General features: G+C 56.3%; 86 protein-coding genes (2 of these 86 cut by a window edge). 20 read left to right on the forward strand and 66 right to left on the reverse strand.

What is annotated here, in order from left to right; genetic code table 11:
* Positions 1 to 747, reverse strand: partial view of a glycosyltransferase gene (locus AR456_RS11360; protein WP_021817264.1) — the 5' portion only. The gene continues 393 nt to the left of window position 1, outside the view; only the first 747 of its 1,140 coding nucleotides appear in the window; its start codon is at positions 745 to 747; the stop codon falls past the left edge of the window.
* 33 nt (positions 748 to 780) lie between these two features.
* Positions 781 to 1,920 (reverse strand): glycosyltransferase, encoded by a 1,140-nt coding sequence (locus AR456_RS11365; RefSeq protein ID WP_021817263.1) that lies wholly within the window; start codon positions 1,918 to 1,920, stop codon positions 781 to 783.
* A 402-nt stretch (positions 1,921 to 2,322) separates the two neighbouring features.
* On the opposite strand from AR456_RS11365, the gene AR456_RS11370 reads away from it, so the two are divergent.
* Positions 2,323 to 3,477, forward strand: coding sequence for a glycosyltransferase (locus tag AR456_RS11370; protein ID WP_021817262.1), 1,155 nt, complete (start codon positions 2,323 to 2,325; stop codon positions 3,475 to 3,477).
* Between the two features lie 37 nt (positions 3,478 to 3,514).
* The gene (locus tag AR456_RS11375; RefSeq protein WP_021817261.1) at positions 3,515 to 4,849 is read left to right on the forward strand and encodes a PIG-L family deacetylase; all 1,335 of its coding nucleotides are present in this window, start codon (positions 3,515 to 3,517) and stop codon (positions 4,847 to 4,849) included.
* Between the two features lie 583 nt (positions 4,850 to 5,432).
* On the opposite strand, the gene AR456_RS11380 is transcribed toward AR456_RS11375, so the two are convergent.
* The 18 genes from AR456_RS11380 to AR456_RS21730 form a co-directional block, all read right to left on the reverse strand.
* Positions 5,433 to 7,133 carry a heparinase II/III family protein gene (locus AR456_RS11380; protein WP_155829119.1) on the reverse strand — a complete coding sequence of 567 codons (1,701 nt, stop codon included), beginning with the start codon at positions 7,131 to 7,133 and terminating at the stop codon, positions 5,433 to 5,435.
* A gap of 98 nt (positions 7,134 to 7,231) precedes the next feature.
* Positions 7,232 to 7,981 carry a hypothetical protein gene (locus AR456_RS11390; RefSeq protein ID WP_021817258.1) on the reverse strand — a complete coding sequence of 250 codons (750 nt, stop codon included), beginning with the start codon at positions 7,979 to 7,981 and terminating at the stop codon, positions 7,232 to 7,234.
* Positions 7,982 to 8,773: 792 nt separating this feature from the next.
* On the reverse strand, positions 8,774 to 10,102 hold the full coding sequence (locus tag AR456_RS11395; protein WP_236995502.1) for an O-antigen ligase family protein: 1,329 nt from the start codon (positions 10,100 to 10,102) through the stop codon (positions 8,774 to 8,776).
* Between the two features lie 151 nt (positions 10,103 to 10,253).
* Complete coding sequence (locus tag AR456_RS11400; protein ID WP_031206926.1) at positions 10,254 to 11,528, reverse strand: exopolysaccharide biosynthesis polyprenyl glycosylphosphotransferase; 1,275 nt, start codon at positions 11,526 to 11,528, stop codon at positions 10,254 to 10,256.
* A 106-nt stretch (positions 11,529 to 11,634) separates the two neighbouring features.
* Positions 11,635 to 12,924 carry a glycosyltransferase family 4 protein gene (locus tag AR456_RS11405; RefSeq protein WP_202903922.1) on the reverse strand — a complete coding sequence of 430 codons (1,290 nt, stop codon included), beginning with the start codon at positions 12,922 to 12,924 and terminating at the stop codon, positions 11,635 to 11,637.
* 12 nt (positions 12,925 to 12,936) lie between these two features.
* Positions 12,937 to 14,133, reverse strand: a complete 1,197-nt coding sequence (locus AR456_RS11410) for a glycosyltransferase family 4 protein (protein WP_031206925.1) — start codon at positions 14,131 to 14,133, stop codon at positions 12,937 to 12,939.
* Between the two features lie 42 nt (positions 14,134 to 14,175).
* Entirely contained in the window at positions 14,176 to 15,921 is a 1,746-nt protein-coding gene (locus tag AR456_RS21295; RefSeq protein ID WP_155829116.1) for a hypothetical protein, read from the reverse strand.
* Positions 15,922 to 16,465: 544 nt separating this feature from the next.
* Positions 16,466 to 17,470: a hypothetical protein gene (locus AR456_RS21300; RefSeq protein WP_155829113.1), complete on the reverse strand. Its 1,005-nt coding sequence runs from the start codon at positions 17,468 to 17,470 to the stop codon at positions 16,466 to 16,468.
* A gap of 1 nt (position 17,471) precedes the next feature.
* On the reverse strand, positions 17,472 to 19,643 hold the full coding sequence (locus AR456_RS11430) for a glycosyltransferase family protein (protein WP_021817250.1): 2,172 nt from the start codon (positions 19,641 to 19,643) through the stop codon (positions 17,472 to 17,474).
* A complete protein-coding gene (locus AR456_RS11435; protein WP_021817249.1) occupies positions 19,636 to 23,016 on the reverse strand; it encodes a glycosyltransferase family protein in 3,381 nt (1,126 codons plus the stop codon). The genes AR456_RS11430 and AR456_RS11435 overlap by 8 nt, the downstream gene beginning before the upstream one ends.
* 29 nt (positions 23,017 to 23,045) lie before the next feature.
* Positions 23,046 to 24,326, reverse strand: coding sequence for a UDP-N-acetyl-D-mannosamine dehydrogenase (wecC, locus tag AR456_RS11440; protein WP_021817248.1), 1,281 nt, complete (start codon positions 24,324 to 24,326; stop codon positions 23,046 to 23,048).
* A 70-nt stretch (positions 24,327 to 24,396) separates the two neighbouring features.
* On the reverse strand, positions 24,397 to 25,521 hold the full coding sequence (wecB, locus tag AR456_RS11445) for a non-hydrolyzing UDP-N-acetylglucosamine 2-epimerase (RefSeq protein ID WP_031206923.1): 1,125 nt from the start codon (positions 25,519 to 25,521) through the stop codon (positions 24,397 to 24,399).
* A gap of 121 nt (positions 25,522 to 25,642) precedes the next feature.
* A complete protein-coding gene (cysN, locus tag AR456_RS11450; protein WP_021817246.1) occupies positions 25,643 to 27,562 on the reverse strand; it encodes a sulfate adenylyltransferase subunit CysN in 1,920 nt (639 codons plus the stop codon).
* Positions 27,563 to 27,613: 51 nt separating this feature from the next.
* Positions 27,614 to 27,883 (reverse strand): four helix bundle protein, encoded by a 270-nt coding sequence (locus AR456_RS11455; protein WP_081694548.1) that lies wholly within the window; start codon positions 27,881 to 27,883, stop codon positions 27,614 to 27,616.
* Positions 27,884 to 27,935: 52 nt separating this feature from the next.
* Entirely contained in the window at positions 27,936 to 28,850 is a 915-nt protein-coding gene (cysD, locus tag AR456_RS11460; RefSeq protein ID WP_021817244.1) for a sulfate adenylyltransferase subunit CysD, read from the reverse strand.
* Between the two features lie 89 nt (positions 28,851 to 28,939).
* Complete coding sequence (gene cysQ / locus AR456_RS11465; RefSeq protein WP_021817243.1) at positions 28,940 to 29,782, reverse strand: 3'(2'),5'-bisphosphate nucleotidase CysQ; 843 nt, start codon at positions 29,780 to 29,782, stop codon at positions 28,940 to 28,942.
* Positions 29,783 to 29,827: 45 nt separating this feature from the next.
* Entirely contained in the window at positions 29,828 to 31,594 is a 1,767-nt protein-coding gene (locus tag AR456_RS11470; RefSeq protein ID WP_021817242.1) for an SLC13 family permease, read from the reverse strand.
* Positions 31,595 to 32,285: 691 nt separating this feature from the next.
* Entirely contained in the window at positions 32,286 to 32,816 is a 531-nt protein-coding gene (locus AR456_RS21730; RefSeq protein ID WP_021817241.1) for a pilin, read from the reverse strand.
* A gap of 255 nt (positions 32,817 to 33,071) precedes the next feature.
* On the opposite strand from AR456_RS21730, the gene pilB reads away from it, so the two are divergent.
* Together pilB and AR456_RS11485 are read left to right on the forward strand one after the other, a co-directional pair.
* Positions 33,072 to 34,835, forward strand: a complete 1,764-nt coding sequence (pilB, locus tag AR456_RS11480) for a type IV-A pilus assembly ATPase PilB (RefSeq protein ID WP_021817240.1) — start codon at positions 33,072 to 33,074, stop codon at positions 34,833 to 34,835.
* A complete protein-coding gene (locus tag AR456_RS11485; protein WP_031206912.1) occupies positions 34,832 to 36,055 on the forward strand; it encodes a type II secretion system F family protein in 1,224 nt (407 codons plus the stop codon). Before pilB ends, AR456_RS11485 begins: the two co-directional genes overlap by 4 nt.
* Before the next feature lie 240 nt (positions 36,056 to 36,295).
* On the opposite strand, the gene AR456_RS11490 is transcribed toward AR456_RS11485, so the two are convergent.
* Both AR456_RS11490 and AR456_RS11495 read right to left on the reverse strand, forming a co-directional pair.
* Positions 36,296 to 36,814, reverse strand: coding sequence for a L,D-transpeptidase (locus tag AR456_RS11490; RefSeq protein WP_021817238.1), 519 nt, complete (start codon positions 36,812 to 36,814; stop codon positions 36,296 to 36,298).
* The gene (locus AR456_RS11495) at positions 36,814 to 37,515 is read right to left on the reverse strand and encodes a TetR/AcrR family transcriptional regulator (RefSeq protein WP_021817237.1); all 702 of its coding nucleotides are present in this window, start codon (positions 37,513 to 37,515) and stop codon (positions 36,814 to 36,816) included. Before AR456_RS11495 ends, AR456_RS11490 begins: the two co-directional genes overlap by 1 nt.
* Positions 37,516 to 37,877: 362 nt before the next feature.
* Between AR456_RS11495 and lexA the strand changes: the two genes are divergently transcribed.
* Together lexA and dinB are read left to right on the forward strand one after the other, a co-directional pair.
* Positions 37,878 to 38,543 (forward strand): transcriptional repressor LexA, encoded by a 666-nt coding sequence (lexA, locus tag AR456_RS11500; protein ID WP_031206910.1) that lies wholly within the window; start codon positions 37,878 to 37,880, stop codon positions 38,541 to 38,543.
* A 146-nt stretch (positions 38,544 to 38,689) separates the two neighbouring features.
* Entirely contained in the window at positions 38,690 to 39,739 is a 1,050-nt protein-coding gene (dinB, locus tag AR456_RS11505; protein ID WP_035587724.1) for a DNA polymerase IV, read from the forward strand.
* Positions 39,740 to 39,774: 35 nt separating this feature from the next.
* Here the strand turns inward: dinB and AR456_RS11510 are convergent, their stop codons facing one another.
* Complete coding sequence (locus AR456_RS11510) at positions 39,775 to 40,023, reverse strand: hypothetical protein (RefSeq protein WP_021817235.1); 249 nt, start codon at positions 40,021 to 40,023, stop codon at positions 39,775 to 39,777.
* Positions 40,024 to 40,270: 247 nt separating this feature from the next.
* Entirely contained in the window at positions 40,271 to 40,498 is a 228-nt protein-coding gene (locus AR456_RS11515) for an FAD assembly factor SdhE (RefSeq protein ID WP_236995576.1), read from the reverse strand.
* A gap of 370 nt (positions 40,499 to 40,868) precedes the next feature.
* Between AR456_RS11515 and AR456_RS11520 the strand changes: the two genes are divergently transcribed.
* From AR456_RS11520 to lapB, 3 genes are all read left to right on the forward strand, one after another.
* A complete protein-coding gene (locus AR456_RS11520) occupies positions 40,869 to 41,195 on the forward strand; it encodes an integration host factor subunit beta (protein WP_257721123.1) in 327 nt (108 codons plus the stop codon).
* A 67-nt stretch (positions 41,196 to 41,262) separates the two neighbouring features.
* Entirely contained in the window at positions 41,263 to 41,568 is a 306-nt protein-coding gene (locus tag AR456_RS11525; protein WP_021817232.1) for a LapA family protein, read from the forward strand.
* 1 nt (position 41,569) lies between these two features.
* Positions 41,570 to 42,760, forward strand: a complete 1,191-nt coding sequence (lapB, locus tag AR456_RS11530) for a lipopolysaccharide assembly protein LapB (RefSeq protein WP_021817231.1) — start codon at positions 41,570 to 41,572, stop codon at positions 42,758 to 42,760.
* Positions 42,761 to 42,813: 53 nt separating this feature from the next.
* On the opposite strand, the gene pyrF is transcribed toward lapB, so the two are convergent.
* Positions 42,814 to 43,515, reverse strand: coding sequence for an orotidine-5'-phosphate decarboxylase (pyrF, locus tag AR456_RS11535; protein WP_021817230.1), 702 nt, complete (start codon positions 43,513 to 43,515; stop codon positions 42,814 to 42,816).
* A 656-nt stretch (positions 43,516 to 44,171) separates the two neighbouring features.
* On the opposite strand from pyrF, the gene AR456_RS11540 reads away from it, so the two are divergent.
* On the forward strand, positions 44,172 to 44,510 hold the full coding sequence (locus tag AR456_RS11540) for a ComEA family DNA-binding protein (RefSeq protein ID WP_081694547.1): 339 nt from the start codon (positions 44,172 to 44,174) through the stop codon (positions 44,508 to 44,510).
* An 83-nt stretch (positions 44,511 to 44,593) separates the two neighbouring features.
* Here AR456_RS11540 and AR456_RS11545 read toward each other — a convergent pair whose 3' ends face one another.
* The gene (locus tag AR456_RS11545) at positions 44,594 to 45,355 is read right to left on the reverse strand and encodes an SDR family oxidoreductase (protein WP_021817228.1); all 762 of its coding nucleotides are present in this window, start codon (positions 45,353 to 45,355) and stop codon (positions 44,594 to 44,596) included.
* 412 nt (positions 45,356 to 45,767) lie between these two features.
* On the opposite strand from AR456_RS11545, the gene AR456_RS11550 reads away from it, so the two are divergent.
* The 4 genes from AR456_RS11550 to AR456_RS11565 all read left to right on the forward strand — a co-directional run bounded on the left by AR456_RS11550 (position 45,768) and on the right by AR456_RS11565 (position 49,698).
* On the forward strand, positions 45,768 to 46,295 hold the full coding sequence (locus AR456_RS11550) for an FxsA family protein (RefSeq protein WP_021817227.1): 528 nt from the start codon (positions 45,768 to 45,770) through the stop codon (positions 46,293 to 46,295).
* Between the two features lie 423 nt (positions 46,296 to 46,718).
* Entirely contained in the window at positions 46,719 to 47,012 is a 294-nt protein-coding gene (locus AR456_RS11555) for a co-chaperone GroES (RefSeq protein ID WP_021817226.1), read from the forward strand.
* Positions 47,013 to 47,095: 83 nt separating this feature from the next.
* Positions 47,096 to 48,739 (forward strand): chaperonin GroEL, encoded by a 1,644-nt coding sequence (groL, locus tag AR456_RS11560; protein WP_021817225.1) that lies wholly within the window; start codon positions 47,096 to 47,098, stop codon positions 48,737 to 48,739.
* 227 nt (positions 48,740 to 48,966) lie between these two features.
* Positions 48,967 to 49,698, forward strand: a complete 732-nt coding sequence (locus AR456_RS11565; RefSeq protein ID WP_021817224.1) for an RNA methyltransferase — start codon at positions 48,967 to 48,969, stop codon at positions 49,696 to 49,698.
* 24 nt (positions 49,699 to 49,722) lie between these two features.
* Here the strand turns inward: AR456_RS11565 and AR456_RS11570 are convergent, their stop codons facing one another.
* The 7 genes from AR456_RS11570 to AR456_RS11600 all read right to left on the reverse strand — a co-directional run bounded on the left by AR456_RS11570 (position 49,723) and on the right by AR456_RS11600 (position 54,863).
* Positions 49,723 to 50,889, reverse strand: a complete 1,167-nt coding sequence (locus AR456_RS11570; RefSeq protein WP_021817223.1) for a glutathionylspermidine synthase family protein — start codon at positions 50,887 to 50,889, stop codon at positions 49,723 to 49,725.
* Between the two features lie 3 nt (positions 50,890 to 50,892).
* Complete coding sequence (locus AR456_RS11575) at positions 50,893 to 51,513, reverse strand: DUF1190 domain-containing protein (RefSeq protein ID WP_021817222.1); 621 nt, start codon at positions 51,511 to 51,513, stop codon at positions 50,893 to 50,895.
* A gap of 10 nt (positions 51,514 to 51,523) precedes the next feature.
* A complete protein-coding gene (locus AR456_RS11580) occupies positions 51,524 to 51,940 on the reverse strand; it encodes a DUF350 domain-containing protein (RefSeq protein WP_021817221.1) in 417 nt (138 codons plus the stop codon).
* A 137-nt stretch (positions 51,941 to 52,077) separates the two neighbouring features.
* Positions 52,078 to 52,725 (reverse strand): YjfK family protein, encoded by a 648-nt coding sequence (locus tag AR456_RS11585; protein WP_021817220.1) that lies wholly within the window; start codon positions 52,723 to 52,725, stop codon positions 52,078 to 52,080.
* Positions 52,718 to 53,764 (reverse strand): potassium channel family protein, encoded by a 1,047-nt coding sequence (locus AR456_RS11590; RefSeq protein WP_021817219.1) that lies wholly within the window; start codon positions 53,762 to 53,764, stop codon positions 52,718 to 52,720. Before AR456_RS11590 ends, AR456_RS11585 begins: the two co-directional genes overlap by 8 nt.
* An 8-nt stretch (positions 53,765 to 53,772) precedes the next feature.
* On the reverse strand, positions 53,773 to 54,456 hold the full coding sequence (locus tag AR456_RS11595; protein ID WP_031206908.1) for a PspA/IM30 family protein: 684 nt from the start codon (positions 54,454 to 54,456) through the stop codon (positions 53,773 to 53,775).
* Positions 54,457 to 54,473: 17 nt separating this feature from the next.
* Positions 54,474 to 54,863: a DUF2170 family protein gene (locus tag AR456_RS11600; RefSeq protein ID WP_021817217.1), complete on the reverse strand. Its 390-nt coding sequence runs from the start codon at positions 54,861 to 54,863 to the stop codon at positions 54,474 to 54,476.
* A gap of 410 nt (positions 54,864 to 55,273) precedes the next feature.
* On the opposite strand from AR456_RS11600, the gene AR456_RS11610 reads away from it, so the two are divergent.
* Positions 55,274 to 55,843: a GNAT family N-acetyltransferase gene (locus tag AR456_RS11610; RefSeq protein ID WP_031206906.1), complete on the forward strand. Its 570-nt coding sequence runs from the start codon at positions 55,274 to 55,276 to the stop codon at positions 55,841 to 55,843.
* Positions 55,844 to 55,901: 58 nt separating this feature from the next.
* Here the strand turns inward: AR456_RS11610 and AR456_RS11615 are convergent, their stop codons facing one another.
* From AR456_RS11615 to AR456_RS11665, 11 genes are all read right to left on the reverse strand, one after another.
* Entirely contained in the window at positions 55,902 to 57,257 is a 1,356-nt protein-coding gene (locus AR456_RS11615; RefSeq protein WP_031206904.1) for a Na+/H+ antiporter family protein, read from the reverse strand.
* Between the two features lie 461 nt (positions 57,258 to 57,718).
* Positions 57,719 to 58,678 (reverse strand): bifunctional Delta(1)-pyrroline-2-carboxylate/Delta(1)-piperideine-2-carboxylate reductase, encoded by a 960-nt coding sequence (gene lhpI / locus AR456_RS11620; RefSeq protein ID WP_021817212.1) that lies wholly within the window; start codon positions 58,676 to 58,678, stop codon positions 57,719 to 57,721.
* A 1-nt stretch (position 58,679) separates the two neighbouring features.
* Entirely contained in the window at positions 58,680 to 59,036 is a 357-nt protein-coding gene (locus tag AR456_RS11625; RefSeq protein WP_021817211.1) for a RidA family protein, read from the reverse strand.
* Positions 59,037 to 59,146: 110 nt separating this feature from the next.
* Positions 59,147 to 60,193, reverse strand: coding sequence for a histone deacetylase family protein (locus AR456_RS11630; RefSeq protein WP_021817210.1), 1,047 nt, complete (start codon positions 60,191 to 60,193; stop codon positions 59,147 to 59,149).
* 44 nt (positions 60,194 to 60,237) lie between these two features.
* On the reverse strand, positions 60,238 to 61,515 hold the full coding sequence (locus tag AR456_RS11635) for a TRAP transporter large permease (RefSeq protein ID WP_021817209.1): 1,278 nt from the start codon (positions 61,513 to 61,515) through the stop codon (positions 60,238 to 60,240).
* Positions 61,512 to 62,072 (reverse strand): TRAP transporter small permease, encoded by a 561-nt coding sequence (locus AR456_RS11640; protein ID WP_021817208.1) that lies wholly within the window; start codon positions 62,070 to 62,072, stop codon positions 61,512 to 61,514. Before AR456_RS11640 ends, AR456_RS11635 begins: the two co-directional genes overlap by 4 nt.
* Positions 62,073 to 62,142: 70 nt before the next feature.
* A complete protein-coding gene (locus AR456_RS11645) occupies positions 62,143 to 63,249 on the reverse strand; it encodes a TRAP transporter substrate-binding protein (protein ID WP_021817207.1) in 1,107 nt (368 codons plus the stop codon).
* 416 nt (positions 63,250 to 63,665) lie between these two features.
* Complete coding sequence (locus AR456_RS11650; protein ID WP_021817206.1) at positions 63,666 to 64,448, reverse strand: AraC family transcriptional regulator; 783 nt, start codon at positions 64,446 to 64,448, stop codon at positions 63,666 to 63,668.
* A gap of 296 nt (positions 64,449 to 64,744) precedes the next feature.
* Positions 64,745 to 65,779, reverse strand: coding sequence for a histone deacetylase family protein (locus tag AR456_RS11655; protein ID WP_021817205.1), 1,035 nt, complete (start codon positions 65,777 to 65,779; stop codon positions 64,745 to 64,747).
* A 313-nt stretch (positions 65,780 to 66,092) separates the two neighbouring features.
* Positions 66,093 to 66,281, reverse strand: a complete 189-nt coding sequence (locus AR456_RS11660; RefSeq protein ID WP_021817204.1) for a hypothetical protein — start codon at positions 66,279 to 66,281, stop codon at positions 66,093 to 66,095.
* 389 nt (positions 66,282 to 66,670) lie between these two features.
* The gene (locus AR456_RS11665) at positions 66,671 to 80,851 is read right to left on the reverse strand and encodes a carbohydrate-binding protein (protein ID WP_021817203.1); all 14,181 of its coding nucleotides are present in this window, start codon (positions 80,849 to 80,851) and stop codon (positions 66,671 to 66,673) included.
* Between the two features lie 971 nt (positions 80,852 to 81,822).
* Here AR456_RS11665 and AR456_RS11670 point away from each other — a divergent pair.
* The 3 genes from AR456_RS11670 (at position 81,823) to AR456_RS11680 (ending at position 85,532) form a co-directional block, all read left to right on the forward strand.
* Positions 81,823 to 83,568 (forward strand): type I secretion system permease/ATPase, encoded by a 1,746-nt coding sequence (locus AR456_RS11670; protein ID WP_021817202.1) that lies wholly within the window; start codon positions 81,823 to 81,825, stop codon positions 83,566 to 83,568.
* A complete protein-coding gene (locus AR456_RS11675; RefSeq protein WP_021817201.1) occupies positions 83,565 to 84,890 on the forward strand; it encodes an HlyD family type I secretion periplasmic adaptor subunit in 1,326 nt (441 codons plus the stop codon). Before AR456_RS11670 ends, AR456_RS11675 begins: the two co-directional genes overlap by 4 nt.
* 219 nt (positions 84,891 to 85,109) lie before the next feature.
* Positions 85,110 to 85,532 carry a DUF488 domain-containing protein gene (locus tag AR456_RS11680; RefSeq protein WP_021817200.1) on the forward strand — a complete coding sequence of 141 codons (423 nt, stop codon included), beginning with the start codon at positions 85,110 to 85,112 and terminating at the stop codon, positions 85,530 to 85,532.
* Between the two features lie 146 nt (positions 85,533 to 85,678).
* On the opposite strand, the gene sthA is transcribed toward AR456_RS11680, so the two are convergent.
* The 9 genes from sthA to AR456_RS11730 form a co-directional block, all read right to left on the reverse strand.
* On the reverse strand, positions 85,679 to 87,076 hold the full coding sequence (gene sthA / locus AR456_RS11685) for a Si-specific NAD(P)(+) transhydrogenase (RefSeq protein ID WP_021817199.1): 1,398 nt from the start codon (positions 87,074 to 87,076) through the stop codon (positions 85,679 to 85,681).
* A 165-nt stretch (positions 87,077 to 87,241) separates the two neighbouring features.
* Positions 87,242 to 87,499 (reverse strand): (Na+)-NQR maturation NqrM, encoded by a 258-nt coding sequence (gene nqrM, locus AR456_RS11690; protein ID WP_021817198.1) that lies wholly within the window; start codon positions 87,497 to 87,499, stop codon positions 87,242 to 87,244.
* A 316-nt stretch (positions 87,500 to 87,815) separates the two neighbouring features.
* The gene (gene nqrF, locus AR456_RS11695) at positions 87,816 to 89,048 is read right to left on the reverse strand and encodes an NADH:ubiquinone reductase (Na(+)-transporting) subunit F (protein ID WP_021817197.1); all 1,233 of its coding nucleotides are present in this window, start codon (positions 89,046 to 89,048) and stop codon (positions 87,816 to 87,818) included.
* Positions 89,049 to 89,107: 59 nt separating this feature from the next.
* Positions 89,108 to 89,725: an NADH:ubiquinone reductase (Na(+)-transporting) subunit E gene (gene nqrE / locus AR456_RS11700; RefSeq protein WP_021817196.1), complete on the reverse strand. Its 618-nt coding sequence runs from the start codon at positions 89,723 to 89,725 to the stop codon at positions 89,108 to 89,110.
* Position 89,726: 1 nt separating this feature from the next.
* On the reverse strand, positions 89,727 to 90,395 hold the full coding sequence (locus AR456_RS11705) for an NADH:ubiquinone reductase (Na(+)-transporting) subunit D (RefSeq protein WP_021817195.1): 669 nt from the start codon (positions 90,393 to 90,395) through the stop codon (positions 89,727 to 89,729).
* A gap of 2 nt (positions 90,396 to 90,397) precedes the next feature.
* Positions 90,398 to 91,234: a Na(+)-translocating NADH-quinone reductase subunit C gene (locus tag AR456_RS11710; RefSeq protein WP_021817194.1), complete on the reverse strand. Its 837-nt coding sequence runs from the start codon at positions 91,232 to 91,234 to the stop codon at positions 90,398 to 90,400.
* Positions 91,234 to 92,460 (reverse strand): NADH:ubiquinone reductase (Na(+)-transporting) subunit B, encoded by a 1,227-nt coding sequence (locus AR456_RS11715; protein WP_021817193.1) that lies wholly within the window; start codon positions 92,458 to 92,460, stop codon positions 91,234 to 91,236. The genes AR456_RS11710 and AR456_RS11715 overlap by 1 nt, the downstream gene beginning before the upstream one ends.
* Positions 92,460 to 93,809, reverse strand: a complete 1,350-nt coding sequence (locus AR456_RS11720; protein WP_021817192.1) for a Na(+)-translocating NADH-quinone reductase subunit A — start codon at positions 93,807 to 93,809, stop codon at positions 92,460 to 92,462. The genes AR456_RS11715 and AR456_RS11720 overlap by 1 nt, the downstream gene beginning before the upstream one ends.
* Positions 93,810 to 94,104: 295 nt before the next feature.
* Positions 94,105 to 95,565 (reverse strand): glyceraldehyde-3-phosphate dehydrogenase, encoded by a 1,461-nt coding sequence (locus tag AR456_RS11730; RefSeq protein ID WP_021817190.1) that lies wholly within the window; start codon positions 95,563 to 95,565, stop codon positions 94,105 to 94,107.
* A gap of 319 nt (positions 95,566 to 95,884) precedes the next feature.
* On the opposite strand from AR456_RS11730, the gene mfd reads away from it, so the two are divergent.
* Complete coding sequence (gene mfd / locus AR456_RS11735) at positions 95,885 to 99,334, forward strand: transcription-repair coupling factor (protein ID WP_021817189.1); 3,450 nt, start codon at positions 95,885 to 95,887, stop codon at positions 99,332 to 99,334.
* 130 nt (positions 99,335 to 99,464) lie between these two features.
* Complete coding sequence (locus AR456_RS11740) at positions 99,465 to 100,529, forward strand: L,D-transpeptidase family protein (protein WP_021817188.1); 1,065 nt, start codon at positions 99,465 to 99,467, stop codon at positions 100,527 to 100,529.
* 336 nt (positions 100,530 to 100,865) lie between these two features.
* On the opposite strand, the gene AR456_RS11745 is transcribed toward AR456_RS11740, so the two are convergent.
* The 13 genes from AR456_RS11745 to mrdA all read right to left on the reverse strand — a co-directional run.
* Positions 100,866 to 101,129 carry an Lpp/OprI family alanine-zipper lipoprotein gene (locus AR456_RS11745; RefSeq protein WP_021817187.1) on the reverse strand — a complete coding sequence of 88 codons (264 nt, stop codon included), beginning with the start codon at positions 101,127 to 101,129 and terminating at the stop codon, positions 100,866 to 100,868.
* 177 nt (positions 101,130 to 101,306) lie between these two features.
* Positions 101,307 to 101,921, reverse strand: a complete 615-nt coding sequence (locus AR456_RS11750) for a L,D-transpeptidase family protein (RefSeq protein ID WP_021817186.1) — start codon at positions 101,919 to 101,921, stop codon at positions 101,307 to 101,309.
* Between the two features lie 171 nt (positions 101,922 to 102,092).
* Entirely contained in the window at positions 102,093 to 102,566 is a 474-nt protein-coding gene (locus AR456_RS11755) for a DUF6586 family protein (protein ID WP_031206896.1), read from the reverse strand.
* Positions 102,563 to 105,196 (reverse strand): type I DNA topoisomerase, encoded by a 2,634-nt coding sequence (topA, locus tag AR456_RS11760; protein WP_021817184.1) that lies wholly within the window; start codon positions 105,194 to 105,196, stop codon positions 102,563 to 102,565. The genes AR456_RS11755 and topA overlap by 4 nt, the downstream gene beginning before the upstream one ends.
* Before the next feature lie 287 nt (positions 105,197 to 105,483).
* Entirely contained in the window at positions 105,484 to 107,931 is a 2,448-nt protein-coding gene (locus AR456_RS11765; protein ID WP_021817183.1) for a DUF3141 domain-containing protein, read from the reverse strand.
* A gap of 239 nt (positions 107,932 to 108,170) precedes the next feature.
* Positions 108,171 to 109,172: a lipoyl synthase gene (gene lipA, locus AR456_RS11770; RefSeq protein WP_021817182.1), complete on the reverse strand. Its 1,002-nt coding sequence runs from the start codon at positions 109,170 to 109,172 to the stop codon at positions 108,171 to 108,173.
* Positions 109,173 to 109,210: 38 nt separating this feature from the next.
* Complete coding sequence (lipB, locus tag AR456_RS11775; RefSeq protein WP_021817181.1) at positions 109,211 to 109,885, reverse strand: lipoyl(octanoyl) transferase LipB; 675 nt, start codon at positions 109,883 to 109,885, stop codon at positions 109,211 to 109,213.
* Positions 109,885 to 110,193 (reverse strand): HP0495 family protein, encoded by a 309-nt coding sequence (locus AR456_RS11780; protein WP_021817180.1) that lies wholly within the window; start codon positions 110,191 to 110,193, stop codon positions 109,885 to 109,887. The genes lipB and AR456_RS11780 overlap by 1 nt, the downstream gene beginning before the upstream one ends.
* A 161-nt stretch (positions 110,194 to 110,354) precedes the next feature.
* The gene (locus AR456_RS11785; RefSeq protein ID WP_155829110.1) at positions 110,355 to 111,581 is read right to left on the reverse strand and encodes a D-alanyl-D-alanine carboxypeptidase family protein; all 1,227 of its coding nucleotides are present in this window, start codon (positions 111,579 to 111,581) and stop codon (positions 110,355 to 110,357) included.
* A gap of 74 nt (positions 111,582 to 111,655) precedes the next feature.
* Positions 111,656 to 112,633: a septal ring lytic transglycosylase RlpA family protein gene (locus tag AR456_RS11790; protein ID WP_021817178.1), complete on the reverse strand. Its 978-nt coding sequence runs from the start codon at positions 112,631 to 112,633 to the stop codon at positions 111,656 to 111,658.
* Positions 112,630 to 113,691 carry a lytic murein transglycosylase B gene (gene mltB / locus AR456_RS11795; RefSeq protein WP_021817177.1) on the reverse strand — a complete coding sequence of 354 codons (1,062 nt, stop codon included), beginning with the start codon at positions 113,689 to 113,691 and terminating at the stop codon, positions 112,630 to 112,632. Before mltB ends, AR456_RS11790 begins: the two co-directional genes overlap by 4 nt.
* An 86-nt stretch (positions 113,692 to 113,777) precedes the next feature.
* Positions 113,778 to 114,935: a rod shape-determining protein RodA gene (rodA, locus tag AR456_RS11800; protein WP_021817176.1), complete on the reverse strand. Its 1,158-nt coding sequence runs from the start codon at positions 114,933 to 114,935 to the stop codon at positions 113,778 to 113,780.
* A protein-coding gene (mrdA, locus tag AR456_RS11805; RefSeq protein ID WP_021817175.1) for a penicillin-binding protein 2 crosses the window boundary here: on the reverse strand, positions 114,935 to 115,343 show its 3' portion. The gene runs 1,493 nt beyond the window's last position; only the last 409 of its 1,902 coding nucleotides appear in the window; the start codon falls outside the window, past its right edge; it ends in the stop codon at positions 114,935 to 114,937. The genes rodA and mrdA overlap by 1 nt, the downstream gene beginning before the upstream one ends.

Raw genomic sequence — 115,343 nt, forward strand, 5'->3', positions numbered from 1 at the left:
ATCAACCGCGGCTCGCTGGTCCCCTCCACCAACAAGAATCAACGGCAGCACGGTTTCACTTGCCTGATAGGCATCCAGCAGCCGATCAAAACGCTTGGCTCGCAGGTCCATGCGCCCGACAAATACCAGATACTGCGGAGGTACATCATCGACGGCCTCTTCAGAACGTCGAATAACCTGCTCGATATCAACGGGATTGGGAATCGCTCTCGCAACGAGAGGGCGAGCGCCAATGATCTGGCATAAACGCTCCAGCGCAGCATGAGATACCGTCACGACCTTGCGGTGATCATACAGCGCACGAACCTTGCGTCGCTTGAGCCAACGACTCAGCCCACTCTTGTTGCCCAGAAACTCCGTCACCGGATCCGAGTGCAAGCAATACCATGCCTGATCACTCAGCCGACTACGCGACACTACCTGATGGGAATGGTGAAGATGGGCCATCACCAGCCCGAACTCTGTGCCATGCCTGGAGAACCAGTCATCCAACATCCGAGCATGCAAAGCATAGCGCTGACGGCGCTCAGCCCTGCTCTTTGTCGTCAATGGCAACGTCACCAGTTCGACACCTTCGGGCAACTGATGGCTGACTCGATCACTGAGCACCACCAAGGTGACCGCAACTCCCTGCTGGTGCATGCCCTTGATCAGATCGCGGACGACGATCGGCGCCCCACCGCTATCCAGGTGATCAACAACAAACAGCACCGAAGTGACGGCGGCTCTCGAAGGACTGGACAACATGCTTCCCCATTGCGGCAATTGAGACGATAGCCGTCATGATGCCAGAAATGCACTGACGATACGCGGAGGTAGAAAGTCCTCCAGCCATTCTTCACGAACCCTGGGTTTGGGCCCCTGCACGGCCTGGCGCATACCCGCCGCCAGCGCCTCGACTTCACGCTCGACAATCGATGACTCCAGCTCGCCCTTGAGGATTTGACGTACCCCTCCCGGGCAATCAACGGAAAGCACCGGTGTGTCACACGCAAGGGCTTCGAACAGCACGATTCCCATGCCCTCAAAGCGCGAACTCAGTACGAACAGACGAGCATTGCGCATCCATGGGTACGGGTTCTGCTGTGAGCCAGCAAACACCACCCTGTCCTCGATACCCAGCGAAACAGCCAGTTGCTGGAGGCAGTTCAACTGCTGGCCGTCTCCGACAACCACCATCGGCAGCTCCAGACCACTCGCCGCATAGGCTTGCAGCAGCAACTCATGATCCTTGGCTGGAGCCAATCGAGCGACATTGACCAGATAGGGTGTCCTGGGCAATTTCGGCTCATCCACCAGCATATGTTTGCGGATGCTCTCGACCGGACAAGGATTGGGGATCACTTCCATGGAGCGAGGCGAAAACCGCCACAACGGCATTGCCTGATGCACACTTCGCGCCACACCGTCGGAGACCGCAACCAGATCGCGCCGATGATAGAGGCAACGCGCGAACAAGCGCCGACGCCAGCTGGCAGTCGGACTATGGAAGATATTCTCCAGCACGTAACGAGCCCTGGAATCACGGAAACTCCAGACCAGTTCGAAGGTTCCCTGGCCACGGAATATGATGCGGTCCACCTTGCCATACCGGCGCTCGAAGCGCTTGAGCCACCAGCGGAACACAACGCCCCCCATCAAGCCGGAGCCCAGAAACAATGACCGTTCCAGGAAAGGGTTGAGCAGTAGGCGCGCCAGCATCTCGAATAGATAGCCCACCACCGTAAGGCGCGCATATCGTGTGAGTGGCAGACGATGCACCCTGACATCATCGCGCTCCGGTGCCAGCGACTGTTTGACCTCGCGGAAGCTGACCAGATGGCTCTCGTGACCTGTGGCAGCGAACGCATCCGCCAGGTTGACGGCGACTCGCTCCATGCCTCCCATTTTCAGGGAGCGTACGACGATCAGCGTTCTCACTTCATCTCCATCTTGACTTGTTGTTGTGAATCCATGTTGTTGTGAATCCGTGTTGTTGTGAATCCATGTTGCTGTGAATCCATGTTCTTGTGAATCTATCTACTTGTTTATCAAGCTTTCTTCCATTCGGCTATCGGTTTGAACTGTACTTCCCTCTGTGGTTCCCCTTCAGCCCCGTCAGCGCTGAACTACCCGAAAAAACTTAATTATACTTGATGCTGTTGTATCCCGGAGTCAGCAGCAAGCAACGCAGCAACAGCATTTTCGATGGCATATATGCGAGAATCAGTAAGATACACAGGAGAAGTAGTCGGAACTGTGCTGAGCTCCCGGGGGCTCCTCGAAGCTTGACAGCCTGGCCACCGAATCCGGTTCTACACTCGCGCATGGGTATACTGATTGATGAAGGATCAGCGACGTTTTCTGTTGGTGTTGCGCCGCATGGATGTCGGCGGTATCGAGCAAGCAACCCAGACAATGGCCGAGGCGCTGGCAAATGCCGGGCACGAGGTGCATGTACTGGTGCTGAAGGGAACCTCGCAACGTCAACTGGCCAGCAACGTACATGTCCACCACTGCGATGTTGACCGCACCAGCCGACGTCGCTGGGGCCTGTTGCTGCACCTGGCAGACCGCCTTTTTCTCAGCCCCTTGATCAAGGGTTCCGGCATTGTCTGGCGAGGCAAGCGCTGTAGTGCGGCCTTCAGGAATATCGTCGCGCAGCTGGAAGTGGAACATGGTCGTTTCGACATGATCCTGATGCGTGGCCAGGGTGCCTTCGAGAATCTGTGGGCATACAACGATCCACGCACCTGGCGTGTGGTTGAGGCCATTACCGGTCGCTTTGCCAACACATGGCGCGGTCGCTGGCTGACCCGCGTGCTGTATCAAGGCAAACAGGTGATCAGTGTCTCGCACGGCGTCGAACAGTCACTGAATGAGTATCTTGAAGAGCGTGGGGTACAGCTGGCGGCGCACGAGGTCATCTACAACGCCGTACCCATCCACAAGCTCCAGCAGTTGGCTGACCATACGGTAAGCGCAGCGACGACTCGCCCCTATCTGGTGCATGTCGGTCGCCTGGTGCCGGTCAAGAACCAGGCCCGCCTGCTGCGGGCCTTCCATCTCGCCATCCATCAAGGCCTGGAGCATGACTTGGTGATCATTGGCGATGGTTCCGAACGCAAGGCACTGGAATCCCTGAGCCAGCAACTGGCGTTGGAGAATCGCGTACACTTTCTCGGCCATCAGGCCAATCCCTACCCCTGGGTCAATCAGGCCGACGCGTTGGTGCTCAGTTCAGACTTCGAAGGACTGGGTGTGGTGTTGATCGAAGCGCTGGCACTGGGAACCCCCTGCATTGCCTGCGATGTGCCCGGCGGCGTCAGTGAGGTTCTGATCGAAGAGCAGCGCCGTCTGCTTTGCGCTCCCGATGACCAGGCGCTGGCGGATGCCATGCTGGACGCCACCCGCTACCCACTGGCGGTCAACCCACAGTGGTTGAGTCGCTTCACCGAAGAACGAGTGGTACAGCAGTTGCTTGAGATCACCGCCTGACCCTGGCCGAACAGTCATAGACAACGGAAGTCCATCGATGCCCCGACACACCGACCATCGTTTACCACTGGAGGCAGACCTCGCTTGCCCAGTGCGCATCACTCCCGACGGCCACCTCGTAATCGAGGATGCGACCTACACCAGGCTCATCAATGAACTACCGGACCTTCCCGGAATGACCTGGATGCTGCAGCTGAACTACCGTTCGACCAGCCGCTTCAAACAGCCGAGGATCACGACCTTCGCCGACGGCAAGGAACGCTTCACGCAGTACTTCGAAGTCAACGAGGCCGGTGAACGACTGCTCAATCTTACAGGCCCCTTTCACCCGCACAGCTCTCGCCTGGAGGCCCGGCATTGCAGTATTGGCCCACAGGCAACCCTGCTGGGATTCACACAACCGGCACTGGACGATGGCCCACTGCTGATCATCGCTCCCCACCCGGATGACGCCGAGCTTGCCGCTTTCAGCCTGTATCAGCAGTACGCCCGTGATAGCTGGATCCTGACACTGACCGCAGGCGAAACCCTCAAACGCCTGGACCGTCAGTATCTACCCGGCCTCGATGCCGACACCAACCAGGGCAGCCAGCGCAAGGGACTGATTCGTGCCTGGAACAGCGCCACAACACCGCTGTTGGCTGGCGTACCCCAACAGCAACTGATCATGCTCGGGTATTACAACGACACCCTCGGCCGCATGCTGGATTCGCCTGATCAAGCGATTCCCTCGCTCGGTGGGCCAGACGTGGCCATCGCGCCCTTCCGCCAGTGGAACAAGGCACCACTGCCCAGCAATAAGCAGCGACAACAGCAGAACGACATCACCAACTGCGGCCAGAATCTACTTCAGGACATGGTGGCAACACTGGACCTTATCGGCCCCACCACCATCGTCATCACCCACCCCGATATCGATCCACACAAGGATCATCGCGCTGCAGCCGCCTGGCTGGGAAAAGCGCTGCAACACAGCCGAGAGCAGCCAAAGCGAATCCTGATGTATGCCAACCACCTCAAGGGCTGCCGTGATTTTCCCCGTGGGCCAGCCTATGCTGCCGCCGGTATCTGGCCGACCACCGCCCAACCGCATGCTGAGTTGTCAACGCGGTTGTTTAGCCGTTACCTCCCCGCAGAGACCATTCGCCAGAAAGCCGTGGCCATGGACACCATGCATGATCTGAGAGGCAAGGCACGCATGGAAAAGTCGATCAAGCGCAAACTCTCGGCCCGCCTTCGAGATCTGCCCGCCTCAGCGGCCACACCACTCGGCGAGCATGACTACTTCACCACCCACCTCAAGGCACATGAAAACTTCACCGCAGCGTCGGCTGAAGCCTTCGTCGCTCATGTTGAGGCTTTGCAAGCCTGAATTAGCACAGTATCCCCGCTGCCGGGCGTAAGCCATCCAAAGACCCGGCAGCAGGTGATTCCGTTATTAACCAGTGGCGTGATGGCTCAAGGAGCTTTCTACACCTTCTGTACTACATGGCCCAGACAATCAACAAAGTGCATGCACTGCTCCTAGACAACACCAAAGAATGAGCTACTTAAGCAGGAGAATTAACAGAGAACGATTATGCTGTCCCACGAGCCATGCACTCTTTCAAAAGGGTTTGAATAGAATACTCCTGAACATTTCTCTGCCCTAGGTTGCCACTGGGCAATACCAAGAACATTACAGGAGACTGAGAAACGCCATCATCCATAACCAAATCAAACTTGGTGGTCACCACATTACAAAGGAAAGAGATGCCTTTTCCTCTCGTCTAAACAACATAGAAATATAGAACTTAGTCACATCATCGAAAATCAAACTTACCGTTCCTAATTCACCCATGCAAGAGAAAATAACGCTCATTCAAAAAACTCAAACTTCCATCAAGAAACTTAACCTCTATTCAAGATACCCCTTCTCTGGGAGAGGGAGGACTGCAAATTATAGGTAAAACAACCTACAGCTGTACGTTCCAAGTTATTGATCGGTTATCACCAGAACATACGGCACGAACAACGGACGCAGGCTCCATCTTTTTGTAGCCTACACTCACCCACCCTATAATAGGATCTAATTGTCCTCGAACACTCTCTACAAGACAGTCTTTCTCTTCGAGATGAGCCTGAACAAGACTACCATCGGATAGCACCACATCAAAACCGTCCTCCCTGATAACCGGTTCCAAACCAGCCGCAAGATGTAGACTGCTCACATAAATCCTCTTCCCCTCCGAAGAAAGAACATCTCTAACCACAAGATTTTCGCCCGGCAGATAAGTAATTTCTCTACTCTGAAAAAACAGCCCCCGCCGTTCAACCTCTCCCACCATATGAAAGCCTTCTTCTGAAACTAAAACCTCACTCAAATATGATCCATTATATCCAATATACTCAAGACCCACATCCTCATCAGCCAAGCTAATTGTATTATGAGCCGAAGCGCTCACCACATAATCTCTCCAGTCATCATCCCCATAGCCATACTTTCCTGAATCAATAAATAGCATCTCTCCATTCTCAAATAGAGAAAAACTCAACTCATCAACATGCTTATGCACTCTCGAGTATGACATCCCAGTAAAAAACAGCATAGAGTTTTGATTGTCGGCCCCTGGGTCGGAACGAATAACTGCATAACCAGAATCTGTAAAGTCCCCTACAGCAAAACACTTATGCCTCTCTAGGCATGTAATCTCAGGCGCTGCTACCAACGTATCAGTCGTGCCCGCACTATCTCCAGCTTCAACAAATCGTCCAGTGGGCCATGCAAGCCAAGGAGTAATTTCTTCCGCTTTCTGAATAACATCCAAAACACCCTGGCCCATTACAGCATCTACATTAAAATTTCTCAAAACCCTCAAAGTAAACGCATGATAAGATGGCGAATGCTCTTTATGAACACCTTCTTCGGTATAGGCTCTTTCTAATATTTCCTCCAACATCTCTTCTGAATACTGTCTTTCACCCTCACACACCTCTCCTTCGATTACAGTGCACAGCATTCTCAATCCAAAAACCTGAAAAAAACCATGATTCCCTTTGTTAATATTCTCTTCTTCAGTTAAGTACCGAACATGTCTCTCTGCAAGGTCATAAAGAATGTCTACATCATTGACACTCTCAACAACTTTCCCTTCATATACTTCATCCAGTAAGAAAGAAATTCTCATGGCACGAATCCCCACAGACATATCATACCATGTATATTCCGATGGTCCATTTTCCTCATGAAACTCATACCAGTCGCGAACAAACGACATAGCTTCATTAAAATATTTAACCTCACCGGAATCCAGATATTTTTTTATTACTGGGTCCACACCTCGCCATGCATGAAGTTGAAATTTCCAATTTGCATCGTCAAATGGATCAGCGGACCAGTTAACAGGCACTTCGAAAGGCCACGGCTGAACATCCGCACGGGGTTTAAACCCGACACTCAAAACATCTTCATAATCTTGCTGTTGATTTAAATAAATATCCGAAACAGCTATTCTTGACTCATAGCTCTGGTCTGGGGAAAACTCTTCACCTTCAACATCCTCTCCATAAACAGGAAGAAAAAAAGAACATGCCAGGCACCCAGAAAAAAACCCAATACCTAATATTTTCATATCATTCCCCGCTGCAACTGCATCATAAATAATAATTATATTCAACACTCATCAACAGCTGATCGTTCACACACCTACAACATTATCTCAAACACTAAATCCTTAAGATTACATAAAAATATTAGCATTCAAACAAAAACTAACTATCTATCGTATCCCAAAGTTTCAAACACATGTTTCATTTTTAGAAAAATAGCATCCTTGTTTTCTTTTTCCAGTATCTTCCCTGCATCAACATGTCGAGAATTTAGCTTTAGCTCTGGTAGTCCGCAGAACCTCTCACCCAATTTTGAAAAAACATCAGAAAGCTCTTTATCCAACTCCTCATACTTCAAAACCCTGTCAACCATTACATCGTCACCCAGCGAATATAAATTCCAATTTATCCTTTTAGTAAAATCATCTTTATCCAGCAGATCTTTCACTAGAAGATTCACCTCATCAGCACTCCACTCTCTATACAGAACGCCCTCCTTATTATACCTTGAGTTATTATAAAGAACACTTGAAACAACCCAAGAATACGGATGACGATCTACAGTAAATACGAAAAAATCCTTTATATCATACCCCATGTTTTCTACTATAGATTTTATTCTAGCGTATTTCATGTGGCTAGGAGCTAAAGCTTTTTGAGATGCTAGATACTCGGCGGCCTCTTCAAACCGCCCATCAAGAACCAGATCAGTGTAATAACTCTCGCTCTCCTTATCCCTGAGATAGTTTTTCGAGAAAAATCCTTTTTTTGATGAATAAAATTCATCTCTCGGAGTGACCGCGGGGACTATATCATTTTCTCCAGTTATCTTACGAAGTTCAGCTTCAATCGAAGTCCCTGCTACTTTCCTTGTCTTAAGAAAGATAAATTTTTTTTCAAAACTTACAATTGACATCTTACACTCCTAGAATAATTTAAATGATACTGTAATTAACAATACTGGACTATAATTTTACAATAGCCATACAACAGCACGACAGGAACAAGATTTATCATGATGCACCAGGAAGAATTAGGTATCAAGCGGACGGACTTCGTTGTTATCTCTTTGCCTCCGCGCGATGCCTTATCTCCTCAACGCTGGACCTCTACTACAGGATGTAAGGCAAAGAGTGAGCGTTAAGATTGCTTGACGCTGGTAGACACCCAGTTAAAGGCGGAGTGACGCAATACCAAAGCATACGCATAGAGTCCTTGAAGATCGTATAATCTATAGAAGTCACTCTTTCCTATCGGGAGAGGGTTATTATCCAGAAGTTCATCCGGGAGCAAAGATAGGGTCATCAAGCTGCAGAAGCAGGAGGCGACACATCGAAGATCCGTGCCGACAACCAAGCCGCCTCGCCAGCACAAGCGATAACAAGCTGGTCTGCCATTTTGGTATCGGCGATTCGACTATTCACCGTTGGCGGTAGTGAGATGATGTCTATGACTGCCTACATACGTAGCACAACTTGCTGGCCATGCTGACAACCGAATATAGCTCCACGTGCTTTTTAATAATTATGCCTCGATGATCAGCTAATTTTGGCCCGCGAGCTCCCAAGCCCTCGGATGTAGCATTCTGACTTGCACCGCATGTTCAAGCGACGTGAAGAGCCCAGCACTCACGGAGTTAGCTCGGCAAGATTTCGGCGGTAATGAGGTACCTCGACACAAGCCTTCATCGTTCGTGACGGTCTCTGGATCAAGTCTCAGAGCCAGGATCAGGCTGCCTGGCAATCACTCGCCAATAATGAGTGATCAGACCACCAACAATGATGTTGTGCACATACACCCCACTCCAGAAGGAAAGGTAGGCCTCAAACTGGTTGATGATGATCCAGTAGATAAAGAACACCGCGCCGAACAGGACCATATCGCCGGGCATGACACCTTTCCGCCACGCCCGCCAGGTGCTGCGTCCGATCCACCAGGCCAGGGTTGCCACCAACACCACACCCATCAGGCCATACGAGACAAAGACCTCGAGAAAGGTATTGTGCAGGTGTCCATAGTGCTCTCGCGTGTACTCCGGTAGCCACTCCGTCTCTTCGACGGCCAGGCTGCGCCCATTCTCGCCCCACCCCACCAGAGGACGCTCCTCGATCCACTGGGCTGCGGCAATCCAGGTGTGGACACGATTACCGATACTGCTCTGGTAGGGCACCGCATCGATATTGCCTTGCATCAACTCGGCAATGATCTTGTTCTCATCCCCCAGCCGTCGCTCGACAACCCCATGAAACTCCAGCCCCGCCAGCACTACCACAACCAGCGCACCCACCAGAGCTACTGCGGATAACCGTGCTGCCTGCCTTCTATGCTGACGGGAGTAGTTCCACAGCAGTGCCACCACTGCCATGATCGGCAGTATCAGCGCCAATGCCAACCAGATAGCCCTTGTCTGAGTGATGACCACCCCTGTCAGACACATCATAAGGGCAATAAACCAGCCAATGCGCCGAACCATCGCCCAGCGGCCTGATGCCAGCAGACGCCGGGAGAACGCCAATACCCCGAGAAGACCTGAGCCGAAGAACATCGCCGTGTGTTGAGCGTTCTGCAGCTCGAAATCGACACGTTCCCCATGCAATCCCACTAGCCACTGATCAACCCCGCCTCCCGTAACCAGACAAGTCACCAGCAGCCCCGACAATGCCAACCCCCAGAGAATGAGAGTTGCACGCGTACTACCACCAAGCCACCAGGCCACACCGATGAACAGGAACCACTTGGCCATGCGATCGAGTTTAGGATGATCGGGCATCCACTCGGGATGATGCCAATAGCCGAGGGTCCAGGAGATCGACTGCACAACAATCGCCCCGAGCAACAGCCACAAGGCCCCGGAAGAGCGCAGATGCGTCCCGCAGGCAAGCACACAGCCCAACCCCAGAACTCCCATCAAGGTCCCGCCGAGCTCCCCTACCTGTGGCCAGAGCAGACGCAATGAGCCATACACCATGAGACTCGTGAAACCGACCCACCAGAGCACTCTGGGAGAGTGCCATGGGTCTTCAGTCTGTCCCATCATCCACTGCCGCATATCATTTGCTGTTTTCATCGCTACCATGGCCGCCAGAAAAATCTCGGAGCTTCGGCATCGCTCCTGCTGAATACTCGATCCAAAAACGCCGCAGGCGCCTCGAGGGCGCCTGCGGGACTATACCACCGGCCCTTGCCGACTACCTTGCACCAAAGCCGGTAAAGATGGTCTTCAATGTCTTGAAGGCAATCAACACATCGATCCAGAGCGAAAAGTGCTTGATGTAGTAAAAGTCATACTGCAGTTTCTTGCCCATCCCCTCGGCTTCCGCCGCATAGCCCTGCTCCACCTGTGCCCAGCCGGAGATACCCGGACGCACCACATGGCGATAGCTGAAGAAGGGTACATCCTGCTCATACTTTTCCGACAGTGCCACGGACTCCGGCCTGGGGCCGATAAAGCTCATCTCACCACGAAGCACATTGAATATCTGGGGAAGCTCATCGATTCTGTATTTGCGAATGAACCGCCCCACCCTGGTGATCCGAGGGTCATCGTCGGGGAGCGTAAAATCCTCACCGCCAGGCTCGTGATACATGCTACGAAACTTGTACATCTTGAAGGGCCGCGCCCGATACCCCATGCGCGGCTGAAGAAAGAGTACCGGGCCTCGGCTATCCAACTTGATAAGCACTGCGACAACCGCCAGCACTGGCAGCAGAACCGGCAGGAACAGCACCGCGGCAACGACATCAATACCTAGTTTGCAACCCGCATACATCGATGAAGGCATCAAACTACCGAACTCGTTCTCGGATAACCGATCGACCCTCACCCGTCCACTGATCGATTCGTGGATCTGCTTGATATGGTAAACGGGGATACGGCACAGGGTGCAGGTAGCAAGAAACTTTTCCCACTCAGCAGGCAGGTCATCGGCCCGCAAATCGGCGACGACACCGTCAACTCGCACGCCCTCAAGGTCAGGCCTCTCGAGCCAGCGCAAGTCGACCTGCGTGGTTCCACGCAACTTTCTGGCGTCACCAAAGGGCACAATCGCCAACTTCAAGCAGCGATAACGTCGCCCAACAAAATAGCCTACAAAGCACCAGAGCAACGAAACGCAATAGCCCGCGAACAGCACCTGGCGCGTATATTCCTCACGTGTGAAAAAGAGCACCGCCACCGCAAGAAGAAACATCACGGAGACAGTCGGAGCTATATAGGCAGCCACCTGAGAACCAGGAAACCGTGCCATACGCCGGAGTGTCAGCACGGTCGCAATGAAGGCACCGGTAAGGGCATAGATGGTATTGGTGCGCACATCCGGTAGGTAGTGCCAGAACTCCCACCCCCAGCGCTCAAGAGACGGTAGCCCTACCACCAGCGGCAACCCCACCACCAACTGGAATGTCAGGCCCAGCAGGATCTTTTCATACCACCGAGAATGACGGCGCTCATAATCGAGACTCACAGACGATTTCCTATCCACATCGCGCTGCGCTTGGCGCAACAACGCGTCTTCCTGCCAAGAGAAAAATCAAGCACGTTAGAATAATAATTTATTGTATAACAGTTAGTTAACCATCACGATGCGTATCCAGGATATCCTCCGCCATATCAGCCATAAGTCGGGCCCTATGGTAGCACGCCACAAAGTCATCACGCTTGCAGGGACGCAGCTCCAGCTGCTCCAGAACCTGGACCGCAGATACGGCATCACACGGCGGAAACACCACTGCGTTGTCGATCTCCTGGCTCACAAAGCCTGCGGCATACCCCGCCAACCCGGCCCAGATTGGCTTCCCTGTGGCGGCGTACTCGAACAGCTTGGAGGGTAATACGCGCAGGAAGGCCGGCATGTCGTTGAGGTGCAGGAAGAGAATATCAGCAGAACGATATTCGTCCATCAACGCATCACGACACAGCGGGTCCAGTAACTGAACGTTGCTGATACGCCTTGCCTGCAACGCCTCTCGCAACGCCTCCTTGCCCCCGCCATCACCAATCACCATGAACTCAAGGCGTTCGGCAGTACGCTCAGCCAACTCCGGTAGGATGCGATCCAACCCCTGGCCGGTGCCGATATTCCCGGCGTAGACCACGCGTAGGCGATCCTCGTGACCTGACTCCTTGTCACCTGACACTTCGCTGACAGGTACTTCATTGCCAGGTGCTTCATTGCCAAGCACTTCATTACCGGTCGCTTCACTACCAGATACCTTAAAGCCGGCTCCCATATCACTACTGGAAGCAAACAGCTCGTCCACGCCGTTGGTAAACCAGGAAAAGCGCCGCGACGGATATCGCGCCTCGAAGTAGCCAGCAAAACCGGGAGACACCAGGTTGATCTTGTCTGCCTGGCCCAGCGTCCAACGCTCGATGGGGCTGAATACTGCGCTCCCCAGCCTGCGCATTCCTTTCGGCAGGACGTAGCGAAGGTTCTCGACGAAGATATCGCGGATATCCAGATACAGGGCCGCCGACTGGCGACGGGCGATACAGGCGCCAAGCGTGGCCGTCATCAAACGGGAGGACGTGGCCACCACAAGATCATACTGCTGCTCCTTCACCAACCTATTGACGGCCCGAGCGTAGCTAATGAACGCGCGGGCCTGATCCAGCATACCGCTCTGGTGAGAAGGCAGCGCTACGCGATATACACTCAGCTGCGGACCGTGCTCGGTTTCCGGCGCAGCAGCAGAGAACGAAGCGTAACGATTGGGCAGGGTCGTAATGACATCAATTCGTGCATCATCCGGCAGCCTGGGCAACATGGCCTTGAGCAGCGCCTGGGTACGGAACGAGCACGCGCTCAGGTCCGGGGGGTAATAGAAACTCAACAACAGGATGTTCAAATAATGCCTCACTCAAGCTCATGATTAACCTGCCAATACCCTCTCGTAGAGCTTGACCAATGCCTGCTCCTGCTCCTCCCAATTGAGGTGCTGGGAGGCGATACCAGCGTTTTGTGCATAGCGCTTCCGTAACGCTGGATCCTGAACCAGGGTATTCAGTGCCTCGGCCAGCGATTCGCTGTTACCGGGCGTGGTGAGTATACCCAGATCGTGCCTGCGCACGACCTTGCTGATTTCCGGCAGGCTAGACGCCACCACCGGCAACCCCGCCACGACATACTCAAACAGCTTGTTCGAGTCCGTCGTGAAATGATTGAGACAGGTATTCTCGATCGGCTGAACACCGATATCCGCCGAGGCGGTGTAATACGGCAACTCGCTCAACGCCACCGTAGGAATGAAGCGCACTCGCTCGGAGAGAGCAAGCTGCTCGGCGAGGCGCTGCAACTCCCCCTCCTGGCGGCCTCCGCCAATGAAAACGAAGTAGGCGCTGGGTACTCTGGCGGCGACCTCCACGAGACGAGGCAACCCTCTGCCCTGCTGCAAACCGCCCTGATACAGGATTATCGGCCAGGGCTGATCAAGCTTTAGCTCATCGCGAATTCTGGTGGACTGCTCGACTTGTGTCAGCCTGGGACGATTTTGCAGCACCAACGGCCGCGGTATGCCGTATGCCCGAGCGAAGAACTTGGCCCGCGCATCGGTGGTGGTGATCGTACCTACGGCACGCGGCATCAGTTTCTTTTCCACCCAGCCCACAACGCGACGAAAGCTCTTGTAGCCTTCACGATCGGTGCTGATTTCATGGGCATCATAGACAAGCGGCACACGAGCCAACACCGCAGCCAACCAAGCGGTCGGCAACACGTTAACGTCATGGGCATGAATCACCGTGGGGCGAGAGCGAACCAGTTGGTAAGTCAGCTCAAGGTGAGCCCAGCTCCGACCAACAATAGCCATCATTTGACGATACAGGCTGTTTGAGCTGGCTTGAGGCGCACTCCTTGAGACCGGTCCTTCAGTGTGTTTCCGTTGGCTCATTCTCGATAGCGGGCTACGAGCTACTCGAACAACTTCTACTCCCGACTCCAACCTCTCTCTCTGCCTAGTGACTCCCGGAGCATGCAAGGCATGCACAATAACTTGATGACCTGCCGACTGAAGCGTCTGAGCTTCCTTCAAGACCCGAGCGTCGTTAAGGAAGTCGTTCCATACAATCATGGAAATAGTGGACAAATTAAAATCCCCAGAATGAAAAATATTTCATACCGTCTCCTGGGGTACTGCTGAGGGAGTTCCCACACAGTCGAGGATCAGGGGAACCAAATCTAGCGCCGAAGCAAATTGCTGTCGTACGCATAATTTTTCCAATTCATACATCAGGGTAGCCAAGCACACATCCTTTTCCGCAACGTCTAATAGGGCTTTGCGCCCTCTCTTGGCTTCCGATAAAACCTCGCCAAGGCACTCGAGTTGCTTAGGTCCTACCGGCCACCCCGCTCCCAGTGGTTCCAGTGCCCACCGCCCCCAATGCACTGCAATAAATTCACCCACATCATCCTGGAAAATAGAATTTGGACCAATATCAGGATTTACAACAACCAGAGGAAGGCTTTTCAGCCGATCTATAATCTCAGGCTGCAGCGCAATAATTTTCTCTACTCGCTCAACGGATTCGACATTTAGCATCTCCGCCACCGTCCTTAATCGCGAGAAAACTCTATTATCAACCCTTTCCCAAAGCGGTGGGTGGGATCGACTATATCGAGACACCAGAGAGGTACTTGGACTCACGGAAGCTAAACGAGAGAACATCTTATTTCTTGCTTCACTAAACTGATCTTTGGAAAACTGATTCGCCCTACTAATATCCAATATATGGCAATGCAGTCCTTGAATATCCTCAACCCCAAGCAATGGCAAGGAAGGAAGACTACATTCATCTGTCAGCAATGTGGCTTCGTGGCGAGCCAAGGAGCTTTTCTTAATAGAAAAAAGTTTTACCAAGCACTCTTCTCTCAAATGACCTTTTTGGTCAACTTCTTCAACATGAAAGAAAGCCACATCCGAAACACCCACCTGAAGCCAATTAACTTTTATATCGCAAAAAGAACGATTAAAAACAACATTCAGCACGTCACAGATCCACTTCTCACGGCGAGGTGATTCAAGAAGGGACCAAAAATTTGTTTCATGCTTCTTTGCTTCTCCAACCAGCACATGACCATGGAAAAACAACGCATTAAGCTTCAACCGCTGGAGATAAAGCCCTCTTAAATCAAGGACAAGCCCTGAAACTCTCGAAAATCCCTGCCTCATCAAAATCAGCGATATGATTGCAACCAACAAACTAGGAGGAGAACCCCATAGAAAATCTGTCACAATATAGCTAAAAGCTATAAGAAATCCTACTCCAGTAACTGTACCAACAACTTTCCCCGGGACCTCGTCCAAACCAGTCTTAACACGTCCTCTGTAAGAGTACAAAAGTGCCAGCAATGAAAAAGATACCAGAGAATAAATCGAAAGAACTAGAAAAAGATCATAATAGAGCCAACAGAGACCTATCGAAATAATAAATATCAATATAACACTAGACAAACTCCTTGAATACCGCTGAAATCCTTGACGAGCTATTTCAGTCTGATTCTCAAACAAAGTCATTTTCTGACTTCTCTCTAAAAGAGAATCAGCTCCTCTCCCCGACCCATAGACCACTAGTTTTTCGGAAAACGAATGCAAAAAATAAAAGCAGACTGCCAGCACACTCAACGAAACAATCAACAAGTCTCTATCTATACCAGAAAAAAAATCTGGAAAATAACGTGGGACCCGGTCAGAGCCCAAAAGCATTACCACCTTGAGAGGTAGCAGTGACGCTACTACAATTGAGAACTGAGATACTAATGTAACAAAAACCACTGCTAAAGTAGCCCCAGGGACCACTCGAAAAATTTTTCTCCCTAAAGAAACCGACCATCTTAGCGCAACATAAATATTATTTATCAACTGACAACCCCTTTACAAAAATTGCCGCACAACCTAAAAAATAAAAATAAACTAACATAAATAAACCAAGAAAAGGAATGACAACAAATTATCAAAAAGCCACAATACTCACAATCATGATAATTATAAACAATAAAACGGAATAAAACCGAAAAGACAGGGGAAGAACGGGATTCTAAAAAAACCTAGGAATTACAAAAGGATCCTATCCAGCATAGAACTTTCCCATATACATTCCCCCACGAAACATCTTAAAGAATAAGCGTGCTTTAATTGTACAAAAGTGTATAAAACACGCACAAACCTGACTTCCATAGCAAACCATCGAAAAACAAGGCATCTTGACTGACCAAATCTTTAGACCAACCGAAACTCCAGCTTCAATTCAGAATCACTATAGGTTCAGCCTCTGCCAAAGTTAGCACTAGCACTTGGGGAGAGAAAACATCAATTCGACAGCTCTTTTTTTCGTAAAAGCTTACCCATTAACTTTAACAGAAAACGCTTAAATTCACTTCAGTCTCAAAGGCACAAAAAATTCACATCAATTTTTCCACTTATATCCACCCACGATTTGACAAGCTATCTCACTCAAGAACTCTCCTCCTCCACCATGACACAGGGAAAGCTCTCCCCCCTCATAGCACACGAGGTCTTTAACATCGCCAACTATGTCATCTGCACTAGACAGCAAAAGTTCTTTTTCTTGATCATTCCATTGAGATACCAATCTTTTATAATCTTCAGGGATTTTTGTTTTTGTTCCTCTTTTATTTCCCGCAATCGGGAAAATATATCTATTAAGGTAATTTCTTCGAAACTGCTCTACTTCTTTTTTACTGACGCGAGGTTTACAACGCTCCACCTCAACATTAATGCTACGAAGAATTTCAGCTGCCTCGTAATTCAAAGAGACATTTGACCTGCTATCATTTACAACGACGTCACTCAAGTCCGGCAAACCAACGACACCTGAAAAATCCTCCCACAACTGGTTCTTTGAAGTAGGATTCTCTGGGATAACTACAACCTTAACGGGAGAGAATTCCGACCATATTTTAACTGTTTTACCGTATGAATAAGTCCTCCACATCCCACTTCCGTCTTCTCTGTTTTTATCCAGCCGGTCAAAAAAGTCGGCTATAGATACCACCCCTCCTCCTTTTATATACTGCTGCCATGCTGAAGGAAGAGTTGTGAATAGTGAGCGTACCGTAACCACCACTGCATCAACCCCTCCTATTTCATCAATAAATTTAGCAGCTCCATCTCTCGACAAAGAGGACAATGCTTCTGAAGATATCACAATATCACCATCATGATATTCAATCTCATCTAGCATCTCTCTTCCGAGATCACGCCATTTTTTCTCGTTATCAGCCCAGTAGATGTCTGTCCCACATAGGCCATAACACGCATGCTGCTGGTTCATCAGCTTGCCAGGATATAACCACCCTTCTTTCTTTAGTGCTTTCCTATTCTCAAAAAGAACATTTTGAACATAAGTAGTCCCTGATTTCATTTGCCCGACATGAAGTACTTTTTTCATTTCAACGCCAATTAAATTTATGAACAATACCAAAGATCAATTCTTCCCAGCGCTCTGCAACACTCTCCAACGTATAAGAAGAAGGAAAGTTTAAGCCATGATCAACTTCTCCCTTTACCACTAGATCTCGAGCCTCCAAGCAATCACGTACAATGGAAGATTCCCCCCAGATATCCGCAGCCCCTTCCCAGCTCCAAATAACAGGGGTAGCTCCAGCAGCAATGCCCTCACCCACAGCCATATGAAATGATTCATGGTCAGATGGTGAAAAAATATATCCAATCATAGAGAACCACTGCGGAACATCATCTCCGGGCGGATCAAAAACCACTTTTCTCCTCAGCTTCGGACTACTATTAATTCTATTAAGCAGCTCTCTATAATACTTTACTTCATCTGGGCGCGATAAAATCCAACCATAATCAAGTGGATTCATCCCCTTAACTCTCAGGTTATATCTCTCGTCTTCTTCAAGAAGTTTTTCGAGAACATCAACGGCTCTATCTAGCCGTTTGCTCTTCGGTGCGGAACCGATCATTCCTAGAGAAAAATTCGAACCGCCTTGTTTCTTAACACCTTTAAACTTCTCAACATCAATGCCGTTTGGGATAACCGAAGTTAGCTCTTGATGAAAATCAAAAACTTCTATAGCCTGCCTTCTAGTGTGCTCACTGACAAATGCTATATGATCGATAGCATCCCACTTAGCGTGGGCCATATACGGCACTTTGGCTTCCTGAGCGTGAAACCGCGCAACCAGTCGCTGATGTGGCAGACGATGATGTGAATACCATTTGAGATTACCCAAACACCATTCACAGAAAATCACATCTGCCTGCGGCAATAACTCCAGGCTTTTCTTTTCATCATGGGAGTTGTGACCAGTCCATTGATCAACCAGGAACTCAAACTTTCCTGTTTCCTCGAGCCGCCTTTGCAAAGGCGTAAAGAACTTCAAGTCATGCCCCGCCACTAGCACGCGGATTTTCCGAGTTTCAGCCGGACGGTTGATATTATCTCTACCAGGGAGCGAACTCAGCCACTGACTCACCTCCGCCACACGGGTACCGAAAGTGTGTGTTTTGGCAACTGCCATAAGCTGATCAGCAGCAGTCTGTGCTAGTTCATCATCAGCTAACGCCGCATCAAGAGCATTGATATATTGCCCTTGAGTATTCGCAAAGAGCGGATAATTCTCTCCCAACAGCTCCTCATGAAGGGGGTTACGATTGATGATCGCACCACACCCGGCTCCACCGTATTCGAGAATCTTGGTGGAGTACTCCAAAGTATCGTTCATCGACTCGTCACGCCAGGAAAGCCCCACACGAGCCTGATGCAGCTCGATTTGAACGTCGTCCCGGGACATTGCTCCCAGCCACTTCAGCCCAGGCGTATGCTCCAACGCCCTTTTCATGCGTTGCTGGAAACCCTCTGAATCGAAATGAATCTTGTCCCCGATCATTCGAAGCTGTGCATCTGGGTGCTTACTATAGATCTCAGGCCATATTTCAGCCATCTCCAACGTCATCCAGTCAGGCTTGAACTTACCCGCATAGACAACCTGCTTCTGCCGTGAAGCTACAGGTAGAGGCTCACTTTCGATATCAGGAATGACAGGTGGGTATAGCTTGTATTTTACTTCTGGCAAACCGGGTACCAGAGCCTTCCAAAGATCCCGAAATCCAGATGTCTGGCAAAGAAGCTGGGCACACTTACGAGCAATCCTGGAAATTTCCTCTCGTTCAGATTCGCTATAATCTTCGACAGACTGAGGAATATCCGTCAAATAGATCCAGCACTTCTGGAACACCATTGGATTATCGAGCAGCGACTTGGCTATATCATAACCACGAACAACGATTACATCATAATCATTCTTTTGATCGAATTTGACCGCTACTTCGGCCATTTCCTGATGGTCGAGGCGCTTGGCAAGCATGCTACTGACAATTCCGGTTTCCCGAGCACCATTAATGATATTGACATTTTTGTGATCGCAAAGAGGCTGATATAACTCATCCCTACGCGGAGTACTCTTCGCTAGGAAATCGACCCTTGCCAACCCTGTCTCGGCAAATACCAGAGCAATGGTTTGCGCCCAGATGGATGAGCCATCTATGTAATTGAGATCTGGATTGGCACAAACAAGAACACGTTTCAACTCAGGCATCTTGCAGCTCCCCGCAGTTTCCTTGTGAGTGGTCGGCGGAGAACTCATCCGTGTCTGTACAGAACAGGCTACTTGATGATACCGAACGATCATCCGATCTCAGCCATTCCAGCTGAAACGCTTTCGGTCGCCAGATCGCCGCAGAGAGCCTGGTATCAACGTCGTAGCTGAATGCATCTTCACTGCAGGCCTTCGCCCACCCAGCGGCCTCTGGCTGATAGCTCATGGCATTCACCAGGTCCTGGAGATAGTACGTGCCATAACGGTGGCTGGAGGAAACCCTGCCTACTGCCTGATAGCCATTCTTCTCACTCTGCTGAACAGCCTCTGCCTGCTCCACAGCTGTCACCAGCTCCACCTTTTCAGGAGCGGCACTCATGTCACTGGAACTGGTAACTGGACTCTCGATCAGAAGCCGGAAGTTTCTGTAACGTTGACCTTGTGCAAAGCTCAACAGCTGATCCAGTTCAGCACGATGTTCAGCATGGGCTACCAACAGCAGCTCAGGTGTCGTATCGATGCGCTCATCTGAACCAATGATCTCGAACACGCTGTTGAGGCGATGAGCATATGTATGGCCGGAGAACACCTCACGAATTCCGGCGAGGCTTCTTCTCCGCCACTCATCATCATCATTGAGAAGCGTATGAATAGCCTCTTCGGCTTCTGCTTCAGTGCGTACCAGCCACACGGCATCAGAGTCGAACAGCTCAGCAATGCCACGGGCATAAGTGCTTACCACAGGAGTGCCACAGGCCATCAGCTCAAACACACGCCGCGAGAACATGGTCGGGGAGTCGGTTACCGAGTTGACGTTGAGGAATACTCGGTACCGAGAGTATTCCTTGCAAAGCTCCAGGTAAGGAAGGCTGCCACGGATGCCGCCCTGGTACTCCTCTGGGAATGGGAAGATGCCGGTGCCGTGGTTACGATCAAAGATATCCAGGCCATGCTTGTTCGCGCTTGCAAGAAGCCACTTCATGGCCTCACCACGCTCGGCATGTCGATTGCCGTACCAGCTTCCAGCAAAGCAGGACTTGTTCAACCGACCACGTAGAGGTGCGGGTTTATGCAGTGCCGGTTGGGCAGCAAATGGCAAGGCATGGACAGACTTGTTGCCTGTCCGCTTCCGGTAGGAGTCGACCATGTTCTGGTCGGTGGTGAAAATATGGTCCGCAAGACCCGCGGCTTCCATGAATTTGTCATGATGCACGGGATCTTCCTTGTTCCAGAAAACCGTTGGAATCTTCTCCTGCCGCGCCCACCCCGCCATCTGCTGAAGTTCCTGGCCAGGCTTGGTGTTGTAGGTACCGACTCGGTACTGCCAACTGCCACCATTTCCCTTCCAGGCGCTCTCGATAAATACCATCGCTGGGGGATATTTCCTTGCCAGCCCATACCAGTTATCAGGACGAGGCTGAAGCAACCGCAGGTCACTGCCGAAACAGCCCTCCGTGAACTCATCCATCACCGCTAGAACCACTGGTTTGCCATTGTCGGAGGGGGCAGGCCAGCCGAGTATGCTGATTTCCTCCGCAGCAGCCGATGGAGGGGTGAACAGCACTTCAGCGCCGCTGGTCGATCCCGGTCTGGCCTTGACACTATTGTGCTGCGAAGATCTCGACGCAGCCTGATCGAGACGCCGCTGAGCAGCTTGCGGTAGCGTCAGATGTGCGACCCGATGATACGGAATCCCCAATCGCGTCGCGGCCGGGACCACTATATTCCACTTGATATAGCGTAACCCCTGGCGCAGGTTGATCCGCCAATTCGATCCACTCCTGCTCGGCCTTCTGAGGCGCCATAGCCGTACCGGCAATTTCACCGCGTCAACCACAGATCCAGATGCGGCTTTTACATGTAGACCCGCCTTATATGCATGACTGGATTTCAGGGCGTAAAGCTGTTGGCAACCATCACGATACTTTGAATTTGCAGCGCGATACCTTGCGGTAATGTCATCATGCTGCTCACTCAACTGCCGGTATTGTTCACTCACATCTTGATAGCCAGCCTCGGAAACTCTCAGCTTGCCTTCCAGTTCGCCAATCTGTTGCTGAGCATTGATGAACTGTGACTCAAGCTCGTTATACCTTTCACGCTCCGTGCCAAGTTCTTCCTGAAGCGCCAAAATCGTCTGGTGCGCTTGATTCAGACTATCCTGTAGCTTATAAGAGCTATCCAACTTGCGAATTTCCTTTGCCAGCACATCGATTTTCTTGTTGGCTGAGTTCACATCATCGGCAAGGCCCTTGGCATTCTCATCAAACATCATCAACGTATTGATGATCTTGTCAGAGCCAAAGCGGTCAAAGTCAGCCGTCTTGCTTTCGGCCAACTTCTCATCAGACGACCTCTCAAACACAAAGAAGTCTGCAAAGGATGTATTGTTCGGGTTTATCGCCGAGAACGGGTAGCTATTGGGCACAGCTTTTACCAAGTTCCAGCCTGGATACCACTCTTCAACATCGCTCAGGACATCTCGAAAACGGACGTATCCAGAAGCCTCATTTATTCCTGCACGATTCCCCTGCTCACTACTGGCATTGCTGTAAATAATGACAAATTTTGTCGAAGCCGCGAAAAGGTGCTTCAAATAATATTCATACACCTCATCATTGGAGAGGTGATAGATCACATCAAGAGATAGCGCCAGTTCTGACTGCACGGAAGCAGGATCGAAACTCTCGGGTTTGTATACGTGGAAGCGCTTTGAGGAGTCGTGGGCAAACGTCTGCGAACAGTGTTCAATAATAGTTGGACTAATGTCCAATCCAGTATACTGAGGGTATTCAGCCAGAGAGAGCTGAGCCCCATCACCACAGCCGATCTCCAGCACCGACTGAATTTTGTTCTTCTTGACGAAATGATTGAGAAAGTGAGCCTTGAACCGGGCCAGACGTCCGTATGAGCCAGCACCACTATTTCTCCCCGATGCATACCGGCTTTCCCAATATCCAGCTACATCGAAGTACTTCTTGTGGCTTAGCTCAATACTCTCGACAACGTAAAACGGCCGTTGTTTCGGCTGTACTGGAGGCAACTTATAGCCAATAGCATGCAGTCTATTCTGTACCGACTCAGGCAGTAATCTATCATCCAGAAGAATAATGATCGGGCGCGCATCACTGCACTCCAACTGTTCGAAGACTTCCTTGTTCAACTCGCTCTGGCTGGAACTCAGGATAAGTACACTGCACTGGTCCAGTACGTCACTCGTATCGGGGACACCGGTGTGAAGGGCTTCGGATGGAATTCGCACAGACAAGGCCTGAAGCAGAGATTCGTTGTCTCCGACAAGCCAGTAGTTCCCGCCCAACCCAAGCTCATCAAGGAAATCGCACAGTTCGTGTTCCAGGTTCACCTTCTCCATTACAACCCTGCTCAATGATGATTTATAGGTCAGGCAGCCCAGATACCACGGCTGTCAATGAGATAGCATCCTTCCAGCTGCTGTGCTGCAATACTCTTGAACGGCTTGTGATCTACCAGCAGTACAACAATATCCGCGCTTTCAAGCGCATTTTGTGCCTCAACCAATGCGCACCCTTCCAACTTGCCAGCAGGCAGCGATTCGATGTTGGGCTCGACAATCAACGTATGTCCGGGATTGGAAGCAGCAATTTGCTGCGCGATGGCGAGAGCAGGACTTTCGCGCAGATCATCGATATCCGGCTTGAAGGCCAGACCAAAGCAGGCAATGGTGACTTGCTTGGCAGTTTTTTCCGGGTTAGCGGAAAGGAACTTGCCTACCGCTTCGTTGACCTTGTCGACTACCCACTGTGGCTTGCCGTCGTTCACCTCTCGGGCGGTGCGGATCAATCGCGCTTGTTCAGGCGTCTCACTGACGATAAACCAGGGGTCAACGGCGATGCAGTGCCCACCGACACCAGGGCCAGGCTGCAGGATATTGACGCGCGGGTGACGATTGGCGAGGCGAATCAGCTCCCAGACATTGATATCCAGCTTGTCACAGATGATGGAAAGCTCGTTGGCAAAGGCGATGTTTACATCACGGAAGCTGTTCTCGGTGAGCTTGGCCATCTCCGCGGTGCGCGCTGTGGTGGTGATGCACTCGCCCTCCACGAAGATTCGGTAGAGAGCGGTAGCGGCTTGAGAACATTTGGCGGTCATACCACCGATAACTCGGTCGTTCTCTACCAACTCCCTAACTACATGGCCAGGCAACACCCGCTCAGGGCAATGCGCCACACGGATATCCGATTCCTCACCATGGGTTTGCGGGAAGGTCAGGTCCGGACGCGCCTCAGCCAGCCACTCGGCCACCTGTTCCGTCGCTCCTACGGGAGAGGTCGACTCGAGAATCACCAGGTCGCCTTTCTTGAGCACCGGGGCAATCGCTTTGCTGGCCGACTCGATATAGCTCAAATCCGGGACATGCTCATTACCGTTTTCGGCCTTGAACGGAGTCGGCACTGCAATCAAGAAGGCATCTGCGGGCTCCGGGGTGGTCGTCGCTCGCAGATAATCTTCCTTCACTGCGGCATGCACGATCATGTCCAGCTCAGGCTCGACGATATGTATCTCGCCCTGGTTGATGGTATCCACCGCATGCTGATTGACATCGACACCGACCACCTTCTTGCGGCGTGATGCAATCACAGCAGCAGTTGGCAAGCCGATATAACCCAGGCCGATGACGGAGATAGTTTTGAATTCCATGAGATATCAATCCAGATAGACAGAAGGATGACGATACTGGTGCACGGTGCGTGCGCAGCTGACCGCGTTCCTATAGTTGAGTAGTCGCGAGAATATCGAGGATACGTGCACAGGCCTTGCCATCCCCATAGGGGTTGTGGGCATAGCTCATGGCTTCGTAGGCTTGCTGATCGGTCAGTAATGTCTTGAGTTCACTCACGATCCTGTCGACATCAGTACCCACCAGTTTTACCGTACCGGCTTGCACGGCCTCCGGCCGCTCGGTGGTCTCACGCATGACCAACACCGGCTTGCCAAGAGATGGGGCCTCCTCCTGGATGCCACCGGAGTCCGTCAGGATGATGTGTGCACGATTCATCAGATAGACAAACGGCAAGTAGTCCAACGGTTCGATCAGGTGGACATTATCGACATCGCTGAGCAGGCGATTGACCGGCTCGCGCACATTGGGGTTCAGGTGTACCGGATAAACGATCTGCACCTCGGGGTGCTGAGCAGCGGTATCGTGCAGTGCTCGACAGATACGCTCGAAACCATCGCCAAAGCTCTCACGTCGGTGGCCTGTAACCAGAATCAGCTTGCGATTGCTGTCGAGGAAGTCGAAATGCGCGCCAAACTGCTGCTGGTAGCTATCGTCACCTTCCAGCCTGGCAACCACATCCAGCAACGCATCGACAACGGTGTTACCGGTCACATGCACCTTGTCCGGGGAAACGCCTTCTGCCAACAGGTTTTCGCAGGAGCGGTCAGTCGGAGCAAAGTGCAGCTCGGCAAGCGCGCCGGTCAGTTTGCGATTGGCCTCTTCCGGCCAGGGTGAATAGATATTACCGGTTCGCAGACCAGCCTCTACATGGGCAACGGGTATCTGCTGGTAATAGGCGGCAAGCGTCACAGCGAAGGTAGTCGCCGTATCACCGTGAACGAGAACGATATCGGGTTTGACGGTACTGAGTACATCGCGCATTCCTTGCAGAATGGCGGCAGTCACGTCGGTGAGATCCTGCCCCGGCCGCATTACCGCAAGGTCGTAGTCCGGGACCAGTGCGAATAGATCCAGCACCTGGTCCAGCATCTCGCGATGCTGGCCAGTGACGCAGACCTTGGCATCAAACCGCTCATCGGCCTGCAGCGCCAGCGCCAAAGGGGCCATCTTGATGGCCTCCGGACGTGTGCCAAAGGCGCACAAGGTTTTCATCTGTTTTGAGTTGCTATCGACGGTCATTGATAATCCTGATGGTCGTCTCGCGAATAGGAGTTTCAAGAAGCCAGTAAGTCGCGCAGTTCATGCTCCGCATGAGCGAGACCATTGCCCTCAATCACCATGTCACTTTCTTGATGATCTGACTGACGAGTTCGTGTAGTCCATATTCCGTTGTTTTCAGCGTCAATTCTGCCTCACGCGGAACCTCGTAAGGGCTGTTGATGCCGGTGAAGTCCTTGATCTTGCCTTCGCGCGCTTGCTGGTAGAGGCCTTTCGGGTCGCGTTGCTCGCAAACATCCAGCGGGGTGTCTACATAGGCTTCGATAAAGGCATCGGCGCTGAACAGCTTGCGAGCGGTATCGCGATCGGAGCGGAACGGCGAGATAAAGGCGGTGATCACGATCACGCCGGCTTCGGCAAACAGGCTGGCCACCTCTCCCACGCGTCGGATGTTCTCGGCGCGATCCACCTCACTCATGCCGAGGTCCTTGCACAGACCATGGCGGATATTGTCACCATCGAGCAGCATGGTGTGATAGCCGCGGCGATTGAGCTCAACCTCCAGCGCATTGGCGAGCGTCGATTTACCCGAGCCGGAATAGCCGGTAAACCACACGCACTTGCCCTTGTGGCCGTTGATCTGCTCACGCATGCCCTGGGTGACGCTGGTGCGATTCCACACCACGTTGGCCTTGCTGTCGTTGTCACGGAATTCGTACGGCAGCTCACTATCAATCGGCTTGTGAATCATGCCGGCGCCGACGGTGATATTGGTCAGACGGTCGATGATGATGAAGCTACCGGTACCCGGGCTGGTGCGATAGTCGTCCAGCGGCACTGGAGCCGTCAGCTCGACCTGGCAGCGCGCGATGGCGTTGAGATCAAGGTGATCGGCATGACGATGCTCAAGTGTGTTGACGTCGACCTGGAAGTCGATGGCCGTTACCTTGCCGGCGAGGTCGCGAGTCGCAAGCTTGATGTCATACAGCTTGCCGGTTTCCAGCGCGGTCTCATGCATCCAGACGATGTCAGCTTCAAAGGCAGACGCCAGTGCCACGTCATCATCCGCCGCCACGATCCAGTCGCCCCGCGAGATATCGATCTCGTCGGCGAGCGTGACGGTAATGGCCTGGCCCGGATAGGCGCTCTTGAGATCGCCATCGAAGGTGACGATGCGCTCCACCGTTGATGTCTTGCCTGATGGCAAGGCACGGACCTGCTGGCCAGGCGTGACTACGCCGGCGGCCAGAGTACCGCAGTAACCGCGGAAATCGAGATTGGGGCGGTTGACATACTGTACCGGCAGACGCAGGTCGCGCAGGTTCTGGTCGTGGGTGATTTCCACGCTTTCCAGCAGCTCGAGCAGCGCGGGGCCATCATACCAGGCCATCGCCTCACTCTTGTTGACGACGTTGTCGCCCTTGAGTGCCGACATCGGAACAAACTGGATATCCGGCGCATTGAGCTTGTCGGAGATCGAGCGATATTCCTCGATGATCTCGTGATAACGCTCTTCGGAGAACTCGACCAGATCCATCTTGTTGACCGCAACCACCAGGTGCTGAATACCCAGCAGGTCGGCGATGAAGCTGTGGCGACGCGTCTGAGTCTGCACGCCGTAGCGAGCATCAATCAGTATGACTGCCAGGCTAGCCGTGGATGCCCCGGTGGCCATATTACGTGTGTACTGCTCATGCCCTGGCGTATCGGCGATGATGAACTTGCGCTTGTCGGTCGAGAAGAAGCGGTAGGCGACATCGATGGTGATGCCCTGCTCCCGCTCGGACTGCAGACCATCGACCAACAGCGCCAGATCGACTTCCTCACCCGTGGTGCCACTGGTCTTCGACGCCTGAGTGATCGCTGCCAGTTGATCTTCATAGATCATCTTGGAGTCATGCAGCAGACGACCGATCAGCGTCGACTTACCGTCATCGACACTGCCGCAGGTAATGAAGCGCAGCAGATCCTTGCTCTCGTGTTCCTTCAGATACGCTTCGATATCTTCAGATATCAGATCGGATTGGTGAGACATAGCAAAACCTTGTGAAGTAAGAAGGAAGAACGAAGAGGTAAGAAAAACCGGTCAGCACTTGCCAAAGTCAAACTGCTTGTGAATCAAGCCAGACAACATAGCGGCAATCTCTTTGGTCTCTGCTACCCATTGGAGTCCTTTCTCTCGATGTATGTAGTCGATTTCCATACCAATGTAGATCTGCGTCCTGAGTTCGGCACAGGACCCTCTTGCGATATGAAGAAACCTGATGCGATCTTTGATGGTGGGGCGGGTCATGCCTTCAGCGATGTTGCTGGGCACAGACAAGCCGGAACGAGTGATCTGGTAAAGTCCATCGATCTTCCCTCTTCCGACTTCCCTCTTCCATCTCGCGGCTTTCTAACGCGGCGCGTTAGAAATACCCTTCTCTCTTCTTCTTCTCCATCGAGCCGGCCTGGTCGTGGTCGATGGCGCGGCCGCTGCGCTCACTGGTGCGGGTGAGCAGCATTTCCTGGATGATTTCCGGGAGTGTGGCGGCTTCTGATTCGACGGCGCCGGTCAGGGGGTAGCAGCCGAGGGTACGGAAGCGCACCGACTTCTCTTGCGGCTCTTCGCCATGCTCCAGCGGCAGACGCTCGTCGTCGACCATGATCAGCATGCCGTCGCGCTCGACTACCGGGCGCGGGGCGGAGTAGTACAGCGGGACAATGGCGATGGATTCGAGGTAGATGTACTGCCAGATATCCAGTTCGGTCCAGTTGGACAGCGGGAAGACGCGGATCGACTCGCCCTTGTTGACCTTGGCGTTGTAGATGTTCCACAACTCCGGACGCTGGCTCTTGGGCTCCCAGCGATGGTGTTTGTCACGGAACGAGAACACGCGCTCCTTGGCACGACTGGCTTCCTCGTCACGACGGGCGCCGCCGAAGGCCGCATCGAAGCCATATTTGTCCAGTGCCTGCTTCAACGCCTGGGTCTTCATGATGTCGGTGTACTTGGCGCTACCGTGATCGAAGGGGTTGATGTTGGCTTCAGCACCTTCGGTGTTGATGTGCTCGATCAACTCCATTCCGGATTCGTCCGCCATGCGATCGCGGAACTCGATCATCTCGCGAAACTTCCAGGTGGTGTTGACGTGCATCAGCGGGAACGGCGGTGTTCCTGGATAGAAGGCCTTGCGGGCCAGGTGCAGCATCACTGAGGAGTCCTTGCCAATGGAGTACATCATCACCGGATTGCGGAACTCTGCGGCCACTTCACGGATGATGTGAATAGCCTCGGCTTCCAACTGCTTGAGGTGGGTCTGGCGTTCTGGGGTTATTTCCATATTCATGATCCAGGAGGTGTATGGCGGCTAGCAGCCAATCAAATGACCAGAGCAGTCATAGACGTGTAATGAACAATTCTCTCAGGCACTCAAGCGCCGCTGAAGGCTGTCCGCAGTGCGTCTGTCCAGCGTTCATCGCGCTGACCACAGACGATAAAGAAGGGATTGAGCACGCTTTCCTGCTGATTACAGCGCAGTGGTTCCAGTGTCTCGGCATTGAGCACTTCGCCACCGGCGGCGGTCACTACTGCCTGGGCGGCGGCGGTATCCCATTCGCTGGTAGGCGCGAGACGTGGGTAGAGATCGGCGCTGCCTTCTGCCACCAGACACAGTTTCAGCGAGCTGCCCATGGAAACCCGCTCATGTGCCGGTAGGCCTTCACAGAAAGCTTCAAATTGGGCGGAGCCATGCGAGCGGCTGCCGACGATCTTCCACGCCTCACTACCGGCTTCCGGTAGTGAGCGCACTTGAATCGGCGTTGTCTCGCCACCTTGCTGCTTGAAGGCACCCTCGCCCTGCTGCCCGTACCAGGTAATGCCCAGCACTGGAGCATGAACAATGCCGAAGACCGGTACACCGTCCTCGATCAGCGCCACGTTGACGGTGAACTCCCCGTTACGCTTGATGAATTCCTTGGTGCCATCCAGCGGATCAAGTAGCCAATAACGCTGCCACTGACGGCGCTGTGCGTAGGGAATATCACCAGACTCTTCAGAAAGCACCGGCACTTCAGGTGTCAAACGCTCGAGCATATCCACCAGCGCTCGATGCGCAGCAAGATCGGCCTGCGTCAAGGGACTGTCATCATCCTTGGTTTCGACCTGAAAATCGCTCCGATAGACCTCGAGAATGGCTCTGCCCGCCTCGATGGCTCCCTCGATCAACGCCTCGCATAACGGCGCATCGATATGGCTCTTCGCATCGTTGCTCAATAGTGCCTCCGGGGTATGAAGAAGTAAGCTCTTGGCTCTTGATTCTTAAAACGACCAAACCATCGGAATGATGCTGACGGCGATCGCGCCCACCACCAGGCTCAGTGGTGCGCCTACGCGCAGATAGTCGGTAAAGCGATAGCCACCCGGCCCCAGCACCATCAGGTTGGTCTGGTAACCGAGCGGCGTCATGAAGCTGGCCGAAGCGGCAATGGTCACGGCGATGACGAAGGGCATGAAATCCACTCCCAGCCCCTCGGCAACCGCTACGGCGATGGGAAACATCAAGACAGCGGCGGCGTTGTTGGTGATCAGCTCGGTGAAGATCACCGTAAGCACATAGATCAACACCAGTGCCATCCACGGCGAAAGCCCATCGATCATGGTGATGGTCCCGGCAACTGCGGCTGCCGCCCCGGTCTTGGTCAGCGCAGCACCCAGCGCAAACGAGGCCGCAATCACCACCAGTACGGAAAGATCGACATAGCGGCGAGCCTTGCTGGCCGGCACGCAGCGCAACGCCAGCATCATCCCGCCAGCCACCAGCGCTGCTTCCAGGATACTGACCAATCCTGAGGCGCTTGCAATGACCATGGCGGCAAGCACTCCCAGCGCCCAGGGCGCCTTGCGGAAGTTGGGCGGCGTGGAGTCATTGAGCGCGCTGACCAGCAGGAAATCCTTGCGGTAGCGGTATTGGTCGACGAAGTCCTGAGCGGTCTCCATCAATAGGGTATCGCCCACCTGCAACTGGATGCTGCCCAGCTTGCCGGAGAGACGGCGCCCATCGCGAGAGATCGACAGTATCACTGCCTGGTAGCGAGAGCGGAAACGAGATTCCTTGACGGTCTGGTAAAGACCACCAAAGTCCGGACCGATGACGGCTTCCACCAGACAACGGTGATGGTGAGCGATATCCAGCTTATGAACATCTCCGCTGGCCGGTTTCAGACCATTGAGCTCACGCAGTTCACGAGCACACTCAGGCGCGCCGATGAATACCAGCACATCCCCCTTGAGCAATTCGGTTTCCGGCGGCACTGCGGTCAACAACCGCCCATTGCGCTCGATATCGGCAAGATAGCCATGGGCGAGGCTACGCAGGCCTGCATCGGCAATGGTCTTGCCGACCAACGGACCTTCCGGGTCGACCAGCACTTCCACCGAGTATTCTCGCGCCAGCTCAAGCTGCTCAAGCGCCCCCTGGCGATTGGGCAGCAAGCGGCCCGCAAACAGATAGAGGAACAGTGCACCAGCAGCAACCAGTGGCAACCCCACCCAAGCCAGCTCGAACATGCTCAGGTGGACATCCTTCTGGCTCTGCAACAATCCATTGATCACCAGGTTGGTACTGGTGCCGATCAAGGTGCAGGTACCACCGAGAATGGCGGCATAACTGAGTGGAAGCAACAACTTGGATGGCGGCAACTTGAGCCTGGCTGCCCAGTCCTGTATCGCCGGTATGAACATGGCCACCACCGTGGTGTTGTTCATGAAGGCGCTCAAGGACGATGCGGGTAGGAGTACGCGCAACAGCGCGAAGCCAATCGTCTGTGGCTGGCCAAGCACTCGCATGGCCAACCATTTGATGGCGCCGGTTTCCTTCAACCCTGCGGCCACCACATAGAGACTGGCGATGGTCATTACGCCGGGGTTGGCAAAACCGACAAGTGCCTCGCTCGGGGTCAGGATACCAACGACCAGTAATGCTGCCATTGCTGCCATGACAATGACATCGGCGGCAATACGAGTGAAAGCCAGGCCGCCCAATACCGCGAATACCACCATCAATGCATACACAGCCTGCCATGTCATGATGGTGAAAACTCCCGAGTGACCACGTTGGCGTTCTCACCACGCGTCTTACAAAACGGCCCGCTACACCCCGTAAAGCGCAGCTGCTCGGGCGCGGTATTCAGAGGCTGCATTGAAACATGTGTTTTACCTATATTCAGGCACGCTACCGCCCATGGATTCTCCGGGTGCATCCTTATCCCTTGATGAAAATTTGTAGCGTGCTCGCTATCTGCACGTTTCGGCAACATTTTACGTGACTGTCGCACCCTACTCTACGCAGATTCGACTACTGCTCGAGAATGCGCAACCTGAGACCGAAGTATTCTTGAGGATGAAAGCATACAGCAGTCGACATACACCGTCAGTGATCCAATAGGCACGATAGCGTTGAAAATCATACCGTTGCCGTAGTTTCTGGTGTGGTGTTAATGCCAAAGTACGGGTCGGAAAACCCCTTCCGGAGCACCAGATAAGTCGCCATCGGCACAAGGTCGCTCAACTGCTGGTCGAGGCACCCGCGATCTCTTGGTGACGATTCCGACGAAGAAGGTTCCGTACCGGCACAGCGAATGCACTGGATCGTTGAGCTGCATCAACTGCGGTGGATGATTCCATTGCTGGAACCGTCCGAGTATGTGCAACAGGGCGCCATGGGAGCGGAGCGATATGCGAGCAGCGTCTTCCAGCGCCGCTCCCATGCCATGCGTCGTCAGCCGCCAGCGCCAGGCTCGCTGCCGACAACAATCGACACTCCTGTCTCACAGGACAAGGTCCCTGGAAGAAGCTCTGCCTTCTCTGTTGTACGGCACACCCATCCGCCGTGCTGCTGCGACACAAGACTTACGATGCCCGGCGCGCCATCCACGACATCATCGCCATAAACCAGCTGCATCGCTGGCTCGCTCCCCTCCTCTCCGGAGATTGTCAGCTGTTTGCCATGCAACCCCTCGGAGCTGATCCCGAGGTTGCGGTAACTCACTTCGCTCCAGACGCCCCCATGACTCAGGTAGATTTCGGCGTTGGTTTCCAGAGCGCGCAACGATCCCAGCGCAGCATTGAACTCGCTGCGGCGTACGTAATCCTGATAACGCGGTATGGCGATCGCCGCAAGAATACCGATGATGGCCACCACCACCATCAACTCGATCAAGGTGAACCCGGCCTGACGATACTTTCGTTGCTGAGAGTACTCGCGCTGCCGAGGATATTGTCGACCTGACTGATGCAATCCATGCGTCATGATTTCGTCCCTCTTTTCTTTATATGCGTCATCAACGTTTTTTGGTTTCGTGGTGCGGTCGTGCACTGCTCCTTTATACGACCTTGCTCTCCCTATGTAAGGGTGATGAGCACGCATCCCTGCGCCAGTTCGAGCACCGCTTCCAGATACTTGACGGGAAAGCGTTTCTTGCTGTGCGAGAACGGTACTGAAAGGCAAGCGAGGATCTGTTCGGGGTCTAGGATCAAGGCACAACAGCAGACAACAGAGGAAGCCATGGAAGCGCTGACTCAACGCTTGCACGACAAGCTGGAGCAACGATTGCTCGAAGAAGGACTACTGACTGCACGGCAGATAAAGGATGCTGCCCATGCAGCCAGACAGGACGACATGCAATTGCTCGATCATCTGGTCGAGTCCAGACAAGTCAGCGCACTGCCCCTGGCACGCATCGCCGCCGAGATACATGGCGTACCGCTGGCGGACCTCGAGGGTATTGAGCCGGCAGACCTGCCCTCGCCTTCCAGCTTTCCCGAATCGCTGCTGCGCGAGAACGACCTTCTGCCACTGGCCTACGACGGCTACTGGCTTCGCGTCGCAATACCCTGCCCATCACGCCTGGCACACCTGAATGAACTTGAACGTTTTACCGGCCACGGCGTCGCCGTGCAATTGGCCCCTGCCGACCGTTTACGAGCGCTGCTGGATGCATGGCTCCGGGACGACACCACACGTCAGGACGCCTGCCCGAATGTCTCCAGGGCACTGGATGAGCTCAATGAAGACGCCAACAAGAACCCTTACTCAACCGCGATTTCCAGCCTTGTTGATCAACGCGATGACGCCCCGGTGGTCAAGTTCGTCAACTCGATCCTGCGTGATGCGGTACGCCGGGGCGCTTCAGATATCCATTTCGAGCCCTTCGAAGACTGTTATCGAGTGCGCATGCGCATCGATGGAATCCTCCACGAAATGGCACAGCCGCCGACTGCCATGCAGGCTCGCGTGGCATCTCGCCTGAAGGTCATGGCTCAGTTGGATATCTCGGAGCGCCGACTCCCTCAGGACGGTGCGATCAAGATCAACGTCAAGGATGGGAAATCGGTCGACTTTCGCGTCAGTTCACTGCCCACCGTCAACGGCGAGAAGGTCGTCCTGCGCCTGCTGGACCCCGTTGCCAGCCATATCCATATCGATGCGCTGGGCATGACTACCGAGCAACGCCAATTACTGCGCAGTGCCCTGGCTCGCCCTCAGGGCATGATTCTGGTCACCGGCCCTACGGGCAGTGGCAAGACCGTTACGCTCTATTCGGGTATCCACCTGCTCAACCAGATCGATCGCAATATCTGCACCGCGGAGGACCCAGTCGAAATCAAGGTTCCGGGCATCAATCAGCTCAACGTTCAGCCACGCATCGGTCTCGACTTCGCTCAGGCGTTACGCGCCTTTCTGCGTCAGGATCCGGACGTGGTAATGGTCGGCGAGATCCGCGACCGTGAGACGGCGGAGATTGCCATCAAGGCCGCACAGACAGGTCATCTGGTGCTGTCCACGCTACACACCAACTCGGCGGCGGATACCCTTGTTCGACTCACCAATATGGGCGTCGCCGCCTTCAATGTCGCCAGTGCTGTCAGCCTGATCATTGCCCAGCGGCTGGTGCGCACACTTTGTCCTCACTGCCGACGACCGGAGGAGCTGTCCTCCGACGCGCGTGCCCACCTGGGTCTTGATGCCGCTCGGTGTGAGACGGCCACCCTTTACGCCCCTCAGGGCTGCGCACACTGCAATGAAGGCTATCGTGGCCGAACCGGGATTTTTGAGGTCGTGCCCATCAGCCCCGCAATCCGCCAGCGCATTCTTGAGTACGCCGGCACTGATGAGCTGAGGCTGCTGGCCCAGAACGAAGGCCACCGGAACCTGTGGCAAAGCGGTCTGGAGTTGGTGTTGAACGGCGTCACCAGCCTGAACGAGCTGCACCGTGTCGCCCAATCACCGCAATGCCGACACAACCACGCTGCCAGAGGTGAAGAATGAAACATCAATCACCTCGGGGAATGGAGCTCTATCACTGGCACTGGACCGGACGCAGCAAGGATGGCCGGCGGCTCTCCGGTGAGATCGTTGCTCACCAGCGCAGCGAGATACAGCAACAACTGCGCGATCAGGGCATTGCGGTAAAAGGCCTGCGCCAGGGGCGTCGCTGGCGCTCTCGCCGTGGGCGCATTCAGCCACGTGACATCATGCATTTCTCCCGCCAGCTGGCCGAACTGTTACAGGCCAGCATTCCACTGCCTCAGGCGCTGGGGGTACTGGCAACAAGCCTCAACAATCCCGCCATGCGGTCGCTGGTGCTGAATCTACGCCAACAGGTTTCCGACGGCGCCAGTTTATCGCGGGCCCTGCACCACTTCCCTCGGCACTTCGATGCCCTGTATTGCAGCATGGTGGAGGCCGGCGAACAGTCCGGTCGTCTTGACCAACTGCTGAAACGACTGGCCGAGCACCTGGAACGTCGAGAGTCGCTTGCAGGACGAGTGCGCAAGGCTCTGTGGTATCCCGCCTGCGTGGTACTGGTGGGCCTGTTGATCACCGCCATTCTACTGACCAGGGTCGTGCCACAATTCGAACAGATGTTCGCCAGCTTCGGCGCCGAATTACCACCACTGACGAGAATGACATTGTCGCTTTCGGCGTTGGCACGAGAGTGGTGGCTCACGGCGAGCCTGCTGGCGGTGTCATGTGGCTTTCTTCTGCGGGCGGGACTGTATCGCTCCCCCACACTGCGATTAGCCACCGAGCGCATGATGAGGCGGCTTCCGGCGATTGGCATGGTGTTGGAGCGCGCTGCCGTGGCTCGCTTCTGCCGTACGCTATCCGCCACCCATGCCGCCGACGTTCCGTTGGTGGACGGGCTAACCACCGCCAGCGGCGCCACCGACAGCCATATCTATCGCCAGGCCATCAACGCCATCAGAGAGGATATCGCCAGCGGGCAGCAGCTGTACTTTGCGATGCACAACAGCCGGCAATTCCCGACGTTGGCCATTCAGCTGGTTCGGATCGGCGAGGAGTCGGGCACGCTGAATACCATGCTGACACGCCTGGCGGAATACTATGAGGAAGACGTTGAACGACGTGCCGATACGCTGACGACACTTCTCGAACCACTGATCATCGTGGTGCTGGGAGTGCTGGTGGGCGGGTTGATACTGTCGATGTACCTACCCATTCTCGAACTGGGGAATGTGATGTAGGTAGGAGTTATAAGGGGTAAGAGGTAAGAGGTAAGAGACAAGAGGTAAGAGGTAAGAGGTAAGAGACAAGAGACAAGAGACAAGAGACAAGAGACAAGAGACAAGAGACAAGAGACAAGAGACAAGAAGAATCGTTGGTGTGCCCTCGAAAAAGCAAACACCGAGGTCTTGCCTTTTAACCGCGAAGCAGCGCTGTACAACTCGCAGCTCTAGACTCAGTGCTTACGGTCGGTCTGGTGCTCAGTCATGCAGCCAGACTGGGGTGCCTGGGGGGGCGTCAGCGAACAGTCGCAGCAGGTCGTCGTCACGCATGCGGATGCAACCATGGGAGGCTGCGATGCCCATTGGGCGGTCTGACGGGGTGCCATGGAAATAGATATAGCGACGCTGGGAGTCGACCTGACCACCTCGATTGAACCCCGGCTCCAAGCCGGATAACCAGAGAATCCGTGTCAGGATCCAATCCCGCTCCGGGTGGGTGGTGCCAAGCGCCTGATCATAGACCTCTCCGGTGGACCGCCGTCCTCGAAAAACCGTGCCGCGAGGCTGGTCTGCGCCAATCGAGGCGCGTATCACATGCCAGCCTAGAGGTGTCTGACCGCTACCTTCACGCTGACCGGTGCCCGCTTCCCCGGTAGACACTGAACAATGCCAATCCTGTTGCTCGCCGCGCCAGAACGTCAGGCGCTGAGTGTCGGTGTTGACCTCCACCCAGCTCCCTTCTGTTGGCGGCAGTGCATCAAGCGCCGGTGTATGCATCAGTTCACCGCTCCTTTCCCTTCACTGACCAAGGCGCTAGTGGATTCTGCCTGCTCCAGACCACCTTCCGGCAGCGGCGCATTCATGGCCGCAACGACAACCGGACTCATACGCCGCACCAGATCCCTGACCGAGACATGCTCACCATAGTCCTTTTCGGCGATATCACGCAGCGCATCCAGGCCAGAGAAGGTAAATATGACGGTCCCCAGTACAAAGTGCAGACGCCAGAAACGCTCGGCGTCCGGCAGCTCTGGGGTCGCCTCGCGCACGAGGGCTACAAAACGTGTAAAGACGGTACCGAATTCATCCTGAATATAACGGCGCAAGTGCCCCTGCGCCTGACTATAGGCCAGCCCCAGCAGGCGCATGAATACCTTGAGACTGTGCTTCTCGGCAGGAACCTCCAGCACAGTGCGCGCCATGGTTTCCAGCAACACCTCAAGGGGAATGACCTTCTCGCCATAATCCGCCTCCAGCGCATCGATCGCTGCGTGGAAGCGCTCGGAAAACGGCTCCAGATAACGGGCAAATACTGCCTGGATCAACGACTTCTTTGAACCGAAGTGGTAGTTGACCGCAGCCAGGTTGACCTTGGCCTTGCCGGTGATGTTGCGCAGAGAGGTTTCAGCGAAGCCACGTTCAGCAAAAAGCACCTCGGCGGTGTCGAGGATACGGGTCATGGTGTCAGGCTGGCCCATAATCAGGCTCCGTTTTCAGAGGAAAAGCTGAAGGTGAAATGGCGCGGGGAGAGCGCCGGTTGCCGATACTGAATTCACCCACTGCCGCTTCCCGGTTGGAAACAATTGTTTGAATTCTTCCAAAAGTGTATGCGAGCAAGCGCGATGCCACAATCAGTGTGGTGAAGATGATGTTTGAAACAGGCCATGGAATTACCCGCAAGGAACATTTTTACTGGATAGGCGTCCATACTGTATACTTAACCAAGTAACGTGTCTGACCATGGCCAGATGCCTGGCAGATAAAGTCCCATGATCACCGGGCCTGTGGCGTTGAAGGCCACAGTTTCATCTTCACAACCTCGCCGCCTGAGGGAGGCCGAATGACACGTCCCCTGACTCCTCGCCAACAGAACGTCTATGACTTTATCGTCAAGACCATGAACGAGCTCGGTTATCCGCCAACCCGCGCCGAAATCTCGCGTGCGCTTGGCTTCCGTTCTCCCAACGCAGCAGAAGAGCATCTACGCGCCCTCGAGCGCAAAGGCGCCATCCGAGTAATTCGCGGCACCTCGCGTGGTATCCGTCTGCCAGCCCAGGAGAGCGATCCTGCCAACAGTTCAGATTCGCAGCCTGAAGCCAGCTCTCCCCAGGGGTTGCCGATAATCGGTGAAGTAGCAGCTGGTAGTCCGATTCTTGCTGCCGAGCATATCGACCGCTACTGCCCCCTACCTCCGGAATACTTCACCCCGCGCGCCGACTATCTGCTGCGCGTTCGCGGCCTGTCGATGAAGGATATCGGCATCCTCGAAGGTGACCTGCTGGCCGTGCATCGCACCGAGCGAATTCGCAACGGCCAGATTGTGGTGGCACGCCTCGAGGAAGAAGTCACCGTCAAGCGCTTCCAGCGCGATGGCTATCGGGTAACCCTCGAAGCCGAAAACGAAGACTTCGCCCCGATTCAACTCGACCTGCGCCAGGACAGCCTGTCGATTGAAGGCATTGGAGTAGGAGTGATACGCGGCGGCAGCGGACAGTCACTGGGGTAACGAGCCGCGAGCTACGAGCTGTACAGTGATGCCCCACAGTTCACAGGCCATGGCTCTCCCGAACAGGGATTTACTTACAGCTTGAGGCTTACAGCTTACAGCCCGAGCTGCTCGTAGCTCGTAGCTGAATAGAGATATCCATGCCTATTCGCAAGATCCTTCACGCCGACTGTGACTGCTTCTATGCCGCGGTGGAGATGCGCGACAATCCAGCGTTGCGAGATATTCCTCTAGCGGTGGGCGGGTCCGCTGAACGGCGTGGAGTCATCACGACTTGCAACTATCCGGCACGCAAGTTCGGTATTCACTCGGCGATGCCTACCGCTCGGGCACTACGTCTGTGCCCGGAGCTAACCCTCGTCCCGCCGAATTTCGACAAGTATCGTGAAGTATCGGCACGGATTCAGGCGATCTTTCATGAGTTAACGCCATTGGTTGAGCCGCTGTCACTGGATGAAGCCTATCTGGATGTGACGGATGTCGAGGCTTTCCAGGGCAGCGCCACCTGGATGGCGCAATGGCTCAAGGCCGAGTGCCTCAAGCGCACGGGTATAACGGTATCAGTAGGTGCGGCTCCGGCACGCTTTCTGGCCAAGATTGCCAGTGACTGGGAAAAGCCGGATGGGCTGACGGTGATTCGCCCGGACCAGGTCGATGCTTTCGTGCGCACTCTGCCGGTCAAGAAGTTGCATGGCGTCGGCCCCGCGACCAGTGCTCGCATGGAAGCCATGAACATTCACACCTGCGAGGACCTGCGAGCGCTGCCGATCGAGAAACTGCTTGATGAATTCGGCAAATTCGGTCGCCGCCTGTATGAGATGTCGCGCGGTATCGATGAGCGCCCGATCAACATCGAACGCGAGCGTAAATCGATCAGTGTAGAAACCACTTTCGAACGTGATCTGCCTGACCTGCCAAGCGTCAAGGGAGCCCTGACACCACTCTGCGAGAAGCTGAGCGAACGCGTTTCGCGCAACGGCAACCCGCCGCTGCTGTGCTTATTCGTCAAGATTCGCTTCGACGACTTCACCACCACCAACCTGGAAGCACGCGGGCTGGCACCCGAACTGGAAAACTTCGACCATCTACTGGAACAGGCCTGGCAGCGCGCCCGACGTCCTGTACGTCTGCTGGGTGTCGGAGTGAGGCTAGTGCCGGAAGAAGCCCGACTACAGCTGTCTCTCCCGTTTTCCTGAAGCTCACCAAGGCAGAAACTCATCAAGGCAAGAGCTCAGCGGACACCTGGATACAACGGATACCCGGATAGATGACGACGCAGCGCGTGGCGCTCGTCATCCGCCATGGCGTCCGGCCAGAGCCAGATCGTCGAACCACTCCAGCGCAAGGCAATCAACCGGGGACCGAGCGCCACACACTGCAACTTGATCGGCTGCCAATGCTCCCGCCCCGGGCTCCGCCACTCCCACCGCCCGGGTACCGCCGATAACTGCGCCTCGAGCCCGATCCGGCCCGAAGACATACTCGCACTCCCCGGGATCGAGGAGCCCGGCTTTGAGGAAACGGGGTCCGAGGCAGCCGAACCAGGGAAAGCCAACGCAGCGTCATCCACCAGACAACGTAACTGTCCTACAGGGCCCAGTCGCCAAGCCTGGATCAGCACTGCCGCTACGCAGGCCGTCAGGAGCGCCCCAACCGGAGAAGGTGTCAGCCAACCCGCAAGCAAACAGACTCCTGCCGCCAGAGCGCCCTGAACAAGATGCTGAGTCTCAGAGGCCGCGATTGTGACCGTGACCGCTACTCTCGGCATATTCCACAATCATTTGAACGATTCTGCGACGCCTGGCATCTTCCGGCCACTCTCGTCGCATCAACCAGATGAACAGATCCTGGTCTTCCTCGGTGATCAACTCTCGGTAGGACGCCTTGTCCTCGTCGCCCAGCTCATCGTAACGATGCTCAAGAAACGGCAGCAGCAGCAGGTCCAACTCCCACATGCCCCGGCGTGAGTGCCAGTACAGGCGCTTGCGTTCAGCCTCGGCGGCTGAGGCCGCTGGTGATGATTGCTCCAAGGGAAACCTCTCGTTGGCCTTAGGGTGATGTGGCGACATTATACCTCAGAATGTAAGTTTCCCGTTGTCGAGGCCGCTGCGATTTTGCCTAAACAGCAATCCAGCTGCCCTGATCCAGCAAGTGATTGTAGTGCGTTGTTTTATCAACAGTTGAAAAGTATGCTATCTAGAAGAGATGCGGCAAGCCTGAACCATGTGAAGACTGCAAGCCGTCCTTCCGGGCGGTAACAACATACGGTTGCAAAGCCGGTTGCTAAACCCAGGGTTGTGGAGGCAGGAAGCGACACCTTCGCTCATCCCCAGGTGGGACTCACGGAGAAGACCGATGACAAAGTCCGAACTGATAGAGCAGATTGCGATGCGGCAGCCAGAGCTGTCAGCCAAAGACGTGGAGGCTGCGGTACGCCTCATTCTCGATGACATCACTGATACGCTCGCCGAAGGCGGTAGAGTGGAGATTCGCGGTTTCGGTAGTTTCTCGTTGCACTACCGGGAGCCACGCCTTGGTCGCAACCCGAAGACTGGTGAAGCAGTCGCTCTCGACGGCAAATTCGTGCCACACTTCAAGCCCGGCAAGGAGCTGCGCGAACAGGTAGACGCCAGCCGTGCACTGGGTTACTGAGCCGGCGGGCACGATTCGGTGCCTGCCTCTATGGCTTGATGTCTAGACTTACAATGGGAATTCGCTCATGCGTTGGCTCAAAGGCCTGATCATGGCCATCATTCTGCTGGTGGTTCTGCTCATCGGTATTCTGTTCGCGACCAACAACCAGCAGACCGTGCCTCTGGACCTGATCTGGATGCAGTTGCCCGAAGCATCACTATCGGTCTGGCTGCTGAGCGCACTGGCCATCGGTGTGATTCTTGGCATGCTCGCCATGAGTGGTGTCTATCTGCGCCTGCGCACAACGCTGACCCGCGCTCAGCGTCACAATCAGCAGCAGCGCAAGGAGCTTGATCGTCTGCGTGTCCAGGAGATGAAGGAACTCCCCTGAAATGCCGGATCTCCTACTGCTGGGCCTGCTGGTTGGCGCCCTGGCCATTGGCTGGGGCCTCGGCCGGCGGGAAAGAGGAAAACACTCGGCCTCTCCCGAACCCGGCCTGTCGCGAGACTATTTCGTTGGCTTGAATTACCTGCTCAATGACCAGCAGGATCGAGCCATCGAAACCTTCATTTCTGCCCTCGAAGTCAACAGCGACACCATCGAGACTCACGTCACCCTGGGCAACCTGTTCCGACAGCGCGGTGAGGCTGACCGCGCGGTGAAGATCCATCAGAATCTCCTCGCTCGTCCCTTTCTCAATACCGAACAGGGCGCCCGAGTACAGCTGGAGCTGTCACGAGATTTCCTTCAGCTCGGCCTGCTTGACCGTGCCGAACGGCTGCTGCTGGGTCTGCTTCGTGAGGATGGCAACAACGAGATCCGCAGCCACGCCAAGCGTCTGCTCGCGGACCTTTTCGAACGTGAAGGCGAATGGCAGGAAGCAATCGATGTTGCCGTACCCCACCTGACCCGCCTGCATGATGATCTGCGACGCGCGGCGGCTCACTGGCACTGCGAGCTGGCCGAACAGGAAAAGCGCAATGCGAGTTCCAGCCTTGCCCGAAAGCACCTGAAACAGGCGCTATCGATTGATGACCGCTGCGTTCGAGCAACTCTACTCCAGGCGGAGCTCTATCACGATACTGGCCAGTACCGTCAAGCCATCAAGCACCTGGAACGCGTCCCGCTTCAGGACCGCGCTTTCATTCCAACCATGCTGGAACCGCTGGAACGCAACTATCGATTGCTGGATGACCTTGAAGGCCTCATCCATCATCTCAAGCGGCTACTCGATGAGGCACCTTCGACTAGTGTGATTCTGCTGTTGGCCCAGACTCTATGCCAATATCACGGCAACGACGACGAAGCGATCACGCTGGTCACCGAGCAGCTAAATCGAGCCCCAAGCCTCGGTGGCGTAGACTTCCTGATGCAACTCTACCAACGCGGTGAGCAGCTCCATATAAGCGCGGACAGCCAACGCCTTGAGTTACTACGCCACCATACGCAAACTCTGCTGCAGGCTCTTCCACGCCATCGCTGCCGGCGCTGCGGATTCTCTGGGGATCATCTGCATTGGCAGTGCCCTCGCTGCCGAAGCTGGGGCACCACCAAACCAATCACCGGCATCGAGGGTGAATGAGGCAGAAGCGCTTACCTCTGAACTCTTGCCTCTGCATGACTACCTCTGCATGACTACCCCGCCGCCAGCTCCTGCTCGATGGCAGCGAGCGCCGCCATGGGGTCTTCTGCCTGGGTGACTGGACGCCCAATCACTAGGTGGGTACTGCCGGCGTCGATGGCTTCCCTTGGGGTCATGATGCGGCGCTGGTCGCCTGCCTGGGCGAAACTCGGGCGAATACCCGGAGTCACCTTGAGGAAGTCCTCTCCACAGGCTCGCTTGAGCATTGCCGACTCTCGTGCCGAGCACACCACACCATCCATACCGCTATTTCTGGCCAGACGCGCCAGGCGTTCGACATGGGCCTCGAGATCCGCATCCACGCCCGTAGCGGCGAGCTCTTCCTGAGTCATGCTGGTCAAGACCGTCACCGCAATCAAGTGAGTCTCCAACCCTTCTTGATCGAGCCGCTCACGCGCAGCCTGCATCATGCGCGCTCCACCCGACGCATGCACATTGACCATCCACACTCCCAGCTCGGCAGCAGACAGTACAGCCGCCGCTACCGTATTGGGAATATCGTGAAACTTGAGGTCGAGGAATACCTCGAAGCCACGCCCATGCAATGCCTCGAGTACGTTGGGTCCACTGCGAGTAAACAACTCCTTGCCCACCTTGACCCGGCAACGCTCAGGATCAAGACGATCAGCCATACACAGTGCTGCATCCAGCGAAGGATAATCAAGGGCAATAATCAGCGGGGAGTCTGTGGTCATGGGGTCTTCAACCTCGGCGTTGTCATGAAGCCTTCAACCTCGGCGCATGTCATGTATTGATGTGTGCCCGGGCAGCTGGAGAGCTGGTCTCCACCAGGATCGCTCTCACTGCGCTGCAACCGGCGCGGGGTGTGCAGGAAAGCTGCCTGATGCTGTGGCCTTTTCCCGAATCTCGGCATTATATCAGCTATAACCTCTTACAGCCTGCTGACCTTCACCGCCGATAACTCTTTAATTTCTCACATAAAATGAAGCGATAGCCGATACATAAATCGTCCCTGCTCTACCAGGCTTGATAGTGAGCGTCGAGGCCACCCCTTCTCACTCGACCTCACCCGCTCTGATCAATGTCTCCCAGGAGACCAGTCTCAAGGAAGATCGGCCGGGGCAACAACAGGAAGCCCCTTTTGCTCATGGATGAGCTGGCCGAGGCCTCAAGGACCGAGGCGGGAAACAAGCCTGACTGGAGCAGCGTAGTTTTTGAATGTAGCTATTGAATGCAGTTGTTGAATGTAGTTGCTGAATGCAGTTGTCGAAGCAGTTGTCGAGATGGTCACCATCCATCAACTCAGGATGCAACGCGCTGCCATTGATCGGAGTTTTCGCTGGATGCGAAGAACAGATGACACAAGAACGACATTGGAGGTCGATCGAAGATGCAAGAGCCTACTACTTCATTATCCCGTGTTTCATCACCGCTACGCCTCCCTGGTGCAAGACACCTGCATTGGACAGGAGCCGTACTCACTGCACTATGGCTGGCGATGGCAATGCCCGTTCATGCTCAGGACACGATGGAAATTGTCCCGATCAACATCAACGAGGCCAGTCTCGAGGTACTTGTTGAGCTACCGGGCATCGGCCCCAGCAAAGCGCAGACTATTCTTGACGAACGTGAAGCCAATGGCCCGTTCTCGTCACTTGAAGATCTGAAACGAGTCTCGGGCATCGGCGACGCCATCGTCGGGCGCCTGGATGGAGAAGTCAGTTTTTGACATACAGGCGATACCCCCACCGCGACGCGGTGGGGTCATCTTTCAGGGCAAGCATTTGCCGTCGCGCTCAGTCTCCGCTCTCCCTACAGACGTAAGCCGCCATCCACTTCAATCACCCGCGCCGTGAAGTAATCATTGGTCATGATGAAGGCCACGGTTTCCGCGATATCTGCCGGAGCCCCCAGACGACGAAGCGGTACTCCATTGGTCAGCTTTTCGAGCATATCGTCACGCATGGAGGCCGTCATTTCGGTCTCGATAAAACCAGGCGCTACAGCACCAACACGAATTCCATACCGTGCCAGCTCCTTGCCCCAGGTGACCGTTAGCGCAGCGACACCCGCCTTGGCGGCAGCATAGTTGCTCTGCCCCATGTTCCCGGCCCGTGAGATGCTGGAAATATTGACGATCACACCATTGCGCCCGTCTTCCACCATGGCAGCGGCTGCGGCGCGTCCACACAGGAACACCCCGGTCAGATTGACATCGATGACTGCCTGCCAATCCGATAGCCCCAATGTCTTCTCGACCCTGCCGTCTCGTGCCTTGACCAACAAACCATCACGCAAAATGCCGGCGTTGTTGACCAGGCCATCAAGCGGCCCCATGGCGCTGCGAATGTCTTCAAAGGTCTGGGTAACCGAGGCTTCATCCGCCACATTGGCGACAAAGGCCCGTGCGGAGATTCCAGCATCCAGCAAGGCATTTACCGCCTTGTCGAGCTGACCTCCATCGGTATCAATCAGCGCCAGCCGCGCCCCCTGCTCCCCCAAACGGCGAGCTATCGCCAATCCCAGGCCGCGAGCCCCACCGGTGATTGCAATCAGCGCATCGTCTAGCTTCATGGACGGTCCCCATTACATCGTTTTTTTCGGAATGTCGGTTTTCTCGGTATATCAGCTGCTGCGTGTGTCAACTATGCCGCATTGCATCATGCAAACTCTATCCTGAAATGACCATCTACCCGAAGGAGTAAATATCCATCGAGGCATCTTGTCGCGATGCAGCACACGACTGATTGAGCTCCCTACCCACAGCCAAACACCGGCATAGCTCCGGTACTATTCCTACAGCCAGGTACCATTCCCCCTGAGAGTGAACCCGATACACAAGGAGTCACATCAGGGCCCGTGCTGGAGCTATTATGATCAGGTGCCCATATAGCCAGTGCCAAATACTCGCAGTAGCACAACAGGGCGCCCTTGAACTGTTCCGAGAGCATCCCCACATTCTTGAAAAGCCTATTGCGGAGTGACCATGCCGTTTCTGTTGATCTTCACCATTTTCGCCCTGCTGGACTTCACCGTACTGTTCTCTGTCGGTAGTGAGATCGGGCTCCTGCCCACCGTGGGTCTGGTACTGGCGACCGGCTTCATTGGACTTCACCTCATCCGTCGTGAAGGCGTCGCGACGTTCGCCCGCGCTCAACAACGCATGGCCAACGGTGAAATTCCTTCCTCCGAGTTGCTTACCGGCGCGGCACTTATCTTCGGTGGCGCCTTGCTGATGGCCCCGGGTTTCCTATCCGATGCGCTCGGTTTCATGTGCCTGATCCCAAATGCTCGACGCCTCATGGGCAAGCTACTGGGCAAAGTCGGTATACACATGAAAGGCTTCTATATGAGTGGCTCGACAGAACAGCCTGGCCCTCGTGGTCCAGATGACTGGAATCAGGCCTCTGGCAGCAGCAGATCCGAGGACAAGCCTCACCAATCGAGTTCTGCCGGAAACCCGGATGATCCGATTGAGGGAGAGTTCATCAGCCGTGATGAGCGTCGCCGATAGCCCTTTGAGATAGCCCTTTGAGATAGCCCTCTGCGATAGCCTTTTGTGTGGCGGGAGCCGCAACATTAGCGATGGCAGATACCCAGATGCCAAGCCGGGTACGCTGTGCCTCACCCTGAGTTCACACTCGGCTTTCATGAATCAAAAAAAAATTCGTGTGATGCCCTTGAAAGCCTGTCAGCGAACCCCACTTACCTGACAGCACCAAGCTCCGGCACCGGCCACACGGGCGGTGCCAATAACAGGAAGGCTCCTGCCACTACTGGACAGACTGCATCGTTCCAGCCAGGACCTCCACCGCTCGCTGATGTATAGACGTCCTGGCTGTATAGACGTCCAAACTGACATCAGTCGAGAGTTGACAATGAAACCGCTGCGGGCGGATTGCCCCAGCACAGCAAAACCATCAGGAGAACGTGAGCAATGAACATCCGTCCCTTGCACGATCGCGTCGTCATCCGTCGCGTTGAGGAAGAGCAGAAGACCGCAGGCGGCATCGTGCTTCCGGGCAGCGCCCAGGAAAAACCGACTCGTGGTGAAGTTCTTGCCGTCGGTAACGGCCGGATTCTTGAAAGTGGTGACGTTCGCCCACTGGACGTCAAGGTCGGCAATACCGTGATCTTCAAGGATGGCTTCGGCGTCGAAAAGCAGAAAATCGACGGTGAAGAAGTACTGATCATGAGCGAAGCCGACATTCTGGCGGTCGTCGAAGGCTAAGCGGCACTCTCGGCGGGATACGCTTCAACTTCGTTCCCAACGTTCACATTTGACGCATAGATTCTTCAAAGGAATTCAAGAAAATGGCAGCAAAACAAGTCAAGTTCTCTGATGATGCCCGCAAGCGCATGGCGCGCGGTGTAGACGTTCTGGCCAACGCCGTAAAAGCCACTCTGGGCCCGAAAGGCCGCAATGTGGTGCTCGAAAAGTCCTTCGGCGCTCCCACCGTCACCAAGGACGGCGTCAGCGTAGCCAAGGAAATCGAGCTCAAGGACCGCTTCGAGAACATGGGCGCACAGATGGTCAAGGAAGTTGCTTCCAAGACCTCTGATGTTGCTGGTGACGGTACTACCACTGCTACCGTGCTGGCTCAGTCCATCGTCAACGAAGGTCTGAAAGGCGTGACCGCGGGCATGAACCCGATGGACCTGAAGCGCGGTATCGACCAGGCTGTCACCGCCGCCGTCAAGGAAATCGAAGCTCTGGCCGTGCCTTGCACTGATTCCAGGGCGATTGCCCAGGTTGGCACCATCTCTGCCAACGGTGACACTCGCATCGGTGAAATCATCGCCGAAGCGATGGAAAAAGTTGGCAAGGAAGGCGTCATCACTGTCGACGAAGGTCGTGGCTTTGAAGACGAGCTGGACGTTGTCGAAGGTATGCAGTTCGACCGCGGTTACCTGTCTCCGTACTTCGTGACCAACCATGACACCATGGCTGTCGAGCTGGAAGACCCGTTCATCCTGCTGGTCGACAAGAAGATCTCCAACATTCGCGAACTGCTCCCGACTCTGGAAGCTGTCGCCAAGGCTGGCAAGCCGCTGGTGATCATCGCTGAAGACATCGAAGGCGAAGCGCTGGCGACTCTGGTGGTCAACACCATGCGCGGCATCGTCAAGGTTGCTGCTGCCAAGGCACCGGGCTTCGGCGATCGCCGCAAGGCCATGCTGCAGGACATCGCAATCCTGACCAACGGCACCGTGATTTCCGAGGAAGTCGGCTTGAACCTCGAGCAGGCGACTCTGGACCACCTGGGTACCGCCAAGCGCGTCACCATGTCCAAGGAAAACACCACCATCATCGATGGTGCCGGCAACGATGGCGACATCGAAGCTCGCGTCAACCAGATCCGCGCTCAGATCGAGGAAACTTCCTCTGATTACGACCGCGAGAAGCTGCAGGAACGTGTTGCCAAGCTGGCTGGTGGCGTTGCCGTTATCCGTGTCGGCGCAGCTACCGAAATCGAGATGAAGGAGAAGAAGGCGCGTGTTGAAGACGCCCTGCACTCCACTCGTGCTGCGGTCGAAGAAGGCGTCGTGCCTGGCGGTGGTACTGCCCTGATCCGTGTTCTGACCAAGCTTGGCAGCCTCAAGGGTGCCAACGAGGACCAGACTCACGGCATCGCCATTGCCCTGCGCGCCATGGAAGCCCCGCTGCGTCAGATCGTGACCAACGCTGGCCAGGAAGCTTCCGTCATCGTCAACCGCATCAAGGACGGTGAAGGCAACTTCGGCTACAACGCCCAGACTGGCGAGTACGGCGACCTGTTCGAAATGGGTGTTCTCGACCCGGCCAAGGTAACTCGTTCAGCCCTGCAGTCCGCTGGCTCCGTTGCTGGCCTGCTGATCACCACCGAAGCTATGGTGGCTGACGATCCGGACGAGAAGGACGCTGCCCCTGATATGGGTGGTATGGGCGGCATGGGTGGTATGGGCGGCATGATGTAATCATCCCCCAGCCCCGAGCTGCGAAACCCCGCCGGGATTTTCCCGGCGGGGTTTTTGTTTGTGGGCCAGCTACGAGCTACGTTCAGTGTCTCGCTGCAGCCCGCAGATTCAAGCCTGGAGTTCGGGGTAAGAACGACTTGCTGCTCCCTGCAGCCAGTCTGCTGCTCGTAGCTCGTCGCTGACAAGGTTACAATGCCGGCCTTGTTTTCCCCGGTTACCGTATCCTTATGCTCTCCAATATTCGTGTTGTTCTGGTCCAGACCTTTCATCCCGGCAATATCGGCTCGACAGCCCGAGCAATGAAGACCATGGGATTATCGGACCTGGTGTTGGTCAATCCTCGCGCCTTTCCGGACGACGAGGCGACACGACTGGCCGCAGGCGCTACAGATCTGATCGAATCCGCACGGGTCGTTACCGCTCTCGAGGATGCCGTGAGTGACTGTGTTCGTGTGGTGGGTGCCAGCGCTCGCCTGAGAAGCCTTCCCCTACCCCATTACGACGAGCCGGATGATATGGCCGCGGCGCTGGTGGAAGACTGTTTCCATGACAAGGTGGCGCTGGTCTTCGGCCGTGAGCGCTACGGACTCACCAATGAAGAGATTGCCTGCTGCAGCCACCAGGTGAGTATTCCTGCCAACCCGGACTATGGGATTCTCAATCTCGCTCAGGCGGTTCAGGTGCTGGCCTGGGAAATACGCCGTACCTGGCGACGCCATCCCCAGGGAGCTGCCTGCGTCAACCGCACCGCCGAAGAACGCTCTCCAACACGCGAGCAGATGATTCACTTCCAGGAGCATCTCAGCCGTATCATGCAGCGCAGTGGATTCATCACCCAACCACATGCACGCACCGAAGCACAACTGCAGGCCTTGTTCGCCCGTGCAGAGCCCACGCGCAAGGAGCTCTCCCTACTGCGTGGGCTGCTGGCATCACTGGAAGGCCATATCGACCCGTAGTTCTCGCCCCGCTGGAGCCGGGCATCAGCCGAGGATGATATGCGGCAGGTAGCGTGAAAGGTCCTGGGTGATTGCGGAGCTATCCTCACGCAACGAGATTCCCGCTGGCTGGTCGTCGATCAGCCAGGAGCCGATCAGGGTATGATTGCCGGCAAACTTCGGCAATGGGCAGTATGCCTGATAGATGAAACCTTCCTCACCATAGGGGCCGCCGGACGCTGCCACTTCCTCGCCATCGAGATGGATGCTGATGTTCGCGCCCTCACGAGCAAAGATCGGCTTCTTGACGAAGCGCGTCATGCTGCTCGAGGCAAGATCTTCCTCGAAATATGACGGCAGCAGATTGGGATGCCCGGGGAACATCTTCCACAGCAACGGCAACAGCGCCTTGTTGGACAACAACGCTTTCCAGGGCGGTTCCAACCAGCTGGTTCCGGTTCGTGGCAGCAGCCCGGCATATTCCTCGCGGAGCATGAACTCCCAGGGATAGAGCTTGAAGATCCAGCGAATGACTCGGTTATCAAGGTCGGTGAAGAGGTCACCCTCGCCGTGGCCTATATCCTCGATATAGACAAAGCGTGTCGGAATGCCGGCCTCATTGGCACAATCCTCCAGATACTGCACGGTGCCGCGATCTTCTTCAGTATCCTTGCAGCAGGCGAGATGCAATGTCTCACCGGGATGATAGCGGCGCAGCTCGGCAAAGCGGTTGACCAGCTTCTCCTGTACCGACGTGAACTGATCCGCCGAGCGCGGGATATCGCCGTTGTTGACCTTATCCTCAAGCCATAGCCACTGCCAGAAGCCGGTCTCGTAAAGGCTGGTCGGAGTATCAGCGTTGTTCTCGTAGAGTTTCGCGGGTCCATCGCCGGAATACGCGAGATCCAGCCGTGAATAGAGGCTACGTTCACCTGCGTGCCAGGAGTTAGCCACCAGATCCCAGTGCTGTTGCGGGATGCGGAAGCGATGCATCAACTCATCGTCGCCGACCACACGCTCAACCACGGCAAGGCACATCTGGTGCAGCTCCGCCGTGGGTTCCTCTAGGTCTTCCTCGATCTGCTTGAGAGAGAATTGGTAATAAGCACTTTCATCCCAGTAGGCCTCGCCATGCATGGTATGAAAGTGAAAACCGAACTCGCGTGCCCGGTCACGCCAACCGGGCCGCTCGCGACTGATGAGACGAATCACGTCCTAGCCACCCCAACTGCGTGACCGAGAGGAACTACTGCTACCGCCGAAGTTCGATTTTGCCGCGACTACGGAACCGAACCCGCCGCGCGACATGGTCCGGCTCACCGCCGGCTTGGGCTTGAACAGGTCGTTATCGACGGAGACCCGCCCCTGACGCCCATTGCCGAATACCCGGCCATCCACCGTTGACCACTTGCCATAGACCGGGGAACGCATATAACGCGAGGTGTAGAGCGCCGAGGACTGATAGCGATTGCCATCCAACGCTCTGGCGAACAGGAAGCCGGCCATGGCCGGAACAAACCAGGAACCGTTGCTGTCCTGCGGTTGATAGGTCCTACAGCTGTCCTGACCAAAATCCGACTCGCAGGCCAGTTGCGAGTCGTAGCGCGGGCCACTGGTCGCCGCCTCCGACAGTGCACTCTCATAGGCAGTCTGGCATTGCTCGGCGAGCTCGGGGTTGGCGTCAATGCAGTCATTCACGTCGTTGTAGACCGTCGCTTCACGACTATCACTACAACCCGATACGGCGACTGCAATCGCTGCCACCAGTGTCAGACGACGAGGTTCCACAGGTGCCTTGCGCATCCGCTCCAGATTGATCGATGCTGTGCGTTTCATCGCTATCCCCTCAATACGTCATGCAGGCAGCGTTGAGCAGACCCACAGCAATCGATACCCCACACAACACAACACCAGCAGGAATCTCGTTATCGTTGATACGCTGCACGATGCGCGGCATGAGCAGGAAGCGAACCAGCGCGAAGGCCAGCACCTGAGCCACCAACGCCACAACACCCCAGATAACGAAATCCACCAGCCCTACGGAATTCGCGGCAGCACTGGCCAATGCCAATGCAAAGCCCACTACGGCACCGACAAGACCGAGAGCCGCAGCAGTGTTATTGCCTTCCTTGACCAGCTTCCATTCATCGTGCGGGGTGACGAAGGTGTAGACGTACTTGAACACCACCAACATCACCAGTGAGATCGCAAAATAGAGGGCAAAGCTCAGCAGGCCTGCCAGTGATGAAGAGAGATCGACCATAATATTCCTTCCCTGTCATTGACTTCTGAATGGAGAACCACGGCTGGCAGTATTCGCAACCCGCCATGTTTTCCGCGCAGGTTCTCCGGTGTCATCGTGTTGTGTGTGGCTTGAGTTGCTTCTCAGCAGCGTGCATGTCAGATGAAGGTAAGATCGGCTGGCTCGATATCGAATCCCGTGCTGATGACCAGGCAACGATCGAGGCGATTGTCCACCAGCCTTTCCTCACCCACTTGCATCAGATACTCGAACCGCTGATGCGCCATCTCACGCTCATAGAGCATCGCAAACTGATCTGTGGATGACGTATTGCCTTCGGCATTCCAGGTCGTTTCGGTCATTGCCACCGGCGGTGATGCGTCACCGGTGCCCTCCCAGACCCGCTGCCATTCTCTATCCTCGAACGTCAGTTTCGGCTGGCTGATACCTGCCGCCAGTAACTGGTTCCAGTCAGCGTCCGAGCCCACGCCTTTCGTCTCGTAGAAATACCAGAGTTTGACGTCTCGAATGTCGCTTTCGCTTCCCCCACCGTCCAGCAATACCTGTAGAAAGGCATCGTCGTCGGTGTAGAAACGCAGCACCCGACTATTGGCATCCAGCTTGACCTCACCAACCGCCTGAATGATCTGGTGGCTCGCCATGCCTTCGGGAATCACCTCAGGCTCGATCAGGCGCAGTTTCAACTCATCCAGTGAAAAGCTACCGCCGAGATGCAATCCCATGACTTCCGGAGCGCGCTCCTGCTCAGTTGTTGCCTGACGCTTACCGAACAGCCGCTCAAACATCGCTCAGCTCCCAGTCGAAGTCGTTGATACGCTCGTCGGCGATATAGTAGATAACCGCCCCTGGCTCCACTTCTCGCGAGAATGCTGGATTGATGTCGACTGGCTGGAGCCGTTTCGCAGAGACTCCGATGATGGTCGCCTCGTAGCGCTCCTTGAAGGCCAGGAACAATTGCCGCAATACCACCTTGCGGCTACCGCCATACTCGATGGAATACTGGGTCATTCCCTTGTCGACACTGAGCAGCTCATGCAGTACCGCGCTGGAACCCGGGTCCATCGCTGATTTGGCAAGCATTTCGGTGGCCACCGATGGCATCGCTTCAATATTCGGGAGATGGCGCTTGAGCAATTGCCCCATGCCCTCGTTGTTGAAGTAGGTGATGACATGCGCATCAGGGTTGGCATTACAGACATACAATGCTGCCGACGAAGTCACATCATCGTCCTGGCAGTCGATGATGATTCGTGACGCCGTGCTGACGCAAGCGCGCTTCATATCCTCATCATGGGTAAAGCTCGAAACCCGTACAAAGCCGATGAGATCCGGCATCGGGTTCTCCATCTCGGCCCTCACGCACAGCGCTACCTGGCACTTCTCGGAGTGGTATTCGAGCTCGCGCAACAACAGCTTGAGCAGCTGCAATGTATGTTCCTCATGCCAGCCAATCACCAGAATATGCTGGTTGTAATCGAGAGACTTTAAACCCTGCACACCCTTTCTCCATTGGAAGGAAAGATAAGCCGCCACACGCCCCAGCAGCAGGCCAAAGAGTCCGAGCCCCAGCGGAATGACGAAGAAGGAAACCGCCAGGCGCCCTGCTGAGCTGACGGGCGACATGTCTCCATAACCAACGGTCGAGGCAGTGACAACAATCCAGTAAATGAAATTGTCGAGTCTGACAATGTCAGACTCTCCACTGAGCCACATCAATATCCAACTGACCACCAGGTAAAACAACAGCGCCAGTAGCAGGTTATGCCACTTGAGCTCAATAAAGTGCCGGACCAGTACCCGCCTCAGTCTGAGCAGAATATGCATATCGACCGTTACTTCCCGAGGATTCTGGAGAGCTCATCATCTGCATTGGTATTGCCGCCCTTGATGCCAGCCTGTGCCAGACGCTGTTCCAGGGCATCACCAGATTCCTCTGATGCCAACTCGGAAGCCGCTTCCAACTCGGCCTGACGCTGGGTCTGACGCTGCTTGATACGGTCGAGTGACTCGGCTGCAGTCTTCATGCGGCTGTTGGCGCCAAGGTGCCGTGACGACACGGAAGTCTGCGCCTTCTGTACCGACTCATTGGCCTTGACGATATCAACCTGCTGTTCCATGCGACGCAGATTGTCCTTGGCCTGACGAATGTTGCTGCGCAGTGTCTTCTCGGACTGACCAAACTGATCAGAGAACTTCTGCTCTGCATCAAGCTGACCCCGTAGCTCAACGACCTTGCTGGCACATTCCAGCGCCAGATCATTGTCGCCCTTGGTGCTGGCAGCTTGGGCATGATCTTCATACTCGGCAATCGAGTTCTTGAGACTTGCCACCTTCTGGTCGGCCAGCTTGCGCTTGGCAATGATCTGGGTCAGGGAGTGATCCGAGCGACGCAGCTCTTCCTTCGCTTCACGAATCTCCTGGTCGAGGATCCTCAGCGCCTGACCGTCGGCAACGTTCTCCGCCGCGTCATTCACGCCACCCCTTACCGCGGTAAAAAGCTTCTTCCATACGCTCATGTCTGATGTATCTCCGATCAATTCAGGTATTCGGCGTAGGCCTGCAGAAGTACCGGCACATTGGCGAACAGCGTCTCGACCTCGAGGAGCACACTGTCTTCCGTTGAGCGCGCTGACAGCGCACCAAAGGCCATGTAATAGCTCTGCCCTTCGATGGCGGTAATCGCAACAGTGGTCAGGGGCACAAACTGATGGGTACGCAGAATCTGCTCATTGAGGGCGGCCACATCCGTTACCGTGTCCGTTGCAAACAGTAGTGTCTCGACCAGGATCTGGTCGCCGCTGATGGCCACATAGGCATCCAGGCCATCCTCGTCGGTAATACTCAGGCAGTCGCCGTCGATGCTGACATTCCAATTGGCATTGCTCGACAGACACTTGCTCAGGGATTCCAGCTCCCAGGCCATGATGAGTCGCTCCCTTCCATGATTTCGTCAATACAGGGCCAGATGATGGCCCGATACACTCGTCATACGGTGTTGAGTTACAGCGCCGCCAGGTCAGCCAGCACCGAGTGGATCAGTGAGGCATAACGAGCCGCCAGCCGTAGATGTCCGCTATTCGGCTCTTTCATATCTCCGCTCTACCATATCATTCATTGGCACTGCAGGAGCGGCGGTTCAATGAACCCATTGACCAGCAGGTGTCTACTGGAACAGACACCTGCGACCTTTGTATATGTATTGGCTACAAATCGCAACATACCGACCGTTGGTCTGTCCGAGGTGTTCAGGCACCTGCAACACCTGATGGATATCCTTGATCCGGGCGTCCATCAGAAGCAGGATGGTTTCATCTGCATGGCACGAGAAAATCAATGGATATGACTGTCTTTCCTCTTCCCCTCAGAACAGAGCGGTTGGTGCTTCGCCCTTTCGTGGCAGAAGATTTTCCATCCTATGCGGACTACCACTCGCGCCAGCAAGTCTATCAATACCTCTATACCCGTCCTCCTGCAGGATACGCGTTGAGAGAACAGTTCAATGAGGTCATCAATAATGTGCTGGCCGATGACGGCAGTGCCTTTCACCTGGCGGTCACCAACGAGAGCGAAGAAATTGTTGGCGAGGTGATATTGAAACTGGCCAACAAGGAAGCTCGCCAGGCGGAAGTTGGCTATATCTTTCATCCGGAACATGCCGGCAAAGGGTACGCCACGGAGGCCGTCAGGGCGATCATCGACCTGGGATTCAGGCATTTGGACTTTCATCGGATATTCGCCCGTCTCGACACCCAAAACCTTGGCTCAGTTGGTGTTGTGGAGCGCCTGGGCCTGCGTCGTGAAGCCCATCTAGTGGAAAATGACTGCTTCAACGGCGCATGGGGAGATGAGTATATTTATGCGATTCTGTCTAGAGAGTGGAACCAGCACCATGGCCCTGAATGACAACGCCCATACCTGAGGCATGGGCGTTGCAATCGATATCGCATTCACTGGCCGATGATCAAAGGGCCATGGCCGCTGCCCAGCCAAATGCGATCAAGGGTATGTTGTAGTGAAGGAAGGTCGGCACCACGCTGTCCCAGATATGGTCATGCTGGCGGTCGACGTTGAGCCCCGACGTCGGGCCGAGAGTCGAATCTGACGCCGGCGACCCGGCATCCCCCAGCGCAGCTGCGGTGCCCACCAGCGCCACTGTCGCGAGTGGCGAAAAGCCGAATTCGATGGCCATCGGCACGAACAGCGCCGCGATGATCGGAATCGTCGAGAAGGAGGAGCCGATTCCCAGCGTAATGAACAATCCGACCAGCAACATCAGCAAGGCCGCGAGGCCGCGGTTGTCACCGATCACGTCAACACTGGTTGTCACCAGACTGGTCACATCCCCGGTCGCCTCCATCACCGCGGCGAAGCCGGAGGCCGAGATCATGATGAAACCGATCAGCGCCATCATGCGCATACCGCTGGTGAACAGGTCATCCGCCTCGCGCCATTTGAAGATGCCGCCAACCGACAACAGCGAGAAGCCGACAAGACCACCAAGAATCATCGAGCCGGTATACAGTTGGATCGCCAACGCGGCGATGATCGCCACCACCGACATTACCAGGCCCAGAGTATGGGGCTGAGACGGGGTTGAGTCACTGGACTCGCCATGAGCATGACCTTCTGCCAGCTCCGCCATCTCATAATCACGGGGGCGTCGATAACTGATGAATACCGCCACCAATAGCCCAAGAAACATGCCAGCCACCGGAACGCCCATCGCCACCGGCACCATGGAGCGATCGATCTCCAGCCCCAGCGCAGCCCCCGCATTATTGATGTTGGCCAGCAGAATGTCGTTGAGGAAGATGGCACCGAAGCCTACCGGCAACAACATATACGGAGCGGTCAGACCGAAGGTCAAGGCACAGGCCACCGCACGACGGTCCATGCGTAGCTGGTTCATGACCTTGAGCAGCGGCGGAATCAGTATCGGGATAAAGGCGATATGTACCGGAATCAGATTCTGGGAGGAGATGGCTACCAGCAGCACACTACCCAACAACAGATACTTGACAGTGGCTTGACGTGATGCCGAAGTCCCCATCCCCAGCATGCGGATCAATCGATTGGCCAACAGATCCGGCAGTCCCGAGCGCGAGATAGCGACAGCAAAAGCGCCTAGCGTCGCGTACGCCAATGCGACCTTGGCACCATTACCTACCCCATCGTTGAAGGCCGCAAGGGTATCCTCGATAGACAGGCCACCCACCAGGCCGCCGACCAAAGCACCGACAACGAGCGCCAGCACCACAGAGACTCTAGCCAGCGATAGACCAACCATCACCAGCACAGCAATTATGACAGCATTCATGGAGTGTCCAACTTTCACCTGGGCGGGCAGTCGGCAAGCGGCCAGGGCAATCAACCAGCCTGTCTGCACCGCGCTTGATTGTCCTTGAGCGATGAATGCTCTGGATCTGCTCGCCAATGACGCTTTCGCGCACTGGAGCACAGATGCAAAGCGGCAGAGATGATAGCAGAAACGCCAGCTCGGGACTCTCCCGGAAACACGCCAGGAATATGCCACAAAAATGTCATTTAAATGATACGTCGCCGTCATCCAGGTGGGAGACACTCTACTCGTGCCATCAGGAGGCACTGGCAAGGGACACTGCCCCCGTACGTCAGGGATGCGATGACGCTGGAAGCGTCATAGGGAGAACAGCGTCGGGATGACGCTTCAGGGAGGAACCTGCCCATTTCACGCCACGGCAATTTGCCGTGGCGTTTTTCATCGAGTTCGAGCCTGTAAATGAATCTGTGACTCTGAGTTCAATCTTTTGCGGTTGCGAGACTTTCCCAGACTTCAATCGCTGCAGCCAGATCCTCGAGTGACGCTCCTACCGACTTGAAGACAGTAATTGCCTGCGGCGAGGAACGACCGGCCTTCTCCCCATGCAGCAATTCCGCCAGCTCAGCACGTACATCCTGTCGGGCAAACTCACCTTCATCGATGGCCTGGAGAATATCGCCAGCCTCACCGAAGGCGCCAGCATAGGTATCGACAAACACCTCGCTCCGGGTCAGGCAGCGTGCATCCGTCTCGCGCATCGAGTGTCGGAAGGCGCCAATCAGATCCAGATGGCAGCCCTCACGAAGCCAGTCACCATGGATAAGTGGCTCGGTCGATAGCGTGACGCAACTGATGATATCGGCTTCGGCGCAGGCACTCTGCAGATCCGACACCACCTCGCAGTCGAAACGCTGACAATACTCCTCGACCACGGCTTGAGCACGGGCCTGATTGCGTCCCCAGACCCGTACCCGGCGAATCGGGCGCACAGCCGCATGCGCCTCGATCACCATCGGTGCCAGTTTGCCTGTGCCCACCACCAGCAGCGTCTCGGCATCCTCGCGCGCCAGTTCGCGTGCTGCCAATGCCGATGCCGCCGCGGTGCGACGTCGCGTCAGTTCCGCACCATCAATGGCCGCCAATGGTTGCCCATGGCGCCCTTCGCTGAGCAGATAGACTCCGGATATGGCTGGAATGCCGTGATCGGCATTCTGTGGGAAGACGTTGACCATCTTGACACCGATATAACCACGCTCTTCGCCACGCCCCGGCTCCCAGGCTGGCATCAGCAGCATCGTCGCTTCACCATCGGGTTGCTGCATGGTGTGATGGTGCCGTGGAGGAGACTCCACTCCCTGGCGAAATGTCGCTGCGAGGCGCTCAACCAGCGCCTGCCAGTTCAGCCTTCGAGCGACTTCCTCTGCGGCAATCAACTGCATATCAGCCCTCCGGCAACGCCGCTATGACCATGATTTCAACTTTCCACTCGGGCCTGGCCAACCGCGCCTCAGTGGCCGCGCGTACTGGTGGGCGTCCTGGCGCGACCCAGGCATCCCAGGCCGCATTCATCTCGTCAAAAGCAGCCATATCGGTCACCCATACCTGGGCGGAAATCAGATGCTGCTTCGAAGTACCCGCCTGGGCCAGCAACTCGTCGATTCGCGCCAGCACCTGCTCAGTCTGGCCACGCATACCTTGAGAGGCGTCCGCCGGCACCTGTCCCGCGAGATAAACCGTACCGTTGTGTACCGCGATCTGGCTCATGCGCTGGTTACTGTCATGAAGGGTTGGTGACATCTTCTTCTCCTTGTTGAAGTGGGGTCCGGACTCAGTACCCCGAATCGTGCCTACTCATGGCAGGCTGCCTGTTCACACCTGAATTACGCTGATCAACACCACTATCCCATCTACTCTGCAGTGCAGCCGGCAGTGAAGCCGCTCATGAATGCTGCCAGATTATGACTCAAGGCCGGAGTCGGGTATCCACCTTCCTGCACCAATACCGTCGGCAGTCCCAGTTCACCGATCTGACGTCCAATGGTAATGAAGTCCTGCGTCTCCAACTGCAGTCCGGCCAGGGGGTCATCCTTGTGTGCATCCAGTCCCAACGCCACGACCAGGGCCTCGGGACGGAAGCTCGCCATGCGCTCGATCAGTTGCTCGAGGCCTTGGCGAAAGGCATCAATACCACTCCCCAGCGCAAGCGGCACGTTCACGTTGGCGCCCTCTCCAGGCCCCGAGCCGTGTTCCTCTGCCGCTCCCCAGAAGAACGGATAGAAATCCCTGGTATCGGCATGCAGTGACCCGGTCCATACATCCGCGCGTTCGTAGAAGATATCCTGAGTCCCGTTGCCGTGGTGCAGGTCGACATCAAGAATCGCCACCCGAGACACCTGCTCACGCAGCACGGTTGCAGCCAGCGCCGAGTTATTGATGAAGCAGAAACCACCGGCACGGTCCGGTCCGGCATGATGACCCGGTGGACGACACAGCGCGTAGGCGCAGCGTGCTCCACCAGCGACACTCTCCGCAGCAGCCTGAGCCGTCGCGGCACTGGCCAGGATGCCGCGGAAACTACCCTCGGTCATCGGGCACGCCATATCATGCAAATGCCAGCCCACCTGGCCCACCGGATGGCGTGGATATTGTCGACCTCCACCGCAGGGATGAACGTTGGGCGCGACAATACTCGAGGCGTTGTCCATGGCGCTCCAGCGCGAGTGAATGGTCTCGAGAAACGTCAGGTAGCGTTCGCTATGAATCCTTTCCAACCGGCCACGCAGTTCGGGATTGTCCACGGTTGCTGGCGTGCTCAACGCCAGCCCTGCCTCGGCCACACCTTCCATCAACAACTCTGCACGCTGAGGACCTTCCGGTGACGCAACGATGGCGCCTCGGCTGAGGAACTGCGGTGGAGCATGGCACTCCTGATCCGGATGGTAGAACAGCTTCATGTTGCTTGATCTCCGTTGGTGATGTTCTTCTCGAGTATCGTCGATTAATCCAACAGCGAAGGAATCCATGTCGAAAGGCTCGGAACGCCGGCCAGCAGCACCACTACCACGATGAATGCCGTGTAGAACGGTAATGATGCAACGATTGCCTTCTCATAGGGAACCTGTGCGATCCTCGCCGCCGTCATCAAGGTCATACCCACCGGTGGCGTTACGTTGGCGATGTTGAGGGTAACGATCATGACAATTGCGAAATGCAGTGGATCAAACCCGAGGCTGACCATCGCCGGAACTACCACCGGGCCAATCACCACCAGTGCGGGCAGCACGTCCATCACCGTGCCGATAATGATCAACAACAGACACACCAGCAGGATCTGCACGAAGGCCACGTCACTGAGGACAGTGATCAGGGATGCCGCGTCCCTGGCAATGCCGGAGCGCGTCACAAACCAGCCAAGCACCGCAGACGTTGCGAGCAGGAAGAACACCACGCCGGAGAACTTCACAGTGGTCACCAACGCATCCATCACTTTGGCCAGGGTGAGGTTGCGATAGAACAGCATGCCAATCACGATCGCGTACACCGCTGCGAACCCGGAAGCTTCGGTGATCGTGGTCATACCGGACAGGATGCCCCCGAGAATGATCAGCGGTACCAGCATCGCCGGCAATGCCGAGAAAAAGGCCAGCAGCGCGACACGTAACGGCGTCGGTGCCTGCTTTGGATAGCCGCGACGCCATGCCAGGAAGCCACTGGTGGCCAGCAAGGCAAGCGTCATCAGCACACCCGGTATGATGCCGCCCGCAAAGAGGTCGATCACCGACACATCCCGCAACAGGGTGGCGTAGACCACCATCACCACGCTGGGAGGGATGATCGGGCCGATGATCGACGAACAGGCGGTAATCGCAGCGGCATATTCGGCATCATATCCCTGACGCTTCATCTCGGGGATCATGATCTTGCCGATGGCTACCGTGTCGGTAATCGCCGCCCCGGTCAGTCCGGCAAAGAACAGCGACACCGTCACATTGACATGCGACAAGGCCCCCCGCACCCGACCGAACAACGCATTGTTGAAGGCGATCAACTTTTGCGTCAGACCTCCCTGGTTCATCAATTCGGCAGTGAAGATGAAATATGGCACGGCGATCAACATGTAACCGGACACGCCAGAGAACATGCGATCCGCGATAATTCCCACCAGGCGTTCACCGCCTAGTTCATATACTCCGGCAACCCCCGATACAGCCATTACCACAGCGACAGGGGCGCCTATCGCCAACACCACAATGAAGGCCAGGATAGCAGCGGTCATGAGCGAGTCTCCTCGACAACGGCCCCACTTTCCGCACTGGACAGCACTTCATCGATGATGGCGTTGTCATCGGTAAAGTGTTCCAGCAGACGGAAGCCCTGCGTCAGATGCAGCAGCATGATGGCACCACTGAGGGGCACCGCGAAGGTCGTCCACTTGTAGGAAATCTGGATGGTGTCCGACACCATGTAACTCTGTCGCGAATGGATGAAGAAATCCCAGCCATACACCATCATCAACACGGAGAGGCTGGCTATCACCATCAATGTTGCTACTGCAGCCACCACCACGAGCGGGCGCGGCAGGCACTTGACCATCAGCGTCATCGCCACATGTTCTCCAGAGTGCAAGGCGATGGTTGAGGAAATCAGGCCAATCCAGGGCAGGAACAACCGTGCCAGCGAGTACGTCCAGCTCAGCGCACCGCCGGTGAACAATGTATAGAGAAAGCCAGTGAAGGAAATTCCCAACATGGCAAGCACACAGCCTATGCAGAACACGATCGCGAGACGATTGACGCCATCACTCAGACGTTGAAGCAAACGGACTAGAGGCATGGGAAGAATGACTCACGCAATGGGCATGGAAAAATACCCGGACGCCACCACCGACGCCCGGGTCTGGTCATCACTGACCGTAACGCTGATAGGCTTGCTGCGGCAGTGACTCACGCAGTGAATCCACCTGTGCCAGCAGGTCATCGATCAACTGTGCATCGAGCCCGAAGTCATCGACGATCCAGCTTTTCCAGGCCGGACGAGCGGCCTCGGACATACGTTGACGCTCCTCGATCGGCATGATGTAGCACTCGCTGAACTTCTCGCAGGAAGCCTGCCAACTGCCGGTGGCCAGCATTGCCGATGCACCATGGCTCATGGCCACCGCTTCGCGCGCGGCATCGGTGATCACTCGCTGGTAATCCTCGGACAATTCCTGGAACCAGCTTTCGCTGACTACCCAACTGGCGCTGTTGTATACGTGTCCGGTCAAGGTGGTGTAGTCGGTCACTTCATCAAGGCCAAAGGTGGTGTTGATGACTGGCGCATTGAATTGACCATCGGCCAGCCCGGTCTCCAGCGCCGTGATCAACTCACCCCATGGCAAGGGTGTGGCCGAAGCCCCCAGCGCTTCCATGGTGGCGACGTGTGCGGGATTCTCCTCGGTGCGAATATTGAGCCCTTCCAGGTCCTCAACGGTCTTGATCAAACGCTCATTGTTGGTGAAGGCCACGAAGCCACCGCCATCATCGAAGGTACCGAGATAACGCATATCAGCCTGCTCAATGGCGCCGTGCATGAAGTCGGCGAACCATTCACCATCGAAGAAGGCCCACGCCTGACGCCAGTTATCGAACAGAAAAGGTGCGGTAACGGCCTGATATTCGGGATAGAACGATGACATGGCTCCGGAGGTGAGAACGGTCGACTGCAACGCACGTCCGCCTGACTGCACTTGTGAGCCGGTCTCAACCTCGGAGCCCATCTGACCACCGGGAAAGATCGTCACCACGACGTCGCCATCGGTACGGCTCTCGACCAGTTCCTTGAAGTGCACCAACGCCGGATAGATGCTGTTGTTGGTCATGCTTTCCGGGATCAGCGTGGCAATCGCCATTTCATGGCTCTGTGCCTGAGCCTGCCCTGCACCGCCTGCCAGGGCCAGCGGCAACATCGCCAATGCCAGCCAGCTCCGTCCGGCGATGGCGTGGCCTTTACCTTGCGTAGAAATCGGCATGACTGCCTCCTGTTGTCATTATTGTGGTGTGCTGGTTTGAATCGATCGTGTTGTCTTGAATCGTGTTGACGTGCACGGGCTGCACCCTGCACGACCTGTCATGTTGGTAGGGGGGGGGTAATCCCCTTGTCGTAATGATTGATCGGTCGTAATGATTGATCGGTCGTGATGATTGATCGGTCGTGATGATCTCTTTGTAATGATGATCTCTGAGCCTGGGTTGTCCTTGTCATTTTCGCTTGCCCGAGACTACGCAGGTCTTGCCTGAAACCAGGCATTTCGAGCACCGCTATCACCGGGACATACCGACAGGACATACCAGGCAACAGAACAGACGAGGAAATGAAGACACGCAAGAGCCACACCTCATCGCAGCGACGAGGCGTTTAATCGTTATGGATGTGATGTTGTGGAGCTCAGGCGCTACGGATGCGCATCATGCGTTGGGTCGAGGGCGCAAGCCCGAATTGACGGCGGTAGGCCCTGGAAAAGCTGCCTTGATCGCGAAAACCCACCTGGCTACCGATCTGACCAAGAGGTAGCTCACTATGCTCAATCAGTGCCTGAGCATGCATAAGTCTGCGCTGTTGCACATATGCCTGGGGTGTCATATCTGTCGCGAGACGAAAACAATGATGGAAATGACCCGGGCTCAGCGCGCACAGCCGGGCAAGATCAGCTACCCGAATGTCATCAGCGAGATGCTGATCTATCCAGCCATCAACGCGACGCAGGTCCAGGCGCCCGCTGACCGCATGCTGGTGACGCGGCATCAGTAACGCCGGCTTGTCTTCCTCAAGATGCAGGTAGAGCGCACGCAACAACAAGGCGGATATCTCGCTACTGAGCGTGGGGAACTGCTCGAACTGCTGCATCAGGCTACCGGTCATCAGCTGCAATCCAACCGGCACCGTAAAGAAACGTGGACGATCAAACAGGCGATCGACCAGCTCACTGCCTCCGCTATTGCCAGTGACCGGCACATCGAGAACGAAGGTCCGGTTGCAACCATCTCCAAGGTAATCGTGATGGTGATCACAGGGGATCAGGCAGCCACGCGCTTCCGTGATCTGGTCACCACAACCTTCTATGGCCAGCTCAGTGCTGCCACAGGTCGCGAGAATCAGTTGGTGATAGCGGTGAGTATGGGCGACATACTCATGGGCCAGAGTACGCGCCTGAAGATCAATGACAGACATGGAATCGCTCGCTGCGAGACTCGCGTATTGTCACGCCCTCCAACCATGCCGCGTTCAACCCGGGATGGCAAGGCCGTCCCACGAGCCACAATCACGGCGTTTCAACGCCTTGCTCACTGTTCGAACGCCTTGCTCACTACTCGAACACCCTGCTCACTACTCGAACACCCTGCTCACTGTGAAGGTATGTCGACACCGGCGCTGGTCTGGTCTGGACTGGCCGGTGTCGAACATATGGCTGGCGCGAGCGTTGAACAGGACAGGAACACGCCAGCGATACCGGAACTCAGCGCGACTCAGGCGTCGTTGAACCCCCGCAGGAACGCCGCCAGGTTGTGGCCAAGTGTGGCTGTCGGGTATCCCCCTTCCTGAACCAACAGCGTCGGTATCCCCAGTTCGCCGATCTGACGACCGATGGCGACAAAATCCTGGGTTTCCAATCCCATGCCCGCCAGTGGATCGTCCTTGTGGGCATTGAGACCCAGCGCAACGATCAACGCATCCGGGCTGAAACTGGCCATGGCGTCGATCAGTTGGTCGACACCCGACTGGAAAGCCTCGCCATCACTGCCCAGTGGCAACGGAATATTGAGGTTGGCACCATCTCCGGGGCCAATTCCGCGCTCCTCCGCGGTTCCCCAGAAGAACGGATAGAAGTCACTGGGATCGGCGTGCACCGAGCCGGTCCACACATCGCCGCGATCGTAGAATATCTCCTGGGTGCCATTACCATGACGTAAATCGATATCGAGAATCGCCACCTGGGAAAACTTCTCGCGCAGCACCACCGCCGCCAGCGCAGGATTATTGATGAAGCAGAACCCACCGGCACGGTCCGGGCCGGCATGGTGACCTGGCGGACGGCACAGGGCGTAGGCGGAACCAGCGCCATCGACGATGCTTTCCGCCGCCGCTTGAACGGTAGCCGCGCTGGCCAGAATCCCCTTGAAACTGCCTTCGGTCATCGGGCAGGCCATATCATGCAGGTGCCACCCTGCCTGCCCGGCGGGATGGCGTGGATAATGCTTGCCCGTGGTGGTGGGATGAACACTGGGCGCGACGATGTCACTACCATCCGACAAGTCATGCCAGCGATGATAGATCGTCTCGAGAAAGTCCAGGTAACGCTCGGTATGAATTTCCTTGAGCCGCTCGCGAAGTCTTGGGCTATCAATCTCTGTCGGCTCGGTCAATTCCAAGCCGGCTTCTGCCACCCCTTGCTTCAATAGCTCCGTCCGCCCATGCCCTTCAGGGGACTCGGCCAGTGCACCACGCCGGAAGAAATACGGCGGTGCATGACACTCCTGGTCGGGATGATAGAAAAGTTTCATCAGTTCTGGTCTCCTGTCAAAACGGTCCCTGTGCGTTGTCCCCAACTCGCGAGGACCAGGCGTCTCTCACCCCATTTCGAGGGTCAGCGGCTGTGACGACACAGGGATCCTTATTGATATTGCAGGAAAACCGGTCCGAAGTACCAGCATTGAATCATCAATCCTGCGCCAGTCAGGCACGGAGTCATGATCTGGCGCTGGCAGTCACAGCGTATTCTTATGGAGTCAAGACAGGCAGGATGTCAGACAGATAGCGCAACACCTGGTGCAACGGTTAGCGCAACTCTGGGGCAAACTGAACCGTCGTACGGGATCAGCAACGCCCCTTCTTCGCCTGTCCTGGCGGGCAGAAACCACCGCTGCTGCGATAGTAGCGGTCATCATGACGATGATCGTCATCGAGAATGATCAACGGCTCGGGGGTAATACGCGCCGGATGGTAACTACACCCCGCCGCCAGCAGTGCCAGGGCAATCAGGCCCAGAGACAATGGAATTCGCATGGTCTTCTCCTCATGGTAGATGTGCAGAGAATACCAATTTTTGCCGCATCCCCCATGTCGACACATGGAGACAGCTAGTGTCGGGAAAGGGAGACAGGACTGAAAAGAGAGAAGAAGTAAGAAGCAAGAAGCAAACGTCGAGCCTTGAGCAGCGAGCCACCCAGCACTGCCCCAGTGGACCCAGGCAACAATTGGGAGTCACTTCAGCCCAGGGGTCAGGGTTACTTCAACCTTACCTCTTGAAACTTACCTCTCGAGCTGCTTGCAGCTCGAAAAAAACTGCGCGAACCAAACCCACAACGGTTCGCGCAGGGCCAGCGTCCTGCCGGCACGGGACAACGGCCACAGACAAGGGGGCACCCAACCCGCGGCCGAAGCTCCGCTGCTCTTTAGATCAAGCTACCTGAATCATCATCCTGAACTCCTTGCAGGCCGACATCGTCGCTGACCGGCGGTTCGTCAATGACCGGCGGTGCCGTCTCCAGCTCATTCAACGCCAGCAAGGTATTGAAGAACTGAGTAGAGGACGGTGCATCCGCGTCCCGGGAAATCTGGAACGATGCCAGATCCTGTGAGCCACCATTGAAGGTCAGGCGCAACACCTGAACGCCGGCTTCCAGCTCCAGGTCTACCGATGCGCTGTCGTTGTAACTGCCCCAGGCGCCGGAGTTGGGTGTTGCGGTGCTGGCCTCGTCATAAACTGAGCCGCCCTTCTCCACCGAGGCGGTAATACTGCGTCCATTGCTCGGGTTGGAAGTGACAAAGTTCAGCGTATGCGTACCAGCCTGCTCGACATTGATGGTGTACTCCACCCACTCGCCATCCTCGATCCAGCCGATCGCTTCACCCTGGCCAACAATATCCACCGGGGTATCACGGAAGCTCGACCCCAATTGATCGCTGGACAGCTCGTTGTAGGCCACATCCTGTTCACCTTCATCGAACAACGCGGCATCCAGCTCCAGGCCGGTATCGGCATCCACCTGCCAGGGAGTTCCACCAGCGTTGAAGGCCTGCTGACCGTCACGCGAGAGGCTGAACGATGCCAGATCCTGTGAGCCGCCATTGAAGGTCAGACGCAGCACCTGTTCGCCCTGCTCCAGTTGCACCTGGGTTTCCTCGGTAGGCTGGAAGTTGCTCCACGACCCAGTTGGCGGAACCGCCACCGACGATGCGGTCACATAGGGCGAGTCACCATCCTTGCTGAAACTTGCGGTGATCGAGCGTATAGCACCCCCAGAGTCACCCAGCGCGGAAAGGAACGACAGATCGTAGTTTCCGGCTTCAGTGACGTTGATGGTGTACTCGATCCATTCCCCATTCTCGACCCAGCCGATGGCATTGCCGTTGCCGACGATGTCCACGCCTTCGTCACGGAAGTCTGATCCAAGTTGGGTTTCACTGGAGTCGTTGTAGGCCACGTCCTGGCCGCCGGTGTCATAATTCACCGCATCCAGAGTCAACCCATCGGCATCGACCTGCCAGGGTGTCTGCGTCGCGTTGAAGGGCTGCTGTTCATCTGCCACTGCCACCTGATCCAGCGTGAACGAGGCCAGATCAAGCTGTCCGCCGTTGAAGGTCAGACGCAACACCTGCTCGCCTTCTTCCAGTTCGAAGCTCAGTGGCCCGACCTCGTCGAAGCTGGTGAAGCTATCGGTATCGGTCACCCCCACAGTCTGGCTGCCGGTATAGAAACTACCGCCCTTCTCGAAGGCCGCGGTGATCGACTTGCCGCCGGTGGTCGCCGCAGCCAGGAAGTTCAGGGTATAGGTCCCGGCCTGCTCGACATTCAGCGTGTACTCGACCCACTCACCATCGGCGATATACCCCAGCGCCTGGGTACCGAACGTGATGTCCACGGCTTCGTCAGCCCGATAGCCCTCACCCTGATGAGCCGTCGTGGTGTCGTTGTAGGCCACGCCCTGGCCACCGTTATCGTAGAGCTTCGCTTCCAGGGTCAAGCCATCACTACCCACCGACCAGGGCGTTTCACTGCCATTGAAGGCGGTCTGTTCGTCCGGCGTGGGGTTATCGATGAAGTTCGGCACGCCATCACCGTCATCATCATCGTAGAGGTCGATACGTCCATTACCATCGGCATCTTCAGCACCGGTGGGATCATAGGCGGTGACGTTCTCCACCAGGAAGATGTTGTCGTTGTAGTCGTAGTTAACGCCGGCATAGTCCTGGATGACGATGTAGGTATCGGGAATCACGTTACCCGCAGCGTCCTTGGCCACATAGACGCGGATCAAGTGACCATCGTTGGCATCCCAGTTGAGGTTGGTACCTGGATTACCGATGGCATCGATGCTGTCTTCGTAGAGGTTGGCATCCGGGTCGGACCATGAAATGTAGCCCTGACGACCGGATATCTCGGCGAAGAAGCCGAACGGATCATCCCTGTCGAGGTTGATGCTGGCCAACTGGCTGCCATTGTTCAGCGTACGCGGCAGCAACGTCTGCCCGTCCGCCTCATCGTGGGCAATGATCTCGTTGATATCGCGACTGTCGACATCGTGAATGAACAACCGCGCGATATCCCCTTGGGTATGATAAGCCGCCAACTGGGTGATCTTGATCGGCGAACTACCATCGGCACGCTGGAAGTATGGCGCCAGAATTTCATCGCCATTGGCTTCCACCAGCCCACCCTGGTTCATCTGCCCCTCAGCAACATCGGTCGAGTAGCCAAAAGCGTTGACGATCTCCTGCACCGTCGGCTCCTGGCCGTTCTCCGATTGCCCCTGGGCGATCCCGGCGAGAGTGACAACCTTCTCTCCTTCATCAGGATCACTGGAGTTGATGATCAGGTTCGCTTCATAGAGGCTGCCATCATCATTGTCGGACGCGATGAAACGTACCTCGATGTCGATCGACTGCCCTGGCTCCAGTACGACGGAGTCGAAAGCGGACACCAATTCGAACAATGCCGGGTCGCTGACCTCGACACTGTTGATGGCAAGATCCTCGAAACCATCATTACGCAGCGTCAGCGTGGCCACGTCATGCACCTGCTGATCGCCGTTGGCAGGGTTCTCGATCCGCGACATCACCAGCCGATCATCGGATGGCACACCATCATTGTTGATGACCGTCAGATCACCACCGGTGACCGGCGACACGCCCTCGATCAGAAAGACGTTGTCGTTGTAGTCATAGTTGATCCCGGTGTAATCCATGATGCCCAGATAGGTATTGGGTATCACATTACCGTCGGCATCGAGGGCGCGGAACATGCGCACGGTATAACCGCGCTCGATTCCATCGGCATCCGCCGGGGGTGTACCGCCACCGGTCGGATTGAGCGACGGATCGGTCGACAGGTCGGCCACTTCGAAACCAAATACACCGTTGCCATTCCAGCCTGAGGGAATGTCCGAGAGATCGAAGTTTGCCGTGGCAAATTGACCGTTACTCAGCAGTGGAAGGATGGACTGATTGTTATCGCCCGCGTGGTTGCTGAAGATGACGTCCTGGCCCTTGTTGCCGGGATTGTGAATCCCCAGGGTCGCCCCTCCGCCGCCATGAAACGCCGCCAACTGCGTGATCTTCGCCTCTCCCACTCCATCGGCCAACGTCCAGTAGCGTGACAATACTTCGTCGTCATTGACCGGCCGATAGAGGTCGAAATCATTGAGCACGGAATTACCGCCACCGTCCACGGTCGGCAGACCATCAATACGATTGCCGAAGCCGAACACCTCCCATATTTCATTGACGTTGGGCTCCCAACCTCCTTCGTCACGCGCTTGCCAGAAGCCAGCCATATGGACTTCAGCGATAGGCGAGTCAGCGTCGTTGGTGGTCAGGCGAATACTGCCCTCGAACACCCCATCTCCGGCATCAGTCGTCGGTGCCGTATAGGCATCGCGGTCGAACAGCACCGTGATCTCGATCGATGCCCCGGCGGCGAGGCTCAAGCCATCGAAGACATCTGGGTCCGCCAGCACGAAAGGTCCGTCGATGGTCGCATCGAGGAACTCCAGTGTCTCGCTGCCACTATTGCTGATGGTGACGGTGGCGCTTTCCTTGAAGTCACGATCCGGATTGGAGACGCCGTTGTCCTCCAGGTAGCTGAAGTGCAGACGATTGGAGAAGTAGGCCGGATCACCGCTCTGTACATCGATGTCGGCGTTGTCGTTTCCGGCTATCGGAGTGATATCCAGATAGTCGATGTCATCGGCACCATCCGCTGCCGACACTACACGCAGGTTATACTGCTGACCTGCCAACAGCTCGACCCACACTCCTTCCTCTCCAGCGTCTCCTTCCCCGGGATAGGCCAGCGTATCCACCGGCTGACCATTGAGCGTCAGCGCCAGGCTACCACCGGCGTCAGCGCCAGCATTGGCCGCAAGATCAAGACGATAGAGCCCATTCCCATCAACGCTGAAATAGAAGTCCGCGGTCAGTTCGTTGATCGAGCGCGCACTGTCGCCACTTTCCAACTCGATGCGTGAGCCATCGGTGACATCGGCATAGACCGGTACGAAGTCATCGGCGGCACTCGCGGGCACACGTAACAGGTCAATATTGGGCCCAACACCATCCGGAGCCGTTACCGTAATGGTATTGCTGCCAGCCTGTAGGTTGACCAGTACGTCCTGATAGAACCAATCGCTCTCGGCGGCGTTGCTCTGACCAACGAAATTGACCTGGCCGATATCGACGCCATTGATCGTTAGACCCAGCGGACGATCCGCCTTGGTCGATGCCAATGCATAGCGGAAGCCGATCTCGTAACTGCCAGCCTCATCGACCTCAATCGTCCAACTGATGGTCTGATCGCCGCTGCCATCGAAATCGACGAAGCCATCGCCAGAGGCATTGCGATCATCATCACTGGCCAGCACCACCGCGGGGCCATCGAGCTGAGCACTCTCGGCTTCATACTCGTCGAAACCGGATGCCGTGGCCGGATCCTGCAGGATCTCAAGTTGATCGATATTGGGACCGGTATTGTCGGTCGCCTGTAGGCGTACTGTATTCTGCCCACTGACCAATGCCGCCGGAATATCCACCGTCAGCCAGTCAGCCCAGCGTTCATCAGCCGTGGCCAGCGAGCTGGGCGAGAAGCTCACCACTCCGACACTGACATTGTTGACGAACACTTCCAGCGGACGATTCGCATCACCGCCATTGGCATAGCGTATCCGCAGAACCGAATCTCCGGATTGGCTTGCCTCAAGGTCGAAGGTGAAGGTCAGGAAGTCAGCATTGGTTGCTCCAAAGTCCGCATAGCCACCCGGCACACCATCGCCGCCATTGGTATTGCCATCGACCCCGTAAGCGCCTGGGCGCAGACCGTTGGGTAGATCCTGATTGGTCTCGGGGTTGTCGATATCACGGATCTGGATTTCCGCGTCTGTGCCAGTGGCAATGGTGACTGCACTACCATCGTCCGGCGTCTTGTCCTCGGCCTGAATCGCCAGAATTGACACCAGGTCATCAGTATCCGGGTCGGGGTCCACCGTCCCGCCGGGCACCGGGTCAAGGCGAATGATCTGACTCTGGCCGTTACCGCGATTGAGCGTCAGCAGATACAGCTGACCGGTCGCCGGGTTCTCGATGATATCCAGCGGGTCGATATAGCTGATGACATTACCGTCGACGTCACGCAGCACATCATCACCGATCACGTTGCCATTGGCATCGAGCGTGATCGAGCGGATATCGTCACCACCGGAGTACTCGGTAAACAACACGTTGCCCTGCAGGTTGCCGCCGAAGATTCCACTGGTGTATTCCACTGCGCCATTCGGCGAGCGGTTCTCACCCAGCGAATAGACACCCGCTAGATCGTAGGTACCTTCCGGATTGGTGCCCACCGGGTAGCTGGTGACCTGACCGGGATCATTGCCCGCGGTCGGGTTACCGCCATTGAGGATGTACTGATCACGCAACGGATTGGGGTGGCCGTAGTAGCCATCTTCCGAGATGCGGAACAGATAGTCGTCCTGCTTCTCGACATTGGTGAAACGCTCATCCTCCGGCGTATCCGGGTTGTCCGGTACATTACCACCGGCTGCCGAGCCATTGGTCGGCACGTACAGGAAGCCATTGGAGTGCCATACCAGGTCGTAGGCATTGCGCGCACCGGTGGCAAAGATCGTCAACACCGCACCGTCGGCATAGGGGTCGTAATATTCCTCGAGAATATTGCCATCAGCATCCTGAACTGTGGCCACTCCCTGATCATCGAACACCAGGAACTCGCCATTCCCCATCGGGATCGGATCGTCCTTGACGTTATTGTCGTCGTCGGCAAAACGACGGTTGAGGCCATCGTCCGGCAATGGTTCAGTGGTCACATCAAAACCACCGGGAGGTGCATCACGCGTGGGATCGATCTCCAGCACGGCGGCATTGAGCAGCCGCTCGGGGCGGTTACCCCAGGCACTGTCCGGCTCACCCATGGCCGAATTGGAGCCCTGGATCAGGTACAGCAGATGCGTGGGCGCATCCGGGTTGGTGAGCGGGTCATAGTCAGGGTTCTCGCGGAACTCGAGACTATTGGTCACGTGGTCGCCGTTGGATCGCGGCAAACCGGTGATGTAGGGCTCCGCGACACCCGAGAAACCGGGGCCGTCATCGAGGGTGATCTTTGTCACTCGGCCACTGAAGTCCGGAACGCCATTGTCCCGGCCGGACAGTGGAATCGGATAGTTATCGGTGATCCACAACACATTGGGATCGGTAGGATCAGTGGTCAGGCCGATGATACCGCGACGGTCATTGTTGCTGTCGGCCCCAGGCTGGAAGAAGTAGTCACTGGGCAGGCTCAACTCAACGCGGTTGCCAAGCGACCCGTCTATCGGATCAACGTCATAGCGCAGCAATTGGCCACCGATGGTAGCCACGTACATATGCTGGCCATCGGCGCTGATTTCCAGTGACGTGAAACCAAAGGCGTTATCGGCGGCCCCGTTCAGTTCGACGACGTCGTCAAAGGCCACGTCGCGTGGCACGATCTCGGGTTCCTCACCAGTGACGAAGGTATTGGTGTACTTCTGGAACTCACGCGTCGGTGCATCCGGATCATCGTTGGGCCCACGATCCTGGAAGCCTTCGATCACCAGCGTATAGCTGGTGAAGGGCTTCAAGGTCTGGCTGGGTGAGATCGTCAGGGAATCAAAGCCACCGGTGGTGTTGGCATTGAAGGTCACTTCTTCTCCCGACACTGTCTCGAACAGGCGGATCGAGCCGTCGGCAAGACTTTCCAGCAACGCACCACCCCGGCCATCCACCACCGAGATCCCCACGAAGATGTCAGATGTCGGATCGACACCCGTAGGAATACCACCATCCGCCGGATCGAGATCGACCTCTACTTCATTCTGTCCGACTCCAGCAATCGCTCGGGCATCGTTGAACAGCGCGTAGTCTTCCGGTGCCTCGCGATCATCATTCGGCGTCAGGTCAGGCAGCGACTGGATCTCGATGTACTGGATTTCGGTGTTCTCATTGTCGACACCGATGGAATCCAGGGTCAAACGCCCATCGGTGACTTGCACGATGCGTGTCACCAGATCCGAACGCACGCCGTCGGTATCATCCGCAGGATTGGCATCTGCGGGGAAGTCACCAGGACGGAATGGCGTGAAGGGATCATTGAACAGCTCTCCCTCGGCATTGATAACGTTGTGGCTATCGTATGGGCCGGAGGTATCACCGATCGAAATGGTCACTTCGTAGTAACCATCCTCGAGTTCGATTTCCCACCCCGCGCGTACGTAATCGGCTGACGGCTGATCAAAGTGCGCATAGGTGCCCTGACGCGGATCCAGTCCGGCGATGTCATCGGTTCGATCATTCACCGCGACACTGGTCAGTGAGCTGATATCCAGCGGAATCGTGCCATTGTCGGTACCATCGGCGATGGAGGCTTCAGTCACCCAACCGTATTGGTATGTCTGGCCATCCACGTTGACCGATTGCTCTCCGAAGGCCTTGCCGGTATCCGCGATATATCCGTCAGGCACCGCCACTCCTTCCGGTTGGAAGTTGATCTTGACCGAGAAGCGATCGCCTGGCTCGACCTCGCGTGGCGGCTGGTCGCCTTCGCGGAAAACACGGATATTGTCGATATTGGGGCCAGCCGTACCGGCATTCTCGAGACGAATGGTGTTGCTGCCAGCCTCAAGCTCAACCTCGATGGTCTCCTCCTGCCAGTTCTCCCAACCGGGATTGCCGGCGCCAGTGGAGCCGAATCCGAAGCTTCCCTGATCGGCCCCATCCACCAGTACATTCATCGGCCTGGCAGCGCCAGCACCATCGCCGTTGGCATAACGCACCGTCAGGCTGTAGGTGCCTGCTTCGTCGACGCTAACCTCGAAAGAGCCTGCGTCCCCGGCATCACCGCCCATATCCAGATAGCCAGTGCCGGTGAATCCATCCCACAGCCCATCCGCGCCGGTGGCGGTATTGGTCTCGGGGTTGGAGGGGTCTCGCACCTGGGTGTCCAGGGTGTCACCAATATTGTCCGTGTCATCAATTGTCAGGGCTTCACCCTCGATGACAAAGTCAAAAGGCTGCGGGTCCGTGTTTCCGTTATCCACTGGAGCAAAGGTCACCTGATCGATATTGGGACCGTTGGCCACGCCACCATTGGCGGCATCGGGAATACTCAGCGAGAAGGTATTGGCCCCCGCTTCGAGATCAATCTCGACCTCAAGCGTCAGCCACTCATCCCAGGGATCATTGACACCATCATCTATGGCATTGGTAAAGCCGAGGACTGAGGGGGAGGCACCATTGATGCTGAGTTCCAGCGGCCGGGCTGCATCACCGCCGTTGGCGTAGCGAATCGTCGCGGTGTAAGTGCCTGCGACTGGAGCATCGACATTGAAGACCAGTTCATCTCCCGCATCGGTGCCGAAATCAACATAAGCATCGCCGACAGCTCCCGGACGATAGTTGCCAAAGGCATCGGGATTATCGGGATCTATCACTCGAGTGAAGTCACCATTGGAGGGATCACCAGTGTCATTGACCAATGCGTCTTCGGCCTGCAACGTAAACGGATCGACATCAACGCCGTCGTCGATGGTCACGCTCTCGGTCGCACTGGCCTCGTTACCCGCGATATCGGTGACAAACAGCATGACCTCGACGCTGCCACTCAGGCCGCTGAGATCGAGCGTCACATCGCCGTTGGCATCTGGTGTTACAGGGGTGCGAGTTGTTCCACCATCCAACGAGACGGCGTAACTGACAATGTCATCGTCAGCACCACTGACATTGAATACCACTGTCTCCAGTTGATCACTGTTCAGGGTATCGTCGGCAGCATTCAGTGCCAGATTGCCATCGACATCGGCACTGTCATCAACCGGGATCGGGCCACTTCCCGCCGCGGTGATCTCGATGCGATCAATGTTGGGGCCAGTGGTGGCACCCTGTGGAATAGCCAATGAGACAGTGTTACTCCCTGCTTCGAGGGTAACGGTCACTGTCTCGAATACCCAGTGGTCGAAACCTTCCTCCACTCCAGCACCATCCGGGTCGGTACTGGCAAACAGCAGAACCTGAGTGCTGCCATCGTTGACCGATAGATCCAACGGTCGTCCAGTATTGCTGGCATAGCGAATATTGAGGTCATAGGTCCCCGCTTCGGATACATCAACGTCGAAGCTCAGGGTGTCGCCCGCAGTGTCACCAAAGTCGACATAGCCAGTACCGGAATAGTCGGGACGCAAGCCACTGAATCCCGTGCCAGTTTCCGGATTATCGGCATCGCGCACCGTAGTGACGGTAGCGTTGCTGCCGTCATCCTGCAGGATGATCGTACCGTCCTCCGCCTGCAGGGAGATCGGCGTAAAGCCATCCTCATTGACATCCGTCACCGTGACGGCAATCGTCTCGGTGGCACTGAGATCACCATCGGTAACGCTGACCTCGACTTCGTAGACTCCGTCCTCATCAGCATCAACGGCCAGTTCGTAGTCACGTGGAGAGATGAAGCTCAGTACGCCGGTGTCGCTATCGATACTGAACAGCGGTGCATCGACACCTCCGGTGATGGCATAGACCGGCGCGTTCAGAACAACCGTTTCACCGTCCTCATCGACAACCGGAATGGTCCCTACCTCAGTGAGGTTCTCATCAATGCTCAACGCGACGGGAGCAATAGAGAGGCTTTCGTTGATATCGGCAACGCTGACCAGGGTCTGCTGGGAAACGCTGGTGGTGCCATCACTGACCACAACGGTGAGCTCGTAGACCCCATCTTCATCGTCATCGACCGGTAGTTCCGCATCCGGTGCCACAACAAAGCTCAAGGTGCCGGTAGCGGCGTCATAGCTGAACAGAGCAGCATCCACACCTTCCAGACTGACACTGAGGTCGTCGCCATCAGCATCGTCCAGCACCAGACTGGCGACTGCCGTGCTGTTCTCGTCAACACTCAGTTCGGAGTCGAGGCCAGCCAGGGTCGGCGCGGTATTGTCCGGTGCGGTGGTGGGGTCGAGTATCAGTGAGTCGATTCGCATCAGCTCGCCGCCTTCGGCCTGCAACGCCAGTGTCGCCAGCATCCCAGCGGTAATCTGAACCGGTGTTTCGAATACGATTTCCTTGCGATTGCCACTCTGGCCAGCCGAGCCACGTGCCCCACTGCCGACAAACGTGCCGAAATCATCGTTGAGGACCACTTGAGATGACAGTTCGCCGCTGGAAGCATTACGCGCCTCCAGCACCGTATCGCCAATGCTCAGCGTCAAACTGCCTTCACCATCGGTTTCGTCATAGACGTACAACCGCACCGTATACCAACCCGGCGTGACACCCGCAGCATCAAGCTCGGTAGAAACGCTGGCCGGGTCGGTGCTGATCATGCGAATCAGCTGTTCATTGGAAGCCGACACGTTACCGGAGGCAACGATATTGGCCGCACTCAGATCTGTGAAGTCCTCGGCCTCAATGGTTATCGACGGCGGCGCGGCCTGCTCTTCGATCTCGAAATTCAGTGTCTGAGTTGCAGACAAGCCGCCTGGATCTGTAGCACGAACCGTAATATCGAAACTGCCAGCCTCCACAGGAGTCCCCTGAATGAACCCATCGACTACCTCGAGTCCTGCGGGCAGGTTCTCTGCGCTCAGTGTCAGAGCATCACCATCCGGATCAGAGAACAATGGTGCAAACTGGGCCAGCTCAATCTGAACGAAGTTCTCACCCACCTGGCCAAAGTACGGCTCCAGGGCAACGGGCTCGACCACCGGTGCATCATTGACGTTCTCGACGGTCAGAGCAAAGTCCGTCGCCGTGGCTGCCTGGCCGTCATCGGCAGTGACTGTCACGGTATAGGCTCCCGGCGCCAGATCACCAAGACTGCCGGTGAGCACCAGTCCGTCGAAGCTCAGGCCATCCACGTTCACGATATTGTCGGAAGCGTCAGTCACATTGACACTGAACGTCAGGTCATCGCCGTCATCGTCGACAAAGGGCAGATCAACTTCCAGCGCTGAACGCTCCGCCACCACCATGTCGGCAATGCCATTGCCAACCACACGCGGGGCGCTGTTGGTATCCGTGCCGGTGTCGCTGCTCAGTTGCACATTGCTGAAGCGTGCGGAGCCTTTCTCGCCAATGTCGTCGTCATTGACCAGCACCAGCGAGCCAATCGTCTGGCCGGCATGGGCGGATAGATCGATGCTGAAGCGCATGCTGCCATCGCCATTGTCGATGCCCTGGCCACGTAAATCGACGAAACCCGCCTGGCTTTGTGAGCCACCAAGTTGATAGACCGAATTGCCGCCATTGAAGGGGTTGTCATCTGCATCGAAGCCGATCGCGATGATCTCCGACAACGGGGAGGAAGACGCCGTCAGATCCAGCGTCAACACCGTGTTCTCGGTGATCAGAAAGTCTTCATCCAGACCGAACCGCTTCCAGGTGTTATCGAGTAGCGCCAGAGTTGCACCATCATCCTCGATGGCGACATCGTTGCCCGTGACAGGCTGATCCTGAATGGCGTTCCAACTGGTAATGGCAGCACTGTTGAAGACCACGTCCACCGTGTCCGGCTGCGGGTCAGTAGCATCGGCCTCGAGCACCACACTGGTTGAGGTACTCGCCTCATTGCCCGCGCTATCCGTGACATACAACGTCACACTGACATTCCCGGGAGCCTGAGTGGACAGGTCCAGCAACAAGCTGGTGCCATCCACACCCACGGCACTGCGAGTCGTCCCACCATCAAAGCTGGCCTCCGCACTGACGATATCGCCATCCAGCCCGGAGAGGTTGAAGGTCACGGCATCGGCGTCCGCAGCCGCTACAGAGTCAGCAGGACCGGCAATCGACAGGTCACCATTCTCGTCCGCCGTGGTGTCAAGGCTCAATGCCATACCCTGCTCTGCCCGATTGCCGAAGACATCAAGGACAATGAAGGTCGCGTTCAGATCGCCATCTGGCTGGGCGCCGAGGTCGACACTGAAGTTACCATCGGCATCCGGCACAACCTCAGTAACCGTGACACCTCCGTCAAAGCTGACTCCGATATAGACCACATCGTCATCCAGCCCTGTCACGTTGAAATCGGCCGCAGCCGCTGTATCTGCATTGACCAGCGTACTTGCTGCTGTGAACAGGAGGTCATCGCCAACATCAGCGACTACATCGCCAACCGGACCGCTGCCCAGAGTGGTGACTTCAAGACGATCAATATTGGGACCACTGTTGGCTGATGCGGGAATCACCAGGCTGATGATATTGTCACCGGCCTGCAACTCCGAGCTCAGGGTGTGATACCCCCATTGATCGAAGCCTTCGGTCAGTGGGTCATCATCAAGATCAGTTCCGGCAAAGCCGAGCGTGACCGCAGGACCCGCATTGACATGCATCTCCATCGGACGCGCGCCATTGCTCGCGTAACGAAAGTTCAGGTCATAGCTGCCAGCCTCGTCCACGTTGACGGTAAAGCTGATCGAGTCTCCCGGCACACTGCCGAAGTCGACATAGCCGTCACCGGAATAATCCGGACGCAGGCCCTGAAAGCTAGCACCCGCCTCGGGATTGGAGGCATCACGTACCATTGTGTCGAGATCATTGTCGACACCCGGTTGTGCATCTTCAGCCTGGATAACGACCGGATCGATGACTGGGGCCGTCGGATCGACCGGGTCCGCGGCCAGCAATGCGACCTCGACCTTATCGATGTTGGGCCCGTTAGTGGCTCCGCCCAGGCGCAAGGTATTGGTACCAGCCTCAAGATGAACCTGAATGGATTCCGTGCCCCACCCTTCCCAGGCTGATGGTTGGCCGTCTGTGGGTAGATTCCCCGCAGGCACTTCGCCATCGACATCATTCGGGTAGTAGAGCGCCGGAGCGGTGGCCGCGAAATTGAAGCTACCCAATGGGGTCAGTTGCCCATCACCATCCACCAGCGACAGGGGCAAGGGTCGAGCACTGGACGACGCATATGTCGAGGTAACGGTATAAGTACCAGCCACTGCGACATCAATGCTGAATTCAGACCAGGCATCCGCATTATTCAATGCCCAATCAAGGTAACCTTGCCCCTCAGCACCGACGCGGAAGGTCTCAGTACCGTCGGTGAAATCTGCTATGGAGTCAGGCGTCACCACGCGGTTGGTGCCGCTATCTTCAACGTCCTGAAGCGGCGATAACGTCATATCCTCGGCCTGAATGACATGCACATTCGGATCCGGAGCACGCACCTCCAGATAGTCGATATTGGGGCCACTGGCACCATTCGAGGTAAAGGTGACGGTATTCACTCCTGCCTGAAGTGAAACGCGAATGACTTGCTCACCAAACTCACTGAAATCGGCAGGATCTGCATTCAAGGTCGTACTGCGCAGGTCGAACATGCGATCGACCAGCTCATTGTTGACATCGAGCCGCAGCGGACGGTTGCGGTCACTACCGTCACCGTTCTGACTCAGGGCATAGCCCAACGCAAGATCGTACTCTCCAGCGTCCGCGACACTGAAGGTAAACGTCAGCGACTCCCCGGAATCTTCGACATAGTCGACATAGGCTCCACCCTCGGCGTTGAGGGTATTGGGCTCGGACGGGTCGTCGACAACAGCAATACCTGGACCGTTCAGCGTCGCGTAGGCACCATCAGCGTCAGCGCTGTCTTCGGCCTGAATACGAATCGGCACGAAGTCAGCCAAGGTCACCTGTAGAGCATCATCACTACCTAATGCAGACGACGCATCAGCGTTCAACAACGCCTGTGCGTTGGCTGGTGGCGTATCGCCTTTAGCTCCCCGCGCCGCAATCCCCGTTGGAACAGCTTCAGTCGGCAACGTCGGAGGCCCTGCTGCTCCCTTTTCGATGGATGCCCACCAATGCTTGATGCCGATGTTAGCGCTAACATCGGCATCAAACAGCGCAGCGGTAGACAGAAACTGCTCCGAGGCCTGTTCCTGCTCTGTTTTCGTAGAGCTGGGCTCCACCTCGAATGCCATTGTGCTGATCAAGTCTTCGAGCGTCCGCCCGTGCTCGTCAAGTGCCTCAATCGTCACCCTGAGACTGCCTTTGGGTGGTTGTGGCAGGTCCTCGAAAATGAAAGGGCGGCGAGACACCTCGAAACTCGACATGCTTCCTGATGCATCGTGCCACGTCATCCAGAGGGACCTGATGTCCTGTTCCCCTACTCCTGGGTGAGGCACAACGCAGAGGTCGTACTTGTCAAACATCCCCTGTTCAAAACGATCTCTGGTCTCGAGAATCTTGTGCAGATTTTTATTCTGTGATTTTGCCACAAACCCAATCGAATACATGACCAATCCCCGGCTTATTGATGTTGTATACCAACACTACGCCTCCCCAGACGGCGCATTCCCAACGTCAACCACTCGACCGAAGTTCCATCCTGTTATTCTGGAAGGTCGGCCAAACAGTGTCTTTCTGATCCCTTTTAAAACCAAAACCACCCTATCCATACTGAACAATGCAAACCCCATCCAAACCAGCATGAAAGATGAATTTCCGAAAAAGACAGCGTCCCAATGTCTGAGACAGCCATATTTTTCGCTTGAAACTTTTCATGAGTCTAGCCACCAGAAACAATTCATCAAGTCATTTCTTACCTTTCTCAAAGCATTCACAACCAATTAGAAAAATCATACAATCTAGATATTTTTTCTTTAATTTTCATATATTTATTAAAATAATAAGCCGCAAGCATTACTATAAAAAACATACCAGATCAACAATAGGATCAAGCAGCCACATCGGATTTACTAATTTTCTAATATCACCTAACAACAAAAAAACAACACCAACACTCTTCAACAAACCATCATGCAAGCCAACTAAAATATTAGAAACCCAACAACAGGAAAACCAAATTTCCACAAACATATGGCTTTTCAAAAAAACATTCTTGAAAGAACACAGTCAGGCATTACTATCCAAAGGCACATCGCCTGAAAAAGGACATTAAAAATTATAAACAGGGAAACTTCCCGGCCTCGGCACACTCTTGAAACCGCTCAAGCCGGCAAAAAAAATAAACCCGCAGACGGGACTCCATAACAAGGGGCTACACAACAAGGGGCTACACAACATGAGTGACCTGGGAAAGGTGCTGCGCTATTGTCGACGCAGTTTCCTGTATGTCGGGCTATTCAGCATGTTCATCAACCTGTTGATGCTGGTACCTCCGCTCTACATGCTGCAGGTCTACGACCGTGTCATTACCACGCGCAGTGAGGAGACACTGCTGATGTTGACACTGGTCGTGGTGTTTCTGTTTCTGGTGATGGGCGGACTGGAGCTGATGCGCTCGAGAATCCTGGTAAGGGTCGGCAACAAGCTGGATGTGCTGATCAGTCCACGCCTGTATAGCGCCATGTTCCAGCGTTCACTGATGATGCCCGGCAAACCATCGGCCCAGCCGTTGAACGATCTCACCACCATGCGCCAATTCCTGTCCGGGAATGGTCTTTTCGCATTCTTCGATGCGCCATGGGTCCCGGTGTATATTGCCGTATTGGCGCTATTTCATCCCTTGTTCGGCCTGTTTGCCGTCATCGCAGGTGTGATTCTCGGTGTTATCGCCTTGATCAATGAGTGGATGACCCGAGCACTGCTCAGTGAGGCCAATGGCCAACATGTCGCAGCCCAGGATCTGGCCAACAGCAATCTACGCAACGCCGAAGTTCTGCACGCGATGGGAATGTTGCAGGGCATCCAGGGGCGTTGGACGGCACGCCATCGCGAGTACCTGGTGCTGCAATCCAGGGCCAGTGACCGAGCCGGATTGCTGACCAATACCTCCAAAGTGCTGCGCCTGATGTTCCAGTCACTGATTCTCGGCCTCGGGGCATGGTTGGTGCTGGCGGGCGACATCACTCCCGGCATGATGATTGCCGGCTCGATTCTGATGGGACGCGCTCTTGCTCCGATCGACCAAATGATCAATGGCTGGAAGAGCTACTCCGGCGCGCGTACCGCCCGCGGGCGGCTAGAAGAGCTGCTGAATACCATTCCGGCAAAACCAGCTGGTATGCCCCTACCACAACCACGGGGTGCCTTGACGCTTGAAGGTGTCAACGCCGCGCCGCCGGGCGAACGTTTGCCAACCCTCCATGACATCAACTTGAAGCTGGCGAAAGGCGAGCAGATCGCCATCGTCGGGCCAAGCGCTGCAGGCAAATCAACCCTGGCGCGGGTTGTGCTTGGTATCTGGCCGACCCAACTCGGCCACGTGCGCCTCGATGGCGCCGATATCGGTCAATGGGACCGCACCGCGCTGGGTCCACACCTTGGATACCTACCTCAGGATATCGAGCTATTCGACGGCACCGTAGCCGACAACATCGCTCGTTTCCAGGAGGTCGATGCCAATGCTGTTGTCGAGGCAGCCCTTCTTGCCGGCGTACATAGCATGATCCTGCGTCTTCCCGAGGGCTATGACACCTGGCTGAGTCATGGCGGAGCTTCTCTCTCTGCCGGTCAGCGCCAACGCATCGGGTTGGCCCGTGCACTTTATGGCAGCCCTGTCATGGTGGTGCTCGATGAGCCGGATGCCAATCTCGATGAAAACGGTGAATCTGCCCTCGCCGAATGTCTATTGCAGCTGCGACAGCACCACACCACCACGCTGATCATTACCCACCGCCAGCATCTGCTGCAGCAGGTCGACCGAATACTGGTGCTGCGCGATGGGCGAGTGGCATCACTTGCACCACCGGAACGACTTTCCGCTGTCGCCCGCAGAACCGCAGCCGGCAACTCCGTATCCGGCGTCACCACCTTACGTCCCAGCGCTCGGGGGCACAGCAAGTCACATGAGGAGCCGAAATCATGAGTGCCACTTCCGATGTCGCGGAGCAGAAGGAAGAACTGCCACTGCAGGATCGTAAATACCGGCGACTCGGCATCGTCATACTGCTCATCTGCTTCGGCGGATTCGGCAGTTGGTCGGTGCTGGCCAATCTGTCGGTCGCCGTGGTCGCCCCGGGCTCGGTCTCGGTCGAAAGCTTCACCAAGACCATTCAGCACCTTGAAGGCGGCATCGTCGAATCGATTCTGGTTGAGGACGGCGACCACGTTCAGGCCGGGGATGTGCTGGTCGAGCTCGACGACACTCAGACTCGCTCACAGAAGCAGATCGCAGAGGCAAACTATTTAATCTCTCGTGCCAGTGAAATCCGCCTACTGGCCGAGCAGGCCGGTGCCGAATCGTTGGAATTTCCGCAGGAACTGGTCAACTCCAGTCATTCACGGGTACAGGAGGTACTGGAAGTCCAGCGCCGTCTGTTCACTTCGCGCCGCGAGTCGCTGCAAGGCACCCTCGCCTCCCTCGATGAGCAGATCGTCCAGTTGGAACAGCAGATCGTCGGCCTTGAGGAGACGCAGCAGATAACCGCACAACGTATCAGTTCACTCAACTCGGAAGTCGCCAACCACCGAAGGCTGTTTCGCAACGGGTTGATCAACAGCCAGCGGATGCATGAAATGGAGCGAGAAAGTCTGGAATATCAGAGTGATAATGCGGGCCATGCCGCCGAAGTCGCACGACTGCGCTCGCAGATCAGCGAAAATGCTCTTCAGAAACGCATCCAGGTTCAGGAATTCCAGCAGCAGGTCGGCGAGGCCTTGCGTCAGGTCCAATCCGAGGTCACGGATGCGGAAGAGCGTCTTATCGCTCTCACTGAACAGTTGCGTCGCACGGAAGTAATTGCTCCGGTATCGGGTACCGTAGTCGGACTCCAGGTACACACCCTGGGCGGGGTGATTGGTGGTGGTGATCCGTTACTGGATATCGTTCCGGCCAGTGACGGCTTCATCGTCGAAGCCCGCATCGCCAATCACGACATCGATCACATCTATATGGGCCAACCCGCGGAGATTCGCTTCAGCGCCTTCAACCAGCGCCTGACCAACGTCATCGACGGAGAAGTCACCCATGTCAGCGCCAACAGCTTCGAAGACGAAGCAACCCGCAATCGCTACTACAAGGTGCGTATTCGCGTCACCAAAGCAGGACAAGGCGACATGACAGACGACATGCGATTACTGTCGGGCATGCCGGCAGAAGTCATGCTCCAGACCGGAGACCGCAGCTTCGCCAGCTACATCGCCAAACCGGTGACGGATATGTTGGCCAGAGCGATGAGGGAGGAATGAAGGCGTAAGAAGTAAGAAGTAAGAAGTAAGAAGTAAGAAGTAAGATGTAAGATGTAAGAGGTGGTGTGCCCCCAGTTGAAGGCGCTCCAGCCTCGTCCCTCGCTCCCATCCTGGTTATACTCCCGCCAAAGCGACTATGGCGGGCTGATGAAGTCTTGACCCGCCCTCCCCGACAGGATGTCGCTGTCCGCCCCTGACAGAGCTCGAAGGAGGAGCCCCATGAGCTACGATATCGTCCTCAAGCGCGTATATCAGACTATTCAAGAGGATGATGGGGCACGCGTGTTGGTAGACCGTCTCTGGCCACGCGGCCGGCGTCGTGAAGCCCTGGCGCTGGCCGACTGGTATCGCGATGCGTCCCCCAGCCATACCCTGCGCCGTCAGTATCACGATGAAGCCATCAGTCGCACTGTTTTCGAGGTGCGCTATCGCGGCGAATTACGTGACCAGCCGCAGAGTCTTATCCCGCTGATGAAGCAGGCCCGTCAGGGTCGTCTGACGCTGTTGACTGCCACTCGAAGCATTGATGCTTCCCATCTACCCATCCTTCGTGACGCCATTATCGAAGCACTGCAGCAAGAGGACCAGGCGGATGCCCTGCCCTCATCACCGCCGTGCTATGGGAAGGGGGAGGAGTCGTAAGCCGTACCGTAAGCAACGAGCATCCGGCTGCGAGCCGAGAGCTGGCAAGCACCGCATTGCGGCTCACAGGAATCCGAGCCGGAGACGGGGTTATTTCCCTTTTCCCTCTTGAAACTTACAGCTTCTAACTTACCGCTCGGGTTTGGTCAGCGCTGAAACACCCGATTCAACCCGTTCTGCGCCGCGACACGATAGGCTTCAGCCATCGTCGGATAGTTGAAGGTCGTGTTGACGAAGTACTTCAGAGTGTTGGCCGCACCCTCCTGCTGCATGATCGCCTGACCGATGTGCACGATTTCCGAGGCCTGGTCGCCGAAGCAGTGGATACCGTAGATTTCCAGGCTCTCCTGGTCGAACAGGATCTTGAGCATGCCAACCGTATCGCCGGTAATCTGCGCCCGCGCGGTGTCCTTGAAGAACGCGTGGCCCACTTCGTAAGGCACCTGCGCTTCGGTCAACTCTCGTTCGGTACGGCCGAAGGAGCTGATTTCGGGGATGGTATAGATCCCGGTTGGCACTTCGGTAACGTAACGGAAGTCGCTTTCCAGCAGCTTGTTGCAGGCATTGAGTCCCTGATCGTACGCGGCACTGGCCAAACTCGGCCAACCGATGACGTCGCCTGCAGCAACGATATGAGGAATCTCGGTGCGATAGTGTTCATCGACCTGTAATTGCCCACGCCCATTCGCCTTGAGACCGATATTCTCCAGGCCCAGTTCATCGGTATTACCGGTACGTCCATTGGCCCACAGGAAAGCATCAGCACGCAGACGCTTGCCTGATTTGAGGTGAACGGTCACACCATTGTCGGTGCCCTCGACACGCTCATATTCCTCATTGTGACGAATCAACACACCGTGCTTGCGCAGGTGATAGGACAAGGCATCACTGATCTCGTCATCGAGGAATGACAGCAGACTGTCGCGGTTATTGATCAAGTCGACCTTGAGCCCCAACCCTGAGAAGATCGAGGCATATTCACAGCCGATAACCCCCGCACCAAAGATGATCAGGGTACGCGGTGAGTGCTGGAGCCCGAGGATAGTATCAGAGCAGTAAATTCGAGGGTGGCGGAAATCGATGTCCGCCGGTCGGTAGGGACGTGAGCCAGTGGCAATAACGATCTGCTCGGCAACCAGTTCGTCCTGCTTGTCAGCACTGCCTCTCACCACCAGAGTATGCTCGTCCTTGAAACGCGCAATCCCCTGATACAGGTCAATGCGATTACGGGCATAGAAGTTGGTGCGCATGACGACCTGCTGATCGATGGTCACACGCGAGCGCTCGCGCACCTTGGGAAAGGAAAACCAGCGCGGCTCGCCAATATCACGAAACATGCTGTTGGTATTGAACGACATGATCTGGCGCACCTGGTGACGCAGCGCCTTGGAAGGAATCGTACCCCAGTGAGTACAGTTACCACCGACGTGGGATTGCTTCTCGATCACTGCGACGCGCTTGCCATGCTTGGCCGCATTGATCGCTGCACTCTCTCCGGCTGGTCCGGTACCGATCACCACCACGTCATAGTTGTGGACTGCCATTGTCTCTCCTTACTGGGGTACTCGCGAAACCGTGATTCCGACAAATCAGGTCTATGCTTCAGAAAGCCAGCACATGCAATGCCCGCGCTTCTACGTGGACGGCGCCCCTCGGGGCGCCGTCTATTTGCCTATGTCGATACTATCGGCTCGATGCCTTCAGCCATCTCAACGACGAGTGGCATCGTAGCCGAGATCGAGTCCGCGGTTCTCATCGCTACGTCGACGTGAACTACCGCTACGCTTGCGGGACTCCTCTTCGCAAACCTCATCCTTCCCGCCGCAGATCTCGCAACCGTCCTTGAGGCCCAGTTGGTTCAGCCCACCGCAGGAACCGGCAATCGGTTTACGCCCGACAATAACTCCAATTGCCATCGCCGCTACGACCAACAACATGGCAACAAGCACGATCAGAAAAATACCCATCTTCAACTCCTCGCCTACGGTCGGCGTACGGTACTGCCTGTAGGCAGCACTCGTTGATTATCGTCACCCTTGACTGATGACCACTACATTCTGTGTGAAGTTCCAGAAGTGGCAGATTGTCATGCTGGGTGTCTTCAAGGTTCACGGGATGTCCGGGAATGGTGATCACCCTGCGAGTGGGACGTCTGGCGAGTCTCATCACCGCCGTCATCAACATGCCCTGACACCTCGTTGGACGCCTCCATTATGCCAGAAAATGGTGGATTCCGATACGCAGAAGCCGGCCCTGAGGCCGGCTTCTGGCAGTGCTTGAGGATCAGCCGCCAAAGTCATCCAACAGGATGTTCTCGGGCTCAACCCCCATGTCATTCAACATCTTGATCACGGAGGCGTTCATCATCGGCGGCCCACACATGTAGTACTCGCAGTCTTCCGGAGCCGGATGATCCTTGAGGTACATGTCGTAGAGCACATTGTGGATGAAGCCTGTCGGACCTTCCCAGTTATCTTCCGGTTGTGGATCAGACAGCGCCAGGTGCCAGGTGAAGTTGTCGTGCTCTTCAGCCAGCTTGTCATACTCTTCGTTGTAGAAGGTCTCACGCCAGGAGCGCGCACCGTACCAGAAGGTCATCTTGCGCGTGCTGTGCAAACGCTTGAGCTGGTCGAAGATATGACTGCGCATCGGCGCCATACCAGCACCGCCACCGATGAAGACCATTTCGGCATCAGTGTCCTTGGCAAAGAACTCACCAAAGGGACCCATGACCGTCACCTTGTCGCCTGCCTTCAGGTTGAAGACGTAAGTCGACATCAGGCCAGGCGGATGACTGGAGTTGGGCGGAGGCGTGGCGATACGGATATTGAACTTGAGAATACCCTTCTCTTCCGGATAGTTGGCCATCGAGTAAGCGCGGATGACCTCTTCGGAATTCTTGTGGGAGATGTTGAACAGGCCAAACTTCTCCCAGTCGCCGCGGTACTCTTCTTCAACATCAAAATTGGAGAAGTTGACGTCATAGGGCGGAGCAACCAGCTGCACATAACCACCTGCACGGAAAGCGACTTCCTCGCCTTCCGGCAGCTTGAGGTTAAGCTCCTTGATGAAGGTGGCAACGTTGGGGTTCTCGATGACCTCACATTCCCACTTCTTGACGCCGAAGACCTCCTCGGGCACCTCAATCTTCATGTCCTGCTTGACCGGAACCTGGCAGGACAGGCGCCAGCCGGACTTCTTCTCGCGCAGGGTGAAGTGTGATTCCTCGGTCGGCAGGATCGAGCCGCCACCGTCGCTGACGCGGCAGCGACACTGGGCACAGGAGCCACCGCCACCACAGGCGGAAGAAAGAAAGATGCCGTTGGCTGCCAGAGTGTTGAGCAGCTTGCCGCCGGCTTGAGTAGTCAGGGTATGCTCGGGGTCACCATTGACCTCGATGGTCACGTCGCCAGTACTGACGAGCTTGCTGCGGGCCGCCAGAATCACCGCCGTCAGACTGATGACGATAACGGTGAACATGATGACGCCGAGCACGATGACTGTTGTATCAACCATGTCGGTTTCCTATTGCTAGCGTTTCCGTGTACCCGGCGGCAAAGGCCGCCGGATCGCGCTCAGAGCTGAATGCCGGAGAAGGACATGAAGCCCAGCGACATCAGGCCCACAGTGATGAAGGTGATACCCAGTCCCTGCAATGAAGCAGGCACGTCACTGTACTTCAACTTCTCACGAATACCGGCCAGTGCCGTGATCGCCAGAGCCCAACCAAACCCTGCGCCAAGCCCGTAAACCACAGACTCACCGAAGTTATAGTTACGCTCGACCATGAACAGAGTGCCGCCAAGAATGGCGCAGTTCACGGTGATCAGCGGCAGGAACACACCCAGGGCGTTGTAAAGCGCGGGCACGAACTTGTCGAGGAACATCTCGAGGATCTGGACCAGAGCGGCGATAACGCCAATGTAGGACAGCAGCCCCAGGAAGGTCAGATCGATGTTCTCGGCACCGGAGATACCCGTCCATGACAGCGCGCCTTCCGCCAGCAGATACTTCAGGATCAGGTTGTTGACCGGGACAGTGATGGTCAATACCACGACCACCGCAATACCCAGACCAATGGCTGAGGAGACCTTCTTGGATACCGCCATGAAGGTACACATGCCAAGGAAGAAGGCCAACGCCATGTTCTCGACGAAGACCGAAGCAACGAAGAGGCTCAGATAATGTTCCATCTTACACGGCCTCCTTGGGCTCGGTGTTGGCCTTCATGACGAACTCATTGCTCTCGATCTGTTCAGGATTGATCGCGCGCAGCGCCCAGATCAACAGACCGATAATGAAGAACGCCGACGGCGGCAGCAGTAGCAGACCATTGGGCACATACCAGCCGCCGTTCTGCACGGTTTCGAGGATGGTGATGCCGAACAGGCTACCGGCACCAAACAGCTCGCGGAAGAAGCCGACAGTCATCAGGATGAAGCCATAGCCCAGACCATTACCGATGCCATCAAGGAATGACAGTCCCGGAGTATTGGTCATGGCGAAGCCTTCGGCACGGCCCATAACGATACAGTTGGTGATGATCAGACCAACAAACACCGACAGCTGCTTGGACATGTCATAGGCGAAGGCCTTGAGCAGCTGATCAACCACGATAACCAGCGACGCGATGATGGTCATCTGCACGATGATCCGGATCGACGACGGGATATGGTTACGAATCAGCGAGACAAACATGCTGGAGAAGGCCGTGACGAAAATCACCGCTATCGTCATGACCAGCGAAACGCTGAGGCTACTGGTAACCGCCAGTGCCGAGCAGATACCGAGGATCTGCAGGGCGATGGGGTTGTTCTTGAAGATGGGCGTGACGATAACGCCCTTGGGAGTCGGTGCAGACATGATCAGGCTCCTTCGCTTGCGTCGGAAGTGCTGGCAGCTTCATCAGCACTGGCCTGTGGGGCATCAGCACCTTCCACGCCGCCACGGAAGCGCGCGAGGTAAGGACCGAAGCCTTCCTGTCCCAGCCAGAACTGTACAAGATGGGTCACACCGCGGCTGGTCAGCGTTGCGCCAGACAGCGCGTCGACTTCGGTCGATTCGCTCGCACCACCCTTGACCAGTGCAATGGACGGTTCCATGGCGTCGGCAGATGCATAGACCTCCTTGCCTTCCCACTGGGCCTTCCAGCGCGGGTTATCGACTTCGCCACCCAGACCTGGTGTCTCGGAATGGGAGAAGAAGGTAATACCACTGATGGTATTGCCATCGCCTTGAATCGACAGATAACCACGCATCAGTCCCCAAAGACCCTGACCGCGAATCGGCAGGATGATCTGCTCAGGACTATCGGTATCACCGACCAGGTAGACCGTGGCGTACTTTTCCTGACGATTGATGCCCGCGATATCGCGTTCACCGGACAGTGTGCGCGACTGAGCCGGATCCTGAGAAGCTTCATAGCCATCGAAGGTCTCCGGGTCCACGGAATCCGTGTACTCACCGGTTTCCAGGTCCACTACACGCGGCGTAACAGCACGAGAGAACTCATCCTGTACGCTCATGCCCTGCTCATAGAGGTCCGCCACCGCCAGGATATTGGTCTTGCGGTCCAGCTCCTGGTTGAGCTCCTGCTTGGAACGCAGGGCAACGGCAGCAGTCGAGACGATGATCGAACACACCAGGCATAGTGCGAATGCAACCGTCAGGATCTTCTTGATGGAGTTGTTGCCTTGTGCCATCAGTCGCTCTCCTTGGCCACCACGGCGGTGCGCTTGGCACGACGCTTGATGTTGGCCTCAACAAAGAAGTGGTCGATGAGAGGCGCAAACAGGTTGGCGAACAGGATCGCCAGCATGATGCCCTCGGGGAAAGCCGGGTTGACCACGCGGATCAATACCGTCATCACACCAATGAGAGCGCCAAAGATGTACCGGCCTGGATTGGTCATGGATGCCGATACCGGATCCGTGGCCATGAACACCATACCGAAGGCGAAACCGCCCAACACGAAGTGCCAGTACCAGGGCATGGCAAACATCGGGTTGGAATCGGAACCTACAAGATTGAAGATCGCGCTCATCGCCACCATACCGAGGAATACCCCCAGCACGATGCGCCAGCTGGCGATCCCCATACCAATCAATACCACCGCACCAATCAGAATCGCCAATGTCGACGTCTCACCGACAGAACCGGGGATGAAGCCGAGGAATGCATCCCACCAGCTGTACTGATCCTGAAGTGCCGCCATACCGCTGGTGTAAGCGGTAGAAAGTGGCGTCGCACCAGTAAAGCCATCCGCGGCAACCCAGACCGAATCACCAGAGATCTGCGCCGGATAGGCAAAGTACAGGAAGGCACGACCGGTCAGCGCCGGGTTGAGGAAGTTCTTGCCGGTACCGCCGAAGATTTCCTTGCCGATCACCACACCGAAGGTGATACCCAACGCCACCTGCCACAACGGGATGGTGGTTGGAAGAATCAGCGCAAACAGCACCGAGGTGACGAAGAAACCTTCGTTGACCTCGTGGCCACGCTTGATGGCAAACAGTACTTCCCAGAAACCACCGACGACAAAGGTCACCAGGTAGATGGGAATAAAGTAGGTGGCACCCAGCACAAAGTTGGACCACAAACTGCCAGCCTCATGGCCACCGGCCAGGGTCAGCAGGATCATCTCGCGCCAGCCGCCCATGCTCTCGAAACCACCGGCAATGGCGGCATTGGCCTGCCAGCCGGCATTCCACATACCGAAGAGCATGGCCGGGAACGTGCAGAACCACACCGTGATCATGATGCGTTTGAGATCGATACCATCACGCACGTGAGCAGTGGTCTTGGTCACACTCGGCGGTGCGTAGAAGATGGTGTCGACCGCTTCATACAGCGGGTAGAACTTCTCGTATTTGCCGCCCTTGTGGAAGTGCGGCTCGAGATTATCGAGTGTCTGTCGAATACCCATCATCAGGCCTCTTTCTCGATCATGGTGAGGTTATCGCGCAGGATGGGACCGTATTCGTACTTGCCTGGGCACACGTAGGTGCACAGCGCCAGGTCTTCCTCATCCAGTTCAAGACAGCCCAACTGCATCCCTGTCTCGATGTCGCCGACAATCAACGTACGCAGCAACTGCGTCGGCAGGATGTCCAGCGGCATGACCTTCTCATAGGCCCCCACCGGCACCATGGCACGTTCGGAGCCATTGGTGGATGTGTCCGGCGCGTAGTTGCTCAGACCCTTGATCTTCGAAAGGTAGATACCCAATACCGAATGACGGTTACCACCGGGTGACAACCAGCCCATGAAGGCACGCTTGTTACCCTCTTCAAGCAGGCTGAGCTGATTGTGGAAGCGTCCCAGGTAACGCAAGCCGCCTTCGGCAGTGAAGCCAGAGAATACACCGCCACTGATCACTCGAGTATCGTCCGGAGCCTTCACCTCACCGGCCAACAGCTCATCAGTGCTGGCACCAATACGGGTGCGTACCAGACGCGGCTTCTCGGCACGTGGACCACCGATGGCGACAACGCGACGCGTATCCAGCTTACCTTCGCTGAACAAGGCACCGATGGCGATGACATCCTGATAGCCGATATGCCATACACGACGCTGCAGAGACGCCGGAGACAGGTAGTGGATATGAGTGCCAACCAGACCAGCCGGATGCACGCCACCGAAAGTCTCGTGCTGAACACCACTGACACCGACGCCTGGCACGCTGACATCAGGCGCGGTGCACAGGAACACCTTGCCCTCGGTCAGACGCGTCAAGACCTTGAGACCATCTTCGAATGCCTCGGCACGCTCACCAATCACCAGCGACGGATCGCCAGCCAGCGGCTGAGTATCAATGGCGGTGACAAAGATATCCTGAGGTATGGAATCGAGGGCTGGCGTGCGCGAAAAAGGGCGTGTGCGCAATGCGGTCCATAGACCGGACTCGACCAGTTGATCGACCACGGTCTGACGCTCGAGCTTGTCCAGGCCATCCCGGCCATGTGCGGTGAAGGCCACCGCTTCCTCACTGTCGTCAACCTTGATCACTACCGACAGAAGTCTACGCTTCTCACCACGGTTGACCGCCACGACTTCACCAGCCGCCGGTGCCGTGAAACGCACCCCATCGACCTTCTTGTCGGTGAACAGTAGCTGGCCCAGTTTGACCTTGTCCCCTTCCCGGACCTCCATGGTTGGCTTCATGCCAACATAGTCGGTCCCCAGGATTGCCACGTGACGAACCGGCCGCGCATCCTCGATACGCTGCTCCGGCCCGCCCGCGATGGGGAGATCCAGGCCTTTCTTGACTTCGATCATAGTCTCGCCCAGTTGATGGATCGTTGAATGATGGACAGGGGTTCGATGGAAATGAGAGGAATTCTTGTTATCTTGATCGCATTGCCTATCACGCCGAGGCGAGCTCGAACCACCCCCGAAAAAATCCTCCGTATTATAAAGAGAAGGCACCGGATTGACTACATGATCGAACGTCGCAACGACGATCAGATCGGTAAAATATGTGCCAAAAACACATAAAAAACCCCTTGCAGATCAATATCTGCAAGGGGTATGCACGATCGAAAAAACCCGCTAGCGAGCGTTTTCCAGCGCTTTAATGGGCAGCGTGAGGCAACTTCAGGAACGCCACGTTCGAAATTTGCTGCAGGATACGAATGACCTGGCAGCTGTAGCCAAATTCATTGTCGTACCAAACGTACAACACCGCATGACGCCCCTGAGCGATGGTTGCCTTGGCATCGACAATACCCGCGTGACGGTTGCCGACGAAATCGGTGGAAACCACTTCCGGCGAATCAACATAATCGATCTGCTTCTGGAAGTCGGAACCGATGGACATGCGACGCAGATAGTCATTCAGCGCCTCACGATCGACTTCCTTGTTCAGAGACAGGTTGAGAATCGCCATTGACACATTGGGCGTCGGCACCCGAATGGCATTACCGGTCAACTTACCACCCAGCTCAGGCAGGGCCTTGGCTACCGCCTTGGCGGCGCCAGTCTCGGTCAACACCATATTGAGAGGGGCACTGCGACCGCGACGATCACCCTTGTGGTAATTGTCGATCAGATTCTGGTCATTGGTATAGCTGTGCACGGTCTCCACATGACCATGCTCGATGCCATATTCATCATTGAGCACCTTGAGAACCGGCACGATGGCATTGGTGGTACACGATGCTGCAGAGATGATGCGATCTTCGGCACTGATATCGGAATGGTTGATGCCATAGACAATATTCTTGACATCGCCCTTGCCGGGAGCCGTCAGCAGAGCCTTGGACACGCCCTTGCACTCAAGGTGCTGAGACAGGCCAGCCTCATCGCGCCAGATACCGGTATTGTCGACGACGACCGCATTGGTGATGCCATATTGGGTATAGTCGATCTCACTCGGCGAATCGGCGTAGATCACCTGGATGACATTGCCGTTGGCCGTCAGGGTGCGTGATTCCGCGCAGACACTGATAGTGCCATGAAAAGGCCCGTGCACACTGTCACGACGCAGCAGACTGGCGCGCTTCTCAAGGTCCTTGGCAATATCACCACGACCGCGCACGACTATCGCACGCAGACGCAGAAGGTTACCGCCACCGGCCTTCTCGACCAGCACCCGCGCAAGGATACGGCCGATACGACCGAAGCCATAGAGCACGACATCCTTGGGTTCGCCGGTTCCCGCCTGCGGGTCATGGCTATCGACGATCTCAGCCAGGTGCTCACGAATGAAGGCCATGGCATCACCACCGCCCTGCTTCTTGAAGGCTACACCCAGCTTGCCGACATCAACATGCGCAGGTCCGAGATTAAGCTCAGCCATCGCCTGAACCAGCGGGAAAGTGTCTCTCACCGACAGTTCAGTTCCCTCGATCTTACGCACGAAGCGATGATCCTTGAGAATACGGATGACGCTGCGATTGAACAGCGAACGACCGAACATGGTGGTGACCACGTTATTACGGCGGTACAGGCTACCGATCAGAGGAATCATCTGCTCGGCAATCGCCTGATTGTCGTGCCATTCCTGGAAAACAATTTCAGGTTGCTGGCTCACGGGGGACCTCTATGTAGGGGGCAGGAAAACGTTCGTATTATCTGACCACGATTCAGACAGGGCAATCGCTGTATGGTCGCATTCCCTGTAGGCGCATTACAGAAATAGCTATTTGACTACATGACGGAAATGAGGCTGGTATGATGAAGGGCAATGTAAACGGCAAGCTGTAAGCTGCTAGTCAAAAGCTGTAAGCAACCCCGTTCCCCGGCTTCTGATCCAGCCAACCCGTGGCTCGCCGCCCGAGGCTTATAGCTTATAGCTCAAGACTTACGATTTATGGCAGTGCCTGTCACCCACCGACATCGACAAGACTCGCATGACAACCTTTTCGCCGCTTGATCCGCCGCGTCCGCGTGGCACCAGAGACACTCTGTTCTGGCTGGAGCCACCGGGCGCCGCCACGGCATTGGCTCTGTCGCGCCTCGCCACTGATGCGCCACTACTGGTGATCACTGCCGATACCACTGAGGCTGTGCGACTGGAGAACGAGTTGCAGTTTCTCGCCGAGGTGGCGGTATTGCCGTTCCCTGACTGGGAAACCCTGCCGTACGATAGCTTCTCGCCGCACCAGGACATCGTTTCCGCTCGACTACGTACCCTGCGCCATCTGCAGGACGGCGTGCATGGCATTGTACTGGTGCCCATCAACACCCTGATGCAGCGCCTGTCGCCAGTGGACTATATCGCTGGGCGAGTATTGACGCTGGAAACCGGCGAAAAGCTGGATCGCGAAGCCTTTCGAGAGAAGCTCTCCCGCGCGGGTTATCGTGCCGTGGAGACCGTCTACGAGCCCGGCGAATACGCTCTGCGTGGCGCACTGATCGACCTCTTTCCCATGGGTAGCGATGCGCCGCTGCGTATCGACCTGTTCGACGATGAGATCGACTCCTTGAGGGTGTTCGATCCAGACAATCAGCGTAGTGCCGGCAAGATCGAGCGTATAGATCTACTTCCTGCGCACGAATATTCACTGTCACGCTCGGCGATTGCCTGCTTCCGCGAAGGCTTCGAGACCCTGTTCGATGTCGACCCGCGCCAATGCCCACTATACGTCGACGCCCTCAAGGGCATCCCCTCCCCCGGGCTCGAGCAATATCTGCCACTGTTCTTCGAGGAAACCGCGTCGTTGTTCGACCACCTCGCCGAAGGCACTCGCGTGGCCATGTTGCCGGGTGTACGCGACGCAGCCACGCACCATTGGCAAGCCATCAGCAGCCGGTATGAAAATCTGGGGGTAGACCCGACCCGGCCATTACTGCCACCCCATCGCGCCTTTATTCCCGAGGCGGAGCTGTTCGGGCTGATCAAGCATCACCCTCGGATCGAACTGGTTCGCGACCATGACCACCCTCATGCCATCGCTCCGCTGGCGGCTCCTGCGCCGCAAGTGGCCATCAATGCTCGAGCCCATCAACCGCTGGCAGCGCTCGACAAATGGCTCCAGCAACATGGCGAACAACGGGTGTTGTTTGTTGCCGAATCACGCGGACGTCGCGAAGCGTTGGAAGAGACGCTGTCTCCGGTCGCTGCAAACCTACCGGTCGTTGCATCGTTCACGGAGTTTCTCGATAGTGACGCACCACGCGCCATCGCCGAGGGCGAACTGGCTTCGGGGGCAGAACTGACCGACGCAGGCATCACTCTGATCACCGAAACAGAGCTGATCGGTGAAGTGGTGCGACAGACTCGGCGTCAGGGCAAGGCCACCGACGACAACGAGATGGCCATCCGTCACCTGTCGGAGCTCAAACCGGGCGCGCCTGTGGTCCACCAGGCACACGGTGTCGGGCGCTATCGCGGCCTGGAAACCCTCGAAGCCGGTGGCCAGGCCGCTGAGTTCGTGTGCCTGGAATACGCAGAAGGCGCCAGGCTCTACGTGCCAGTGGATAGCCTGCAACTGATCTCACGATATGCCGGCGCCGATGATGAGCTTGCACCACTACACCGTCTAGGCTCTGAACAGTGGGACAAGGCACGCCGCAAGGCGGCAGAGAAGATTCGCGATACCGCCGCCGAACTGCTGGACATCTATGCCCGACGCGAGGCTCGCGAAGGCTACGCCTGCCAGGCCCCGGATGACGAATATGCCCGCTTCGTGGCCAACTTCCCCTTCGAGGAAACCGCCGATCAGCGCGTGGCCATTCAGGCGGTAATCGCCGACATGACGGCTCCTCGCCCCATGGATCGCGTGGTGTGTGGCGATGTCGGCTTCGGCAAGACCGAGGTTGCCATGCGCGCCGCCTTCCTCGCCGTGCAATCCGAGCGCCAGGTCGTAGTACTGGTGCCGACCACCCTGCTCGCCCGTCAGCACTATGAGAATTTCCGCGACCGCTTCGCCGACACCGCTGTCAATATCGAACTGATCTCCCGCTTTACCAGTGGCAGTGGGCAGAACGAAACCCTCGAGCGTATCCGTGACGGCAAGTCCGATATCATCATCGGCACTCACAAACTGCTGTCTCGTCAGCTCAGCTTCCCACGCCTGGGACTAGCCATCATCGACGAGGAGCATCGTTTCGGTGTCGCACAGAAAGAGCGGCTCAAAGGCATGCGCAGCGAAGTCGATGTACTGACGCTGACCGCCACACCGATCCCGCGGACACTGAACATGGCAATGAGTGGCATTAGAGATCTGTCGATCATTGCCACCCCTCCTGCCCGCCGCTTGTCGGTCAAGACGTTTGTCCAACAGCGCGAGGAAGCGGTGATCAAGGAGGCCATCCTGCGCGAGATCCTGCGTGGCGGTCAGGTCTACTACCTGCACAATGAGGTCAAGACCATCGAGGCCGCCGCCGAGAAACTGCGGGAACTGGTCCCGGAAGCCCGTGTCGGCGTTGCCCATGGCCAGCTACCCGAGCGCTCGCTGGAGCGCGTGATGTCGGACTTCTACCACAAGCGCTTCAACGTGCTGGTGTGCTCGACCATCATCGAAACCGGGATCGATGTGCCTACCGCCAACACCATCATCATCGAACGCGCCGACAAGTTTGGTCTCGCCCAGTTGCACCAATTACGCGGCCGCGTTGGCCGCAGCCACCATCAGGCCTATGCATACCTGCTGGCACCGCCGCCCCGCGCCATGACCCGAGACGCCCTCAAGCGCCTCGAGGCCATCGGTCAGGCCGAGGATCTTGGTGCAGGCTTCACCCTGGCCAGTCATGACATGGAAATTCGTGGCGCAGGCGAGCTTCTGGGCGACGAACAGAGTGGACAGATGGAAGCCATTGGTTACAGCCTCTATATGCAGATGCTCGATCGTGCGGTGAAGGCCATCCGTGAAGGCCGCACTCCGAATATCGAGGCCCCGCTGGAACAAGGTGTCGAAGTTAGCCTCAATCTTCCTGCGTTGATCCCCGACGACTACCTGCACGATGTGCAGCAACGACTGGTAATGTACAAGCGAATTGCCAATACTCAGAATGATGGCGAACTCAAGGAGCTTCGCGTCGAGATGATCGACCGCTTTGGGCTTCTACCCGGCCCGGTCAAGACACTACTGCGCCAGACCCGCCTGAGGCATAGAGCCGAACGCCTGGGGGTTGCGCGTCTCGAGGCCGGCGCAGAGCGTGGACGCATCATTTTCGGGCGACACACAGCGGTGGACCCGCTGGTGCTGGTTGAGATGATTCAGCATGCACCACAGACCTATCGACTGGAAGGCGCCGACACATTGCGCTTCCAGTCCTCGATGGACAACGAAGAGGCTCGCTTTCAGGCCGTCGAGCAGTTGCTGGACACTCTCAACCGCAAGACAGAGGCAGCCTGAACATATTGCATCCCAGCTCCCTCCCGGGGCTGGCATTGATAGCCGAGTGCAGGCAAGCTATGCGCATTCGAATTACCGCTAAACAGTGACTGGCTAATCCCCGGTCAGGTTTCCACAATTGAGTCGAGACATGACATCAATGATATCCCACCTCGTCCCCCGCTCCCTGGCCCGTATCGCCATCTCCATTGGTGTTGTCGGAGCCCTGGCTTCTTCAATGGCAAGCGCCGAGGAACTGCCGCGCGGCTACTATGAACTGCCTGATGAAGGCGATCTGATCGGTAGCGTATACAGCGTCGCCGCTGAGGAAGATGACACACTGATTTCCATCGGACATGAGCATGGACTGGGCTACAACGCCATGGTGCGCGCCAATCCTGATGTCAGCGTCTGGTATCCCGGCGAAGGCACCGAAGTCGTGATCCCCGGTCAGTTCATCCTGCCTGACGCACCACGCAGCGGCATCGTCGTCAACGTCGCCGAAATGCGTCTCTACTACTATCCCGCCAACAGCGATGTCGTCCAGACGTACCCGATCGCTGTCGGCCGCATGGACTGGAAGACCCCTCTCGGCGCCACCACCATTACTGAAATGACGCGCAACCCTTCCTGGTATCCGCCTGCCTCCATTCGCCGCGAGCATGCCGAAGCCGGCCGGCCGCTGCCTGGCGTCGTCCCGCCCGGACCGGAAAACCCTATGGGCACACGCAAGATGCGCTTGGGGATTCCCGGCTACCTGATCCATGGCACCAACAAGCCTGAAGGTGTCGGCATGCGCGTTACCCATGGCTGTATCCGCATGCTGCCTGAAGATGTCGAGCGCCTGTTCGACCAGGTTGGCGTTGGCACTCGTGTACGCCTCGTCAATCAGCCGGTGAAGCTCGGCTGGATGGATGGCGAGCTCTATGCCCAGGTTTACCCTGTGCTGGATGAGGAAGAGAAAGAGGTCGACAACCTCGAGCGCGTCACCGACGCGATCGAAGATGCTGATGCTGCAGCCAGTGACAGTGATTTCAAGATCGACTACGAACGCCTCAAGCAAGCCGTAGAGAGCTCTTCCGGCGTTCCCTATGCCCTGATCACTCCGGAGCCCCAGGAGCCTCAGCCGCTGCCCGGAACGCTGTATGACCACATCGAGCTGGTCAGCGCAGCAGCAGATGTCGAAGAAGACGAGGTAGAGAGCAAGGAAGGCTGAGCGATTTACAGCAATCCTCTCATCAAGCGCCCCCAACCGGGGGTGCTTTTTTTTGGCGAGAAGCTGCGGGCAACGAACGACGAGCTGGCAAAAGCTGGGGTCCAGGCGAGCTTACCACTTACCTCTTGCTTCTTACCCCTTACCTCTCGCCTCTTATTTCTTACCTCTCGCCTCTTACTTCTTACCCCTCCCTACCTACAGCTCGAGCGCAGCGTGCCCGCAGCCCGTAGCCCGTAGCCCGTAGCCCGTAGCCCGTAGCCCGAAAACGACAGAGGCCCCACCTTTCGGCGGGGCCTCTGTCTAAATCATGTCACTCCCCGAGGGGAGAAAGCATGATTACTTACGCATGGAAGTCTGGAACATGCGGTTCATCTCTTCACGGTTCTGCTGAGACAGCTGCAGAGCCGCTTGTGCGTCACGCTGAGCCTGGGTCGCAGTAGCCTGAGCCTGGTTAGCAACGCTCAGAGCCTGAGAAGCGTCAGCCTGAGCCTGCTCGGCAGTGGTACGAACTTCTTCCAGAGCGCTGGAAGAAGCGCAACCAGCCAGAACGGCCAGAGATGCGGCAGCAGCGGTCAGCTTCAGAGTAGTCTTCAGAGTCATGGTGTTCTCCTTGAGTCTTCCTTGGTACTTCGTTGGTGATGCTTACGCATCAGGCTTCCTGCAAAGGCAGGCCTTTCTTGCAGCGACTTGTGCTGCGAAGCACAGGAGTCAAACGCTGTTTTATTATAGAAAACGGCGCTTGTCCAGAGTCTTCGTCGTCCTTTGCGCCCCTAAAGACTAGCGGATGACGACGCGAGTGCCAACTCCAATTAACGAAGCCAGCTGTTCAATTTCCTGATTGGTGACAGCGACACAACCATCCGTCCAGTTGAGATTGCGATGGATATTCATGTCACCCTCACCAACACCATGGATGCCAATGTACCCACCCAGCACTGTATCCTGAGGTGGGCTACGATGACGCCGATAGTAATCGAAATAGGCGTCATAATCATGCTCGGTATATAACCCGGCATCCAGCGCCATGCGCGCATGCACAGGCGTCGGATAGTCGAGCCCGATGAAGATGTCGAACTTGCTATCGTAGTTGAAGCGATTGACGTGAAACTCGCCCATTGGCGTGGTTCTGTCGCCCATTACACGCTGGACATCAGCACCTCCGCGCCCGAAACGAATGGGGGCGTAACGCGCCAATTCCACGTTACCTCGGTACACCGTCAGGTTGGATTGCTGATTGTCGATCAGCACCCAAACCTCATTGGTCGAAGTTGGCACAATGGCACGCCGTAACTGATCGTCTATTTCCCCGGTGTTCGCCCAACCAGTCACCGGTAGTAGCAAGGATGCCCCAAGTATCATTTGGAGCAGATAGCGACGGGTGATTCCAGACATGTCTCTTGAACTCTTTATCGAATTTCAGAAGAACTGGTAATTTTCTGTTACATCACAAGAAGCAGGTTATACCGCATTCTTTCCGATATCTATACCACCTGCGGAGCACTCTCTTTACATATAGCTACACGCAACACCGGCTACATGTATCCAAAAAGAGACAATTAAACCTTACCACTCTTCACTCGTCTCACGCAGTGCAGCAATCTCGTCCCGAGCAGCGCGAATACATCGGCGCAATTGTTCATCCAGCGGTGCCGCTGAGTGGCTGCTGGAAATCAACTGAGCATTGACGGCACCACGTTTCGACCCGGCTCCCTCATCACCATGCAACGCATTCAAGCGAGTCAGCAACCAACCCAACCAGCTCTCCGGATCGGCCGCCAGGCTGCGAAGTCGCTGCAACTCGGCGATGACATTATCGTCATCATCGCCCAGCAGTAGATCCCGCCAGTGGCGGGAATCCAGTTGAGCATGCGTGGAAACATCGCGCAGCAGGGCATCCAGCGCCAACTCGAGCAAGGCCAGGGCCCCCTCCTCGCTGGCGCAGCGTCGTGCTTCTCGGTGCTCATCGTCACCTGCCTCAATGCCGAGCAACAGTTCCGCCTGATACAAAAGCTGGTTGGTCCTGGCCCTTGGTGTCACTTGCGCTTGTCCTCTACCTGCCAGGATTTGCCATCAAAGGTCGCTTTCCAGCCGCTTGCCTTGCCCTTGTCATCATCGGTCATCACGAACTGCTCCTTGAGCTTGCGTGAGAAACGAATCTGCGCCGGCCGGCCATCCGGATCCTGATCCGGAGCATCCAGCAGGTAGTGATACTTGTCCGGTAGTTCGCTGGCGTGAGACTTGAGCTCCTTGACCAGCGGCGGACGTGTCTCGCGGTTACGCGGGAACTTGCTGGCCGCAAGGAACAAGCCACTGGCGCCATCACGCAGCACGTAATGGTCCTCGACCTTCTGACAGGCCAGCTCCGGCATCGGAATCGGGTCCATCTTGGGTGGAGCCACCTCGCCATTGCGCAACAGCTTGCGAGTATTACGGCACTGATCATTGGTGCAGCCAAAGTATTTCCCGAAACGCCCAGCCTTGAGCTGCATCTCCGAGCCACACTTGTCGCACTCGATGACAGGACCGTCATAGCCTTTGATACGGAACTTGCCTTCCTCGATGGCATAACCGGAGCAATCCGGGCTGTTGCCGCAGATATGCAACTTGCGATGCTCATCGATCAGGTAGCTGTCCATCGCCGTCGAACACACCGGACAACGCTGTTTGGCACGCAGTGCGTCGGTTTCCGCATCCTCTCCAGCGTCCGCCGCCACAGCCTCCTCGCCCGGCAACAGGTCGATGGTGGTCTTGCAGCGCTCCTTGGGCGGCAGATTGTAGCCACTGCAGCCAAGGAAGACGCCCGTAGATGCTGTCCGAATCTGCATCTTGCGTCCACAGGTAGGACAGTCAATGTCTGTAGGAACCGGCTGATTCGGGCGCATGCCCTCCTCGCTTTCGGCCTCGAGCAGCTCATTGCGGAACTCGTCGTAGAAGGCATCCAGCAGTTCCTGCCAGTTGCGCTGGCCTTCCGCCACCTCGTCGAGGTTGTCTTCCATGCGTGCCGTGAAGGAGTAATCCATCAGGTCGGGGAAGGATTCCTTGAGACGCTCGGTGACGATATCGCCAAGCTTCTCGGCATAGAAGCGCCGGTTCTCGAGCTTGACGTAGCCGCGATCCTGAATGGTCGAGATGATCGCCGCATAGGTCGACGGGCGGCCGATGCCACGCTTTTCCAGCTCCTTGACCAGGCTGGCCTCGGTATAGCGTGCCGGCGGCTTGGTGAAGTGCTGGCGTGGATCCAGCGCTTCCATGGTCATCGCCGTGCCCTGCTGAAGGTCCGGCAGCGACTGGTCTTCGTCCTTGCGGCCCATGGGAGTCATGACCCGTGTATAACCGTCGAATTTGAGAACCCGGCCACGTGCCTTGAGCTCAAAGCCGTCGACCTCGACCGTCAGTGTGGTCGACAGGTACTCAGCCTGAGTCATCTGGCAGGCCACAAACTGGCGCCAGATCAACTCATACAGGCGTTCGGCATCACGCTCCATGCCGCTGAGATCGGTGGCACGACGCTGGACATCCGAGGGCCGGATCGCCTCGTGCGCTTCCTGAGCGCCTTCCTTGCTTGAATAGCGATTCGGTGATTCCGGCAGATAACGCTTGCCAAACTCACTGCCGATATAGTCACGCGCACTCTCTACAGCCTCACCCGAGAGATTGGTTGAGTCGGTACGCATATAGGTAATGTAACCCGCTTCGTAAAGACGCTGGGCAAGGGTCATGGTCTTCTTGACCGAGAAGCCCAGACGACCACTCGCCGCCTGCTGCAGGGTCGAGGTAATGAAGGGGGCGCCAGGCTTCGAGCGGGTCGGCTTGTCCTCACGCGAGGTAATCGCCAACTTTGCCTTGTCGAGTCCGGCAATACGCTCGAGCGTTTCCTTCTCACTGGTAGGACGGAAAGCTCCTTGAGCATCACGAACCAGCTCGAAGCGCACCACTTCACCATCTGGCGTGGCCAGATCAGTATGAACGTCCCAGAACTCCTCGGGAATAAAGGCACGAATCTCGCGCTCACGCTCAACGATCAGACGCATGGCAACCGACTGCACGCGTCCGGCTGACAGCCCCCGGGCAACCTTGGCCCACAACAGTGGCGAGAGCATGAAACCCACCACGCGATCGAGAAAACGGCGCGCCTGCTGCGCCTCGACACGCGGAATATTCAGAATGCCGGGATCGTCGAAAGCTTCCGTGATCGCGTTGCGAGTGATTTCATTGAAGACCACGCGACGATAACGCTGCTCATCCCCCCCGATGGTCTCGCGAAGGTGCCAGGCAATGGCTTCCCCCTCGCGATCAAGATCGGTTGCGAGATAGACGGTGTCGGCCTTGGCCGCCAACTTCTTGAGTTCAGCGACGACCTTCTCCTTGCCGGGCAGGACCTCATAGGTGGCTTCCCACCCATTGTCCGGGTCGATGCCCATACGACGAATCAACTGCTGCTGGGCCTTGCGCTTGCGGTAGACCGCCTTTTCATCTGCCGACATCTTGCGCGTGGCTGCCGCCTGACGCGCACGCTCGCTGGGATCGGAAGCAGATTTGCCCGAGCCGCTGGTCGGCAGATCACGGATATGACCCACACTCGACTTCACGATGAACTCGTTGCCGAGGTATTTGTTGATCGTCTTTGCCTTGGCTGGCGACTCGACAATGACCAGAGACTTGCCCATAGCACTCCACAATATTCGCGACGTAGCGGCTTCCTGCGTACGCCGATGGATGACTGCCTCATCCCGACAGGATGGCGGAAAAATGCGCTTACCCTAACCCAGCACCGAGCATCACGCCAGTCGCAGAGGTCACGGGATGACAAAGTGACATCGCCGGAGGTATGGGCAAGAGACTAGACGCAAGGCTGTAGCGACGACAAGCCCATTGACGATTATCCTTGCTCCTCTGCCCATAACGCAGGATGCCTCCGCTCGATCACGGAGGCATCCCGGTCCACTGCTGTGGCTTATGACTTGCGCTGATTCGGGGCAGGCTTCGCACGCCGACGTGTCGGGGCCTTCTTCTCGGCAACCGGCTCGCCGTCAGACATCTTCTCGCTCGCGGCTTTACTCTCCGAGGCTTTGCTCTCGGCAGCCTGTGCCTTGCCCATCTCAGCTTTCTTCTCGGTGGCTTGTGTCTTGCCAGCAGACTCACTCACTGAGGCCGGCACAGTTGCCTTGCGATTACGACTGCTGGAAGACCCTCCGCTGCGCGGTGTGCGGCTGCGCGTCGCCGGGCGCGCCTTGGCAAACAGCGCCTTGATACGCTCAAAACGCTGCGCAGCGCGCTCACTGAGCTCACCGCTGGCCGCCAGCACATGCTCGATCTGCGCCAGATGAGCGTCGATCTCGGTGGCACTCTGGTCCTTGAGCAACTCAGGGATGGCGGCTAGCGCCTGCTCCTTGTCGAGCTTGAGAATAAAGAACTGTTCACGCAATAGTTCCTTGAAATCAGCGAGGCGCAAACCTGGCTCAAGCTCGGCACGCGAAGCCTGCAGGCGACGGAAGTTACGCCCATCGGTGGCCGGCGCACCACCCAGTACGTAGATCATCGAGCGCATCATCGCTTCGTGGCTACCACCTTCGGCTACTCGAGTCTGCAATTCCTGCTGGCGACGCTCGATAAAGCGACGACGCTCAGGCTCCGCGCCAGGCAGGCGCGGCCGGGCCTCAGGCGTTCCGCTCAGGCCAGCCAACGACTGCAGCACCGGCTGACCATAGATATCCAGGAACAGTCGTTCTACAGCGCTGTCTCGCAGCACTCGCCAGGCATCCAGGCTACTCGACACCTGACCGGAAAGAATATCCTCGAAAGTACGGAAGAGATTATCTTCGGCCAATGGCTGGCGGTTGCGACGAACCATATCCGCCAGCACCGGCAGTGATGTCATCAGTGGATTACGATCCGACAACAACCGATATCCGAGACGGCTGGGATGCATGCGACGCATCCAGCGTGCACTCTCGGGCGTCGATAGCGCCCGTACCCATGGCTGCATGAACTGGCGATAGAGGCCGAGGTTTATCTCCGAGACGCGTGCCACCGTCGCGAAACGTCGCTCGTCTTCGTCACTTCTCTTGACCACCTCGTCGAGATCGTCCAGATCACGGGTCTCGAACTCGAGCAGGTATTCACGCTCGATCAATTCCGCATCCGGCCGCTCGGCTGCCGTGGACACTCGAGTTTCATAGAGTCCCGGCGGCAACACATCGATATAGTCCATGTTGGCAGTGAACTCGGCATGTTCCTTGCGCGACACACTGCCAGAGACAAATATCCCCAGATGACCGGTGGTATCGTGGACGCAATACACGATGGTCTGCTCGTTTGCCTGGATGTCTTCAACACCACCGTACAGGTCCTGCACCCATCCCAGCGCTTGTGGCGGTGGCGTGATGTTGTCACCCTTTGAACAGAACACCACTACCGGCGAGCGCACATTGCGCAAATCGATACGCCGACCGTCGGAGGTCACCAGACGCGCCGTGGATAGCCGGTTGCCGAGAAACAGGTTATCGACAATGTACTGGATCTCCTCTCCTCCCAGCACTACATGGCCGCCCCACCAACGCTCGAAACGCAGATAACGTTCGGCCTCGGTGTCGACATTGGCGTACAGCTGATACTGCTTGTCCCACCAGGTGTTGGCCGGGTTGAGACGCTCGAAGTTCTGTACCAGCCAGGCACCGTCGAACACCCCATCACCAAGATCAGACAGGAGGTGAGTCGCCCAGCTACCGCCGGTCATACCGCCGGTATAACGCATCGGTGCCTTACCACGCTCTCCCGCCCAATAGGACAGCGGAGCACCAGCAATAAGGATCGGCCCGAAGACATCCGGTTCCAGCGCGGCAGCCATCATGATCTGCCAGCCAGCCTGGCAGTTACCGACCACCATCGGCTTCTCACTCTCCGGATGCAGCTCGATCACATGGCGCAGAAAGGCCACTTCGGCCTCCACCACATCTTCCACCGTCTGCCCCGGCACAGGGAATGGCATGAAGGCAATGAAGTAACATGGATGGCCGGCACGCAACGCCACACCCAGCTCGCTGTCGGATTTGAAGCCTCCAATACCGGGGCCGTGCCCGGCACGCGGATCCACCACCACGAAAGGTCGCGCCTGCTCATCGATCTCGACGCCTTCAGGTGGATGCACACGCATCAGCTCATAATTGACCGGACGCGGCAGATCTTCGCCCATCATGATGATATCAGCTTCGAAACCGAGCACACTGGGTCGAGACTTCTCGATGTGTTCGAGGTACTCGTTGCCTCGTTGGCGCATAACGTCCCAATACAGAACATTGCGTTCAACAGCGTCGTGCCAGTAATTGACAGCAGCCCGGCCAAAGCCAAAAGGATCAACCAGCGAGACAAGAGCTTCCGGGACTTGCGGCATCAGAGCATTCATGGATTACTCCCGAGTGTTGCCTGGTGCTGTTAGCGAGCGCGCAGGCATTTGCTGCACTGCCCATCGCACGCGAATATATTGCACTGCAATATAGCGCACCCACCCTGCTCATGCGAATCCCTGGCAGGCGGCACGGAAAAGCCTCTGCCTGAATCAGCAAAATCCTACACGACATAACGCACAGCGCCCGGCTTTAGGCCGGGCGCTGAATGGCGACGAGACAAGCATAGGTCAGCAGGTTACTTGACCTCTATACCATGAGCCTGTTGGTCAGCATGATAGGAAGACCTGACCAACGGGCCCGAGGCAACATGAGTGAATCCCATGGCCCTGCCCTGCTCGGCGAACCAGTCGAAGGTCGCCGGCGGTACCCAGCGATCCACCGGCAAGTGATTGCGGGATGGCTGCATATATTGGCCCAACGTCAACATATCAACATTGTGTGCGCGCAGATCACGCATCACCTCGATAACCTGCTCGTCGGCCTCACCAACACCGAGCATCAGACCCGACTTGGTCATGACCTCAGGACGACGTTCCTTGTAACCCTTGAGCAGATCCAGTGACCACTGATAGTCCGCTCCCGGCCGCACCTTGCGATAGAGGCTCGGAACGGTCTCGAGATTGTGATTGAAAACATCGGGAGGCGTGGTCTCGAGAATATCCAACGCTACTTCCATGCGACCACGGAAATCAGGTACCAGCACTTCGATCTCGATCTGCGGGCTATCGTTGCGAATTTCTCGGATACAGTCGACAAAGTGCTGAGCACCACCATCACGCAGATCATCACGATCCACCGAGGTGACAACCACATACTTGAGACGCATCTCTGCGATGGCTTCAGCCAGTTCGCGCGGCTCCCGCTCGTTGAGAGCATTCGGGCGCCCATGAGCAACATCACAGAACGGACAGCGACGTGTACAGATATCGCCCATGATCATGAAGGTCGCTGTACCGCCATGGAAACACTCGCCAAGGTTCGGGCATGAGGCCTCCTCACACACGGTGTGCAACCCATGGCGACGCAGAGTGTCCTTGATACGGGTAACTTCCTTCGACACTGGCATGCGAACACGCAGCCAGTCGGGCTTGCGTGGCAATTCCTCAGTGGGAATGACCTTGACCGGTATGCGTGCCATCTTCTCCGCGCCACGCAATTTCACTCCCCGCTCAACCCGGGTACTCTTCCTGGCCTTCGCAGCTGCCGCGGCAGCCTGAATGGCTGAATTGTCTGTCATGTCACTGTCCTTGAAGAACCAGCATGTCGCAACGCTGGTCAGTCGGTGATGAGGGGTGCCGTCAGCGCTGCAGGAAGCCCACTACACTCGACCAGAGGTCGATTGCCCAGTTGGCGTGTCAGAGTCCGCAGTAGACGCTGCGTCTCTGCCGCGACATCCACCCTCTCCGAAATCAAATCCGCCAGTTGGGTCATTGCCAACCCGGCATAGCCACAGGGATTGATTCTGGTAAATGGTGTCATGTCACCATCAAGATTGACGGCGACACCATGAAAACTTGCACCACGACGAATACGCAACCCCAATGAGGCAATCTTGGCGTCACCTACATAGACGCCGGGAGCATCGGCGCGCGCGCAAGCTTCAATGCCGTGTTCAGCAAGCATGTCGACCACACTGTTCTCGAGTGCGGTCACCAGTTCACGCACCCCAATGCGGCTACGGCGCACATCCAGCAATGGGTAGAGCACCAGTTGCCCGGGGCCATGATAAGTGACCTGTCCACCGCGATCCGTGGCAACCACAGGAATATCTCCCGCAGCCAATACATGTTCGGCCTTGCCGGTCTGCCCTTGGGTAAACACCGGCTCATGCTCGACAACCCAGATCTGATCAGGCGTATCAGCATCACGGTTGTCGGTGAGATCACGCATCGCCTGCCATACCGGATGGTAAGCACGGCGACCCAGTTGATAGACCTCAATCGGCTCCATCAGACCACCATATGCACACGCTGGGTGGCCTTGAGCTCCGCGAACAATGCCTTGAGCTGTTCCTCACCCGTGGCCCGCATGGTCAAACGAACCGACTGAAAACGGCCATTGCGGCTATTGATCACCTCGACGCGGGTGACATCAAAACCGGGATCATGACGCTTGACGATCTCGCCAACCAGAGCGGCAAAATCTTCTGCAGCATCACCGACTACCTTGACCGGGTAGTCACAGGGAAAGGTAATCGTCACATCCTCGGGGTTCGGCCCACCGGCGGTGCGCAGATCACGAAAGCTACGCTCACTCATCCTTTGCCTCAGTGCTTGGATACCCGACCATTCTACTCAACCTACCGCTTACGACCAAGAAAAGCCGTCAGGGAAAACATCTGGGGGCGACCCTTGGTCGCCCCCAGTGAAGTGTTGCCCGACTGACCGCAGCAGATAGGTATTACCGTCGACAACCGGTATCAATCGAACCAGCCACCGACAAGATCGGAGAAGAAACGCTGCACCTTGTCGAACATACGCTTGAAGAAGCCACCCTCCTCAACCGCCTCAAGGGCTACCAGTGGCCGCTCACCGACCACCTCATCTCCAAGACGCACTTCCATGGTACCCACCTGCTGGCCTGCAGCGATGGGAGCCACCAACCCCTTGTCGATATCCAGGCGCGCGGTCAGCTCCTCACGACGCGAGCGCGGTACCGTCATATAGACATCGCTGTCGACACCGACACGCAACTCATTGCTGGCACCTTCCCAGACACGCGGAGTATTCAGCACCGCCCCCTGGTCGTACAGCTTGAGGGTTTCGAAATAACGGAAGCCATAGCTCAGCAGCTTCTGGGTTTCCTGAGCACGAGCTTCATCAGAGGAAGTTCCCAGCACCACCGAGATCAGACGCATGTCTTCGCGCTGCGCGGATGACACCAGGCAGTAACCCGCGTCATCGGTCCAGCCAGTCTTCAGTCCATCGACACTGTCATCACGCCACAATAGGCGGTTACGGTTGTTCTGATCGATATTGTTGTAGCTGAAGTTCTTCTGACTGTAGATCGCGTAATGATCGGGATAGTCGAGAATGATGTGGCGAGCCAGACGCATCAGGTCACGTGCAGAGGAGTAGTGATTCTCCGCAGGCAGTCCGGTAGCGTTGACATAGTGGGTATTTTCCATACCCAACTGCGCAGCATGCTGGTTCATCAGGTCGGCAAACTGGTCCTCGCCGCCCGCCAGATGTTCGGCCATGGCGACACTGGCATCATTGCCGGAGACGATGATGATACCGTGCAGCAGATCATCCACAGAGACTCGGGTGCCAACCTCGACGAACATCTTGGAACCACCGGTGCGCCATGCTTTCTCGCTGATCGGCACCATATCGTCCGAGTGGATATTGCCACGTTCGAGTTCGCGCTCCACCAGGTAGGCCGTCATCAACTTGGTCAGACTGGCAGGCGGAACACGCTCATCAGGATTGTGCTCAGCCAGTACCCGACCACTGTTGGCATCGATCAGAATCCAGGACGTTGCAGCGACCTGGGGCGGTGAAGGAATCATGACTTGCGGCTCGGGCACGTCCGGCTGCGGCTTGGGGGGTGCCTCTTGAGCGCTCACCCAGGGAGCTACCAGTGACAGGCAGATAAGTGTCGACGCGATCACGCGTCGGGATAATAGTCTGGAGATCATGGTCATGTGTCTCTAATTACAACCCGCGGTAAACATCGGTGGCTTTGGGCCACCTCATATAGTGACAAGCTGTCAGACGATCACTGATCACTGACAACAAAAGCTTGTGGAAACCCCGCCTGACTCAACGCCTGGCGTACCGGCTCTACCTGACTACGGCTGGCCAGTGGCCCAACCTGAACCTTGTAGAGCCCCGCCGCATTCTCGACCCTCACACTCTGGTTCAGGCCGCCCTGAAGCTCGGACTGCAGAGAACGAGCCCCATCTGCAGAACCCAATGCCGCCACCTGCAGAAAGATACCGGAACCACTACTGGAACCACTACTGGAAGCCGCTGGAGAAGCAGCCTGAGGCGCCTTCGCAGCAACCGTCGAAGACGCACTCGAGGTTGACGCCGACCTCTGACTGGCAGACGACACTGCAGCAGCAGGTGCCGGTGTTGCAACCTTACCGCCATTGGCCTGCCACTGCTGAGGGTCAATCGCAGTCACGCGTACATTACCGGTGCCATGACCGAGGATATCCAGACGCGATGCAGCGGCATAGGAAAGATCGATTTCCCGATCGTCGTGAAAAGGCCCTCGATCATTGACCCGCACGATGACTGACCGACCATTATCCAGATTGGTGACCTGGGCATAGCTCGGCAATGGCAAGTTCTTGTGCGCAGCGGTCATCTTGTACATGTCATAGATCTCGCCATTGGACGTGGCGTACCCATGAAATTTCTGGCCGTACCAGGAGGCTGTTCCCTCGCGAGAATAGCCTCGGGCGTCGTCCATCACGTGGTAGGTCTTGCCCCACACCTCATAGGTAGACCGGTTCCCGGCCGATGAACGCGGCTCAACACGCGGCGTCGCATTCGGCACCTGACTTACGTCGGGAGGGGACTCCGGATAGGCATCACCGGTCATTGCGTAGCGACCGCCAGAACTGCTCGGCTGCGCGGCCGAGGCTGGCGCCGCCGCTGTCGAATCAGGCGCGGTGTTGCTGCTCGCGCAACCAGCCAACGCCAGTACGAGCCCCAGCGCCGGTGGAACGAGAGATCGTCGCATCATGTCTGCGGCTCCGTCTCGGTGGCTTGCAGCCATGACCCTTCAGCCAACTCTCTCACCTCGGCGATGGCCTCGGCCAGCTCAGTGACGGCCATGGCATAAAGATAACTGTGGTTATAACGCGTGATGACGTAGAAATTCTCACCACCCATACGATACTGCGTGACGCCGTCGCCCATATCGAGTGCAAGCGGCACGACCTGCTGATCAGCAGGAAGTGATTCCTCCGGCACAATACCGACAGCCGCCAACTCTCCAACACTGACATCAGGGCGATCGGCACGGTTGAAGGCAATGCTGGACGGCGGGCTACCGGGTCCTTCGGCATCCCAGTAGATACGGCCATCCCGCTGCCAGCGGTGCTCGGCAAAATAATTGGCAACACTGCCGATGACATCATCCGGGTTCGTCCACAGGTCACGATGCCCATCGCCATCGAAGTCGACCGCATAGGCCTGATAACTGGTGGGAATAAACTGAGGGTAACCCATGGCCCCGGCATAAGAGCCCTTGAGTTCGGTGGGGTCGACTTCCTGCTCATAAGCGATCTGCAGGAAGGCTTCCAGCTCGCCAAGGAAGAAGTCACCACGCCGCGGATGGTGGAACGCCAGTGTCGACAATGAGTCGAGCACCCGATGGTCTCCGGTAATCCTGCCATAACGGGTCTCAACTCCCAGAATGGCGGCGATGATTTCCGGCGCCACGCCGAACTCACGCTCAGCGCGCTCAAATGTCTCTAGATGGGTCTGAATAAAGGCTGCGCCCTGATCGATGCGCTCCTCGTCGAGGAATATCCTGCGATAACGTTCCCAGGTCATGTTGTACTCGGCGGCGCCACTCATGGCGTCGAGCACTGATGATTTGAACTGGGCGTGGCTTATCGCATCGTTCAACCACTCCCGGCTGACTCCCTCACTCGCTACACGATCTACCATTGCCCGAACCTGCGCTGACTCTGCAGGATCGAAGTCCGCGGCCGATGCGGTCATCGGCATGGCGACCAACAACATACACAGCGCTGCACGAACGCCACCTTTTCCCTGGAACGGGGGCACCTTCATTGATCTTCTCCCTGAATCAGCGCCTGTTAGCTCGGTTTCTGCAAAACGTGGGCAGAAGACCTACTCTGGGCGATCTGCTCCCGGCTCTATCGCGGCAACAATCGGCGGTGTGCGTGAACCGCCATGAGAATACCGAAACCGGCCATCAAGGTCACGCTGGAAGTACCGCCGTAACTCACCAGTGGCAACGGAACCCCTACGACTGGCAGGATTCCACTGACCATGCCGATATTGACAAACACGTAGATGAAGAAGGTCAGCATGATGCCGCCTCCCAGCAAGCGACCGAAGGTATCCTGGGCAGAGCCCGCCAGCCACAGGCCACGGGCCACAATAAGTAGATACAGGGCCAGAAAGGCCAGCATGCCAATCAGGCCGAATTCCTCACCCAGAACCGCAACAATGAAGTCAGTATGGCGCTCAGGGAGAAACTCCAGTTGAGACTGGGTACCATGCAGCCACCCCTTGCCCCATATGCCACCGCTACCGATGGCGGTGGTCGACTGGATGATGTTCCAGCCAGCCCCGAGAGGGTCACTCTCGGGATCAAGAAAGGTCAGCACACGCTGGCGCTGATAGTTATGCATATTGATCCACAGTAGTGGCAATGCCGCCCCGGCCAGCGCAACGATAAAACCAATGAAACGCCACGACAGTCCCGCCAGCAGAATCACAAAGACAGCCGCGGCTGTTACCAACAACGAAGTCCCCAGGTCAGGCTGGCGAGCAATCAGTACGACAGGCAACCCGATGAGTAATGCGCAGCCCACCAACACCTTCCAACTGGGGGGCAGCTCATGGCGACTGATCCAGGCAGCAACCATCATCGGCACCGCCAGTTTCATCATCTCCGAGGGCTGAAAGCGGACCAGCCCGGGAATCTCCAGCCAACGTTGAGCGCCCATACCGATATCACCGAGAACCTCCACAGCGACCAGCATCAACATCCCCACCAGGTACGCCGGCAACGCCCAGCGCATCAGCGAAGACGGAGAGAACTGGGCAAGCACCAACATCACGACCAGCGCGACCCCGAAGCGCACCGCCTGGGCAATGACCATATGACTGCTCTCGCCACTGGCGCTGTACAACACCATAAGGCCAGCCGACATCAGCAGCAGCAACATCGCCACCAGCCAGGGGTCGATATGCAGCCGCTGCCAAATGGTCTTGCGCCGCGATATGCCGCTTTCCGGCTGCTTGACTGGATAACCACGCAATGAACCCAACAGATCCCTGATCATTACTGGCTATCCTCCGCGTCCTTTCCCCCAAGACATGACTCGCCTTGTGGAAGATCACAGTTGTGTTCAAGTATCCATGCGTCGGTCATGGCTCTGGCCAGGCTTGCCGCATGCGTCGACCCTCCGCCGGCATTCTCGACGATGACCGACACTGCAATCTGCGGGTTATCGACCGGAGCAAACGCCATGAACAAGGCGTGGTCGCGCAGACGCTCACGAAGCTCGCTGGCGTTGTACTTCTGGTTCTGCCCCAACGAAAACACCTGCGCAGTACCTGATTTACCGGCCATACGGTACTTCAGCCCCGCGCCGGTACGACGTGCAGTGCCCTCACGCCCCGACAGAACCTTCTCCATACCACTGAAGACTCGATCCCAGTAACTCTCGTTACCGACTTCGATATCCGGC

It is taken from the genome of Halomonas huangheensis (genome assembly GCF_001431725.1).
Taxonomy (GTDB): domain Bacteria; phylum Pseudomonadota; class Gammaproteobacteria; order Pseudomonadales; family Halomonadaceae; genus Halomonas; species Halomonas huangheensis.

Excerpts from the sequence above, each read along its gene's own strand:
- AR456_RS11370 (WP_021817262.1), top strand. The coding sequence starts at position 2,323 with ATGAAGGATCAGCGACGTTTTCTGTTGGTGTTGCGCCGCATGGATGTC.
- AR456_RS11375 (WP_021817261.1), top strand. The coding sequence starts at position 3,515 with ATGCCCCGACACACCGACCATCGTTTACCACTGGAGGCAGACCTCGCT.
- AR456_RS11390 (WP_021817258.1), bottom strand. The coding sequence starts at position 7,981 with ATGTCAATTGTAAGTTTTGAAAAAAAATTTATCTTTCTTAAGACAAGG.
- AR456_RS11395 (WP_236995502.1), bottom strand. The coding sequence starts at position 10,102 with ATGATGGGACAGACTGAAGACCCATGGCACTCTCCCAGAGTGCTCTGG.
- AR456_RS11410 (WP_031206925.1), bottom strand. The coding sequence starts at position 14,133 with ATGATTGTATGGAACGACTTCCTTAACGACGCTCGGGTCTTGAAGGAA.
- AR456_RS21300 (WP_155829113.1), bottom strand. The coding sequence starts at position 17,470 with ATGAAAAAAGTACTTCATGTCGGGCAAATGAAATCAGGGACTACTTAT.
- AR456_RS11430 (WP_021817250.1), bottom strand. The coding sequence starts at position 19,643 with ATGCCTGAGTTGAAACGTGTTCTTGTTTGTGCCAATCCAGATCTCAAT.
- AR456_RS11435 (WP_021817249.1), bottom strand. The coding sequence starts at position 23,016 with ATGGAGAAGGTGAACCTGGAACACGAACTGTGCGATTTCCTTGATGAG.
- wecC (WP_021817248.1), bottom strand. The coding sequence starts at position 24,326 with ATGGAATTCAAAACTATCTCCGTCATCGGCCTGGGTTATATCGGCTTG.
- wecB (WP_031206923.1), bottom strand. The coding sequence starts at position 25,521 with ATGAAAACCTTGTGCGCCTTTGGCACACGTCCGGAGGCCATCAAGATG.
- cysN (WP_021817246.1), bottom strand. The coding sequence starts at position 27,562 with ATGTCTCACCAATCCGATCTGATATCTGAAGATATCGAAGCGTATCTG.
- cysD (WP_021817244.1), bottom strand. The coding sequence starts at position 28,850 with ATGGAAATAACCCCAGAACGCCAGACCCACCTCAAGCAGTTGGAAGCC.
- AR456_RS11470 (WP_021817242.1), bottom strand. The coding sequence starts at position 31,594 with ATGACATGGCAGGCTGTGTATGCATTGATGGTGGTATTCGCGGTATTG.
- AR456_RS21730 (WP_021817241.1), bottom strand. The coding sequence starts at position 32,816 with ATGACGCATGGATTGCATCAGTCAGGTCGACAATATCCTCGGCAGCGC.
- pilB (WP_021817240.1), top strand. The coding sequence starts at position 33,072 with ATGGAAGCGCTGACTCAACGCTTGCACGACAAGCTGGAGCAACGATTG.
- AR456_RS11485 (WP_031206912.1), top strand. The coding sequence starts at position 34,832 with ATGAAACATCAATCACCTCGGGGAATGGAGCTCTATCACTGGCACTGG.
- AR456_RS11490 (WP_021817238.1), bottom strand. The coding sequence starts at position 36,814 with ATGCATACACCGGCGCTTGATGCACTGCCGCCAACAGAAGGGAGCTGG.
- AR456_RS11495 (WP_021817237.1), bottom strand. The coding sequence starts at position 37,515 with ATGGGCCAGCCTGACACCATGACCCGTATCCTCGACACCGCCGAGGTG.
- lexA (WP_031206910.1), top strand. The coding sequence starts at position 37,878 with ATGACACGTCCCCTGACTCCTCGCCAACAGAACGTCTATGACTTTATC.
- AR456_RS11510 (WP_021817235.1), bottom strand. The coding sequence starts at position 40,023 with ATGTCTTCGGGCCGGATCGGGCTCGAGGCGCAGTTATCGGCGGTACCC.
- AR456_RS11515 (WP_236995576.1), bottom strand. The coding sequence starts at position 40,498 with ATGTGGGAGTTGGACCTGCTGCTGCTGCCGTTTCTTGAGCATCGTTAC.
- AR456_RS11525 (WP_021817232.1), top strand. The coding sequence starts at position 41,263 with ATGCGTTGGCTCAAAGGCCTGATCATGGCCATCATTCTGCTGGTGGTT.
- lapB (WP_021817231.1), top strand. The coding sequence starts at position 41,570 with ATGCCGGATCTCCTACTGCTGGGCCTGCTGGTTGGCGCCCTGGCCATT.
- pyrF (WP_021817230.1), bottom strand. The coding sequence starts at position 43,515 with ATGACCACAGACTCCCCGCTGATTATTGCCCTTGATTATCCTTCGCTG.
- AR456_RS11540 (WP_081694547.1), top strand. The coding sequence starts at position 44,172 with ATGCAAGAGCCTACTACTTCATTATCCCGTGTTTCATCACCGCTACGC.
- AR456_RS11545 (WP_021817228.1), bottom strand. The coding sequence starts at position 45,355 with ATGAAGCTAGACGATGCGCTGATTGCAATCACCGGTGGGGCTCGCGGC.
- AR456_RS11550 (WP_021817227.1), top strand. The coding sequence starts at position 45,768 with ATGCCGTTTCTGTTGATCTTCACCATTTTCGCCCTGCTGGACTTCACC.
- AR456_RS11555 (WP_021817226.1), top strand. The coding sequence starts at position 46,719 with ATGAACATCCGTCCCTTGCACGATCGCGTCGTCATCCGTCGCGTTGAG.
- groL (WP_021817225.1), top strand. The coding sequence starts at position 47,096 with ATGGCAGCAAAACAAGTCAAGTTCTCTGATGATGCCCGCAAGCGCATG.
- AR456_RS11565 (WP_021817224.1), top strand. The coding sequence starts at position 48,967 with ATGCTCTCCAATATTCGTGTTGTTCTGGTCCAGACCTTTCATCCCGGC.
- AR456_RS11575 (WP_021817222.1), bottom strand. The coding sequence starts at position 51,513 with ATGAAACGCACAGCATCGATCAATCTGGAGCGGATGCGCAAGGCACCT.
- AR456_RS11580 (WP_021817221.1), bottom strand. The coding sequence starts at position 51,940 with ATGGTCGATCTCTCTTCATCACTGGCAGGCCTGCTGAGCTTTGCCCTC.
- AR456_RS11585 (WP_021817220.1), bottom strand. The coding sequence starts at position 52,725 with ATGTTTGAGCGGCTGTTCGGTAAGCGTCAGGCAACAACTGAGCAGGAG.
- AR456_RS11590 (WP_021817219.1), bottom strand. The coding sequence starts at position 53,764 with ATGCATATTCTGCTCAGACTGAGGCGGGTACTGGTCCGGCACTTTATT.
- AR456_RS11595 (WP_031206908.1), bottom strand. The coding sequence starts at position 54,456 with ATGAGCGTATGGAAGAAGCTTTTTACCGCGGTAAGGGGTGGCGTGAAT.
- AR456_RS11600 (WP_021817217.1), bottom strand. The coding sequence starts at position 54,863 with ATGGCCTGGGAGCTGGAATCCCTGAGCAAGTGTCTGTCGAGCAATGCC.
- AR456_RS11610 (WP_031206906.1), top strand. The coding sequence starts at position 55,274 with ATGGATATGACTGTCTTTCCTCTTCCCCTCAGAACAGAGCGGTTGGTG.
- AR456_RS11615 (WP_031206904.1), bottom strand. The coding sequence starts at position 57,257 with ATGAATGCTGTCATAATTGCTGTGCTGGTGATGGTTGGTCTATCGCTG.
- lhpI (WP_021817212.1), bottom strand. The coding sequence starts at position 58,678 with ATGCAGTTGATTGCCGCAGAGGAAGTCGCTCGAAGGCTGAACTGGCAG.
- AR456_RS11625 (WP_021817211.1), bottom strand. The coding sequence starts at position 59,036 with ATGTCACCAACCCTTCATGACAGTAACCAGCGCATGAGCCAGATCGCG.
- AR456_RS11630 (WP_021817210.1), bottom strand. The coding sequence starts at position 60,193 with ATGAAGCTGTTCTACCATCCGGATCAGGAGTGCCATGCTCCACCGCAG.
- AR456_RS11635 (WP_021817209.1), bottom strand. The coding sequence starts at position 61,515 with ATGACCGCTGCTATCCTGGCCTTCATTGTGGTGTTGGCGATAGGCGCC.
- AR456_RS11640 (WP_021817208.1), bottom strand. The coding sequence starts at position 62,072 with ATGCCTCTAGTCCGTTTGCTTCAACGTCTGAGTGATGGCGTCAATCGT.
- AR456_RS11645 (WP_021817207.1), bottom strand. The coding sequence starts at position 63,249 with ATGCCGATTTCTACGCAAGGTAAAGGCCACGCCATCGCCGGACGGAGC.
- AR456_RS11650 (WP_021817206.1), bottom strand. The coding sequence starts at position 64,448 with ATGTCTGTCATTGATCTTCAGGCGCGTACTCTGGCCCATGAGTATGTC.
- AR456_RS11655 (WP_021817205.1), bottom strand. The coding sequence starts at position 65,779 with ATGAAACTTTTCTATCATCCCGACCAGGAGTGTCATGCACCGCCGTAT.
- AR456_RS11660 (WP_021817204.1), bottom strand. The coding sequence starts at position 66,281 with ATGCGAATTCCATTGTCTCTGGGCCTGATTGCCCTGGCACTGCTGGCG.
- AR456_RS11665 (WP_021817203.1), bottom strand. The coding sequence starts at position 80,851 with ATGTCGAGTTTCGAGGTGTCTCGCCGCCCTTTCATTTTCGAGGACCTG.
- AR456_RS11670 (WP_021817202.1), top strand. The coding sequence starts at position 81,823 with ATGAGTGACCTGGGAAAGGTGCTGCGCTATTGTCGACGCAGTTTCCTG.
- AR456_RS11675 (WP_021817201.1), top strand. The coding sequence starts at position 83,565 with ATGAGTGCCACTTCCGATGTCGCGGAGCAGAAGGAAGAACTGCCACTG.
- AR456_RS11680 (WP_021817200.1), top strand. The coding sequence starts at position 85,110 with ATGAGCTACGATATCGTCCTCAAGCGCGTATATCAGACTATTCAAGAG.
- sthA (WP_021817199.1), bottom strand. The coding sequence starts at position 87,076 with ATGGCAGTCCACAACTATGACGTGGTGGTGATCGGTACCGGACCAGCC.
- nqrM (WP_021817198.1), bottom strand. The coding sequence starts at position 87,499 with ATGGGTATTTTTCTGATCGTGCTTGTTGCCATGTTGTTGGTCGTAGCG.
- nqrF (WP_021817197.1), bottom strand. The coding sequence starts at position 89,048 with ATGGTTGATACAACAGTCATCGTGCTCGGCGTCATCATGTTCACCGTT.
- nqrE (WP_021817196.1), bottom strand. The coding sequence starts at position 89,725 with ATGGAACATTATCTGAGCCTCTTCGTTGCTTCGGTCTTCGTCGAGAAC.
- AR456_RS11705 (WP_021817195.1), bottom strand. The coding sequence starts at position 90,395 with ATGTCTGCACCGACTCCCAAGGGCGTTATCGTCACGCCCATCTTCAAG.
- AR456_RS11710 (WP_021817194.1), bottom strand. The coding sequence starts at position 91,234 with ATGGCACAAGGCAACAACTCCATCAAGAAGATCCTGACGGTTGCATTC.
- AR456_RS11715 (WP_021817193.1), bottom strand. The coding sequence starts at position 92,460 with ATGATGGGTATTCGACAGACACTCGATAATCTCGAGCCGCACTTCCAC.
- AR456_RS11720 (WP_021817192.1), bottom strand. The coding sequence starts at position 93,809 with ATGATCGAAGTCAAGAAAGGCCTGGATCTCCCCATCGCGGGCGGGCCG.
- mfd (WP_021817189.1), top strand. The coding sequence starts at position 95,885 with ATGACAACCTTTTCGCCGCTTGATCCGCCGCGTCCGCGTGGCACCAGA.
- AR456_RS11740 (WP_021817188.1), top strand. The coding sequence starts at position 99,465 with ATGACATCAATGATATCCCACCTCGTCCCCCGCTCCCTGGCCCGTATC.
- AR456_RS11745 (WP_021817187.1), bottom strand. The coding sequence starts at position 101,129 with ATGACTCTGAAGACTACTCTGAAGCTGACCGCTGCTGCCGCATCTCTG.
- AR456_RS11750 (WP_021817186.1), bottom strand. The coding sequence starts at position 101,921 with ATGTCTGGAATCACCCGTCGCTATCTGCTCCAAATGATACTTGGGGCA.
- topA (WP_021817184.1), bottom strand. The coding sequence starts at position 105,196 with ATGGGCAAGTCTCTGGTCATTGTCGAGTCGCCAGCCAAGGCAAAGACG.
- AR456_RS11765 (WP_021817183.1), bottom strand. The coding sequence starts at position 107,931 with ATGAATGCTCTGATGCCGCAAGTCCCGGAAGCTCTTGTCTCGCTGGTT.
- lipA (WP_021817182.1), bottom strand. The coding sequence starts at position 109,172 with ATGACAGACAATTCAGCCATTCAGGCTGCCGCGGCAGCTGCGAAGGCC.
- lipB (WP_021817181.1), bottom strand. The coding sequence starts at position 109,885 with ATGGAGCCGATTGAGGTCTATCAACTGGGTCGCCGTGCTTACCATCCG.
- AR456_RS11780 (WP_021817180.1), bottom strand. The coding sequence starts at position 110,193 with ATGAGTGAGCGTAGCTTTCGTGATCTGCGCACCGCCGGTGGGCCGAAC.
- AR456_RS11785 (WP_155829110.1), bottom strand. The coding sequence starts at position 111,581 with ATGACCATGATCTCCAGACTATTATCCCGACGCGTGATCGCGTCGACA.
- AR456_RS11790 (WP_021817178.1), bottom strand. The coding sequence starts at position 112,633 with ATGATGCGACGATCTCTCGTTCCACCGGCGCTGGGGCTCGTACTGGCG.
- mltB (WP_021817177.1), bottom strand. The coding sequence starts at position 113,691 with ATGAAGGTGCCCCCGTTCCAGGGAAAAGGTGGCGTTCGTGCAGCGCTG.
- rodA (WP_021817176.1), bottom strand. The coding sequence starts at position 114,935 with ATGATCAGGGATCTGTTGGGTTCATTGCGTGGTTATCCAGTCAAGCAG.